94 protein-coding genes and 1 tRNA gene (1 of these 95 cut by a window edge) are annotated in these 115,343 nt (G+C 65.9%); 49 read left to right on the top strand and 46 right to left on the bottom strand.

Annotated features, from left to right (window positions below; genetic code table 11):
* From G6R19_RS09635 to G6R19_RS09620, 4 genes are all read left to right on the top strand, one after another.
* Window positions 1-1,441, top strand: the 3' portion of a protein-coding gene (locus tag G6R19_RS09635; protein WP_163164338.1) for an acyl-CoA carboxylase subunit beta. The gene continues 143 nt to the left of window position 1, outside the view; 1,441 of the gene's 1,584 nt are visible here — the last part of the coding sequence; the start codon falls outside the window, past its left edge; the stop codon is at window positions 1,439-1,441.
* Between the two features lie 53 nt (window positions 1,442-1,494).
* Entirely contained in the window at window positions 1,495-1,731 is a 237-nt protein-coding gene (locus tag G6R19_RS09630; RefSeq protein ID WP_240341831.1) for an acyl-CoA carboxylase subunit epsilon, read from the top strand.
* 40 nt (window positions 1,732-1,771) lie between these two features.
* The gene (locus G6R19_RS09625; RefSeq protein WP_163164337.1) at window positions 1,772-3,457 is read left to right on the top strand and encodes a DUF885 domain-containing protein; all 1,686 of its coding nucleotides are present in this window, start codon (window positions 1,772-1,774) and stop codon (window positions 3,455-3,457) included.
* A gap of 272 nt (window positions 3,458-3,729) precedes the next feature.
* Window positions 3,730-5,172 (top strand): dicarboxylate/amino acid:cation symporter, encoded by a 1,443-nt coding sequence (locus G6R19_RS09620; protein WP_163164336.1) that lies wholly within the window; start codon window positions 3,730-3,732, stop codon window positions 5,170-5,172.
* 76 nt (window positions 5,173-5,248) lie between these two features.
* On the opposite strand, the gene G6R19_RS09615 is transcribed toward G6R19_RS09620, so the two are convergent.
* Window positions 5,249-5,812, bottom strand: a complete 564-nt coding sequence (locus G6R19_RS09615; protein WP_163164335.1) for a hypothetical protein — start codon at window positions 5,810-5,812, stop codon at window positions 5,249-5,251.
* Between the two features lie 175 nt (window positions 5,813-5,987).
* Between G6R19_RS09615 and G6R19_RS09610 the strand changes: the two genes are divergently transcribed.
* The 6 genes from G6R19_RS09610 (at window position 5,988) to G6R19_RS09585 (ending at window position 13,045) form a co-directional block, all read left to right on the top strand.
* Window positions 5,988-6,677, top strand: coding sequence for a TetR/AcrR family transcriptional regulator (locus tag G6R19_RS09610; protein ID WP_163164334.1), 690 nt, complete (start codon window positions 5,988-5,990; stop codon window positions 6,675-6,677).
* A gap of 18 nt (window positions 6,678-6,695) precedes the next feature.
* Window positions 6,696-9,218 (top strand): MMPL family transporter, encoded by a 2,523-nt coding sequence (locus tag G6R19_RS09605; RefSeq protein ID WP_163164333.1) that lies wholly within the window; start codon window positions 6,696-6,698, stop codon window positions 9,216-9,218.
* A gap of 9 nt (window positions 9,219-9,227) precedes the next feature.
* Complete coding sequence (locus G6R19_RS09600; protein ID WP_163164332.1) at window positions 9,228-9,872, top strand: nucleoside triphosphate pyrophosphatase; 645 nt, start codon at window positions 9,228-9,230, stop codon at window positions 9,870-9,872.
* A gap of 130 nt (window positions 9,873-10,002) precedes the next feature.
* Window positions 10,003-11,817 carry a biotin carboxylase N-terminal domain-containing protein gene (locus G6R19_RS09595; protein ID WP_163164331.1) on the top strand — a complete coding sequence of 605 codons (1,815 nt, stop codon included), beginning with the start codon at window positions 10,003-10,005 and terminating at the stop codon, window positions 11,815-11,817.
* Between the two features lie 18 nt (window positions 11,818-11,835).
* Window positions 11,836-12,276, top strand: coding sequence for a nuclear transport factor 2 family protein (locus G6R19_RS09590; protein WP_163164330.1), 441 nt, complete (start codon window positions 11,836-11,838; stop codon window positions 12,274-12,276).
* Between the two features lie 31 nt (window positions 12,277-12,307).
* The gene (locus G6R19_RS09585; protein WP_163164329.1) at window positions 12,308-13,045 is read left to right on the top strand and encodes a glutamine amidotransferase; all 738 of its coding nucleotides are present in this window, start codon (window positions 12,308-12,310) and stop codon (window positions 13,043-13,045) included.
* Window positions 13,046-13,104: 59 nt separating this feature from the next.
* Here G6R19_RS09585 and G6R19_RS09580 read toward each other — a convergent pair whose 3' ends face one another.
* Window positions 13,105-14,517, bottom strand: a complete 1,413-nt coding sequence (locus tag G6R19_RS09580; RefSeq protein WP_163164328.1) for an MFS transporter — start codon at window positions 14,515-14,517, stop codon at window positions 13,105-13,107.
* A gap of 276 nt (window positions 14,518-14,793) precedes the next feature.
* On the opposite strand from G6R19_RS09580, the gene G6R19_RS09575 reads away from it, so the two are divergent.
* The 3 genes from G6R19_RS09575 to G6R19_RS09565 are packed head-to-tail and all read left to right on the top strand — an operon-like array spanning window position 14,794 to window position 20,154.
* Entirely contained in the window at window positions 14,794-16,266 is a 1,473-nt protein-coding gene (locus tag G6R19_RS09575; protein ID WP_163164327.1) for an MFS transporter, read from the top strand.
* A 1-nt stretch (window position 16,267) separates the two neighbouring features.
* Window positions 16,268-18,508: a molybdopterin oxidoreductase family protein gene (locus G6R19_RS09570; RefSeq protein ID WP_163164326.1), complete on the top strand. Its 2,241-nt coding sequence runs from the start codon at window positions 16,268-16,270 to the stop codon at window positions 18,506-18,508.
* Complete coding sequence (locus G6R19_RS09565) at window positions 18,505-20,154, top strand: FAD-dependent oxidoreductase (RefSeq protein ID WP_240341820.1); 1,650 nt, start codon at window positions 18,505-18,507, stop codon at window positions 20,152-20,154. Before G6R19_RS09570 ends, G6R19_RS09565 begins: the two co-directional genes overlap by 4 nt.
* On the opposite strand, the gene G6R19_RS09560 is transcribed toward G6R19_RS09565, so the two are convergent.
* Window positions 20,132-20,317 (bottom strand): PspC domain-containing protein, encoded by a 186-nt coding sequence (locus G6R19_RS09560; protein ID WP_163164325.1) that lies wholly within the window; start codon window positions 20,315-20,317, stop codon window positions 20,132-20,134. The genes G6R19_RS09565 and G6R19_RS09560 overlap by 23 nt on opposite strands.
* A 75-nt stretch (window positions 20,318-20,392) precedes the next feature.
* Window positions 20,393-21,808: an NAD(P)H-quinone dehydrogenase gene (locus G6R19_RS09555; RefSeq protein ID WP_163164324.1), complete on the bottom strand. Its 1,416-nt coding sequence runs from the start codon at window positions 21,806-21,808 to the stop codon at window positions 20,393-20,395.
* Between the two features lie 106 nt (window positions 21,809-21,914).
* On the opposite strand from G6R19_RS09555, the gene G6R19_RS09550 reads away from it, so the two are divergent.
* Window positions 21,915-22,733, top strand: coding sequence for a purine-nucleoside phosphorylase (locus G6R19_RS09550; RefSeq protein WP_163164323.1), 819 nt, complete (start codon window positions 21,915-21,917; stop codon window positions 22,731-22,733).
* Window positions 22,734-22,838: 105 nt separating this feature from the next.
* Window positions 22,839-24,590: a phospho-sugar mutase gene (locus G6R19_RS09545; protein ID WP_205484354.1), complete on the top strand. Its 1,752-nt coding sequence runs from the start codon at window positions 22,839-22,841 to the stop codon at window positions 24,588-24,590.
* A 25-nt stretch (window positions 24,591-24,615) separates the two neighbouring features.
* Here G6R19_RS09545 and nirD read toward each other — a convergent pair whose 3' ends face one another.
* A complete protein-coding gene (nirD, locus tag G6R19_RS09540; protein ID WP_163164321.1) occupies window positions 24,616-24,996 on the bottom strand; it encodes a nitrite reductase small subunit NirD in 381 nt (126 codons plus the stop codon).
* 270 nt (window positions 24,997-25,266) lie between these two features.
* Between nirD and nirB the strand changes: the two genes are divergently transcribed.
* The 6 genes from nirB (at window position 25,267) to G6R19_RS09510 (ending at window position 32,325) form a co-directional block, all read left to right on the top strand.
* Window positions 25,267-27,897, top strand: coding sequence for a nitrite reductase large subunit NirB (nirB, locus tag G6R19_RS09535; protein WP_163164320.1), 2,631 nt, complete (start codon window positions 25,267-25,269; stop codon window positions 27,895-27,897).
* A gap of 2 nt (window positions 27,898-27,899) precedes the next feature.
* Window positions 27,900-28,934: a uroporphyrinogen-III C-methyltransferase gene (gene cobA / locus G6R19_RS09530; RefSeq protein WP_163164319.1), complete on the top strand. Its 1,035-nt coding sequence runs from the start codon at window positions 27,900-27,902 to the stop codon at window positions 28,932-28,934.
* A gap of 14 nt (window positions 28,935-28,948) precedes the next feature.
* Window positions 28,949-30,097, top strand: a complete 1,149-nt coding sequence (locus G6R19_RS09525; protein ID WP_163164318.1) for a uroporphyrinogen-III synthase — start codon at window positions 28,949-28,951, stop codon at window positions 30,095-30,097.
* A gap of 218 nt (window positions 30,098-30,315) precedes the next feature.
* Entirely contained in the window at window positions 30,316-31,173 is an 858-nt protein-coding gene (locus G6R19_RS09520) for an FAD-dependent oxidoreductase (RefSeq protein WP_163164317.1), read from the top strand.
* A 120-nt stretch (window positions 31,174-31,293) separates the two neighbouring features.
* Window positions 31,294-32,010 (top strand): deoxyribose-phosphate aldolase, encoded by a 717-nt coding sequence (deoC, locus tag G6R19_RS09515; RefSeq protein WP_163164316.1) that lies wholly within the window; start codon window positions 31,294-31,296, stop codon window positions 32,008-32,010.
* Window positions 32,011-32,061: 51 nt separating this feature from the next.
* A complete protein-coding gene (locus G6R19_RS09510; protein ID WP_163164315.1) occupies window positions 32,062-32,325 on the top strand; it encodes a hypothetical protein in 264 nt (87 codons plus the stop codon).
* Between the two features lie 118 nt (window positions 32,326-32,443).
* Here the strand turns inward: G6R19_RS09510 and G6R19_RS09505 are convergent, their stop codons facing one another.
* Window positions 32,444-33,256: a metal-dependent hydrolase gene (locus G6R19_RS09505; protein ID WP_163164314.1), complete on the bottom strand. Its 813-nt coding sequence runs from the start codon at window positions 33,254-33,256 to the stop codon at window positions 32,444-32,446.
* A gap of 6 nt (window positions 33,257-33,262) precedes the next feature.
* On the bottom strand, window positions 33,263-36,964 hold the full coding sequence (gene mfd, locus G6R19_RS09500) for a transcription-repair coupling factor (protein ID WP_163164313.1): 3,702 nt from the start codon (window positions 36,962-36,964) through the stop codon (window positions 33,263-33,265).
* A 209-nt stretch (window positions 36,965-37,173) separates the two neighbouring features.
* On the opposite strand from mfd, the gene G6R19_RS09495 reads away from it, so the two are divergent.
* The 3 genes from G6R19_RS09495 to G6R19_RS09485 are packed head-to-tail and all read left to right on the top strand — an operon-like array spanning window position 37,174 to window position 39,447.
* Window positions 37,174-38,682, top strand: coding sequence for an SDR family oxidoreductase (locus tag G6R19_RS09495; protein ID WP_163164312.1), 1,509 nt, complete (start codon window positions 37,174-37,176; stop codon window positions 38,680-38,682).
* A gap of 42 nt (window positions 38,683-38,724) precedes the next feature.
* Window positions 38,725-39,222, top strand: coding sequence for a DUF2505 domain-containing protein (locus G6R19_RS09490; RefSeq protein WP_163164311.1), 498 nt, complete (start codon window positions 38,725-38,727; stop codon window positions 39,220-39,222).
* A gap of 3 nt (window positions 39,223-39,225) precedes the next feature.
* On the top strand, window positions 39,226-39,447 hold the full coding sequence (locus tag G6R19_RS09485) for a hypothetical protein (protein WP_163164310.1): 222 nt from the start codon (window positions 39,226-39,228) through the stop codon (window positions 39,445-39,447).
* Between the two features lie 74 nt (window positions 39,448-39,521).
* On the opposite strand, the gene sufU is transcribed toward G6R19_RS09485, so the two are convergent.
* From sufU to G6R19_RS09440, 9 genes are all read right to left on the bottom strand, one after another.
* Window positions 39,522-39,971, bottom strand: coding sequence for a Fe-S cluster assembly sulfur transfer protein SufU (gene sufU, locus G6R19_RS09480; protein WP_163164309.1), 450 nt, complete (start codon window positions 39,969-39,971; stop codon window positions 39,522-39,524).
* Between the two features lie 34 nt (window positions 39,972-40,005).
* Window positions 40,006-41,331 (bottom strand): SufS family cysteine desulfurase, encoded by a 1,326-nt coding sequence (locus tag G6R19_RS09475; protein ID WP_163164308.1) that lies wholly within the window; start codon window positions 41,329-41,331, stop codon window positions 40,006-40,008.
* A 459-nt stretch (window positions 41,332-41,790) separates the two neighbouring features.
* Complete coding sequence (locus tag G6R19_RS09470; RefSeq protein ID WP_346010081.1) at window positions 41,791-44,448, bottom strand: LuxR family transcriptional regulator; 2,658 nt, start codon at window positions 44,446-44,448, stop codon at window positions 41,791-41,793.
* Window positions 44,435-47,170 carry a helix-turn-helix transcriptional regulator gene (locus G6R19_RS09465; RefSeq protein WP_163164306.1) on the bottom strand — a complete coding sequence of 912 codons (2,736 nt, stop codon included), beginning with the start codon at window positions 47,168-47,170 and terminating at the stop codon, window positions 44,435-44,437. Before G6R19_RS09465 ends, G6R19_RS09470 begins: the two co-directional genes overlap by 14 nt.
* 121 nt (window positions 47,171-47,291) lie before the next feature.
* Window positions 47,292-47,882 (bottom strand): aminoacyl-tRNA hydrolase, encoded by a 591-nt coding sequence (gene pth / locus G6R19_RS09460; RefSeq protein ID WP_163164305.1) that lies wholly within the window; start codon window positions 47,880-47,882, stop codon window positions 47,292-47,294.
* Window positions 47,883-47,980: 98 nt separating this feature from the next.
* Window positions 47,981-48,577: a 50S ribosomal protein L25/general stress protein Ctc gene (locus G6R19_RS09455; protein WP_163164304.1), complete on the bottom strand. Its 597-nt coding sequence runs from the start codon at window positions 48,575-48,577 to the stop codon at window positions 47,981-47,983.
* A 282-nt stretch (window positions 48,578-48,859) separates the two neighbouring features.
* Entirely contained in the window at window positions 48,860-49,840 is a 981-nt protein-coding gene (locus G6R19_RS09450) for a ribose-phosphate diphosphokinase (protein WP_163164303.1), read from the bottom strand.
* Window positions 49,840-51,321, bottom strand: coding sequence for a bifunctional UDP-N-acetylglucosamine diphosphorylase/glucosamine-1-phosphate N-acetyltransferase GlmU (gene glmU / locus G6R19_RS09445; RefSeq protein WP_163164302.1), 1,482 nt, complete (start codon window positions 51,319-51,321; stop codon window positions 49,840-49,842). Before glmU ends, G6R19_RS09450 begins: the two co-directional genes overlap by 1 nt.
* Window positions 51,322-51,427: 106 nt before the next feature.
* Window positions 51,428-51,499 (bottom strand) — tRNA-Gln (locus G6R19_RS09440).
* 176 nt (window positions 51,500-51,675) lie between these two features.
* Between G6R19_RS09440 and G6R19_RS09435 the strand changes: the two genes are divergently transcribed.
* Window positions 51,676-52,302 carry a TetR/AcrR family transcriptional regulator gene (locus G6R19_RS09435; protein ID WP_163164301.1) on the top strand — a complete coding sequence of 209 codons (627 nt, stop codon included), beginning with the start codon at window positions 51,676-51,678 and terminating at the stop codon, window positions 52,300-52,302.
* 492 nt (window positions 52,303-52,794) lie between these two features.
* Here G6R19_RS09435 and G6R19_RS09430 read toward each other — a convergent pair whose 3' ends face one another.
* The 5 genes from G6R19_RS09430 to G6R19_RS09410 form a co-directional block, all read right to left on the bottom strand.
* Complete coding sequence (locus G6R19_RS09430) at window positions 52,795-54,624, bottom strand: ABC-F family ATP-binding cassette domain-containing protein (RefSeq protein ID WP_163164300.1); 1,830 nt, start codon at window positions 54,622-54,624, stop codon at window positions 52,795-52,797.
* A gap of 41 nt (window positions 54,625-54,665) precedes the next feature.
* On the bottom strand, window positions 54,666-55,628 hold the full coding sequence (locus G6R19_RS09425) for a 4-(cytidine 5'-diphospho)-2-C-methyl-D-erythritol kinase (RefSeq protein ID WP_163164299.1): 963 nt from the start codon (window positions 55,626-55,628) through the stop codon (window positions 54,666-54,668).
* Complete coding sequence (rsmA, locus tag G6R19_RS09420; protein ID WP_163164298.1) at window positions 55,625-56,497, bottom strand: 16S rRNA (adenine(1518)-N(6)/adenine(1519)-N(6))-dimethyltransferase RsmA; 873 nt, start codon at window positions 56,495-56,497, stop codon at window positions 55,625-55,627. Before rsmA ends, G6R19_RS09425 begins: the two co-directional genes overlap by 4 nt.
* Window positions 56,498-56,608: 111 nt before the next feature.
* Window positions 56,609-57,778 carry a resuscitation-promoting factor gene (locus G6R19_RS09415; protein WP_163164297.1) on the bottom strand — a complete coding sequence of 390 codons (1,170 nt, stop codon included), beginning with the start codon at window positions 57,776-57,778 and terminating at the stop codon, window positions 56,609-56,611.
* A 279-nt stretch (window positions 57,779-58,057) separates the two neighbouring features.
* Window positions 58,058-58,963 (bottom strand): TatD family hydrolase, encoded by a 906-nt coding sequence (locus G6R19_RS09410; RefSeq protein ID WP_163164296.1) that lies wholly within the window; start codon window positions 58,961-58,963, stop codon window positions 58,058-58,060.
* Window positions 58,964-59,126: 163 nt separating this feature from the next.
* Here G6R19_RS09410 and G6R19_RS09405 point away from each other — a divergent pair, with 163 nt between their 5' ends.
* The 3 genes from G6R19_RS09405 to G6R19_RS09395 are packed head-to-tail and all read left to right on the top strand — an operon-like array spanning window position 59,127 to window position 64,193.
* Window positions 59,127-60,251, top strand: a complete 1,125-nt coding sequence (locus G6R19_RS09405) for a MoxR family ATPase (RefSeq protein WP_163164295.1) — start codon at window positions 59,127-59,129, stop codon at window positions 60,249-60,251.
* Between the two features lie 10 nt (window positions 60,252-60,261).
* Entirely contained in the window at window positions 60,262-61,698 is a 1,437-nt protein-coding gene (locus tag G6R19_RS09400; protein WP_163164294.1) for a DUF58 domain-containing protein, read from the top strand.
* A complete protein-coding gene (locus G6R19_RS09395; protein ID WP_163164293.1) occupies window positions 61,695-64,193 on the top strand; it encodes a DUF3488 and transglutaminase-like domain-containing protein in 2,499 nt (832 codons plus the stop codon). The genes G6R19_RS09400 and G6R19_RS09395 overlap by 4 nt, the downstream gene beginning before the upstream one ends.
* A gap of 40 nt (window positions 64,194-64,233) precedes the next feature.
* Here G6R19_RS09395 and G6R19_RS09390 read toward each other — a convergent pair whose 3' ends face one another.
* Together G6R19_RS09390 and rsmI are read right to left on the bottom strand one after the other, a co-directional pair.
* On the bottom strand, window positions 64,234-65,733 hold the full coding sequence (locus G6R19_RS09390; protein WP_163164292.1) for an NAD-dependent succinate-semialdehyde dehydrogenase: 1,500 nt from the start codon (window positions 65,731-65,733) through the stop codon (window positions 64,234-64,236).
* Between the two features lie 184 nt (window positions 65,734-65,917).
* Window positions 65,918-66,739, bottom strand: coding sequence for a 16S rRNA (cytidine(1402)-2'-O)-methyltransferase (gene rsmI / locus G6R19_RS09385; RefSeq protein WP_240341830.1), 822 nt, complete (start codon window positions 66,737-66,739; stop codon window positions 65,918-65,920).
* Window positions 66,740-66,905: 166 nt separating this feature from the next.
* Here rsmI and G6R19_RS09380 point away from each other — a divergent pair, with 166 nt between their 5' ends.
* Complete coding sequence (locus tag G6R19_RS09380) at window positions 66,906-68,633, top strand: phospholipid carrier-dependent glycosyltransferase (protein WP_163164291.1); 1,728 nt, start codon at window positions 66,906-66,908, stop codon at window positions 68,631-68,633.
* A gap of 64 nt (window positions 68,634-68,697) precedes the next feature.
* Window positions 68,698-70,527, top strand: a complete 1,830-nt coding sequence (locus G6R19_RS09375; protein ID WP_163164290.1) for an AMP-dependent synthetase/ligase — start codon at window positions 68,698-68,700, stop codon at window positions 70,525-70,527.
* A gap of 28 nt (window positions 70,528-70,555) precedes the next feature.
* Here the strand turns inward: G6R19_RS09375 and G6R19_RS09370 are convergent, their stop codons facing one another.
* Entirely contained in the window at window positions 70,556-71,788 is a 1,233-nt protein-coding gene (locus G6R19_RS09370; RefSeq protein WP_163164289.1) for a TIGR01906 family membrane protein, read from the bottom strand.
* 126 nt (window positions 71,789-71,914) lie between these two features.
* Complete coding sequence (locus G6R19_RS09365) at window positions 71,915-72,907, bottom strand: stage II sporulation protein M (RefSeq protein WP_205484352.1); 993 nt, start codon at window positions 72,905-72,907, stop codon at window positions 71,915-71,917.
* 65 nt (window positions 72,908-72,972) lie between these two features.
* Between G6R19_RS09365 and G6R19_RS09360 the strand changes: the two genes are divergently transcribed.
* Window positions 72,973-73,773 carry an RDD family protein gene (locus G6R19_RS09360; protein WP_163164288.1) on the top strand — a complete coding sequence of 267 codons (801 nt, stop codon included), beginning with the start codon at window positions 72,973-72,975 and terminating at the stop codon, window positions 73,771-73,773.
* A gap of 3 nt (window positions 73,774-73,776) precedes the next feature.
* Here G6R19_RS09360 and G6R19_RS09355 read toward each other — a convergent pair whose 3' ends face one another.
* From G6R19_RS09355 to G6R19_RS09340, 4 genes are all read right to left on the bottom strand, one after another.
* The gene (locus G6R19_RS09355; RefSeq protein WP_163164287.1) at window positions 73,777-75,015 is read right to left on the bottom strand and encodes an Ig-like domain-containing protein; all 1,239 of its coding nucleotides are present in this window, start codon (window positions 75,013-75,015) and stop codon (window positions 73,777-73,779) included.
* A gap of 63 nt (window positions 75,016-75,078) precedes the next feature.
* On the bottom strand, window positions 75,079-76,557 hold the full coding sequence (ahcY, locus tag G6R19_RS09350) for an adenosylhomocysteinase (protein ID WP_163164286.1): 1,479 nt from the start codon (window positions 76,555-76,557) through the stop codon (window positions 75,079-75,081).
* A gap of 101 nt (window positions 76,558-76,658) precedes the next feature.
* Window positions 76,659-76,889 carry a hypothetical protein gene (locus tag G6R19_RS09345; RefSeq protein ID WP_163164285.1) on the bottom strand — a complete coding sequence of 77 codons (231 nt, stop codon included), beginning with the start codon at window positions 76,887-76,889 and terminating at the stop codon, window positions 76,659-76,661.
* 77 nt (window positions 76,890-76,966) lie between these two features.
* Window positions 76,967-77,356 carry a DUF3499 domain-containing protein gene (locus tag G6R19_RS09340; RefSeq protein WP_163164284.1) on the bottom strand — a complete coding sequence of 130 codons (390 nt, stop codon included), beginning with the start codon at window positions 77,354-77,356 and terminating at the stop codon, window positions 76,967-76,969.
* A gap of 119 nt (window positions 77,357-77,475) precedes the next feature.
* Between G6R19_RS09340 and G6R19_RS09335 the strand changes: the two genes are divergently transcribed.
* Window positions 77,476-77,988, top strand: a complete 513-nt coding sequence (locus tag G6R19_RS09335) for a metallopeptidase family protein (RefSeq protein ID WP_163164283.1) — start codon at window positions 77,476-77,478, stop codon at window positions 77,986-77,988.
* A gap of 62 nt (window positions 77,989-78,050) precedes the next feature.
* On the opposite strand, the gene G6R19_RS09330 is transcribed toward G6R19_RS09335, so the two are convergent.
* The 3 genes from G6R19_RS09330 to G6R19_RS09320 are packed head-to-tail and all read right to left on the bottom strand — an operon-like array spanning window position 78,051 to window position 83,594.
* Window positions 78,051-79,715, bottom strand: coding sequence for a DUF5719 family protein (locus tag G6R19_RS09330; protein WP_163164282.1), 1,665 nt, complete (start codon window positions 79,713-79,715; stop codon window positions 78,051-78,053).
* Window positions 79,708-83,064 carry a glycosyltransferase gene (locus G6R19_RS09325; protein ID WP_275898061.1) on the bottom strand — a complete coding sequence of 1,119 codons (3,357 nt, stop codon included), beginning with the start codon at window positions 83,062-83,064 and terminating at the stop codon, window positions 79,708-79,710. The genes G6R19_RS09330 and G6R19_RS09325 overlap by 8 nt, the downstream gene beginning before the upstream one ends.
* On the bottom strand, window positions 83,064-83,594 hold the full coding sequence (locus tag G6R19_RS09320) for a WhiB family transcriptional regulator (protein WP_163164280.1): 531 nt from the start codon (window positions 83,592-83,594) through the stop codon (window positions 83,064-83,066). The genes G6R19_RS09325 and G6R19_RS09320 overlap by 1 nt, the downstream gene beginning before the upstream one ends.
* A 390-nt stretch (window positions 83,595-83,984) precedes the next feature.
* On the opposite strand from G6R19_RS09320, the gene G6R19_RS09315 reads away from it, so the two are divergent.
* Window positions 83,985-84,683, top strand: a complete 699-nt coding sequence (locus G6R19_RS09315) for a TIGR03089 family protein (RefSeq protein WP_163164279.1) — start codon at window positions 83,985-83,987, stop codon at window positions 84,681-84,683.
* 20 nt (window positions 84,684-84,703) lie between these two features.
* Here the strand turns inward: G6R19_RS09315 and G6R19_RS09310 are convergent, their stop codons facing one another.
* On the bottom strand, window positions 84,704-85,279 hold the full coding sequence (locus G6R19_RS09310) for a GtrA family protein (RefSeq protein ID WP_163164278.1): 576 nt from the start codon (window positions 85,277-85,279) through the stop codon (window positions 84,704-84,706).
* A 183-nt stretch (window positions 85,280-85,462) separates the two neighbouring features.
* Here G6R19_RS09310 and G6R19_RS09305 point away from each other — a divergent pair, with 183 nt between their 5' ends.
* Genes G6R19_RS09305 through manA form a run of 4 tightly spaced genes read left to right on the top strand, consistent with a single transcriptional unit; the run spans window position 85,463 to window position 90,207 of the window.
* On the top strand, window positions 85,463-86,659 hold the full coding sequence (locus G6R19_RS09305; RefSeq protein WP_163164277.1) for a 5-(carboxyamino)imidazole ribonucleotide synthase: 1,197 nt from the start codon (window positions 85,463-85,465) through the stop codon (window positions 86,657-86,659).
* Window positions 86,656-87,240, top strand: a complete 585-nt coding sequence (gene purE, locus G6R19_RS09300; RefSeq protein WP_163164276.1) for a 5-(carboxyamino)imidazole ribonucleotide mutase — start codon at window positions 86,656-86,658, stop codon at window positions 87,238-87,240. The genes G6R19_RS09305 and purE overlap by 4 nt, the downstream gene beginning before the upstream one ends.
* 10 nt (window positions 87,241-87,250) lie before the next feature.
* Window positions 87,251-88,897 (top strand): LCP family protein, encoded by a 1,647-nt coding sequence (locus G6R19_RS09295; protein WP_163164275.1) that lies wholly within the window; start codon window positions 87,251-87,253, stop codon window positions 88,895-88,897.
* A gap of 41 nt (window positions 88,898-88,938) precedes the next feature.
* The gene (manA, locus tag G6R19_RS09290) at window positions 88,939-90,207 is read left to right on the top strand and encodes a mannose-6-phosphate isomerase, class I (RefSeq protein WP_163164274.1); all 1,269 of its coding nucleotides are present in this window, start codon (window positions 88,939-88,941) and stop codon (window positions 90,205-90,207) included.
* Window positions 90,208-90,323: 116 nt separating this feature from the next.
* Here the strand turns inward: manA and G6R19_RS09285 are convergent, their stop codons facing one another.
* Both G6R19_RS09285 and glpX read right to left on the bottom strand, forming a co-directional pair.
* A complete protein-coding gene (locus G6R19_RS09285; RefSeq protein WP_163164273.1) occupies window positions 90,324-91,379 on the bottom strand; it encodes a peptidoglycan bridge formation glycyltransferase FemA/FemB family protein in 1,056 nt (351 codons plus the stop codon).
* 90 nt (window positions 91,380-91,469) lie between these two features.
* On the bottom strand, window positions 91,470-92,492 hold the full coding sequence (gene glpX / locus G6R19_RS09280) for a class II fructose-bisphosphatase (RefSeq protein WP_176156781.1): 1,023 nt from the start codon (window positions 92,490-92,492) through the stop codon (window positions 91,470-91,472).
* Between the two features lie 234 nt (window positions 92,493-92,726).
* Between glpX and G6R19_RS09275 the strand changes: the two genes are divergently transcribed.
* From G6R19_RS09275 to G6R19_RS09255, 5 genes are all read left to right on the top strand, one after another.
* On the top strand, window positions 92,727-93,407 hold the full coding sequence (locus G6R19_RS09275) for a DUF4245 domain-containing protein (RefSeq protein WP_163164654.1): 681 nt from the start codon (window positions 92,727-92,729) through the stop codon (window positions 93,405-93,407).
* Window positions 93,408-93,417: 10 nt separating this feature from the next.
* Window positions 93,418-94,032: a carbonic anhydrase gene (locus tag G6R19_RS09270; protein ID WP_163164272.1), complete on the top strand. Its 615-nt coding sequence runs from the start codon at window positions 93,418-93,420 to the stop codon at window positions 94,030-94,032.
* A gap of 76 nt (window positions 94,033-94,108) precedes the next feature.
* Window positions 94,109-95,536, top strand: a complete 1,428-nt coding sequence (locus G6R19_RS09265; RefSeq protein ID WP_163164271.1) for a class II fumarate hydratase — start codon at window positions 94,109-94,111, stop codon at window positions 95,534-95,536.
* Between the two features lie 209 nt (window positions 95,537-95,745).
* Window positions 95,746-96,417, top strand: a complete 672-nt coding sequence (locus G6R19_RS09260) for a TetR family transcriptional regulator (protein ID WP_163164270.1) — start codon at window positions 95,746-95,748, stop codon at window positions 96,415-96,417.
* Window positions 96,414-98,108 (top strand): MDR family MFS transporter, encoded by a 1,695-nt coding sequence (locus tag G6R19_RS09255; protein WP_163164269.1) that lies wholly within the window; start codon window positions 96,414-96,416, stop codon window positions 98,106-98,108. Before G6R19_RS09260 ends, G6R19_RS09255 begins: the two co-directional genes overlap by 4 nt.
* A 121-nt stretch (window positions 98,109-98,229) precedes the next feature.
* On the opposite strand, the gene G6R19_RS09250 is transcribed toward G6R19_RS09255, so the two are convergent.
* Both G6R19_RS09250 and G6R19_RS09245 read right to left on the bottom strand, forming a co-directional pair.
* Complete coding sequence (locus G6R19_RS09250; RefSeq protein WP_163164268.1) at window positions 98,230-98,700, bottom strand: NUDIX domain-containing protein; 471 nt, start codon at window positions 98,698-98,700, stop codon at window positions 98,230-98,232.
* A 73-nt stretch (window positions 98,701-98,773) separates the two neighbouring features.
* Window positions 98,774-99,334 carry an A24 family peptidase gene (locus G6R19_RS09245; RefSeq protein ID WP_163164267.1) on the bottom strand — a complete coding sequence of 187 codons (561 nt, stop codon included), beginning with the start codon at window positions 99,332-99,334 and terminating at the stop codon, window positions 98,774-98,776.
* Between the two features lie 58 nt (window positions 99,335-99,392).
* Here G6R19_RS09245 and G6R19_RS09240 point away from each other — a divergent pair, with 58 nt between their 5' ends.
* Both G6R19_RS09240 and G6R19_RS09235 read left to right on the top strand, forming a co-directional pair.
* Window positions 99,393-100,184, top strand: a complete 792-nt coding sequence (locus tag G6R19_RS09240; RefSeq protein WP_205484348.1) for a hypothetical protein — start codon at window positions 99,393-99,395, stop codon at window positions 100,182-100,184.
* Between the two features lie 42 nt (window positions 100,185-100,226).
* The gene (locus tag G6R19_RS09235) at window positions 100,227-100,874 is read left to right on the top strand and encodes a GNAT family protein (protein ID WP_163164266.1); all 648 of its coding nucleotides are present in this window, start codon (window positions 100,227-100,229) and stop codon (window positions 100,872-100,874) included.
* 601 nt (window positions 100,875-101,475) lie between these two features.
* Here the strand turns inward: G6R19_RS09235 and G6R19_RS09230 are convergent.
* Both G6R19_RS09230 and G6R19_RS09225 read right to left on the bottom strand, forming a co-directional pair.
* A complete protein-coding gene (locus G6R19_RS09230; RefSeq protein WP_163164265.1) occupies window positions 101,476-102,894 on the bottom strand; it encodes a PhoH family protein in 1,419 nt (472 codons plus the stop codon).
* Window positions 102,895-103,132: 238 nt separating this feature from the next.
* Window positions 103,133-103,894 carry an isoprenyl transferase gene (locus tag G6R19_RS09225; protein ID WP_163164650.1) on the bottom strand — a complete coding sequence of 254 codons (762 nt, stop codon included), beginning with the start codon at window positions 103,892-103,894 and terminating at the stop codon, window positions 103,133-103,135.
* Window positions 103,895-104,142: 248 nt separating this feature from the next.
* On the opposite strand from G6R19_RS09225, the gene G6R19_RS09220 reads away from it, so the two are divergent.
* On the top strand, window positions 104,143-104,805 hold the full coding sequence (locus G6R19_RS09220) for a hemolysin III family protein (protein WP_240341829.1): 663 nt from the start codon (window positions 104,143-104,145) through the stop codon (window positions 104,803-104,805).
* Window positions 104,806-104,879: 74 nt separating this feature from the next.
* On the opposite strand, the gene G6R19_RS09215 is transcribed toward G6R19_RS09220, so the two are convergent.
* Window positions 104,880-105,251: a hypothetical protein gene (locus G6R19_RS09215; protein WP_163164264.1), complete on the bottom strand. Its 372-nt coding sequence runs from the start codon at window positions 105,249-105,251 to the stop codon at window positions 104,880-104,882.
* 97 nt (window positions 105,252-105,348) lie between these two features.
* A complete protein-coding gene (gene mca / locus G6R19_RS09210; protein WP_163164263.1) occupies window positions 105,349-106,254 on the bottom strand; it encodes a mycothiol conjugate amidase Mca in 906 nt (301 codons plus the stop codon).
* Window positions 106,255-106,383: 129 nt separating this feature from the next.
* Here mca and G6R19_RS09205 point away from each other — a divergent pair, with 129 nt between their 5' ends.
* Together G6R19_RS09205 and greA are read left to right on the top strand one after the other, a co-directional pair.
* Window positions 106,384-106,851: a DUF4307 domain-containing protein gene (locus tag G6R19_RS09205; RefSeq protein WP_163164262.1), complete on the top strand. Its 468-nt coding sequence runs from the start codon at window positions 106,384-106,386 to the stop codon at window positions 106,849-106,851.
* 142 nt (window positions 106,852-106,993) lie between these two features.
* Window positions 106,994-107,488 (top strand): transcription elongation factor GreA, encoded by a 495-nt coding sequence (gene greA / locus G6R19_RS09200; protein ID WP_163164261.1) that lies wholly within the window; start codon window positions 106,994-106,996, stop codon window positions 107,486-107,488.
* Between the two features lie 79 nt (window positions 107,489-107,567).
* Here greA and G6R19_RS09195 read toward each other — a convergent pair whose 3' ends face one another.
* From G6R19_RS09195 to G6R19_RS09180, 4 genes are read right to left on the bottom strand one after another with little or no spacing between them, the layout of a single operon-like run.
* Entirely contained in the window at window positions 107,568-108,185 is a 618-nt protein-coding gene (locus G6R19_RS09195) for a rhomboid family intramembrane serine protease (protein ID WP_163164260.1), read from the bottom strand.
* An 8-nt stretch (window positions 108,186-108,193) separates the two neighbouring features.
* Window positions 108,194-109,432 carry a threonine ammonia-lyase gene (gene ilvA / locus G6R19_RS09190; RefSeq protein ID WP_163164259.1) on the bottom strand — a complete coding sequence of 413 codons (1,239 nt, stop codon included), beginning with the start codon at window positions 109,430-109,432 and terminating at the stop codon, window positions 108,194-108,196.
* A gap of 3 nt (window positions 109,433-109,435) precedes the next feature.
* A complete protein-coding gene (locus tag G6R19_RS09185; RefSeq protein WP_163164258.1) occupies window positions 109,436-110,779 on the bottom strand; it encodes an AI-2E family transporter in 1,344 nt (447 codons plus the stop codon).
* Window positions 110,780-110,818: 39 nt separating this feature from the next.
* Entirely contained in the window at window positions 110,819-111,778 is a 960-nt protein-coding gene (locus G6R19_RS09180; RefSeq protein WP_163164257.1) for an aldose 1-epimerase family protein, read from the bottom strand.
* Window positions 111,779-111,909: 131 nt separating this feature from the next.
* Here G6R19_RS09180 and galT point away from each other — a divergent pair, with 131 nt between their 5' ends.
* Both galT and galK read left to right on the top strand, forming a co-directional pair.
* Window positions 111,910-113,070 (top strand): galactose-1-phosphate uridylyltransferase, encoded by a 1,161-nt coding sequence (gene galT, locus G6R19_RS09175; protein ID WP_163164256.1) that lies wholly within the window; start codon window positions 111,910-111,912, stop codon window positions 113,068-113,070.
* Window positions 113,067-114,254, top strand: a complete 1,188-nt coding sequence (gene galK / locus G6R19_RS09170) for a galactokinase (RefSeq protein WP_240341818.1) — start codon at window positions 113,067-113,069, stop codon at window positions 114,252-114,254. The genes galT and galK overlap by 4 nt, the downstream gene beginning before the upstream one ends.
* A 100-nt stretch (window positions 114,255-114,354) precedes the next feature.
* Here galK and G6R19_RS09165 read toward each other — a convergent pair whose 3' ends face one another.
* On the bottom strand, window positions 114,355-115,254 hold the full coding sequence (locus G6R19_RS09165; RefSeq protein ID WP_163164255.1) for a Bax inhibitor-1/YccA family protein: 900 nt from the start codon (window positions 115,252-115,254) through the stop codon (window positions 114,355-114,357).
* Window positions 115,255-115,343 lie beyond the last annotated feature (89 nt).

Below are 115,343 nucleotides of genomic sequence, written 5' to 3'. Positions count from 1 at the left end.
CCTGCTGGATGAGGACTCCTTCGTGGAATTCGATGCCCTGGCAGTACACCGCTCCACCGCATTCGGCATGGAGAAGAAGAAGCCGCTGGGCGACGGCCTGGTCTCCGGGTACGGCACCGTGGACGGGCGTCCCGTAGCCGTCTACAGCCAGGACTTCTCCGTTTACGGCGGCTCCCTCAGCCAGGTCAACGGCGAAAAGATCGTCAAGGTACAGGAGTTCGCACTCCGGAACGGCTGCCCCGTGGTGGGTATCCTGGACGGCGGCGGAGCCCGCATCCAGGAAGGCGTGGCCTCGCTGGCCATGTTCGCCGATATCTTCCGCAACAACGTCCACGCCTCAGGTGTGGTCCCGCAGATCTCCCTGATCATGGGCCCCTCCGCCGGCGGTGCGGCCTACTCCCCCGCCCTCACCGACTACGTGGTGATGGTGGACAAAACCTCGCACATGTTCATCACCGGCCCGGACGTCATCAAGACCGTCACCGGCGAGGACGTGGACATGGAAACCCTGGGCGGCGCACGCCAGCACAACGCCACCACCGGCACCTCCACCTACCTTGCCGCCGACGAAGCCGACGCCATCGAATTCGTGCGTGAACTGCTGGACTTCCTGCCCTCCAACAACCTCGCCGAGGCACCCGTGCTGGAGCACCAGCAGGAGCTGGAGGTCGACGACGACGACCTCGCCCTGGACACGCTGATCCCTGATTCGGCGAACCAGCCCTACGACATGCGCAGCGTTGTTGAGCAGATCGTGGATGACGCCCACTTCCTGGAGATGCAGGCCCTGTACGCGCCCAACGTGATGATCGGATACGGCCGGGTGGAGGGCCACACGGTGGGAATCGTGGCCAACCAGCCCCTGCAGTTCGCCGGCACCCTGGACATCGCTGCCTCCGAAAAGGCCGCCCGCTTTGTCCGCCACTGCGACGCGTTCAACATCCCCATCATCACCCTGGTGGACGTCCCCGGGTTCCTGCCCGGCAAGGACCAGGAATTCCAGGGCATCATCCGCCGCGGCGCCAAGCTCCTGTACGCCTACGCCGAGGCCACCGTGCCCAAGCTCACCGTGATCACCCGCAAGGCCTATGGCGGCGCTTACATCGTGATGGGCTCCAAGAAGCTGGGCGCCGACCTGAACCTGGCGTGGCCCACCGCGCAGATCGGCGTGATGGGCGCGCAGGGAGCCGTCAACATCCTTTACCGCCGCGACCTCGCAGCCGTTGCCGAGGCCGGCGGAAACGTCGAGGCGCGGCGGGCCGAAGTGATCCGGCAGTACGAGGAAGAGCTCCTGAACCCGTACCAGGCGGCCGAACTTGGCTACGTCGACGCCGTCATTGCCCCCTCCGAAACCAGGACCCAGATCATCAAGGGGCTGCGTGCGCTCCGCGACAAACGTGCCAGCCTTCCCACCAAGAAGCATGGGAACATCCCGCTGTGACCGTCCCCACCGGCTCCCAGCCCTCGCAAGCTCAAGCCGGGTCCCTCGCCGGCGTGGGCCCAGCCACCGAGCCTGCCGAAACCACCGCGCCTGCCGCCCCCGTGCTGTCTGTTGTCAAAGGCCAGCCGACGGCCGAGGAACTGGCGGCACTGACCGCCGTCGTCCTTTCCCTGGGAGGCGGGGAGCCCGCACCCGCCGGCAAGCCGTCGGTGCGGCACTGGGTGCGCCGGCAGCAGTTGCGGCTGGCCCCCACGCCGGGGCCCGGTGCGTGGAAGCGAAGCCGCGGCTGAAAGGCGGACCTTCCCGCCTTCCGGGCGTTAGTCTCGTGGTGTGACTACAGACACTGCTCCCGCCGCCCGCCCGAAAACCCGCATCGATGCCGTCGCGGACGAATACACGGACACGCTCATCCGGCTCAATCCGTCCTTCGCCACCACTCTGGGCGTGCCCGGACACGAGACCGAATACCAGGATTTCTCCCCCGCCGGCATCGCGGAGTTCGCGGAGGCTGCGCGGAAGGCCCTCACCGACCTTGAGGGACTCGAGCCCGAGGACGACGTCGACGCCGTCACCCTTGACGCCATGCAGGAGAGGCTGGGCCTGCAGCTGCTGATCCATGCCTCCGGCTGGGAGTACGCGGACCTGAACAACATCGCCTCCCCCGCCCAGGACATCCGCGCCATCTTCGATCTCATGCCCACGGAAACCGAGCAGGACTGGCGGCACATCGCCGGCCGCGCATCTAACGTCCCGGGGGCTATTGCCGGCTACATCGACTCCCTGCGGCAGGCGAGGGACGCAGGCCGGGTTTCCGCCGCGCGCCAAGTAAACATAGTTATTGAGCAGACCACAAAGTACGCAGCGGAGGACGGCTTCTTCGCGAAGCTAGCGGCCGGAGCATCCACCGCCGCCGGGCCCCTGCCCGCCGCCGTTCAGGAAGAGCTCGACGCCGGGGCTGCCGCCGCCCGGAGCGCCTACGCCGGACTGGCCGGGTTCCTCCGGACCGAGCTGCTGCCCGCCGCGCCCGAAAAGGACGCCGTGGGCCGGGCCCGGTATGCGCTGGCCTCGCGTTCCTTCCTTGGCGCAACCGTGGACCTGGAGGAAACCTACGCCTGGGGAGTGGAGGAACTCGACCGCCTCATCGCCCAGCAGGAACAGGTGGCGCACACCATCAAGGCCGGTGCCACCATCGCCGAGGCCAAGGAGATCCTGAACAACGATCCCGCACGCCAGCTGAAGGGAAAGGAGGCGCTGCGGGAGTGGATGCAGGAACTCTCCGACAAAGCCGTGGCGGAACTGGCCGGCGTCCATTTCGACATCCCGGACGTTATGAGGAAACTCGAGTGCCTCATCGCCCCCACCGATGAGGGCGGCATCTACTACACCGGCCCGTCCGACGACTTCAGCCGCCCCGGCCGCATGTGGTGGTCCGTCCCCGCGGGTGAGGACAGCTTTACCACCTGGGCAGAGACCACCACAGTGTTCCATGAAGGCGTTCCCGGCCACCACCTCCAGGTGGCCACTGCCACCTACCGCCGCGAACTGCTGAACAAATGGCGCCGGAACGTCTGCTGGACCTCCGGCCATGGCGAGGGCTGGGCACTCTACGCCGAGAAGCTGATGCAGGAACTGGGCTACCTGGCCGATCCCGGTGACCACATGGGCATGCTGGACATGCAGCGGATGCGCGCCGCCCGCGTGGTGTTCGACATCGGCGTCCACCTCGAACTCGAAGTCCCCGAACGCTGGGGCTCCGGCACCTGGACTGCGGACAAGGGCTACGAATTCCTGAAACAGAACCTCCCCATCAGCGAGGGACAGCTCAACTTTGAGTTCACCCGATACCTCGGCTGGCCAGGCCAGGCACCCTCCTACAAGGTAGGCCAGCGCCTCTGGGAACAGATCCGCGCAGAACTCGAAGCCCGCCCCGGCTTCGACCTGAAAGAGTTCCACACAAGGGCTTTGAACATCGGCTCCGTCGGTCTGGATACTCTGCGGCGGGCACTGCTCTCCTGACTTCGGTCCCTGGTCGCCACGGCCCGGCGAGGCTGCCTTCCTCTGCTTGCTGCTCCTTCGTCGCTCTGACGCAAGCTGCCGGAAGGCACCCACGTCGGGCCTTTTGCCGCTGAACAGCGAGACATTAAGCACAGCAGGGCCGGGAATACTTAACAAAGCACCTTCAAACCCTTGGTTTCACGGCGATTTTCTACTGCTGGAGAAACTTGGGCGGCGTAATATTTCTCAATGTTCGTTCGACGTGATATGGAGCCGGGCCCTACCGTATTCGGGTGAGCACTCAAACCCGCCCCTCAGAATCCGCAGGAAAGACCGGCTTCCAGCTCCCCAAGTGGGCTGGCTCGTTCGGCTTCCAGATCATCGCCGCCCTCATTGTCGGGCTTGGCCTCGGCCTGCTGGCCAAGTACACCGGCAGCACCAAAGCCAGCCCCAACGGCCTCGGCGCCACACTGCAGACCATCGGCTCCAGCTATGTGTCCCTGCTGCAGACCGCCGTCGTGCCCCTGATCTTCACCGCTGTCGTCAGCTCCATCTCCAACCTCCGCCAGGTGTCCAACGCCGCCAAGCTCGCGTGGAACACCCTGCTGTGGTTCGCCATCACTTCCCTGATCGCCGTGCTGATCGGCATCGGCCTGGGTGTCCTGCTGCAGCCCGGCGCCAACACCGGCATCACCGAGGAAGCCAAGTACTCCGGCAAGTCCGGTGACTGGTGGGCCTTCCTGGTAGGCCTCTTCCCCAAGAACTTCCTCGGGCTGGGCGCCAGCTCCACTGTTGCCGAGTCCGGCGCCGTCACCACCTCCGTCAGCTTCAACGTGCTCCAGATCCTGGTGATCGCCATCGCCGTCGGTGTTGCCGCACTCAAGGTGGGCAAGGCTGCCGAGCCGTTCCTGACCCTGAACGCCTCTGCACTGGCCGTCATCCAGAAGGTGCTGTGGTGGATCATCCGCATCGCACCGCTGGGTACCGTGGGCCTCATCGGCAACGCCGTGGCTGTCTACGGCTGGGACACCATCGGCTCGCTGGGCAAGTTCACCTTCGCCATCTACGTCGGCCTGGCCCTGGTCCTCTTCGCGGTCTACCCCATCCTGGTCCGCACCCACGGACTGTCGGTCAAGCAGTACTTCTCCGGCGTGTGGCCGGCCGTCCAGCTGGCCTTCGTCTCCCGCTCCTCGGTGGGCACCCTGCCCCTGACCCAGCGGGTAACCGAACGCAGCCTCGGTGTCCCCCGCGGCTACGCTTCCTTCGCCGTGCCGCTGGGCGCCACCACCAAGATGGACGGCTGCGCGGCAATCTACCCCGCCATCTCCGCCATCTTCGTCGCCCAGTTCTTCGGCATCCAGCTCGACTTCAGCCAGTACCTGCTGATCGCACTGGTATCGGTCCTGGGCTCTGCCGCAACGGCCGGCACCACGGGCGCCGTCGTGATGCTCACGCTGACCCTGTCCACGCTGGGACTGCCGCTCGCCGGCGTCGGCCTGCTCCTCGCCATCGATCCCATCCTGGACATGGGCCGCACCGCGGTGAACGTCGCCGGCCAGGCGCTCGTCCCCACCATCGTGGCCAAGCGCCAGGGCATCCTGGACGAGGAGCTGTACAACGCTCCCCGCAACGGCACCCCTTTTGTTGATGACACTGCGGACAGCGCCGCTGCCGCCCCGTCCGACGGAACCTCCACGGACACCACAGCGCGCGAACTGGCGGACGCGAAGGCCTAAGGGGTCCAGCGCTCACCCCTGCGGTAGAAAAAGTCCCCGGGAATTTTCCCGGGGACTTTTTTATGCCGTCAACAGGTCAGCGGCCGCCGCCGATGACGCCGTTTTCGATTGCCTTGGTGACGGCGTCGGCCTCGGCCTGCGTCAGCTTTCCGTCCGCCACGGCCTGGTCCAGCCGGGTCTTCAGCGCAGCGGCCTTTTCTGCCTGCTTCTCGGTACGCAGCTCCTCCAGTGCGGCGGTGACCGTGGACTCCTCGATGCCCAGCGATTCGGCCAGTGACTTCGCCAGTGCGGCATCGCGGGCGGCCTGGTCCGGCTTCGTGCCTTCTGTGGGCGGGGTTGTGGGCTTGTTCGCTTCACGGAAGGCCTGCAGCGCCTCCGTCACTTTTGCTTCCTCCACCCCGAGCATTTCTGCCAGCGCGGATGCCTGTGCGATGCCCCGCTCCCCACCGCGGCCGCCGTGCTTGCCCATGCCTCCGCCCGGCGCCGAGCTGGTGCTCCCGTCCGCGGATGCGCTGGAGCTGGCACTGGGTGCCGGAGCCGGTGTTGTGGTGGCGGAGGCCATGCCTGCAACTCCGATTCCGCCAACAAGGGCGAGCGCCGTGGCTGACAGGCCGAGGGTCATTTTCTTTGTGTGTGACATTTTCTTGTCTCCTGGATCCGCCGTCAGTGACGGCTGCTGATGGTTCGCCTCTCCCGAGGCACCACCAGCATCCCGAAGCAGGTTCTGGAAGAGCTGTTCGGAACCTTTCATCCAGCTGTGAAAGTGGGGGCACGAAAACTTGCCCACAGTGCAAACTTGCACATAGTGTAAGGGTGTGACCAGTTCCCTCAGCCCGGCTGCTCCCTCACCCGCAGGTCCTTCCCGCCGCGAGTTGAACAAGGCCGCCACCCGGCAGGCAATCACCGACGCCGCCCTGTCGCTGCTGCGAAGCCGTGGCCCGGGCAGCTTCACTGTGGAGGACATCGCCGATGCCGCGGGAATTTCCCGGCGCACCTTCTTCAACTACTTCAGCAGCACCGACGCCGCCCTCGCCTCCGTCACCCACGGCTTCCTGGACAACGCCATCCAGCAGTTTCGGCTCCGCCCGGCCGAGGAACCGATCCTGCTGTCGGCCCAGGCAGCCCTGATGGCCCTTGCAGATCCCATGACCGTGGCTCCTTTGGCCGAGCTGTTTACCCTCACCCAGCAGAGCGCCCTGATGGCCCATTCAGAACTTGAAGCGTGGGACCACTGCCGGGAGCAGATCACCGCTGTGGCCAGGGAACGCGCCGCCGGAACGCCCGGCGCCGACGACGAGCTCTACCTCCGTGCCTTGGCGGGCTCGGTGATTTCCTGCGGCAAAGCGGCCATGGAAGTCTGGTTCGCCCGCCGAGGCGCCGACCTCTCTCCGGCGTCGCTCGCCGAACTCCGGCAACTGCTGATTGACGCCATGGCGCTCCTGGGTTCCGGTTTCACGGCAGTTCAACCCCCCTCCCCTTCACGTTCCGACTCCCGTTCCTCCTGATCAGATCGGTTACCCTTCATGGCACTGCTCCTTTACCGCCTGGGCAAGTTCTCCTACCGCCGCCGCTGGCTGGTCATCTCGCTGTGGCTGGCCGCCCTGGTGGCCGTGGGCGGGTCGGCCGCCGCCTTCCACGGCACGCTGTCCAACAACTTCCAGATTCCGGGCACCGAAACCCAGCGCATCGCGGACAAGCTGAAGGAAGAACTTCCATCAGCATCCGGCGGCACCGCCACCATCGTTTTTGAAGCGCCCGACGGCGGGTTCACCGCCGAAAGCCGCGCCGCCGTCACCAACGCGTTGAAGAAGCTTGAGACCGTCCCGGACGTACGCGGCACGGTGGATCCGTTCGCCACCCAGGCGCAGGTGGACCAGGCCGGACAGGCCATTACCGCTGGCGAACAGCAGCTTGCGGCGGGCCAGGCACAATTGGACGCCTCCCGCGCCGAGCTGGACACCGGCAAGGCACAGCTTGCAGCCGCCGAACAGCAGCTGGCTGCAGCCGGCGCCCCGGCAACCCTCATCGAGGCACAGCTTGGCCAGCAACAGGCTGCGCTCGCGGAAGGACAGGCAAAGCTCGACGCCGGCGCCCGGGACCTGGAAGCCAGCAAGGCGAAGCTGGAACTGGGTAAGCGCCAGGCAGAAGCTTCCTCGGCCATCCGGTTCGTCTCGGAGGACGGCCGAGCCGCCGTAGCGCAGGTACAGTTCAGCACCTCCATCAACGGCCTGAGCCCCGACGTCCGCCAGCAGGTCCAGGACATCGCCCATGAAACCTCCGCTGCCGGCGTCACCGCCTATGCCAGCAAGGAAATCACCGAGGACATTTCGGAACTCTTCGGCGCCGCAGAGATCATCGGCATCGGCGTCGCGGCCCTGGTGCTGATCATCATGCTGGGGACGCTGATCGCCGCCGGGCTGCCGCTGCTGATGGCAGTGGTGGGTGTCGGCGTGGGCGTCGGAATCACCTTCGCCCTCTCCGGCCTCTTCGACATGAGCTCCATCTCCCCCATGCTGGCCCTCATGCTGGGCCTGGCCGTGGGAATCGACTACTCACTGTTCATCGTCAACCGGCACCGGACGCAGCTCCTCGCCGGCATGGCACAGGAGGAATCGGTAGCCCGCGCCACCGGCACCTCAGGAAACGCAGTGGTTTTCGCGGGCCTCACGGTGATCATCGCCCTGGCTGCGCTGGTGGTCCCCGGCCTTCCCTTCCTTGCCGTGATGGGCCTGGCTGCGGCCGGAACCGTGGCAGTGGCCGTGCTGGTGGCCATCACGCTCACGCCGGCCATGCTGTCCCTGATCGGCCGCCGCATCATCTCCCGGCGCGCCTGGGCCAAAGCAGAAGCCCACAATGCCCAACCTGGCCATGAAGCTGACGATGAAGCCCAGGACCGCGAGCGCAGCACCCGCGGCTGGGGCGGCCTCGTCACCCGGCATCCCGTGCTGGCGCTCCTGGCCGGTGTGCTCCTCCTGGGCACCCTCGCCCTGCCAGCCACCCAACTGCAGCTTGCACTGCCCGATGGCGGTTCCGAGCCGGTGGAGTCCGAGGCGTACCAGGCCTATGACCTGACAGCCCGCAGCTTCGGCGAAGGCGTCACCGGCCCCATCGTGGCCGTGGGCGAGTTCCCGGCGGATCTGGACGAGGCCAAGGCGCAGGCCCTGCAGTACGACGTCGCAGACAAGCTCCGCGCCGTGGACAACGTCGTGGCCGCCGTACCCGTTGCCCTCAGTGACGACCGCCGCACAGCGGTATTCCAGGTCATCCCCGAAGAAGGACCGGCCAGCGCCAGCACGGTGCAGGTGGTTTCCGAACTGCGCGGACTGAACGAGGAAATTCAGTCCGAGTACAACGTGGCGATGGGCCTGACAGGGCAGACTGCCGGGAACGTGGATGTCTCCACCAAGCTCGGTGACGCCCTGCCGCCCTACCTGGCGATCGTCGTCGGGCTTTCCCTGCTCCTCCTGCTGCTGGTGTTCCGCTCCATCGTTGTCCCGCTGCTCGCAACGGGCGGGTTCCTGCTCTCCCTCGCCGCTGCGTTCGGGGCCGTGGTGGCGGTGTACCAGTGGGGCTGGCTGGGCGGCGTGTTCGACGTCGCCAACCCCGGCGCCGTCCTGAGCTTCCTGCCCATCATCCTGATCGGCGTGCTCTTTGGACTGGCCATGGACTACCAGGTGTTCATTGCCTCGGGAATGCGTGAAGCGTACATGCACGGCTCCTCCGCCAAGCAGGCGGTCCGGGTGGGATTCCGGCATGCAGCCGCAGTGGTGACGGCGGCGGCGATCATTATGGTCAGTGTCTTCGCCGGCTTCATCTTCAGCCACCTGACCATGGTGCGGCCGCTTGGCTTCGCGATGGCGTTCGGCGTGCTGCTTGATGCCTTCGTGGTGCGCATGACCATCGTTCCTGCCGTGATGTACCTGCTGGGAGAGAAGTCCTGGTGGCTCCCCCGCTGGCTGGACCGGATCCTGCCGGACGTCGATGTGGAGGGCGCCAAGCTCAGCCGGCCCGAGGCTGCCCCGGCACCAAAGGCGCTGGTCCACTAGGCTGAAACTGTGGTCCGCCTGATTCTCGCTTCCCAGTCCCCCGCCCGCACCAAACTCCTCGCCGAGGCCGGCATCAGGCATACGGTCCTGGTGTCGGACGTCGATGAGGATGCGGTCCAGGCGCGGTACGGCGTCACCGACCCGCACGACACCGCACTGCTGCTGGCCCGGGCGAAAGCGGAGGCTGTGGCGGCGCTGCCGGAAGCCGAGGGGGCGCTGGTACTCGGGTGCGACTCCGTCTTCGAGTTCGACGGCGAGGCGCATGGCAAGCCGTACACCGCCGCCGTCGCCCGTGAGCGCATGCTGCGGATGAGCGGCAACGCCGGGGTCCTGCATACAGGGCATTGGCTGGTGGACTGCCGCGATACAGACCCCGACGACGGCGCGGCCCCCGGCACGGGCGCCACCCTGGGGACAGTGGCATCGGCGGAGGTTTCCTTCCTGGACATGGATGCGGCGGAGATCGATGCCTACATCGCCACCGGCGAGCCGCTGCACTGCGCCGGGTCCTTCACCATTGACGGCCTCGGCGGGGCGTTCATCCGAAAGGTCGACGGCGACCCGCACGCCGTCGTCGGCCTGTCCGTCTCCACGCTCCGCGGCCTGCTCGCACACGCCCAGGTGCGCATCACCGAGCTCTGGCAGGCGGCGTAAAGCGGGGCGATTTCGGGAGGTCTTGTAGCTTCCCTACAAAGCATTGCCGCTTTACACGCGGATTCCGCAAGTAATATCGGCGGAACCCTCAAAACCGCGCTAGGCTCCCTGAAGGAAAGAAGGAGACGCCTTGTCAGCAAATTTGGAGCAGTCCGCACGTCCCACGCAGTCGACCCTCACAAAGGTGCTGATCGCCAACCGCGGTGAAATCGCGGTACGTATCATCCGCGCCGCCCGTGATGAAGGCATCGCCTCCGTTGCTGTCTACGCCGACGCAGACCGCGACGCGCTGCACGTCCGCCTTGCTGACGAAGCCTACGCGCTGGGTGGGAACACCGCCGCCGAGTCCTACCTGGTGATGGACAAGATCATCGACGCCGCGCGCCAGTCCGGCGCCGATGCCATCCACCCCGGCTACGGGTTCCTGGCCGAAAACGCCCAGTTCGCCGCCCGCGTGATCGAGGCCGGCATCACGTGGATCGGCCCCTCCCCGGAGGCCATCGCCGCCCTCGGCGACAAGGTCCAGGCCCGGCACATCGCAGAGAAGGTGGGCGCACCCCAGGTCCCCGGGACCGCGGACCCCGTCAAGTCCGCCGAGGAAATCCTTGACTTCGTGGACCAGTACGGGCTGCCCGTGGCCATCAAGGCAGCCTTCGGCGGCGGCGGGCGCGGCATCAAGGTGGCCCGCAGCCGCGATGAGATTCCCGAACTCTTTGAGTCCGCTGTCCGTGAGGCCACTGCCGCCTTCGGCCGCGGCGAGTGCTTCATCGAGCGCTTCCTGGATGCGCCCCGCCACGTGGAAACGCAGTGCCTGGCGGACGCCCACGGCAACGTTGTGGTGGTCTCCACGCGCGACTGCTCGCTGCAGCGCCGCAACCAGAAGCTCGTGGAGGAGGCGCCCGCCCCGTTCCTTACCGAGGAGCAGAACCGCCGCCTGTACGAGTCCTCCAAAGCCATTCTTAAAGAGGCCGGCTACCTGGGCGCCGGCACCTGCGAGTTCCTGGTGGGCCAGGACGGCACCATCTCCTTCCTTGAGGTGAACACCCGCCTGCAGGTGGAGCACTGCGTTTCCGAGGAAGTCACCGGCATTGACCTGGTGCGCGAGCAGTTCCGCCTGGCCCGCGGTGAGGAACTCGGCTACGACGATCCCGAGGTTCGAGGCCACTCCTTTGAATTCCGCATCACCGGCGAAGACCCGGGCCGGAACTTCCTGCCGGCCCCGGGCACGCTCCGGGTCCTGAAGAACCCGACCGGCCCCGGCATCCGCATCGACTCCGGTGTGGAGCAGGGCGATGTGATCAGCGGCAACTTCGATTCAATGCTGTCCAAGCTCATTGTGACGGGTGCCAGCCGGCCGCAGGCATTGCAGCGGGCCCGCCGCGCCCTCGAAGAGATGGTGGTCGAGGGCATCCCGACGGTGATCCCGTTCGACCTTGCCGTGGTCTCGGACCCCGCGTTCGCGCCGGCCGAGGGCCCCTTCCGCGTCCACACGCGCTGGATCGAGACCGAGTTCGTCAACAACCTCCCGGCCTGGACCCCCGACGGCGGCGCCGGCACCGACGTGGACGCCGAGGAGCGGCAGCGCGTGGTGGTTGAAGTGGGCGGCAAACGGCTTGAGGTAGTACTCCCGGCCTCGCTCGGTTCCCTGGGAACCGGCTCTGCCGGCGCTGCGCCCAAGGGCGGCAAGTCGAAGAAGCGCTCCCGCTCGGGCGGTACGGCAGCAGCGACCGGCAACGCGTTGACTTCCCCCATGCAGGGCACCATCGTCAAGGTTGCCGTGGCGGACGGCGATGTTGTGGCCGAGGGAGACCTCGTTGTGGTCCTCGAAGCGATGAAGATGGAGCAGCCGCTGACGGCACACCGCGCCGGAACCATCACCGGCCTCACCGCCGCACCCGGGGAAACGGTGTCAGCCGGCGCCGTCATCGCCACCATCGAAGACTAGCAAGCGCCGGAGGCCCCCATGCTCGCACCAAGTTTTGAAGAAGAAGTGGACCGCTACCATCTGGCCGTCCCCGAAATCACCCGGGGCAACCCCGGACCGGTCAAGGAACTGTACTCGCGGCTTGACGACGTCACGCTGGCGAACCCGTTCGGCGGCATTGCGCGCGGCTGGGCGCAGGTGGAAGCCCGGCTGGACCAGGCTGCCCGCCAGTTCCAGGACGGCGAGATGCTCGGGTTCGACACCATCACGTCCTACACAGCGCGCGACACCGCTTTCCTGGTGGAGACGGAACATTTCCGCGCGCGGTTGGACGGAGCCGCTGTCGCCGAGGAGTTCGCGCTCCGCGTGACCAGCGTCTTCCGCCGCGAGGAAGGGTACTGGAAGCTTGTGCACCGCCACGCCGATCCCGCTGCCCGGCCGCAGTCACGCCGGTCCCTGAGCCAGCCCGCCAACAGCTGACAGGTTCCGCCGGAAAAGGCACACTTAGCAGATGTTGCCTTTCCTGCTGCTCGCGTCAAGGGCCGAAGATGCCGCTGCTGAGGACGAATACGCCGCCTATCTCCGCTACGGCGGGCTGGAGCCCCAAGAGCTGCGGCGCATCCGGCTGGAGGCCGCTCCCCTGCCGGAGCTGGACCTCGCGGACTATTCGGGGGTGATCGTGGGCGGCAGCCCGTTCACGTCCAGCGACCCACCGGAACACAAGACGCCGACGCAGCACCGGGTGGAACGCGAGTTGTCCGGCCTCCTGGACCAGCTGGTTGCCCGGGACTTCCCGTTCCTCGGTGCCTGCTATGGCGTTGGCACCCTGGGGACGCACCAGGGCGCCGTTATCGACAGGACCTTCGGAGAGCCACTCGGCGCCGCAGAGATTGAGCTGACCGACGCGGGCCTGGAGGATCCGGTGCTGGCCGGCATGCCCCGGAGGTTTACCGCCTTCACGGGTCACAAGGAGGCCTGCACGGTCCTGCCGCCACACGCCGTGCTGCTGGCCCGGTCCGCCGCCTGCCCGGTCCAGATGTTCCGCATCCGCAGGAACCTCTACGCCACCCAGTTCCACCCCGAACTGGACGTGGACGGCCTCGTCACGAGGATCGACATCTACCGCCATGCCGGCTACTTTCCGCCGGAGTCGGCGGAGGAGTTGATGTCGCAGGCCCGGCAATTCACCGTCACCGAGCCGATGAACATCCTGAAGAATTTCGTGGCCCACTTCGCCTCGGGGACGTAGAAATGCCCGGCGGGTCCGTGGACCACGCCGGGCATTTCCCATCAATCAAGGGCGATATGTCAGGCCACGTTGTTCTCGTAGTCCACGTCGCGCGTTTCCTTGCTGACGAACAGGGCGATGAGGGTCAGCACGGCCATGGCGGTCAGGTAAATCCCCACCAGTACCGGGCTGCCGTCCGCCAGTTCCCACAGCGCCACGGCAATGAACGGAGCAACCGCTGCGCCCAGGATGCTGGAGAAGTTGTAGCTTACAGCCGATCCCGTGTAGCGGACGTTGGTGGGGAACAGCTCCGGCAGCAGCGCACCCATCGGCCCGAAGGTCAGTCCCATCAGGGAGAAGCCGATGACCAGCAGGGCCATGGTGCCAATGAATCCGCCGCTGAACAGCGGGACAAAGAGCAGGCCGAAGACGAAGATCCCGCCCGTGACCGCAAGTAGCATCTTGCGCCGGCCGTACTTCTCAGCCAGCGGTCCGGAGACCAGCGTGAAGATTCCGAAGAACACGACGCCGGCGATCAGCATCCACAGGAAGTCGTTCCGGGTGTAGCCCAGGCCGGGAACGAACGCAGCCGCGGCGGCCTCGGTCATGGGCTTTCCTGCCTTCTCGGCGGCGGCCCTGGCAGCTTCGAGGCTGGAGGGGCGGGTGCCGTAGGTCAGGGTGAACGTGGTCATCAGGTAGAAGAGCACGTAGGTGGCAAGCATGATGAACGTGCCAAGGATCAGCTGGCGCCAGCTCGTCTTGAATACCCGGCCCAGGGGCAGCTTGGCCACCTCGTTGGACTGAAGGACCTTGGTGAAGGCCGGGGTTTCGATCAGTTTCAGGCGGACGTAGAGGCCGATGATGACCATAACGGCGCTCAGCAGGAACGGCACGCGCCAGCCCCAGGACTGGAAGTCAGCCGGGGACAGCGCGTAGCTGAAGACCAGGAAAATGACGTTGGCGATGATAAAGCCGATGGGGGCACCCAACTGCGGGAAGGTGCCGTAGATGGCGCGCTTGTTGGCCGGAGCGTTCTCGGTGGCCAGCAGCGCGGCGCCGCTCCATTCGCCACCGAGGGCCAGGCCCTGGGCGAACCGCATAACCACCAGCAGTGCCGGAGCCCAGAATCCCCAGCCTGGTACCAGCGCGGTGGGCAGGCAGCCGATCAGGAACGTGGCAATACCCATTGTCAGCAGGGATGCGACCAGGGTGCCCTTGCGCCCGAACTTGTCGCCAAAGTGGCCAAAAACGATGGAACCCAGGGGGCGGGCGACAAATGCGACGCCAAAGACGGCAAAGGAGCTCAGGAGCTGGGTGGTTTCATTCTGGTTGGGGAAGAACAGCTGCGGGAAAACCAGTACGGCCGCCGTGGCATAGACGTAGAAGTCGTAGAACTCCACCGTGGTGCCGATCAGGCTGGCGACGATCACGCGGCCGCGTGAGTTCACCGGCTGCGGGGGTCCGGGCACCGTGGAGGTATTGGGGGATGACATAGGTAAACGCTTTCGTGAGAACCGGCCAGGCCGTGCCTTCAGGCCCGGCTCGAAATAGTTAGAGTTCAATATTAGTTCCCGCGGTCCAGTCAATGGACGAAAGGTCCACTATCCGGACATGTGCCGTGCGTCTCACTGTGTGGCCTTCGTCCCTGCCTCACGTCCGCCCCGGGCCGTCGATAGGCAAATGTCACAGCGCGTTAACAAACATCGTCGGTCCACGAAACGCGCTGTCCCTACCTTGGAGGAACAACATCCCCCCGAAGGAGGTACCCCGTGACTGTTGACCGCACCGCTGATGCCGGCCCCGGCAATTCCCTTGATCTGGACGAAGCCGCAAGGCCCGGAACCCCCGCATCCGCCAGCGCACAGCCCGGCTCTACCCGCACCACAGACGCACCCGCCCTTGAATTCCGCCCCGGCCGCTGGATCGCCAACTGGGATGCCGAGAACAAGCAACAGTGGGAATCCGCAGGCCGCACCATTGCGCGCCGCAACCTCAACTGGTCAATCTTCGCCGAGTTCCTCGGTTTCGTTGTATGGCAGCTCTGGTCCATCGTGGTGGTCCAGCTGCCCGCAGCAGGCTTCAACTTCTCCACTTCCGAAATTTTCTGGCTGATCTCCATGCCCAGCCTGGTGGGCGCAACCCTGCGCATCCCCTACACCTTTATGGTCCCCCGCTTCGGCGGCCGCAACTGGACCATCGTTTCCGCCCTGCTCCTCCTGATCCCCTCAATCGGCCTGGCGCTGTGCGTCTCCAACCCGGAAACCCCGTTCGGCGTCATGCTGCTCGTGGCGGCCCTTGCCGGCTTCGGCGGCGGAAACTTCGCCAGCTCCATGGCCAACATCACCTTCTTCTATCCTGCACGGGAAAAGGGATGGGCGCTGGGCCTGAACGCCGCCGGCGGCAACATGGGTGCCGCCGTCGCACAGCTCGCTGTCCCGATCGTGATCACCCTGCTGGCCGTAGGCACCGTCAACCTGCCCATGGCCGGCTGGATGTGGGTGCCGTTCATCCTGGTGGCAGCCTTCGGCGCCTGGAAGTTCATGGACAACCTCACCAGCGCCAAGGGCGACATCGCCGGTTCAGTGGCTGCACTGAAGGAACCGCACCTGTGGATCATGGCCCTGCTGTACATCGGAACCTTCGGCTCCTTCATCGGCTTCGCCGGTGTGTTTCCCAAGCTCATCAAGGACTACTTCCCGGCCTTCTCCTCCATCGGAGTAGGCACCGTGGCACTCTCGCTGGCCTTCCTCGGCCCGCTGGTCGGCTCCCTGGCACGGCCGTATGGCGGACGCATGGCCGACAGGATGGGCGGCGCACGCATGACCGTGACTGCTTTCGCTTCCATGGCCATCATCACCCTCACCATGATCTGGACCCTGCCGCTGAAGAACTTCTGGCTCTTCCTGGTCCTCTTCCTGATGCTCTTCACCGCCAGCGGCTTCGGCAACGGCGCAACCTACCGGATGATCCCCATCATCTTCGCCACCTCCAGCCGTGCCGCGAAGACCGGAGCCAGCACCGTGCAGACCCAGCGGCTCGCGTCCTCCGCCCTCGGCCTCATCTCGGCCATCGGCGCGTACGGCGGCTTTGTGATTCCACAGGTACTGAATGCCTCCAACACCGCCAGCGGATCCTACACACCGGCCTTCTACGGATTCGTCGGGGCCTACGTCCTGATGCTGGTTGTCTGCTGGGCCTTCTACATCCGCAACGCCAACCGAAATGCGATGGGACACGTCTAACATGACCAAAAGCGCCGACACGCACTGCCCTTACTGCGCCCTGCAGTGCGCCATGACGCTCACGTCTCCAGCGGCACTGGCCCCGGCTTCCCAGCCGGGGTCAGTCCCCGTGTCAGCACCGCCGGCAGCCGGGAGGCCCGGCCTTGGGACCCCCGGCCAGGCACCCCTCGAGGTGAGCGGCCGGGACTTTCCCACCAACCGCGGCGGCCTCTGCCGCAAAGGCTGGACCTCCGCCGCCCTTTTGAACCACCCGGGCCGGATTACCGAGCCCCTCCTGAAGGGTGCCGACGGCGTCCACCGCCCCATCAGCTGGGACCATGCCCTGGACCTTGCGGCCTCCGCCGTTAAGGCCGCCCGCGCCCGCCACGGGCGGGACTCAGTGGGCGTTTTCGGCGGCGGCGGCCTCACCAACGAAAAGGCCTACATGCTGGGCAAGTTCGCCCGGCTCGCCCTGGGCACCTCGCGCATCGACTACAACGGACGGTTCTGCATGTCCTCGGCTGCGGCCGCGGGGATGCGGGCCTTCGGTGTTGACCGCGGCCTGCCCTTCCCGCTCGACGCCCTGGACACCGCGAGTACCATCCTGATGCTGGGTTCCAACGTGGCCGAAACCATGCCGCCCTTCGTCCAGCACCTGAAGGGAACGCGCGACGCCGGCGGGCTGGTCGTGGTGGATCCGCGCCGCTCAGCCACGGCTGCCTTTACAGCCGACGGCGGCGGCCTCCACCTCCAGCCCCTCCCGGGAACCGACCTCGCCCTCCTGCTGGGCATCTCCCACGTCGTCATCCACGAGAACCTGGTGGACACCACCTACCTCGAGGAACGTACCTCGGGCTACAGCGCCGTGGCCCGCAGCGTGAACTCCTTCTGGCCGGAACGGGTGCAGTCCATCACCGGCGTCCCCGCGGAACTCATCCGCGAAACCGCACGCCGGCTCGCAGAGGGTGCGCGAAAGGGCGGCAGCTACATCCTCACCGGCCGTGGCGTGGAGCAGCATGTGGATGGCACCGATACCGCCACGGCTGCCATCAACCTCAGCCTCCTGCTCGGCCTGCCCGGATCGGCCCGCAGCGGCTACGGCACCCTCACCGGCCAGGGCAACGGCCAGGGCGGCCGGGAGCACGGCCAAAAGGCGGACCAGCTCCCCGGCTACCGCAAGATCACCGATCCCGCCGCCCGCGCCCACGTAGCCAAGGTGTGGGGCGTTCCGGAAAACCTGATCCCCGGGCCCGGCCTGCCGGCAGTCCAGCTGCTTCAGTCACTGGGAAAGCCCGACGGCGTCCGCTGCCTTTTCGTCCACGCCTCCAACATCGTGGTGGCCTCCCCCGACGCCAACGCCGTCATCAACGGCCTGCGCAGCCTGGACTTCCTGATGGTGTGCGACTTCTTTATGTCCGAGACCGCGGCCGAGGCAGACCTCATTCTTCCCGTGCTGCAATGGGCGGAGGAGGAGGGCACGCTGACCAACCTCGAAGGCCGTGTCCTCCGCCGCCGCCGTGCCCTCACCCCGCCCGCCGGGGCCCGCAGCGAGCTCTGGATCATGGCACGGCTGGCTGAAGCCCTCGAAGCCCCGTCCACGTACAGCGAAGACCCGGAAACGGTGTTCGAGGAACTCCGGCTCGCTTCAGCCGGCGGACTCGCAGACTACTCCGGCATCGACTACGCCATGCTGGACCGCGGTGAAGCGGCCTACTGGCCCTATCCGTCGGGCAGCAATGGAACCCCACGGCTATTCCAAAACAAGTTTGCCCACGCCGACGGCAAAGCCGTGATGACCCCGGTGACGCCCCGCCGTCGTCGTACTCCCGCCGGGACCCCCGTTGGGGATGCCACAGCTCCGGGCGCGAAAACCATGACCCTCATCACCGGCCGCCTCCTGGAGCACTACCAGTCCGGCGCGCAGACCCGCCGGGTGGCTGAACTGCTGGAGGCCCGGCCGGAGGCCAGGCTGCAGCTCCATCCGGCCGCTGCGGCGGCCATGGGCATCACCGAAGGCGTGCTCGTCTCGGTGGCCAATGAGCGCGGCGAGGTTCTGTGCCGGGCTGAGCTCAGCACGGCAATCCGCCCGGATACCGTCTTCCTGCCGTTCCACTTCCCCGAGCTCGAGAGCGCAAACCGCCTCACCGAGGCCGCCACGGACCCCATCTCCGGAATGCCCGAATTTAAGTTCAACAAGGTGTGGGTCCGGCCGGCTGCCACACCCGTTTCAACCAACGTGCTTCAAACGACGGAGGCCTCATGAGCGAGCAAGTTGTCATCGTAGGATTCGGGCCGGTGGCTGCCCGGCTTGTTGATGAACTCCTGCCTGCCGTCCGCAGCGGTTCCCTGAACCTCACCGTGGTGGGCGCGGAAGCGGAAGCCGCGTACAACCGCGTACTGGTTGCCGACCTCGGCGTAGGGCGGACCACCGCTGACGCCCTGGCGCTTTCCGACGCCGACGCCCTGGCTGCAGAGGGCGTGGACGTCCGGCTGGGCGTACGCGTCCGCCGCGTGGACCGTGCCAGGCAACAGGTCCTCCTGTCCGACGGTGCCGTGGCGCACTACGACCGGCTGGTTTTCGCCACCGGTTCGCGTCCGGTGATTCCCAACCTGACCGGCATCAACCCGGATCCCACCTCGCCGGTCCTCCCCGCGGGAGTTACTGCGCTCCGCGACCTCCGTGATGCGGAGGTGCTGCGCCAGGCTGTGGACGGCGGCAAACGGGTAGTGGTCCTGGGCGGCGGCGTGCTCGGGCTTGAGACGGCCCTGGCCGCGGCGGAAGAAGGCGCCACCGTCACCGTGGTCCACAACGGGCCCCACCCGCTGGGCCGGAACATCGACCGCGGCGGCGGCGCCGTCCTGGCTGCCAGCCTCCGGCGCTGCGGCGTCCGGATGGCCGGCAACGCACGCTCCACAGGGGTGGAGCACAACGGGGCCGACGGCGGGTTCTCGGCCCTGCTGCTTGACGACGGCTCCGCGATCGACGGCGACCTCCTGGTCATCTCGTGCGGCGTCCGTCCCCGCACCGAACTCGCAGAGGGTTGCGGGCTGTCCACGTCCGCCGGGATCCTGGTGGACCACCGGCTGCGGGCACACCACGAACCGCACATCTTCGCCGTCGGCGACTGCGCCGAAGTCCGTTGCCCCGATCCGGACTGCGCGCGGTGCCGGAACGCCAAAGGCCCGTCCGGTTTGGTCGGCCCCGGGTGGCGCCAGGCCGAATGGTTGGCCGAGTACCTCACGCTCCTGGCGTCCGCTGCCCCAGCGGCAGCAGAGCTGTTGCCGGAATTGCCGGCCGAGCAGGCCGGCGTCATTGTCCTGAAGGCACGGGGCATGAACATGGCTGTGGCCGGCGACAACACTGCTGAACCGTGGGACGAGGAGATCCTCACGGCCGGTGCCGTCAACGGCCGGCCCCGGCTGCAGATTGCCCAGTGGGCGGACCCGGAACACGGCCGCTACGTGAAGATGACCACCCGCGGCGGCGTCCTGGAGGGCATCGTGGCCGTGGGCATGCCGCGGACCGCGGCCGAGCTGGTCGGCCTGTTTGAACGCGGCGCGGAACTCCCCGCCGACAGGTCGCTGCTGCTCCGCCTCGACGGGCCGGACCAGCTCCCGGGCTCGGCGGCCGATCCGCAGGGCACCGTCTGCCGGTGTGCGGGCGTCAGCGGGGCCGTCATCGCGGGCGCGGTGGAGGAAGGCTGCTCAACCGTGGCCGAGGTGTCCAAGGCAACCCGGGCCGGCACCGGCTGCGGCGGCTGCCACGAGGACATCAAGGGACTGATCGAAAAACACTTTCAGGCGGTCTCAACTTCCTCCCCAGCCGCCCCTAACCTCCCAGGGCCGGACCGGCGGCCGGCGATTGAGCGTGTCGAAGCCTGTGCGCTTACGCAGGAGCCTTTGGAATGATAATCCAGAGCGCGATGTAGACCAGTTCGCCGATCCCCACCAGGCCGAAGATCACGAAGCCCAGCCGGACGAGGAATTTCGGGAGCCCGAACCGGGCTGCAAGGGCAGCGCAGACGCCGCCGATGATCTTGCCGCTGCGGGGACGTACAAGGGCTGTTGTCATGCCGCCACGCTACACGATGATGCGGGCGATTGACCTTGGGTTTGGTCAAGTTCAACCGCCGGCGGGCTCCACCGCCTACAGGTGCACGTGCAGGCGGCGCGCGGCCTCCGAAATGGATCCGGTCAGGGACGGGTACACGGTGAAAGTGCTGGCAACATCGTCCACGTGCAGCTTTTGCTTGACGGCGATGGAGATCGGGAAGATCAGTTCGGAAGCGTTCGGCCCCACCACAACGCCTCCGATCACTGTGCCCGAACCCTTTCGGGCGAAGATCTTCACAAAGCCGTCCTTGTGGTTGCGCATCTTGGCGCGGGCGTTGCTGCGCAGGGAAAGCTTGACCACGTCGCCCTGGTACTTGCCGGAGTCGATCTCCGCCTCGGACACCCCAACGTTCGCAATCTCCGGCGAGGTGAAGATATTGGACGCCACCTGGTGCAGCTTAAGCGGGGTGACGGTGTCGCCCATGAAGTGGGCCACCGCGATGCGTCCCTGCATGGCTGCCACAGAGGCCAGCGGCAGCACCCCCGTGCAGTCGCCCGCAGCGTAGATGTTGGGCGCAGAGGTCCGGGAAACACCGTCCACCTTGATGTGGCCGCTCTCGCTGAGCGCCACGCCGGCCTCTTCGAGTCCGATGCCGGCAGTGTTGGGAATGGAGCCCAGGCACAGCAGGCAGTGGCTGCCGGTGACCTTGGAGCCGTCGCTGAGGGTGACCACCACGCCGTCGTCCGTCCGTTCCACGGTTTCCGCGCGGGAGCGGGACAGGACCCGGACGCCGCGGCGCTCGAACACTTCCTCCAGCACTACTGCCGCGTCCACGTCGGAGCCCGGGAGCACCCGGTCGCGGCTGGAAATGAGTGTGACCTTGGAGCCCAGGCCGTTGTATGCGGAGGCAAACTCGGCCCCGGTCACGCCCGAACCCACCACGATCAGGTCCTCGGGCAGCTCATCGAGGTCGTAAATCTGCGTCCAGTTCAGGATCCGGTCGCCGTCCGGGCGGGCGGTGGCAAGCTCACGCGGATGGGCGCCCACCGCAAGGAGGATGGTGTCCGCCTCGACCGTCTCGGTGCCCTCGGCCGTGAGGACCTCGATGGTGTGGTCATCCACAAGCCGCCCGGATCCGGCGAGGATGCGAACGCCCTGCTGGACCAGGCCGTCGTGGATGTCCTTGGACTGGCTGCGCGCCAGGTTGAGGAGGCGGTCATTGATGTGTTTGAGGTCCGCGCGCATCACGGGCACAAAGTCGCCGCCGTCGACGTCGAACTTCACTCCCAGCTCCCCCGCCTCGGCGACGCGGGTCATCAGGTCCGCCGTGGCAATCAGCGTCTTGGACGGGACGACGTCGGTCAGCACGGCTGAGCCGCCCAGCCCCGCACGTTCGATGATCGTTACCTGCGCTCCGAGCGAGGCGGCCACCATGGCGGCTTCGTATCCGCCGGGACCACCTCCCAGGATTGCGATCCGGGGTGAGCTGAAATCTGGATGCGTAGTCACAATCAATCATTCTCGCGCATCCGCAGCCGGACCGCCAAAGAAAACGGTCTCTGGCGGATCCGGCCAAAGGGTGGGCGCACGCGGAGCGGCAGGATAGCTTGTACCAGTGAGTACAACAGACTTCCTGAAGACCGATCCCTTCGCTGCCGCACGCGCCGCCGCCGAGTACATTGCCGAGGAAACAGGCGTGGACAGCCACGACGTCGCCCTCGTGCTTGGTTCCGGCTGGGCCGAGGCAGCCGACCTCATCGGCGAAACCACCGCTACCCTGTCCGCCGAGGAGGTCCCAGGCTTCCACGCTCCCGCCGTTGTTGGGCACGTGGGCACCATCCGCTCGGTGCTCACCAAGGAGGGCAAGCGGGCGCTGGTCCTTGGCGCGCGGACCCACTACTACGAGGGCAAGGGCGTCCGTGCCGTCGTACACGGCATCAGGACGGCGGCAGCTGCCGGCTGCAGCACCCTGGTACTGACCAATGGCTGCGGCGGGCTGAACGAAAACTGGGCCCCCGGGACGCCAGTGCTGATCAGCGATCACATCAACCTCACCGCCGCCTCACCTTTGGAGGGCGCCACGTTCGTTGACCTGACAGATCTCTACTCCGCCAGGATCCGTGGACTGGCCCGCGAAGTGGATGCAACCTTGGAGGAGGGTGTCTACGCCCAGTTCCCCGGCCCGCACTACGAGACGCCGGCCGAGGTGCAGTACGCCAAGCGCATCGGGGCCGACCTGGTGGGAATGTCCACGGCTTTGGAGGCCATCGCCGGACGCCACGCCGGGATGGAAGTCTTCGGCATCTCGCTCGTCACCAACCTTGCCGCCGGCATCAGCCCGCAGCCCCTCAGCCACGAGGAAGTCCTCGAGTCAGGACAGGCTGCAGGCCCGCGGATTTCCAAACTCCTTGCCGAAATCATCGCGAAACTCTGAAGCACCAACACGGGGTCACTTCAGGCCCAATATGGGCCGCCTTTTGGGCGGTATCCGACCCCGCGTTGCACGAAGTGAGGGAGCAATGACGATAGCGTTATGCCCATGACGTCCTCCGATGCCGATTCCCGCTTGCTGACCGAAGCCCGCGAATGGGCTGCCCAGGACCCGGATGCGGAAACCTCGGCTTCCCTCCTGGAACTCGTCCGGCTCGTTGGAGAAGGCGCCCCGGCGGCCCGGCAGGAACTCGAGGACAGCTTCCGCGGGACACTGCAGTTCGGCACCGCGGGCTTACGGGCGGCGCTGGGCCCCGGACCCAACCGGATGAACCGGGTGGTGGTGCGCCGGGCCGCTGCCGGCCTGGCGGACTTCCTCATCCAGGCAGTAGGCGAAGCGTCGCCGGGGACCCGGCCGCGCGCCGTCGTCGGCTATGACGCCCGGTACAACTCGGATATCTTCGCTGAAGAAACCGCCGCCATCTTTACCGCGGCCGGAATAGAAACATTCCTGATGCCGGCGGCGCTGCCCACTCCCCTGCTGGCCTACGCGGTGCGGGCCCTGGAGTGCGACGGCGGCGTGATGGTCACGGCCAGCCACAACCCGCCGCAGGACAACGGCTACAAGGTGTACCTGGGCCGCCATGCCGTCACGGAGAGCGGCAACGGCGCGCAGATCGTGGCGCCTTATGACGAGCAGATCGCGGACCGGATCAACGCCGTGGGACCGGTGGAGTCCATTGTCCTCGCCTCCAGCGGCTGGACAGTGCTCGACGGGTCCCTGGCCGCGGGTTACGAGCAGGCCACCGCGGCATTGGTCCTCCCGGAACGCTTCCCCGCCCGTGACCTGCGCATCGTTCTCACGCCGATGCACGGTGTGGGCGGCGAAACCGCGAAGGCGGTGCTGAAGGCTGCCGGTTTCACCGACGTTACGCTTGTGGCCGAGCAGGCAGAACCGGACCCGGACTTTCCCACCGTCAGTTTCCCGAACCCGGAAGAACCCGGAGCGCTGGACCTGGCGCTCGAAACGGCAGAACGGCTTGCCGCGGACATCGTGATTGCCAATGATCCCGACGCCGACAGGGCTGCGGTTGCGGCGAAGGATCCGGATACCGGGGCCTGGCGGATGCTCCGCGGAGACGAAGTTGGCGCGCTCCTCGGAGCCCACATCGCGGCGAGGCTGGCCGCAGCTGACGGTGATGAAAGCGGCCGGGACAGCCACGGTGTGTTCGCGAATTCGATCGTGTCATCACGGCTCCTGGCGCGGATCGCCGCGGCGGCAGGCTACGCGCATGAAGAAACGTTGACAGGATTCAAGTGGATTTCGCGGGTCCCCGGCCTGCTGTACGGCTATGAGGAAGCCCTGGGCTACTGCGTGGCGCCTGATGTTGTGAAGGACAAGGACGGCATCTCCGCGGCGGTGCTGATCGCGGAACTTGCGGCCGCCGCAAAGGCTGACGGGAAGACCGTTTTTGACACCCTGGACGAGCTGTACCTGCAGCACGGCCTGCACGCCAGCGACCAGCTCAGCATCCGGGTGGCGGACCTGGGCCTCCTGGACGCCATGATGAACCGGCTCCGGGTCAGCCCGCCGGAGTCCTTCGGGTCATCCGCGGTGGAAGTTTTCACGGACCTGGCGGAGGGCAGCGGGCAGCTTCCTCCCACCGACGGGCTCCTTTACCTCACAAGGGACCTCACCCGGGTGATCATCCGGCCCAGCGGCACCGAGCCCAAGCTCAAGTGCTACCTCGAAGTGATTCACCACGTAGGTACCGCGGCCGAACTGCCGGAAGCCCGGCTGGCAGCGCGGGCAGCGCTGGACGAGGTGCTGCAGGACGTCAGTGAGGCCCTGGGGCTCTAGCCCCGGGCCCCTGCGCTAAAACCTGTTAAAGCCCGATCTCGATGAAACCGTCGGTGATCCGGGTGCTGAACGTTGCAAGGCTCAGGCCCGGGGTACTGAAGCATTCGCCGGTCTCCAGGTCGTAGACCTCTTTGTGCAGCGGTGAAGCGATGGTGGGACGGGCGCCCCGTGATCCAAGGATTCCCCGCGCCATCACGTGGGCGCCGGTGGCCGGGTCCTCGTGTGCCACCGCGAAAACTTCGTTGGGTCCGGTGCGGAAGAGTGCGATCTGTCGTCCCGCGATGAGGGCTGCTTCGCCCCAGGCGGGTTCCAGGTCATCCACCAGGCAGACGCGGTGCCAGTCGGCGCCGGTTACAGCCTCGTCGATGCCGGCTGCGAGTGCCCCAAGTTCCAGTGTTGCCGTCATGTCGGCCCCTCTCCCTGTGCGTGTAATCCTTGCGATTGGCTGCCTCTGCGGCCGTGTTCCACGCTAGGCTCCCGGTGTTTCAAGGGGGTGCAGTGAATGTGTCCGGCGCGTAAAAGACACCTCACGCCGCCGGAAACGCGTTCGTGATGCAGAAGTTAAGTTGACGAAACAATTGGGAAACTGAAGCGAAACTGCGTCTCCCTAGTCTGGATGGACAGCTCGACAGAGAAGGCTGCAGAAACACACTGCGGCCCATGCGAAAGGCCCACAGTGACCGAACAGACTTCAAGCACAGAGACTCCGCGCCGCATTGTCGTCGCCGGCGGCGGCCCCGCGGCCCACCGTTTTGCGGACGCAATGCATGCCCGCGGCCTCGATGGCTGGCATGTCACGGTCCTCACTGAGGAAGCCCACCTCCCCTACGACCGCGTCGCACTCAGCAAGGCCCTGACGGAAATGGACTACGACCTCACCCTGGGCGAGGCGAGCATGTGGGACCACGAGGCCATGTCCCTGAAGACCGGCGAGCGCGTCGTCAAAATCAACCACGAAGCCAAGTCCGTGGAGACCGCGGCGGGCAACGTCTTCGAATACGATGAACTTGTTGTCGCGACCGGTTCGAATGCCGCCCGCCTGCCGATCCCCGGCGCCGAGCACACCCACGTCTACCGCACGCTGGAAGATGTCTGGGCCATCAACAAGGCCATTGCCGAACTCACCGAAAAGCTCGGCCGCAAGGTCAACGCTGTCACCATCGGTGGCGGCCTTCTCGGGCTCGAGTCCGCGGCCGGCACGGAACAGCTGGGGGCCAACCCCATCGTCATCGACGGTTCCCAGTGGCTCATGGCCACCCAGCTCGACGAAGGCGCAGGCCAGGCAATGGGCCGGCTCATCAAGGCCAAGGGCTTCGAGGTGCACGGCGGCGTCTTCCCGTCGGAAGTCTTGTCGGACGACGACGGACAGGTCACCGGCGTCCTGATGGCTGACGGCCGCGTCATCGACGCAGACCTCGTCATCGTCGCCATCGGCGTCCGGCCGCGCGACGAACTGTTCCGGGCGGCCGAAGGCGAGGAGCAGCTGTTCAGCCTCGGCCCGCGCGGCGGCGTGGTCATCAACGACTACTGCGCCACGGAAGTACCCGGCATCTGGGCCATCGGAGAAGTGGCAAACTACGGCGGCATGTGCCTGGGCCTCGTGGCCCCCGCCAACACCATGGCCGAGATCGTGGCCGACCGCCTCCACGGCGGCGACGCAACCTTCCCCGGCTTTGACACCGCCACGAAGCTGAAGCTCTCCGGCGTGGACGTCGCCAGCTTCGGTGATGCCTTCGCCAAGACCGCGCACGCCCTGGAAATTGTCTACGCCGACCCTGCCCGCGGCGTGTACCAGAAGATCGTCACCACCGACGATGCCAAGACCCTCTTGGGCGGCATCTTCGTGGGCGACGCTTCACCGTACATGAGCCTGCGTCCGCTGCTGGGCCGCGAACTTCCCGCCGAGCCGGGTGCGTTCCTCAGCGCCGCGGGCGGCGGCGAAGCTCCCGAAACCGAACTGCCTGACGACGCCACCCTCTGCTCCTGCAACAACGTCACCGCCGGCAGCATCCGCGACGCCATCAACGGCTGCGGTGCCTGCGAGGGCAACGCCCCGGTGCAGGAACTGGGCGAGCTGAAGGGCTGCACCCGGGCGGGCACCCAGTGCGGTTCCTGCGTGCCCATGCTGAAGAAGCTGCTGGAAACCGAGCTGACCAAGTCCGGCGTCGAGGTTTCGAAGGCCCTGTGCGAGCACATCGAGCTGTCCCGGCAGGAACTGTTCGACGCCATCCGCGTCCTGGAACTGACCTCGTTCGAAGAGATCATGGCCAAGTACGGCACCGGCGCGGGCTGCGACATCTGCAAGCCGACCATCGCCAACATCCTGGCCAGCCAGAACAGCGCGTACGTCCTGGACGCCGGCCGCGGCACCCTTCAGGACACGAACGACCGCGCCCTGGCCAACATGCAGAAGGACGGCACCTACTCGGTGGTCCCCCGCATCGCCGGCGGTGAGATCACTCCCAAAAGGCTGGGCGTCATCGCGGCCGTCGCCGAGAAGTACAACCTGTACACCAAGATCACCGGCGGCCAGCGGATCGACATGTTCGGCGCCCGGCTGGAGCAGCTCCCGGAGATCTGGAAGGAGCTGGTGGACGCCGGCTTCGAATCAGGCCAGGCCTACGGCAAGAGCCTGCGCACCGTGAAGTCCTGCGTCGGGTCCACCTGGTGCCGCTTCGGCGTCCAGGATTCCGTGGCCATGGCCATCCAGCTCGAACTCCGGTACCGCGGCCTGCGCAGCCCGCACAAACTCAAAATGGGTGTCTCCGGCTGCGCCCGCGAATGCGCCGAGGCCCGAGGCAAGGACGTCGGCGTCATCGCCACCGCCGACGGCTGGAACCTGTACGTCGGCGGCAACGGCGGCGCCACCCCGGCACACGCCCAGCTGCTGGCCAAGGACCTGGACGACGAAACGCTGATCAAGTACATCGACCGTTACTTCATGTACTACATCCGCACCGCGGACCGCCTGCAGCGCACGGCCCGCTGGCAGGAAGAGCTCGACGGCGGCATCAAACACGTCGAGGACGTGGTGGTCAAGGACACCCTGGGCATCGCCGAGGACCTTGAGGCGGCCATGGCCAAGCACGTCGATACCTACGTCGACGAGTGGACCGACACCCTTAAAGACCCCGAGCGCCTGCGCCGGTTCCGCTCCTTCGTCAACGCTCCGGACCAGAAGGACGATTCCATCACCTTCGTCCCGGACGAGCGCGGCCAGATGCGCCCGGCAACCCCGGAGGAAAAAGGCAAGGTCCTGATCGGCGCTTCCATCCCCATGAGGCCCCGCGACGAGAACGAGGTATAGGCATGCAGCTCAGCATTGATCTCACCGGCCGCGAAGTCCTGGTCACGGGCTCTGACCACGCCGCACGCCAGGCGGTCCGCCGCTACGAAGCCGCCGGCGCCGTCGTCTACCGCCTCAGCACCCCGCAGGGTGCCGGCCACGATGGCCCGCTGCCCGAACGTCCCTTCCTGGTCGCCGCGGTCGACGACGGCCAGCCGGGCTGGGAGGCCCTGCTGGGCAGGTGCCGGGACACCGGGATTCCGGTCGCCGCCGAGCCGGCGGCCGGACCCGTTGGCCACGTCACCCTCGTGGGTGGCGGCCCCGGAACAGCCGAGTTGCTCACCGTCGGTGCCGTCAACGCCCTCCGTGACGCCGACGTCGTCTTTTATGACCGCCTCGCCCCCTGCCAGGAGCTGGCATCCCTGACCTCGGCCGAACTGGTGGATGTAGGCAAGAAACCCGGGCACCACAAGGTCAGCCAGGGCGACATCGAAAAGCTGATGGTGGAAAGCGCCCTCGCGGGCAACAACGTGGTCCGGCTCAAGGGCGGCGACCCTTATGTCTTTGGCCGCGGCGGCGAGGAAGTCGCTTCCTGCGTTGCCGCCGGGGTGCCCGTCCGCGTTATCTCCGGTGTTACGAGTGCCATCTCCGTTCCGGCGGCCGCCGGAATTCCGGTTACGCACCGGGAAGTAAGCCACATGTTCACCGTGGTCTCCGGGCACGCCCCGCTGACCGAAAAGGAGCACGGCCACCTGGCCGGCCTGGGCGGGACCATCGTTGTCCTGATGGGCATCGGCACCCTCCACCAGCTCGCGGCGGGACTCCACAGGGCCGGGATGCGCGCCGATATGCCCATGGCCGTTGTTGAACGCGGTTACCGGCCCGGGCAGCGCACCACCATCGCGGACCTTGGCACCATCACCACCGCAGCCGCCGGCTGCAGCAACCCGGCTGTGCTGGTCATCGGCGAGGTGGTTCGGGTGGCGGAAGCCAACCGTGGGCACGCTGAGGCCGCCGCCGACCTGGACAGGCTGGCGGCCTCGCTGCTGGGCTCGTGAAAGGATTGACCTCCATGACTGCACTTGCACCGGCCGAAACCCCGCAGGTTGAAGAAGCGCCCGACGCCACAGAAGCTCCGCTGGAGGGTTTCCGCATTGGTGTCACCTCGCACCGGCGCTCGCAAGACCTGATTGAGGCCCTGGAACGCCGCGGCGCGGAGGTGCTGCATGCTCCCGCGCTGAAAATCGCTCCCGTGCAGGAGGACATGCGCCTCATCGAGGACACCAGGGCCATCATCGCGGCCAAGCCGGACCTCTGCATCGCCACTACCGCTTACGGCATGCGCCGGTGGTGCGAGGCCGCTGATTCCTTCGGGATCGGCGACGAGCTGCTGGAAACCCTGGGTGCCTGCCGGATGTTCGTCCGCGGCCCCAAAGCCCGCGGCGCCGTGCGCGCGGCAGGGCTTGCCGACGTCGGAATCAGCAGCGACGAAACCACCGCGACACTGGTGGACATGCTGCTCACCGAGGGCGTCCGTGGCAAGACCGTAGCCGTCCAGCTGCACGGCTACACCGACGTCCGGCAGCTGGAGCGGCTGCGTATGTCCGGCGCCAATGTCCTGACGGTCACGCCCTACCGCTGGGTGAAGCCCGACGGCGAGGACAGGCTTCCGCGGCTCATCGAGGCCGCGTGCAGCGGCAACCTGGACGTCCTGACGTTCACCAGCGCACCCGCCGTGGACGCCATGTGGAGCACCGCCCACGAGATGGGCGTATACAAACAGCTGATCGAAAGCCTGAAGACCAACGTCACTACCGCCGTCGTGGGGCCGGTCACGGCGCAGCCCCTGCTCGACGCCGGGGTGACGCCGCTGGTTCCGGAACGGTTCCGGATGGGCGCGCTCATCCGGCTGGTGTGTGAGCACCTCGCCCTGAACCACGTCCGGCGGCTGGATACCAGGTCCGGCAACATCGAACTGCGTGGGCGCAGCCTCCGGATCGACGGCCAGCCCGTGGAACTGGCCCCCGCCCCGCTGCTGCTGCTCCGGGCACTGCTCGGCGCCGGGGGTGCCGTCCTGTCCCGCGAATCGCTGTCCGAACTGCTGGAACTGCGTGGCTCCGTCCACGCCCTGGACATGACCGTCAGCCGGCTCCGTTCCTCACTGCCGGACGGACGGCTGGTGGAGACGGTGGTCAAACGGGGCTACCGCATCCGGGTCTAGCCTGTACTGCATCCAGCTGCGCGCCGGCGGCAAATGTGTCGGTTCCCGGACGGATGAGAAGCACGTCACAGGTTCTGTTACCGGCCGGTAAACACTGGCGAACACAGGGCCGCTAAACGGCAACTGCAGGGAAACACGCCGGAAAAAGCAACGGCCTACGCTGGGTTCCATCACGAAGTTCCGGCCGTTTCACCGGCCGCCAGCGAAAGGGCCAGCACATGTCCGCTCCGGCACCCTCCACCTCCACTACTCCCGCCAACCGCATCGTCATCGCGGGAGCTGGTCCGGCCGCACAGGCTCTCGTCAGCCAGCTTGACCGCGCCCGGTTCACCGGCACCATCACCGTGCTGAGCAACCGGGACGACACCCCGGAGGAACTGCTGGAGCTGGCGCTCCTCCCCCAGGTCTCCGTCCGCTTCGGCCAGCCGGCCAGCCACATCGACCCGGAGAACCGGACTGTCGCCACGGCGGACGGCATGGAATTCAGCTACGACCAGCTGGTCATCGCCACCGGATCGGCACCCGTGGCCAGCCCGGTGGAGGGCGCCAGCGGCTGCCTGAGCTACTCCACCATCGATGACGCGGCCCGCATCGGCGAAGCCGTCAGTGAAGTCACGAGGGAACTTGGCAGGCGCCCGCTGGGGATCCTCGTGGGGACAGGTGCTGCTGCCGGCCAGGCTGAAGCAGTGCTTCGGGCCAGGGGCGTACGCCCCATCCGCACCACTGCCCGGCCGGCCGCCGTAATGCCCGGTGCAACAGCGTCAGGTTTCGCGGCGTCCGGTGTGGTCTTCGAGGACGGCAGCAGCATGTACGGCGACTTGGTGGTCCTGGCTGAGGAGCGGGTGTCCCGGGACGGGCTCGCCGCCAGCGCCGGCCTGCGGACTGCGCCCACCGGCGGGATTGTCATTAACCAGGACTTCCGGACCTCCGTCCCCGGAATCTGGGCCATCGGTGACGCGGCAGCGTTCGACGGCGTCCGACTGGGCCTGCTGGTTGCTGCCGCCTCCGCGGCGGGCGCCTGCGCCACCCAGCTGCTCACGGCTTCTGCTCCTGCCTCTTTGCCGGCGGCTGCCTGACAGAGGACGGGACCCGGCCGGGCTTCCCGCTGAGGGTGGCTCCGGTTGTGACAAGATGGTTCCCGAAACGAGTCATGGGCGTTACAACGCCCGGCCCACGGGCCCCTGGAGAGGACCATCATGAGCAACGAAGCCACCCCTTCCGTTGAAACTGCAGCCGCAGGTTCCGGCAGCATCGCGTCCTTCATCGACCACACGCTGCTGAAACCCGAGGCAGGAGAGGCTGACGTCCTCAAGGTTTGTGCGGAAGCGGCCGAATACCACTTCAAGTCGGTGTGCGTTAACCCCATTTGGGTGAAGACAGTCAAAAAAGCCCTCAAAGGGACCGGCGTCCTGACCTGTTCTGTGGTGGGCTTCCCGCTGGGTGCCACCCCCACGGACGTCAAGACCTTTGAAGCCCGCGGCGCGGTGCTGGATGGTGCTGACGAGGTGGACATGGTCATCAACATTGCTGCCGCAAGGGCCGGGGACAAGGGTGCCCTGGTTGAGGACATCTCTGCGGTGGCGGAGGCTGTCCACGCCAGCGGCGCGATCCTCAAGGTCATCATCGAAACAGCGCTGCTCGACGACGCCCGGAAGGTTCTTGCCTGTGAGGCCGCAGTGGAGGCCGGGGCCGATTTCGTGAAGACCTCAACAGGCTTCAACGGAGGAGGTGCCACCGCGGAGGACATCGCCCTGATGCGCCGTACTGTGGGCCCCGACCTCGGTGTGAAGGCCTCCGGCGGTGTGCGTTCCCTCGAGGACGCGCAGGCTATGATTGCTGCAGGTGCAACACGTATTGGTGCCAGCTCCGGAATTGCCATCGTCAAGGGTGAACAGGGTTCATCCTCCTACTGACAGCAGCCGGAGTCGCCACAGATTGAGGCCCCCGCGGCCAAGGAGGAATGAATGTCCAGCAAGATCACGGCTTCCAACCAGGGCCCCGCGTCTCACGAAGGGTCGCTCCAGACCCCGCAGAATGAGAACAAGCTTGCCACCAGCGTCATTCTCTTTGTGGTCTGCATGGCCTTGTTCCTGGGCGCGATCTACTCGCTGTCCTTCCTCACGCTCGAGAACCCGTGGCCGATGGCCGTCTGCATCGGGCTCTTCGGCCTGACCTACTGGATCCCGCAGACCATCCTGGGCCGCTCCGATTCAGCCGGCGAGCACTGATCCCAAGTAAGTAGCAGTAACTGTCGTTTTGAACGCTCATAGCGACACTTAGTGCTACCCAGTTGGGCAGCAAGCCAACGAAACCCCCGGGACCTCTGTCCCGGGGGTTTCTGCGTACCTAGAACCAGATGCGGGTCCAGGCCTCAGCAGCTGCCGCCACTGTAGTCCAGTGGGTCCGCGCTATCGCCCAGCCGGCCACGCACAGTCCCACCATCGCGTAGGCACTGACCGGGATCAGCAGCAGCCATTCACGCTTTGATCCTGCACGGCCCAGCAACGGCAGGGAGAGCGAGCCGTTGGGACGCCAGACCTGGCGCAGCAGCGGCACTTTGCGCAGCGGCTTGGGCGGGCGGATGACGATCGGCCACAGCAGCGGCACGCCTCCGGTGGTAATCAGGTCACCGACGATATGGACCACCACGCCGGTCAGCATCGAGACAGGAAGCCACGTCCACTGGTCCGGCGCGAACCACGTGACGAGTCCGGCCATCACCAGCCCGAAGATCCAGTTGGTGAGGAACCCGGATCTGGGGAAAAGCTTGAGCGCCTTGGCCGCGATGTTGATCATAAACATGCACAGCAGCCCCGCGCCCACGGACAGCAGTCCCCAGTCCGTCTGCAGCTGGAACTGCCCGGCCAGGGTGGCCAGCAGCACAAAGAATGCCGCCCCGAGCACGGAGTGGGTGCCCTGCCGGTGCCCGCCGCTGGCGTTCTCAATCCCGACGGCGATCACATTGGACAGCGGCGGCAGGGAATTCGCCACGGTGCTGTGCCGGTGGTCCCAGTCGCACACCAGGGCCGTTCCCGCCGTCGCCATCCCGCCGATCAGGATCCCGGTGGCGTCCAGCGGGTACCAACCGAGCGTGTACGGCCCTGTTGAGGCAATAGCTACCCACGCCGCGGCTCCCGACGCGGCGTGGTGTCCTCCCATCAAGGCCTACCCGCTTACTGCCGGAGCGGCCAGGGGGGCGTCCGAGAAGATGTTCCGGATGACGCCGTTGGCCCATTCGAGGATTTCCGCGTCCTGCAGGTCCCGGCCGCCGATCTTGGCGGTCTTTGGTTTGGGAATCAGCACGGCATCGAGGGCAGGCTTGGACTGGGACCCCGGGTACATCCGGTTCAGGCGCATGACCTTGGACTCCGGAAGGGTGGCGGGCGAGAACTTGATGAAGTTGCCCTGCAGGGCCACGTCCGACAATCCGGCTTCCCGGGCACCGACGCGGAAGCGGGCCACGGACACAAGGTTCTGGGCAGGCAGCGGCGGCTCGCCGTACCGGTCCACGAGCTCGGCCAGGACTTCGTCGATGGCCTCGTTGGTGAGCGCCGACGCGAGCTTTCGGTAGGCCTCCAGGCGCAGCCGCTCCCCCGGCACGTAGTCATGCGGCAGGTGGGCATTGACCGGGAGTTCGATCTTCATTTCGGCGGCCTTCTCCTCAGCCTCGCCGCGGAAGTCCGCCACCGCCTCGCCCACCAGGCGGATGTAAAGGTCGAAGCCCACGCCCTGGATGTGCCCGGACTGCTCGCCGCCCAGCAGGTTGCCGGCACCGCGGATTTCCAGGTCCTTCATGGCCAGCTGCATGCCCGCGCCGAGCTCGTTGTGTGTGGCGACGGCCTTAAGCCGTTCGAGCGCCACCTCGCCCAGCGGCTTCTCCGAGGGGTAGAGGAAGTAGGCGTAGGCGCGTTCACGGCCGCGCCCCACGCGGCCACGGAGCTGGTGCAGCTGGGACAGCCCATACTTGTCCGCGCCGTCCACGATCAGGGTGTTGGCGTTGGAGATGTCCAGGCCGGTTTCGATGATGGTGGTGCACACCAGCACGTCAAACCGCTTCTCCCAGAAGTCCACAATGATCTGTTCCAGGCGGCTTTCGGACATCTGGCCGTGGGCCACCTCCACCCGCGCTTCCGGCACCAGTTCACGGATCTTGGCCGCGGTGCGCTCAATGGTGGACACCCGGTTGTGGACCAGGAACACCTGGCCTTCGCGCATCAGTTCGCGCCGGATGGCAGCGGAAGCCTGCTTGTCCGTGTACGGGCCAACGTACGTCAGGACGGGGTGGCGTTCCTCGGGCGGCGTGGCCAGCGTGGACGTCTCCCGGATCCCGGTAAGGGACATCTCCAGCGTGCGGGGAATGGGGGTGGCGCTCATGGCCAGCACGTCCACGTTGGTGCGCATCTTCTTGAGCGCTTCCTTGTGCTCCACACCGAAGCGCTGCTCCTCGTCCACAATCACCAGGCCCAGGTCCTTGAATTCAAAGTCCTTGGACAGCAGGCGGTGGGTACCGATGACGACGTCAACCGTCCCGTTCTTGACGCCCTCCGCCGTCTCCTTCGCCTCCTTGCCCGCCTGGAAGCGGGACAAGGGCTTCACGCGCAGGGGGAACCCTGAAAACCGCTCGGTGAAGGTTTCATAGTGCTGCTGGGCCAGCAGGGTGGTGGGGACGAGCACCGCCACCTGTTTGCCGTCCTGAACCGCCTTGAAGGCCGCGCGCACGGCGATCTCCGTCTTGCCGTAGCCCACGTCGCCGGAAACCAGCCGGTCCATGGGGATCTCACGTTCCATGTCCGCCTTGACCTCGTTGATGGTGGTCAGCTGGTCCGGCGTCTCCACGTAGGGGAAGGCTTCCTCGAGTTCGCGCTGCCATGGAGTGTCCGGCCCAAAAGCGTGTCCGCGCGATGCCATCCGCGCCGAGTACAGCCGGATCAGTTCGCCGGCGATCTCCTTGACGGCTTTCCGGGCCTTGGACTTGGTGCTCGCCCAGTCGGCACCGCCCATCTTGCTCAGCACGGGGGTGTCGCCGCCAACATACCGCGTCACCTGGTCCAGCTGGTCGGTGGGGACGAACAGCCGGTCTCCCGGCGCGCCGCGCTTGGAAGGGGCGTATTCCAGGACCAGGTACTCGCGCACACCGTCGCCACCGCCGGCGACTTTTCGCTGGATCAACTCGACAAAACGTCCAATGCCGTGCTGCTCATGCACCACGTGGTCCCCCGCCACCAGCTGCAGCGGATCCACCGCGTTGCGGCGCTTGGACGGCATGCGGCGCATGTCCTTGGTGGATCCGGCCGACGTCCGGCCCAGCAGGTCCGCTTCCGTCAGCAGGCCCAGCTTCAGCCCGTCCAGGACAAAACCGCGTCCGACGGCGGCAGTGGTCACTTCGATGATGCCCGCCTGGGGCTCGTGGTCCAGGCTGTCAACGCGGGCACACGGAATGTCGTTCTCATGGAACAGCTCCGCCAGCCGCTGCGCGGGCCCGGGACCTTCGGTGGCCACAACAATCCGCCACTGGTCGCGGACGTGGGAGCCGATGAAGTCCATCATCTCCGCCACGTCGCCCTGGTAGCCCCGCGGCTCCCGCGCATGCAGGTTCAGGACGTCGATCTCGGGCAGCAGTTCCTCGTCCTGGGCGAGCGAGGTGATGGACCACCAGGAAACCCGGTGCTCCAGGGAGGAGCTGCGCGTTTCGGTCAATGACCGGAAGCTGGCGGAATGGAGCGCAGCACTTGCCTGCGAGCTCAGATCCAACGGGGCAGTTCCGCCGTCGGAGGCGGTGGACCAGGCAGCCTCAAGGAATTCCTCATTGGTGGCAGCGAGGTCATGGGCGCGGGTACGGACCTTCTCCGGCTCGATGATCACAGAAATGGAACCCGCAGGCAGCTGCTCCACAAAAGGAACCATCGAGTCCACCAGCACCGGGGCCAGGGACTCCATGCCCTCCACGGTGATGCCGCCGGCAATCTTTTCCAGCATGTCCGCCGCGGCCGGAAGCTGGGATTTGAGGGTGGCCGCCCGCGACATCACTGAAGGGGTGATGAGGATCTCCCGGCAGGGCGGGGCGTGCAGCTCCGTGGGGTGGTGGAGTCCGGGTGAGGATAGCGAGCGCTGGTCGGCGACCGCGAACCAGCGCATCTGGTCCACTTCGTCACCGAAGAATTCAACCCGGATGGGGTGGTCCTCCGTGGGTGGAAAGACGTCAATGATGCCGCCGCGGACCGCGAACTCCCCACGGTGCGTCACCATGTCCACGCGGGCGTATGCGGCGTCTGCCAGGCTCCGCACCACTTCGGTGAAGGGCATCTCCTGGCCCACCTTCAGCGTGACCGGAACCAGCTCACCCAGGCCGGCCACCACGGGCTGGACCACGGCGCGGACCGGCGCCACCACCACACGGAGCGGCCCCGCCGTCGAGGTTTCCGGGTGCGCAAGGCGGCGCAGCACGGAGAGGCGGCGGCCCACGGTGTCCGAGCGCGGGGAGAGCCGTTCGTGCGGGAGTGTTTCCCAGCTGGGGAACTCTGCCACGGCGTCCGTGGGGAGGTAGGCCCGAAGCGCGGCGGCCAGGTCCTCTGCCTCCCGGCCGGTAGCGGTGACGGCCAGCACCACGCCCTGCCCGCCGCCGTCGTGCCCTTTGTCGCCAGCCCCTTCGGCAGCGGCCGCAATGCCGTCCGCCATTTCGGCCAGCAGCACGGGACGGAGCCCTGCCGGTGCACTGATCTGGTAGTCCTGGCCCCGGACGTCGAAGCCGCGGGCGGCCTCGGCCCGGACGCGGGCAAAGGTCTGGTCCGGGGCGAGGGCGCGGCGCAGTCCGTCCAGCGACGGGCCTGCGCTGGAATGGCCGGCGGTGGATGGGCCGGGAAGGCTCATGGCAGAAGCTCCTGTGGTGTTCAGTGGATCGCAGGCAACGCGAAAACCCGAAATTCGCTTCGAATCCCGGGTAAAACCCAGCCTACCCTCCTGCACCGACATGGCAGGCGGATGGGTGCGGTTAGGCTGGCAAAGCCCAGGAAGGCAGGCAGGGCAGCCGTCCAGGCGCGCTGCGGCTCCGAACAGCTTAAGGACGAAGAGGAGACAGCATGACCGGAACCAGCAATACCCAGCGTTCACCCAAGACTGTCCTGGTTACCGGGGCCACCGGCTACATCGGCGGCCGGCTGGTGCCAAAGCTCCTGGAGGAGGGCCACACCGTCAAAGTCCTGGTGCGCTCCCCTGACAAAATCGCTGGCGTCCCGTGGCGCGACAGGGTGGAAGTTGTGGAAAGCAGCCTGGACGACGGCGACGCGTTGCGGTCGGCGCTTTCCGGCGTCGACGTCTTTTACTACCTGGTGCATTCCATGGCTGCCGGGGCAGGCTTCGAAGCCAAGGAACAGTCGATGGCACGGGCGGCGGCGGAGGCCGCAGCGGCCGCGGGCGTTGGCCGGATCATCTACCTGGGCGGCCTCCACCCCAAGGGCGTGGACCTGTCCACCCATATGCGCTCGCGGGAGGCCGTGGGCAAAGTGTTCCTGGACTGCCCGGTGGACGCCATCGTGTTCCAGGCGGGAGTGGTGATCGGTTCCGGTTCGGCCTCCTTCGAAATGATCCGCCACCTTTCCGAGACGTTGCCGCTGATGCCGGCGCCCAGCTGGGTCCGCAACCGGATCGAGGCCATCGCCGTGCGGGACGTGCTGTACTACCTCGTGTCAGCGGCATCTTTGGAGGGACCTATCAACCGCACGTTCGATGTCGGCTGCCGCCAGGTGCTGACGTATGCCGGAATGATGAAGGAGTACGCAGCCGAAGCGGGCTTGCCGTACCGGGTGGTACTGGCACTGCCTGTCCCTGCGCCGAAGCTCGCCGGGATGTGGGTAGCCCTTACCACGCCCATCCCGCTGTCCATGGCCGTGCCGCTGGTCCAGTCCCTCCAGCACGACGCCGTGTCCAATGAACACGACATCGACGAGTACATCCCGCAGCCCGACGGCGGCCTCACCGGCTACCGCACCGCCGTCGCCCTGGCCCTTGGCAAGGAACGCGACGGCCAGGTGGAGACCACGTGGGCCAACGCCGGGGTGGCCGCCGATCCTTTGCCCAGCGACCCCGACTGGGCCGGGCACAAGGTATACATCGACGAACGGACCTTCCACGGCGACGTGGATCCTGCCCACGTGTGGACGGTCATCGAGGGAATCGGCGGCCGGAACGGCTGGTACTCCCTGCCGCTGGCCTGGCAGGTCCGCGGCTGGCTGGACAAGCTCACGGGCGGCGCCGGGCTGCTGCGCGGACGCCGGCATCCCCACACGCTGGCCTCCGGAGAGGTGGTTGACTGGTGGCGGGTGGAGCGGATCGACCACGGAAAGCTGCTGCGGCTCCGGGCGGAGATGCGTGCTCCGGGCAGGGCATGGCTGGAGCTGTCCGTGGAGCCGGACGGGAACGGCAGCCGCTACCGGCAGCGGGCAATCTTCTTCCCCAAGGGCCTCAGCGGGCGGCTGTACTGGCTGGCCGTCCTTCCCTTCCACAGCCTGATCTTTCCGGCCATGGCAAGGAATATCACCGGGGCTGCCCGGAAGAGGGTGGATGCGGAACCGACAGCCCGGACCCCGTAGGATGTTTGGAGCCTAATCTGACCCCACGTCCCAGGAGGACCCATGGCCTTGAGCGCAACCACCACCCTTCCGCACTCCGTCCCCAACGTTGCAGCTGTCCTGGTGAATGAAGATTTCCAGCGCCACGTCAGCCAGCTTGTCGGCGGCAGCCTTGAATCCTTCACGGTCGACGGCGACGTTGCCGGGGCGTTCAGCGCCACGTCCGTGCGTACCCTTCCCACCACCCGGCTTCCCGAGTTCGCCCGCAAGTTCGTGGGTGAGCACCTCAAGGTCACGCAGGTGGAAAACTGGGACGCCCCCGCGGCGGACGGATCCCGCCAGAGCAACATCTCGCTGAAGATCGCCGGCGCCCCCGTTGACGTTACCGCCGTGCAGCGGCTGGTGGCTGCCGACGGCGGCACGCGCGTAGAGCTTGAAGGCGAAGTAAAGTCTTCCGTGCCGTTCCTCGGCGGAAAGATTGCCGACGCCGCAGAACCGATGGTTGCCAAGGCACTGAACCTTCAGGCCAAGCAGGCACAGGCCTGGCTGGAAAGCCACTAGTCCGTGGAGCTGCCCGTCTTCGCCGCGCTGGTCCTGGTCATCGCCGGCCTCTGGTCCCTGGTGGTTTGGCCGCAGTTCCTGCGCCGGGTCATGAAGGATCCCCGAGCCCGGGACGCCGCCGGCAAGGCCACGAAGTTCCTCACCGTTCACGTGGTGCTGGTCAGCATCTCCATGGTGCTGGGGGCCGCCACCGCCATCATCGGCATCATGGGCCTGTTCGGCTAGGTTCGTTACTGAGAGAAGTCCGGCCCTCCTTCCTGCGGGAAGGAGGGCCGGACTTCTTTAAGTCAGGACTGTTGTCAGGCGGCCTGGTTGAGCGCGTCCTCGGCGGCAACCCAGGAGATCATGGCGCACTTGACGCGGGCGGCGTACCGCGCCACTCCCTCAAATGCCGCGGCGTCACCGAGGATTTCCGGGTCGGCCGGTACTTTGCCCCGGGACCGGAGGACCTCGCGGAAGTTGTCGATCACCTCGTGCATCTCGGCCACTGTCATTCCCTCGGCCAGGTCCGTGAGGACGGAGGCGGACGCCATGGAAATGGAGCAGCCTGCGCCGTCCCAGGCAATCTGTGCCACTTTGCCGTCGGCGACGGCCAGGCGCAGGGTTACTTCGTCGCCGCAGACGGGGTTCAGCTGGTGTGACTGCCCCGTGGTGGCGCCGTCCGGTGCCTTCGTCCCGGCCAGTCCGCTGCCATGGCGGGCTTTGGAATGGTCAAGGATGATCTGCTGGTACAGGTGGTCAAGGCTCATGTCATACCTTCGATGTGCGTCTGCGTTTGATGTATTAGGCGCGGAAGTAGGCGCGCACGCCCGCAACGGCATCCAGGAACTGGTCCACGTCGTCGGTGGTGTTGTACAGGTAGGCGCTGGCCCTGGTGGTGGCTGTCAGCCCCAGCCGGCGGTGCAGGGGCTGGGCGCAGTGATGGCCAACACGCACCGCGATCCCCCGCGAATCGAGGAACTGGCCCACGTCATGGGCGTGCACTCCTTCGACGTCGAACGCGGCGAGCCCTATCCGGTCCTGCCCGGCAGCGGGGCCCAGGACCCGGATTCCCGGAATGGACTCGAGCCCGGTGATCATCCGCTGGCCGAGCTCAGCCTCCCAGCGGTGGATCCGGTCCAACCCTGTTTCGGTCAGGTAGTTCGCTGCAGCAGCCAGCGCCACAGCCTGGGAGATCCGCTGGGTTCCGGCCTCAAAGCGCTGGGGTGCGGGGAGGTATTCGGCGCGTTCCATGGTCACCGTGGTGATCATGGAACCACCTGTCAGGAACGGCGGCAGGATGTCCAGGACGTCCTGCTTTCCGTAAAGTACACCGATTCCCGTGGGGGCGAGCATCTTGTGGCCGGAAAAGACAGCGAAGTCGATGTCCAGCTCTTTGACGTCCAACGGCATATGGGGTGCAGACTGGCAGGCGTCCAGGACCACCAGGGCGCCCGCGTTCCGGCCCAGGGCGGTCAATTCACGGACGGGGTTGATGGTGCCCAGGACGTTGGAGGCGTGCGTAAAAGCCAGCACCTTCGTACGCGCGCCGACGATGTCCGGGGCGAGGTCCATGCGGAGGCTTCCGGCGTCGTCCACGGGAATGTAGCGCAGCGCCGCCCCGGTACGGAAGGCCAGTTCCTGCCAAGGTATGAGGTTCGCGTGGTGCTCCATCTCCGTCACCACGATCTCGTCGCCCGGGCTCAGCGCCAGGTCCTTCAGCCGGGCGTCGCCGCGCCCTTGGGCGGCCCAGAGGCCAGCGTTGGACAGGGCATAACTGAGCAGGTTGAGGCCCTCGGTGGCGTTGGAAGTCCAGATGATTTCCGAGTAATCGGCGCCTACGAAGTCGGCCACGGTCTGCCGGGCGTCCTCGAATGCTTCGGTGGCCTCGACCGCAAGATGGTGGGCGCCCCGGTGCACCGCCGCATTGCGCTGCTCATAGAATTCCTGCTCGGCTTCGATGACACTCAGCGGGTTCTGCGACGTGGCTCCGGAGTCCAGATAGATCAGCGGGCGTCCGTTGACCAGCTGGTCCAGGACCGGGAAGTCGTTGCGGATGCGCTGCACCTCGGCGTTATCCATGACCGGCAAGGCGCGTTCCAGTGTGGCTGGCGTTGATACTACGGCCAAAACTAACTCCTTGAGATGCCAACGGATGACACTCAATTGTCCCACAGCACGGCTGTGGCGGCCGCCTGGAGGGGCAGCCGCCACAGTCGCTCCGGGCTTCAGCCCGCGGAATGGAGGGCCGGCGACGGCTGGGGGGAGAGTCTCGGTCTCAGAAGACTCTGACGTCGCCGGCCCCGACCAGCCCGGCCCACAAGGACCGGAAGTTTGTCGGGACGGAGGAGCTTGTTCTGCTGTAGGCAACTTTTGCGGCTTCTGCCGGTTCTTTTTGCCTCCTTAAGTAAATACTCCGGCGCCACACTGCACACGAGTAGGGTGTACTCGAATTCGTCGTCCCCGGACTACCGGGGCACCCTGCGGTACCCGCATTGCTGCGGCCGCAGCCGGTCGAAGGGCTGAGCAGGCATGCAGCCTCGCGGCTTGGCCAGCCGGAAGGTGGCAGGGGAAGGTGTTGGGCAGCGCTTATTTGGGGAGGGCTGACTCGAGCTCGTCGCGGCTGCGGACACCCAGCTTTACGTACGTGCGGTACAGGTGCCCTTCCACCGTGCGTACAGAGACCATCAGCCGTTGGGCGATTTCCCTGTCAGTAAGGCCTTGCACGGCCAGGCCGACGATGTCCTGCTCGCGGCGGGTGAGGTGGACGGCGGGAGCAGCAGCAATGAAGCGCCCTTCCCTGAACCGCTCCCCCAGTTCGTGGTCGCATTTCTCGCGCAGCGCCACTGCCTGCCTGGACCGCCGGCGTTCTCCGGCCTGCTCCAGGAGGGTACTCGCGCGGGCATAAGCCTCGCGCGCGAGATTCACAAAGCCGGATTCCTCGAGTGAGTTTGCCGTGTCCATCAGGGCATCCCCGTCACCGGCTTCCCAGCCGGTTGCCAGTGCCAGCATCGCCTGGGCGTATCGTCCTTCTATCGCCTGCGCCACCGACTGCACCATGGGAATGACCGATGGGTCACCCAGATCCCAGCAGATGGACAGGATTTCGAGCAGGGTTCCGGCCCTTGAAGTGGCATCATGCGTGGTGGCCAGGGTATGGAGCGTTGCCAGCCCCTTGCCGTCCCGGGACAGATATTCGGAGGCAGCGGCACCGTATGCTGAAGCCAGCAGCTCGTGGGCAGGACCTCCGGCCACCGCATCGGTGAAGTCCTCTTCGAGTCGTTTGGCCTGCGCTGCGTCACCCAGCCGTGCCGCCGCGTAGAAGCCCAGCGAAGACCCGAAGCGGAACAGCTGCAGCGGATCATTCAACCTCAGCGCCTCCACGGCCGGCAGCAGCACCTGGTATGCCCGCTCCATCCGGCCTTGCCGCAGAAGCGAGTAGCCGCGAAGCACCTCCAGGCTTCCGTTGAAGGTGGCGGCTCCGCGCGCATGGCCAGCCGCGTAATTGTCGAGTTCGCGCTCGGCAGACTCCCATTCGCCCATCGCCAGGTAATCAATCACCAGCCGGCCCAGCACGAACTCGGTGAAAAAGAACAGGCTGTCCTCCAGCGCAGGCAGTTCCGAGGCAGCCAGGAGGGCGGAATCCAGCCCCTGGCCAGCGCGGCCGGCTGCAGCAAGGGCGTGGGCCAGAAGCGCCTCGCCAAGCGCCCTGATGGATTCGCTTCCGGCTTCCTCGGAGGCTGTGCTCCGGATCTCCCGGACCTCGGCGGTGAGCGCCCCGGCATCCACGGCCGCACCCAGCTGCAGGAGGTGCAGGACCTGCAGGAGCCAGTCCTGCCGTTTCTGCTCTCCGTCAACAGGCTGTTGACTGTTTACGCCCTCGGCCAACGCGTTCAAGGACTGGCCGGCGGCCTGGTGGGCCGCTGCGCGGAGCAGGAGGACGGCGGGGCCCTCGGCGTCTTCGGAAAGCTGACGCCAGCAGGCATCAAGAAGGTGGGCGGCCTGGCCGTAGGCACCCTCGTTGTAGAGGGCGCGTGCCTGGATGGCCCTGGCCAATGGCACCAGTGCGGGATCCTGGATTTTGGCTGCGATCGAACGTGCGCTTACGTTGCGGAACCGCCTCAGGGCCTCACGGGCAGCGTCAAGCATTTCGGGGTCCGATACCCGCAGCCCACACTCAAAAGCCCACTCTACGGACCTGAGCTTGCCCTCCCCGCGCAGGACCGTGCCGTTCTGGTGGACCCGGATCTTTTCGAGCAGCTGCAGGCTTCGCGACACCGAGAGTGTATTCCGGATGGCGGTGGCGAAGAGGGCATTCCACATGGACAGTTCAGCCGGCACTCCGGAAGTCTCGGTGATCATCTGCTGGTCGAGGAGAGAGCGGACCACCGCGGCCCCGCTGATGTCCTCGATCACCTTCCGGCCCACGGGTCCGGCAAGCGCGATGAGCTTCAGCGCCTCCTGTTCCTCTGGCCCCCGCCGGATGTGGTCCTTGGTCACTACTGCCGTGAGTTGGCCGCCGTCGGCGGGCAACGGACCAAGCAGCATCCAGATGCCGTTCCGCTTGGCCAGGACACCGCTTTCGGCAGCGTCGTGCAGCAGTGCGTCGAGGATGCGGGGATTGCCGCCTGAAGCAATCCACACTGAATCCACTGTGGCTGCCGGCACCGTTCCATCCAGGACGTGGGCGAGAACTTCCTCAATCTGTTCCCTGTTCAGGGGCCGAAGGTCCACCCGCTCGGCAAGGCCGTCGTACCAGAGCTGGTCCAGCGGCTGCGGGAGGCCCGGCCGGGGTCTGGCAGCAGCTACCACGGTTGCCCAACCTGCCGAGATCAGGTCCGCCAGTACCCCGGCAGAGGAGTCGTCCAAGTGGTGGGCATCATCCACCACCAGAAGGACCGGGGCGCCCCTGCCGCCCTTCAGCTTCTCGAAGTACGTCCACATGGAACGCAGAACCGCCACGGGTGAGACCGACTCTTCGGCGCTCAGCTCTCCGGTATACGGAGTCAGTACGCCGAAGGGCACAGTGGCCAAGGCAGAACTGCCATGAATCTGCAGGATGTTGAGCTCCCCGGAAAGCCGCTCCAGGATCGCCTCAGCCAGGGACGTCTTACCGATCCCGGGCCCTGCCATCACAAAAACGGCATGACTGGTCCCGTTCCGGACAATGTTGCAGATGCGTTCCAAAGGCTCGCGCCGGCCGGTGACGGGGCGGTGTGCCGGTTTGTGGCCGTTAGACGAGTCCAGTCAGATCACCCCTGGAAGTTACGCCAAGCTTGGTGAAGACCTGGTACAGGTGGCCTTCCACCGTGCGGACGGACACACCCATTTCCAGGGCGATGTCACGGTTGGACGCCCCGCGGCCGGCCAGCCGTGCGATCTGGCGCTCCCGGGCGGTCAGCAGAGGGCTGCCACTGCTGGGCACGATGGGAAGATTCGCCACAGTGGCAGCCAGGATGTCCAGCCGGGCCTGGGCGGTCCGGGCGGAAATGGTATCTCCGTCCTGCCGGGCGAAGTCCACCGCCAACGCCATGCAACGGGCCTCCACGGTGTCCAGTTCGAGGGTGGCCGCGATTTCCCCTGCTGCGAGAAGGATTTTGGCATCCTTGGTCCGGCTCCCCACGGCCAACAGCCGGGCGACTTCCGCCAGCGGTCCCTGCCGGTGATCCGAGATCTCCTCAAGGAGGCGGAAGTCGGCATCGCTGCCGTTCACGGTCGCTGCCAGCAGGCTGATCCCGGCGTTCGTGTAAAGACCTGCCTCCATGTTCCGCCGGGCGGACTGCTTCAAGCCGGCAGCAGACTCGGAATCTCCCAGCCAGCGCCCCGCAACCAGGGCGCAGAACTCGATGATGCTCTCCGTGGAAAAACTTGCCTTGCCTGGTATCCGCTGGAGTTTGGCCAGGAACCTGCGGGCCTGGGCAGCATTGCCCGTCTGCGCGTGGGCCAGTGCTGTAGCTGCGTAGGCACAGCGGAGGGCATTCTGGAGCGGCTGGAGCTCAAGCTGCGCCACCGCCGAAATCAGGGGGTCCAGGGCAGCGCCACCCCGGCCGGAATAAACATAGGCGAGCCCGACGGCGAGTTCAGTGGCCGCGCTCCGGTACGGGAGGCGGTCGTATTCACCGGTGTCGTGTGGGCCCAGGAGGTCGATGCAACGCCGCCACTGCCCGGCCGTCAGCAACACCAGGTAGGCCTCCCTGGTGTATTGCTCGCGCAAACCCACCACGTGCGAAACGTCCGTTATCTGGCCCCCAAGCTGCCGCATCAGGCTCAGGGCATCCATTTCCCGTCCGGTCAGCGCCAAGGCAGTCATCAGGATGACGGCGGACTGCATCCGGTGGGCGGTGTCCGGGTTCCGTGCCGGGTCTGCAGCTGCCTCCAGCTCGGGAATCATGGCCGCGTAGTCACCAACGAACGCGCGGTATTCGAACTCGCTGAGCGCCACGCGGTGGACGGCAGCCACTGCCGGATGGGGCCAGGCTGCGTTGTTAGCCATGGCGTCCAGCCGCTCCCTGGCTTCAGCCAGAAGAGCCGGGACGTTGCCTGCCTGGTCCGGAAGCCACAACATCACCTTGGCTTTGGCCGCCACCACCCGTGCGTATTCCTCGACACCGACATCCTCAAGTTCCGGCTGGGAGATATCGTCCAAGGCAGCAAGTGCCTGGATGGGCAGGTCCAGTTGAAGGTACGCGGCAGCCTTCTGACGCTGGGCGGGTACCCATTCCTGGTCTGTCCGCTTCAACATGTCTGCGTAGGTCAAGGCGAAGCGGGGATCAAAGAGCTGGACTGCGGCCTCGGCAGCGGCGAGGGCCAGTGCGGAGCTCAGCTCAGCTTCACACTCGTGTGTCCACGCGGCGAAGGCCATCAGTTCCTCGACGGTCATGTTCGCCGGCTCGGGTTCCGTACCGCCCAAAAGCCCGCTGCGCAGTTCCCGGCGCCGGGCAATGCTTAGCCATGACCGCACGACGTCGCCGATGTATTTTTCACGCAACGCAACCCAACGGTGGTCCGAATCATCGATCTCCAGCAGGCCGGCGTCCTCCATGTCCGCCACCACTTCGGCGGGGTAAATGGCAGTGAGCCTGGAGAGTTCCACCCGCCTGGCGCAGGAGAGCATCTCAATGACTTCCCTGGTTGCCGGGGTCTCCCTCGACCAGCGGGACCTGACGATGTCGTCAAGGCTGGCGGCGCCGTCGAGTACCACCTTGTCCCGGAGGGTCCAGACGGAGTCGGACAAAACGAGGTTTCCCGACAGCCGCTGTTCGGTGACAAGCGCCTTCAACAGCAGGGGGTTGCCGCCCACCATGTGGTGATAGGTGCTGACCAACGATGCAGACACCCGTTGGCCCAGCAAGGACAACAGAACCTGGCGGGTCTGCAGCTCGTTGAGGTTGTTGAGCCGGACCTCAGTCAGGCGACGGTCGGTGAGCAGCCAGTGGAAGTCGGCGGGAAGGTCGCTGATCTTCGGTGCAACCGCGATGATTTTGGCTGTGCCGGTCAAAAGGACGTTCAAGAGCACGCCCGCGCTCATATCGTCAATGCTTCCGGAGGTGTCCAGTGTGATGATGCAGCGCCGGCCGGCGGCGTCACTCCGGATCAGCGACGTGATCCCACGCAGGATGGCCGTGGGAGAACCCATGTAAGCCTGGGGCAGCCGCGCCAGCAGGAAGGAGAGGCAGCCGTACGGTGTGTTGGCGCCGGCGGGACCGCTTCGGAGTTGCAGGGACCAGACGTCGGGACCGAGGTCTGAAACGGCGGCCCGGGCGAGGGAGGACTTTCCTACACCCCGCCCACCGGTGATAACCACACCCAGCGAGTCTTCGCTGACCAGTGCTGTTCGGACGGCTTCAAGGTTTGCGCCGCGGGCAGGCGCCGACCACTGTTGCGCCCCGGGCGCGCCGGAATTTTCGGTATGCAGCCCAACGTCGTGAGATGTTGCCCCACGCCCCCAGCTAAGTGGCTCGATTGACATGAACTTATCCCCTACGTCCCGCGATAGCGGGATGTAGCCCCATTGCTCCCCCGCCTACGAAAAAGACTACCCGTGCCGCAGACAAGGAAACAGGTAGGCGGGGCTTTAAGTTTTTATGTTGCTAGCGCTCGGACTTGGCCGGATGGAATTTCTGCTGCGCGGACGCGAGCCCCTCCCGCAGCAATAGCTCCACCGCGTCGGCGGCTTCGTCCAGCAGGAAAGGCAGTTCCTTGAGCTCGGCAGTGCCAAAATCACGCAGGACGTAGTCGGCCGTTTCCATTCGGCCCGGCGGCCTGCCGACCCCCACCCGGACCCGCAGATAGTCCTTGGTGCCAAGCGCTTTGGAGATGTCCCGCAGCCCGTTGTGGCCGCCTTCTCCCCCGCCGGTCTTTAGTTTCACCGTATTGAAGGGAATATCGATTTCGTCGTGTACCGCCACCACACGGTCCGGCGTGATGCCGTAGAAGCTTGCCAGCGCCGAGACCGGCCCGCCCGAGACATTCATGTAGCTCATGGGTTTCGCCAGCACCACCCGCGGACCGCCGATGCCGAGCCTTCCCTCCACCACTTGGGCGCGGGCCTTGTGCGTCTTGAATCCCGCGCCTACGCGTCCGGCGAGTTCGTCAAGGACCATCTGTCCGACGTTATGCCTGTTGCCCTGGTATTGCGCACCCGGGTTTCCGAGGCCAACGATCAACCAGGTGTCAGTCATGAATCAATCCTAAGTGGGGGTTTGTGGTGAGGACGGCGGGGCAGACACGGCAGTGGCCGGACCCTGGGGATCCGGCCACTGTTGAAACGTGCAGGCTGTTACTCTGCTGCTGCCTCGGAGGAAGCACCAGCGGCTTCTTCGGTGCCTTCTTCGGCGGACTCGGTGGCCTCGGAGATGTTCACCACGAGGGCATCGGCATCGGCGAGGAGGACTGCGCCCTTGGGCAGGACCAGGTCGGACGCGTGGATGTGCTCGCCGGCGGTGCGGCCTTCGATGCTGACCTCGACGGCGGTGGGCAGGTGGGTTGCCTCGGCCTCAAGGGAGATAACAGTGAGTTCCTGGTTGAAGACGTTGCCCGGAGCAAGCTCGCCGACAACGTGGACCGGAATGTCAACGGTCACCTTTTCGCCCTGGCGGACGGTGAGGAGGTCGATGTGCTCGATGATCTGCTTGATCGGGTCGCGCTGGACGTCCTTGACCAGGGCCAGGTGGCTTTCGCCGTTGATGTCCAGCGACAGCAGGGCGTTGGCGGTACGGACGGCCAGGGTGGTGGCCTTCGCCGGGAGCGTCACGTGGATGGGCTCTGCGCCATGGCCGTAGATGACGGCGGGGATGAGGTTCGCCATACGGGCGCGGCGGGCGTAGCCCTTGCCGAATTCGGTGCGTACTTCTGCTGCGAGCTTCTGCTCAGACATGGATATCTCCTTGAAAACTAAACGGTGTTCAGCAAGGGCGGAGGTCTGTTGCGACCTTCAACGCCGGGCGGCCGTGGCCGGGCCCATCTTCGAAGGGAGATTCAGACCCAGTCGATAACGGAGACTGCGGTCCGGTTTCCGTATATACGGTTACCGGCGCTCTCCCTCGCCAAGGTATCGCTGAAGAGTCTACCAGCGCCGTCCGTGATTCATGAAAACGGGCCCCGCTCCCGGCAGCCGAACGCTCGGCCACCGGGCGCAGGGCCCGACTGTTAATTCAGGTCAGGCTTTGCCGTCGAACAGGCTGGTGACCGACCCGTCGTCGAACACTTCCCGGACGGCACGAGCGATCAGCGGAGCGATGGACAGCACGGTCAGCTGCGGGAAGCGCTGTGACGCGGTGAGCGGCAGCGTGTTGGTGACCACCACTTCCCGGGCGCCCGACTCCGAGAGGCGCTGGGCTGCCGGCTCGGAGAAGACGGCGTGCGTGGCGGCGATAATAACGTCCTTGGCGCCGGCGTTCTTGAGCACGTTGACGGCACCGGAAATGGTTCCGCCGGTATCGATCATGTCGTCGATCAGGACGCAGGTGCGTCCTTCGATCTGGCCCACCACTGTCTTCGAAACGGCCTGGTTGGGAACGGTGAGGTCCCGGCTCTTATGCACGAACGCCAGCGGGGCGCCGCCCAGGCGTTCCGCCCACTGCTCCGCAACCCGGACGCGGCCGGTGTCCGGCGAGACCACGGTGATGTTTTCGGCGTCCACCCTGGTCCGGATGTAGTCCGCCAGCAGCGGGATGGCCATCAGGTGGTCCACCGGGCCGTCAAAGAAGCCCTGGATCTGCGAGGTGTGCAGGTCCACGCTCATGATGCGGTCGGCGCCGGCGGTTTTGTACAGGTCGGCCACCAGGCGGGCCGAGATGGGCTCGCGGCCGCGTCCCTTTTTGTCCTGGCGCGCGTAGGGGTAGAAGGGCGACACGACCGTAATGCGCTTGGCGGAGGCACGCTTCAGCGAGTCGATCATGATCAGCTGTTCCATGAGCCAGTTGTTCAGCGGTGCGGGGTGTGCCTGGATGACAAAGGCGTCGGTTCCGCGGACACTCTCGCCGGCGCGGACGTAGATCTCACCGTTGGCGAAGTCGTAGGCGTCAACCGGGAGGAGGTCGGTGCCGAGCTCCTTGGCGATCTCCCGGGCCAGCTCTGGGTGGGCGCGGCCTGTAGCGAGCACCAGCTTCTTTTCGCCGCGCGCCGTAATTTCGCTCATTATTGGTTGCCCTCTTCTGTAGATGCCGGGGTACTTGAGGAATCTGGGGTGGCTGCCTGGGCCAGTTCGGCGGAGCGCGTACCGGGGCGGTTGGCCGCCACCCAACCCTCGGTGTTGCGCTGGGCGGCAACCGTCAGCGCGAGCGCGCCCGCCGGGACGTCCTTGCGGATCACCGCGCCGGCGCCGCTGTAGGCGCCGTCCCCCACGGTGACCGGGGCAACGAATACTGTGTTTGAGCCTGTCCTGACGCCCGAGCCAATGACCGTCCGGTGCTTCTTCTCGCCGTCGTAATTGGCAGTGATATTTCCGCAGCCGATGTTGGTGTCCTCGCCGATTTCGGCGTCACCGGCATAGCCGAGGTGGGAGAGCTTGGAACCACGGCCGATGGTGACGTTCTTCGTTTCGTAGAACGCGCCGATCTTGCCGCTTTCGCCCAGGACAGTGCCGGGGCGCAGGTAGGTGAAGGGGCCGACGGCGGCGTCCGGGCCGATGATCGCCCCTGATCCGTGCGTCCGGACCACTTTGGCGCCTTCACCGATAGTGACGTCCGTGAGAGTGGTGTCGGGGCCGACGACGGCGTCCCTCGCCACGGTGGTGGCGCCGTGCAGTTGGGTGTTGGGCAGGATCCGGACGTCCTCATCGAGGGTCACGGAAGAGTCGATCCAGGTGGTTGCCGGATCCACAACTGTCACCCCGGCACGCATCCAGGCCTCGACGACACGGCGGTTCAACTCCGCGCCCAGGGCGGAGAGCTGCACGCGGTCGTTGGCGCCTTCCACCTGCCAGCGGTCAGCGGTGACGACGGCGGCGACGCGGCCGCCTGCCTGCCTTGCCAGTCCGAGGACGTCGGTGAGGTACTTCTCGCCCTGGGAGTTGTCTGTGGTGACATGCGTAAGTGCGTCACGAAGGACGGCAGCGTCAAAGGCGTAGATGCCGGAGTTGACCTCGCCGATGAGAAGCTGGGCGTCGGAGGCGTCCTTGTGTTCAACGATGCCGGTGACGGTCCCGTCGTCGCCGCGCAGGATGCGGCCGTAGCCGGTGGCGTCCTCAAGGACTGCCGTGAGGACGGTGACAGCATTGCCTTCGCGTTCATGCGTGGCCACGAGTTCGGCCAGCAGCTGACCGGAGAGGAGCGGCACGTCGCCGTATGTCACCACAACGGTTCCGGTGAGGTGCTGTTCCCCGTCCAGGGCCTGGAGGGCGACCTCCACGGCACGTCCCGTGCCGGGAATCTCGTCCTGGTCCACAATGACGGCAGCAGGATCGAGCTCTGAGAGGTGGCGGGCCACCAGGTCACGTTCATGGCGGACCACAATGGCGAGCTGGCGGGGATTGATGCTCCGTGCAGCGAGCAGCGCGTGGCCCACCATGGACCTGCCGCCAATCTCATGAAGGATCTTGGGAGTGCGCGACTTCATCCGGGTACCGGCGCCTGCCGCCAGAACGATGACCGCGGCCGGTCCGGTATTCTCGGGGATCACGTACGGGCTCTCCTTGCTAAGTTACGCTGGCGTTTTACGGTGCTCCCGCGGCCTGAAGCCGTCCCGGCACCGAATGTCATCCTACTGAACGCTCCTCGCACAGCAGTTCCGCCCATAGGATTCGAACCTATACTCCACGGCTCCAAAGGCCGGGGTGCTGCCATTACACCAGAGCGGACCGTGCCGTGGCGCGCGGCCGGGCACAAGTAGTTATTTTGCCACGGGTTCGGGGCGCCGCGCGACATAGGCCCTTCGTCCCCCGTCCTTGCCCCGCTTCTGCCCCCTAGCCCGCCCCATGTTTGGCACGGCGGGCGGCTGCAAATCCGTGGGGGGCGGGTAGTGCATGATGGAAATGTGAGCAACAACCCTCCGCGGACACGGATGACCGGCCTTCAGCGGCGGAGCCAGCTGATCGACGTCGGGCGGGGCCTTTTCGCAGTCCGCGGACTTGACGGCACCACAATTGAGGAGATCGCCGCCTGCGCGGGAGTGTCCAAGCCGGTCATCTATGAGCACTTCGGATCCAAGGAAGGCCTGTACACGCAGGTAGTGGACTTCGAGTTCCGGATCCTCCTGGACGCCATCAACGCCGCCCTTACCGCGGAGGCGAAGCCGCGCGTCCTCGTGGAACGGGCCGCCCTGGCGCTGCTCACCTACATCGAAGACCGCACCGAAGGGTTTCGGATCCTGATGCGGGACGCCCCGCCGTCGCAGCCCGAGGGCGCCTTCTCCACCCTGCTCTCCCACGTCACCGCCAAAGTGGAACATATCCTCTCCGACGAGTTCGACCGCCGGGGCTTCAGCGCCCAGGACGGCGCCATGTACGCCCAGATGCTCGTCGGCATGGTCGCCATGACCGGCCAATGGTGGCAGGACAGCCGCCAGCCCGACAAACACACTGTTGCGGCCCACCTGGTAAACCTCGCCTGGAACGGCCTCACCGGCCTCAAGAAGGACCCGGAACTCAAGTCCGAGGGCTGAGCTTTCTTCCCCTAGTCACCTTCCGTGCCCTTGGTTACCTTCGCGGCGCAAGGGCCCTTCGCCGTCGCTTAGACACGTCGCATAGGGGCACCTGCGGTCGCTGGGCGACCTCCGGCGCCCGATGCGCCGCGATGCGCTCCTACGCGAAGGCCCCCCGCACCACTCTTGCCGAGCGTTCCGGTCTCCCCCCACGCCAGTTGTGCCGAAGGTTCCGTTTGAGAATTCCCCGCACCCTGTTGCTGCGCATTCCGTACGAACGTCTCGCCCGCCCCGTTACCCCACGCCGAAGGTGCCAGCCGCGTTGCCTTCTCGTCCACAGCGTGGGGCGCCGTTACCCTCGCCGGAGGCGGTCCTTCGGAAAGGAGCGCATCGCGGCGCGTCAGGGCATGGAGGTCGCCCAGCGACCGTAGTGCCCTCTACGCGTCGTGTCTAAGCGACGCCGAAGGGCCGGCTCCGGCACCCAAGCCGGGCACAGCCGGTCGCGAGAAGCGATTACTCGCCGAGCACCTCGAGGGCCTCCAGCCATTCGAGTTCGAGGGCTTCGCGTTCCCCTGCGAGGTCCTTGAGCTTTTTGTTTTGGTCGGCCAGGGCGTCGAAGTCCGATTGTTCGGTGCTTTTAACCATTTGGTCGTGGAGCTTCTTTTCCTGCTGTTCCAGTTTGCCGAGCTGGCGTTCGATGCGGTTCTTGGCCTTGCGGGCGTCCCGCTTTTCGGCCTCGGACGGTCCGGCGGGAGTCGCCGCTGCGGTGGCCGAACCGCCGCTGGTGACGGGGTTGCCGCCGCCGGTGACCGTGGACCCGGCCAGGGCGGACTCGCGCAGCTCCAGGTACTGGTCCACGCCCCGCGGCAGGGCGCGGATCTTGCCGTCGCCCAGCAGCGCCATCTGATGGTCCGTCACCCGCTCCAGGAGGTAACGGTCGTGGCTCACCACAACGAGTGTCCCGGGCCAGCCGTCCAGGACGTCCTCGACGGCGGCGAGGGTATCGGTGTCGAGGTCGTTGGTGGGCTCATCGAGCATCAGCACGTTGGGCTCCCCCACCAGCAGGCGCAGCAGCTGGAGACGGCGGCGCTCACCGCCGGAAAGGTCCCGCACGGGAGTCCATTGCTTCTCGTTCGTGAAGCCAAGCTGCTCCACCAGCTGGCCCGCCGTGAACTCTTTGCCGCCCACGTTGATGGACCGTTTCTCGCGCTCGATCACTTCGATAACGCGCAGGTCCGAGACGTCGTCGAGCTCTTTGACCTCCTGGGTAAGCACCGCAGTAACCACGGTCTTGCCACGCTTGAGCCTGCCCGACGTCGGCTCGATCTGGCCGTTCAGGAGCTTGAGCAGGGTGGTCTTGCCGGCGCCGTTGACGCCCACCAGGCCCAGCCGCTCACCAGGTGCCAGCCTAAGGGTGATGTTGTCGAACAGTTTCTGTCCTTCTTCACCCCCAAGGAAGTCCAGCGAGACGTTCTCCAAATCCAAAACATCCTTGCCCAGGCGCGCGGTTGCCATTTTGCTCAGCGCCATGGAATCCCTGGGCTCGGGCACATCGGCGATGAGCGCGTTCGCGGCCTCAATCCGGAACTTCGGTTTGGCGGTGCGGGCCGGCGCGCCGCGGCGAAGCCAGGCGAGTTCCTTCTTGACCAGCTGCTGGCGCTTGCTTTCCATCACGGTGGCCGAGCGGTCACGCTCGGCGCGGGCCAGCACGTACGCTGCGTAGCCGCCGTCAAAAGGATCCACGATGCCATCGTGGACTTCCCAGGTCTTGTTGCAGACCTCGTCGAGGAACCAGCGATCGTGGGTGACCACCAGGAAAGCACCCTGGTTTGCACGCCACCGGGTCTTCAGGTGCCGGGAAAGCCAGGCAACGCCCTCGACGTCGAGGTGGTTGGTGGGCTCGTCGAGCATGATGACGTCATGGTCTTCGATCAGGAGCTTGGCCAGGGCCACCCGCCGCTTCTGCCCGCCGGAGAGGGCGTGGACGTTGGCGTGCCAGTCGACGTCGGACACCAGGCCGCCCATGATCTCCCGGATCTGCGGGTTCCGCGCCCATTCATAATCCGCCTGGTCCCCCACGATGGCGCCGCCCACCGTCAGGTCGCCGTCGAGCACGTCGCTTTGGTCCAGATAGCCCACGTTGACGTCGCCCCGCTTGGTGACACGCCCTGAATCCGGTGTGGACCGCAGGGCCAGCAGTCGCATCAGGGTGGACTTTCCGTCACCGTTCCGGCCCACCATGCCGATCCGGTCACCCTCTTCGAGTCCGAGGGTGATGCCGTCCAGGACGGTGCGGGTTGCGTAGGAGACCGTCAGGTTCTCGCCGCCAAGAAGGTGTGCCAAAAGGGAACTGCTTTCTGCTGCTGAGGTAGGAACTGAAGGTTTTACAGAAGGATGTCGGACATGATGCGCGCCCCCGGAACGGGGCCGTGGACGGCGAGGGCCGTGAGCCCGTAGCGCCGCAGGTTCTCCGCCAGGCCTTCCGCGGCGACAGGATCATCGGCCAGCAGCGCCACAGTGGGACCCGAGCCTGAGACGATGCCTGCGATGGCTCCGTGTGCTTCACCGATTCCCAGCGTATCGCGCAACGAGGGCGCCAGCTCAATGGAAGCCCGTTGGAGGTCATTGACCAGCACACGGCTGAGGGCTTCGGCGTCCCCGCTGCGGAGCGCGGTGAGAATCTGCGGATCTACCCCTGTCGGTTCGGCAACGTCGATGCCCTCTGCAGCCCGCAGGCGGTCCAGCGTCCTGTACACCTCGGGCGTGGGGAGTCCGTAATCCGCCGTGACCAGGACCCAGTCCGTCTGCGCCTTGGCCAGGGCCGGGGACAACTCGTCGCCCAGGCCCAGGCCCACGGCTGTTCCGCCGAGCAGGGAGAAAGGAACGTCGGCACCCAATTCGGCCGCAAGGTGCGCCAGTTCCTCCCGGGAGAGCCCACTGTTCCAGAGTGCGTCACAGGCCAGGAGCGTGGCTGCAGCGTCAGCGGAACCGCCGCCCATGCCGCCCGCCACTGGCACCCGCTTCGTGATTTCCAGATGGACGCCCGTGGCATGCTCGGAAACGTCCGCCATGATGGCTGCCGCCTTGTACGCCAGGTTGTTTTGGTCCAGGGGGATATCGACGTCGTCCAGGTCCAGGGTGCTGTCCGGGCTGAGGGCCACCGTAATCCCGGGGGCCTCGGTGCTGGTGGCTGTTACTTCCTCATACAGCGATACGGCCAGGTAGACACTGGCCACGGAATGGTAGCCGTCGGGCCGTAGCGGTCCGACGTCCAGGGAAACGTTGACCTTCCCCGGAGCCTTGGCACGGACAGTCCTGGCGGTAAACCGCCCTGCCGGTGCCTTCATGGCCGGGCCTCACGCGCTTCCGCGATCCTCGCGAAGGCTGCAATGTCGATCACTTCGCCCCTGGCTGTGGGGTCGACGCCGGCAGCCACCAGGCAGCGTTCAGCTTCTGCAGCGCTCCCGGCCCAGCCCGCGAGGGCAGCGCGGAGCGTCTTGCGCCGCTGGGCGAAGGCAGCGTCCACCACGGCGAAGACCTGCTCACGGCCGGCGGTGGTGGCCGGCGGTTCATGGCGGACAAAGGACACCAGCCCGGAGTGGATCTTTGGTGCGGGCCAGAACACATTCATGCCAATCACGCCGGCCTTGCGCATCCGGCTGTACCACGCCGCCTTTACCGACGGCACTCCATAGGTTTTGGATCCCGGCCCGGCAGCGAGGCGGTCAGCCACCTCGTCCTGGACCATGACCAGGCCATGCTGGAGGCTGGGGAAATGCTGCAGAAGATGCAGCACAACGGGCACGGCCACGTTGTAGGGCAGATTGGCCACCAGGGCGGTGGGCTGGACCGGAAGTTCGGTGACTTTCATGGCATCGGCCTGCACCAGGTGGAAGCTGCCGGCTGCGGCCGGGCGCCATTCCTTCACCGTGGCCGGAAGCTTTGCGGCCAGCACGGGGTCAATTTCGACTGCCACTACCGAAGCGGCGGCGTCCAGCAGCCCCAGAGTCAACGATCCGAGGCCGGGCCCCACCTCCAGCACGGTTTCGTCCGCGCCAACGCCCGCCGCGGCAACAATCCTGCGAATAGTGTTGCCATCAATCACGAAGTTCTGGCCCAGGGTTTTCGTGGGGCGGATACCGATCTCTTCCGCCAGCCGGCGTATGTCGGAAGCACCAAAAAGCGGTGCGGGCGCGGCGGGGATGGGTTCAGTCACCTAGGTATCCTATCCCGGGCAGCACTGGCTCCCGGCCCGGTTAAATGCTGCGGCCGGGCCCGGAGATCGGACCCGGCCGCACTTCCCCGCGGGGGTTGAGGTCTTCTTGTGTCAGCTGGTGGCAGCCCAGCCGCAGCCCCACGGCTGCAGGCCCCGCTGCGCGTACACGCGGTTGGCGATGTCGATCTGCTGGGCCTTCGTGGCAAGGCTGGCGTTGGGAGCGTATGCGCCGCCGCCGGCTCCGAGCCAGGTCCTGATGTCGAACTGGAGGCCGCCGTAATAGCCGTTGCCGGTGTTGATAGACCAGTTTCCGCCTGCTTCACACTGGGCAATCTTGTCCCACATGGCCTCATTCATCATGGCCGGGGCAGCGGCACCGGTGTTCGTACCGGCAGGGGCTGCCGGGGCTGCCGGGGCCACGGGCTTGGCCTTGGTGCCCACCGTGATCTTCTCGGTCACCGGCTGCGCGGTAACGGTCTCGGACACAAGGGTGCGGGACGCTTCGCGGCCGTCAACCAGCACGAGCTTGAAGGTCTTTTCGACCTTTCCTGCGGAGCCTGCCTGGGTGACTTCCTTCTCACCCTTGAGCAGCTCGGCGCTCTCGATAGTCTCCGACGTGAACGGGACGTTGTCGGTGGTCACCGCAGTCTGGCCGGTGTCCACGCGGGATACCTTGATGACCATGTTGTTGACAACGTGGGCGTTGGCGGGCTGGGAAGAACGGTCATTGGCACCGAGGGTCAGGCCTGCATCTTCAAGTACCTTGCCCACCGTGGCGGCAGTTGTGGTGGCCGTCTCCACTTTGCCGTCGGCAACAATGCTCACTGACTTGGGAGTGGAAATGGAGACGAAGGACCCTGCCATCGAGAGCTGGGCGTCCTTGGGCACGGAGATCGACGACGCACTTGCGACGCCGAGCTCGGTCACCAGTCCCGCAACGTCCTGGGCGGTGGTGTTCACGGTCTTTTCGGCGCCGTCCAGGCTGACCTTGACTTCCTTGGCCATGTTGACGTTGATGACCGTGCCGTTCTGGACAGTGGCATCAACGGACGGGGAAACCCGGTCCGCGGGCTTCAGCTCGACGTTGGCGCTCTTGACCACCTGTCCCACAGTTCCGCCGAAGGTCTGGACGGACGTTACCTTGCCGTCGACGTTCAGCGTGATGGTTTTGTTATTGCCCACGAAGGCTACGAGGCCCACCACCAGCGCGCACAGCACCAGGAGTTGCGTTCCAACCTTGATAAAGCTGAACTTGCCGTCCGTTGTGAAGAACTTGACCACGATTGCCCGTAACTTTAGGTCCTTCCGGGCACGGGGAGAGCGCAATAAAATGCCCGGCACCACCTGAAATAGGGGTAGTCCGGGCACCTTCGCACCGCCACACTCCGCATAGCAGACAGGCTGGAAACAGGCCCAGCAGATCCTGCTGCAGATGAAGTGAATTTACCCGGTGGCCTTCCCCGACCCCGGCTAATAGTTTCCCACTGTAACCGTAGCGTTATAAACTGGCCAAGAATTGTGCATACCCGGTATTGCGGGTTACGTTGCCTGAGGGTGATCTTAATCCCAGGATCCGTACGCCCGCACCGTGTTTTGACTGATTCGGGCGCCCAGCTCGGCAAGGTCCGTACTTGTCAATTCGGCCATGGCACGCACAGTGTAGGGGACCATGTAGCTGGCGTTCGGACGGCCCCGGTGCGGATGCGGAGTCAGGAAGGGAGCGTCTGTCTCCACCAGGACCAGATCAGGGTCCGCGACGGCGAGCGCGGCCCGCAGGTTCGCTGCGTTCTTGAAGGTCAGTGTGCCGGCGAACGACATCCACCAGCCTTCCTTGTTACACGTGGCCGCCAGCTCCTCATCACCGGAAAAGCAATGGAAAACCACGCGTTCTGGAGCTCCTTCTTCCTTCAGCACCTGCACAACGTCATTGTGGGCATCCCGGTCATGAATCTGCAGGGTCAGGTCCAGCCGTTTGGCGATATCTATGTGGCGGCGGAAGGAGTACCGCTGGTGCGCCAGGCCCTCGCCCTCGGTGCGGAAAAAGTCGAGCCCCGTCTCGCCGATGGCCCGGACGCGAGGATGAGCCGCCAGTCGCTCAATTTCCGCCAGAGCCTCTTCCAGTTCACCGCGTTCGGCGTAGCGCGGAGCGTCGTTGGGGTGAAGCGCCACCGCTCCGAGCAGCCGCTCGTCCAGGTCCACTGCCTGGACAGTGAACCGCGAGGATTCCAGATCGCAGCCCACCTGGACCGCCCCCTGGACGCCTACGGCGGCGGCGGCGTCAAGCGCTTCTTTGATCCCCACCGGCGCTTTTCCGTCCGGGAAGTCCAGGTGCGTGTGGTTGTCCATAACAGGCACCGGCAAAGGCTCCGGAGCAGGGGGAAATCCCCTTTGCGAAGAACTGCCTGCTTCCGGAGCGCCGCCGTCTGCGGAAGCACGGTAAGCGGCGGGGATCAGCGGATTGCACATCCATCAAGCCTAAACCGCCACATTGGCTGCATATTTGTTGGAACTCTCTGTTAGCTGCGGCAGTTGTGTTAGTAGTCTGGTACGAACACATGCGGACGCCCACCGACGGGCGAAGGCAGGGCTCTCTGTCCCGTCCAGGTGAACCCGGGCTGAAAGGTTGCCGATGGAATCCCACCGACGCACTGCCAACGATGTGAGCGCCACGAACCGCAACCTGGCGGGGTTCACGGATCCCGTCAGCCGCCTCAACGGGCACCGGCCCAACGCGATGGACAGCACATCCTTCCACGCCGCGAGCCAGCGGATCCTGGACACCATCAACACGGTGATCGACGGGAAGTCCGATGCCGCGAAGCTGGCACTAACGGTCCTGCTGGCCCAGGGCCACCTGCTCCTGGAAGATGTGCCGGGTGTGGGAAAGACGCTTCTGGCTAAGACACTCGCCCGGACCATCGACTGTACGGTCAACCGGATCCAGTTCACCCCGGACCTGCTGCCCTCCGACGTTACCGGCGTTTCCATCTACAACCAGTCCTCCAGGCTCTTCGAGTTTCGCCCCGGTGCGGTGTTCGCCAATATCGTGATCGGCGACGAGATCAACCGCGCGTCAGCGAAGACCCAGTCCGCGCTGCTCGAGTGTATGGAGGAGCACCAAGTGACGGTGGACGGCAAGTCCTATCGGTTGGACGAGCCGTTCATGGTGGTGGCGACGCAAAACCCGATCGAGATGGAGGGCACGTATCCGCTGCCCGAAGCCCAGCGGGACCGCTTTATGGCCCGCATTTCCATGGGGTACCCGGACAAGGACTCCGAGATCGAAATGCTCGAGACCCACCAGGCAACGTCACCCCTTGCCAAGGTATCGGCAGTGGTCAGCACTGCCGACGTGGCAGCCATGATTGCCATGGTGCAGCAGGTCTACGTCTCGCAGGCGGTCAAGGAGTACACGGTGTCCGTGGGCAGGGCCACCCGGGAGAGTCCCCTGCTTCGTCTGGGCGCGAGCCCCCGGTCGATGCTGCAGCTGCTGCGGGCCGCCAAGGCCACGGCGGCCCTGGACGGCCGGGACTTTGTCCTGCCGGACGACGTCGTGGACGTTGCGGAAGCTGTGCTGGCGCACCGGATCATCCTTGACCGGAAGGCTGCCGGAGCCGGAGAAACCCCGCACAGCGTCCTCCGTGGCATCCTGTCCCGGCTGCCCGTCACACACAGGCCGGCCGACGCCGGAAACAAGGCTTCCGCAGCCACGGGCAGGAACACCCGTGTGGCAGGCCTGAGCAGGAACCACTAGGCGGTTTCCCATGGCGCTGCTGGACAGACTGCCCCGACACCTCTTCACCCAGCGCGGCTGGGGCATGCTGGCCGCAGGGGCCGCAGCACTTGCCGCTGCACAAGTGATGGGCCGGAGGGACCTGCTAAGCCTGGCAGTACTGCTGTTCGTGCTTCCGCTGGTCTCCCTCGCGGGGATCCGGCTGGTGAAGCCCCGCTTCCAGGTGTACCGCGAATTCAGCCCCTCTCCGGTGGAAACATCGGCCCCCACTACGGTCCGGCTCGCGGTAGCGCGGACCGGGGCAGCAAGTGGCAGGGCCACCATGGAGGAAAGGCTGCCTCCCCGGTTCGGGGAGTCGCCCGCCTTCCGGTTTCCGTCCCGCTCCGCCAACGGCGGCACCAGCAGGTACGAGTACCACCTCCGCTCCGCCCAGCGCGGCCAGTTCCTGATCGGACCCGTGACTGCCGAATTCACCGACCCGTTTGGACTGTCCCTGCACCGGCAGGCAATAGACGACGGCGACACGCTCACCGTAACGCCCGCGGCCGTTGTGCTTCCCCTGACCGGGCTGGCCGGCGCCCGCGGTAACGACGGCGTCACGGCGACCAGGATCCGGGCGAATCCCAGCGACGACGACGTCATGACCCGCGAATACCGGCATGGAGATCCGATGCGCCGGGTGCACTGGGCCGCTACTGCACGCCACGGTTCCCTGATGGTGCGGCAGGAGGAATCCGTCACCACGCCCGAGGCCACGATCATCCTGGACCACAGATTCACCGCGTTCTCCGGCGGTTCAGGTGCGGTACCGGCAGGAAGCGCAGCCCAAGACGGCTACGCCATGATCAGCAGCGAAACCTTCGAGTGGGCTGTCGTTGCCGCCATGTCCATCAGCGCCCACCTGGCCGAGCGGAATTACGCCTTGCGCCTCCTGGACGCTCGCGGGGAACCTGCGTTCCTGCATTCGCCCTCCGCTCCCGAACCTGAGGTGGAGGAGTACAGCGGGACATCCGGGCTCCAGTCCATCGCTGAAAGTCTCGCGGCAATTCAACTCACCGGTCCGCATGCCCGCCGCGACTCCGGACGCAAAGGCATCGTGGGTCCCCGGGAATCGCACGGACACCAGGACTCCGGACCGCCACCCTTTGAGGACAACCTCATGGACAAGTTGTCAGCGCACCGCATGCGGGGACCCCTGATTGCTGTCCTGGGCAGGATCTCACCGCTGGATGCCTTGTCCCTCGCCCCGGCCGCCGGCTACGGTACCAACGCCTTTGCCATCGTTATCACCGAGCGGCCCGCCGAATTCGAGGACGCACTCGAAAAGCTGCGGCAGGGAGGCTGGCGGGCTGCTGCCGTGCCTCCGTCTGTGTCCGTGGCAGCCGCCTGGAACCAGTTCGACCAGGACGTCGCCTTGCCGGAAACGCCGGCAACGGAGGTCCGCCGGGGAGCGGAGGTGACAGGATGACCATTGCGCCGCCGCGGAATTCGGGAACGGACCGGCAACCTGTGCTGCCTGCAGGGAACTCAGCAGGACGACCCCGTGTTGGCGCCTACCCCTGGATGATGGCAGGCTCGATTGCCGTGGCAGTGGCTGGCGCCGCCCTTTCCCTGAACGGAGTCCTGAGGGGCTGGGGCTGGTACTGGCCCGTTGTCACCACCGTCCTGGTTGTCTGCCTGACCCTGGCCGCCTTGCGTTCGGCCAGGGCACAGCCCCTGCTGGTGACAGCCGGCGGGTTCCTTGCCCTGGGCGCCGTCCTGACCCTGACGTTCTTCCGCGGCTCCAGCATTGCCGGTGTCTTCCCCACCGGAGCCAGCGTCGCCGAGCTGGACCGGTTGATCCGCCGGGCCAGTGAGACAGTTCTGTCCGAAACAGCGCCCGTCGCCCCCAACGTGGGCATCGTTATGGTGATCTGCGCCGTCCTGGGCCTGGCTGTCATCCTTGTTGACGCGCTGGCCGTGCCGCTGGGCATGCCTGCCGCCACGGGTGCCGGGTTGCTGGCCATCCTCGTGGTACCTGCCATGATCAAGCCGCAGAGTGTCGGCTTTTGGGGATTCACGGCCGCCGTCGCGGGGTACCTGATGATCCTGGCATGCAGCCAGTGGTTTGTTCCGGATTCCCGGGGCCCTGTCGATTCAGCCCGCAACCCGGGCCAGGTCCGGAGGGCTGCTTTGACGGGGTCCGTGGCGCTGGTTGCCACCATGCTGGTGCCGATGGCGATCCCGGGCTTCGACCAGGGCACGTTCCCGCAGGGATCACGGCTCAATCCATGGGGCACGTCCACCGGCCTTAACCCGATGATCACCCTGGGCAACAGCCTGCGCACTCCTGCGGGCACCGGACGGATCACGTATGCCACCAATTCCAGCGCCCCGCTGTACCTGCGGACTGTTACTGTAGACCATTTCGACGGCGACTCCTGGGGCCCGGACGACCGCAACGCGTCCCGGCGCCCCCTTGGCAGCCAGATCGATCCCGGCTACACCGTCCTGGCCGACGAACAGCAGCCGCTGGTCACGGCTATCGACGCCGGAACCTTCAGCAGCCCCTATCTGCCGGCACCGTACCCGCCGGAATCAGTGCGGGGCCTGGATGGGCGGTGGACCTGGGATCCCGCCACCTTGAGCATCAAGGGGACGGATACCACCTCCCGGCGGCAGGAGTACCTGGTCACCTCCTCCGTTCCAAAGCTGACGGCCGGGCTGCTGGCCCGAACCTCGTCAGGCGTGCAGGGAATCTCCGAGGACTTCACCAGAATTCCGGGCAACGTGCCCGATATCGTTCGGACAACGGCCAGTACGGTGGCAGGTCCCAGCGCCACGCCCTACGAGAAAGCGATGGCCATCCAGAAATACCTTCGATCCGCGGAGTTCACCTACTCCCTGCAATCACCGGTGCAGGGCGGATATGACGGAAACGGGCTCTCGGTCCTGGCGGACTTCCTGGACCAGAAGAGCGGCTACTGCATCCACTACGCGTCCGCGATGGCCGTGATGGCCCGGCTCGAAGGGATCCCCAGCCGCATTGCAGTGGGCTACGCTCCGGGCAGGTTGACCGGCGCCACTGTTTCCGTAGCCGGACAGGGCGCACTGCCCGAATACGAGGTGGATGCGAGGGACGCCCATGCCTGGCCGGAACTGTACTTCCAGGGACTGGGATGGGTGGCTTTTGAGCCAACGCCGTCCCGTGGGGTAGTGCCTGACTACGCTACGGAGGCATCCGCCCCGTCAGCCCCGGGCGCCCTCGAGAACAATGACGACCTTGCCCCGGAGGCCACGCCGGCACCTGCCCCGGCACCCAGCGCCGCTCCCCTGCCCGCCCCGGGTGGAGGCGGGGGCGCTGAAGCCGGCGTGCAGCTCCTGCCGTTGCTTCTGGGCCTTGGCGGTGTCCTGGGGGCAGCGCTTCTCGCCGCAGCGCCGCGCCTGGCCAGGACAGGCATCCGGGCACGGCGGCTTCGACCGGCAGAACCAGGCACGGCCGCGGTGATGGCCTGGAGCGAAATGGTGGACCTGGGGACGGACTATGGCCTGCCGCCGAAGTCCAGTGAGACCCCGCGTGCCTACAGCGTGCGCCTGCGGGAATCCGGGCTGCTGGGGGAACCCCGGGGACTTGACGACGCTGCCCATCGGGCCGCCGCCGCGTTGACCTCAAACTTCGAACGCCGCGAGTATGGCCCTCCGCCGGCAGGCTCCGAAGTCCCTGAAGGCACCGGCCGCAGCGATCCGGGGCCAGAAGCCGCTGACCAGGAGGTAACCGGTGCCCGGATCGCGGCACTTGAAACAGCGTTGGGCGCCCATGCCCCCGCCCTGCGGCGGCTGCGCGCCTTGTGGGTTCCGCCGTCGGTGATTGGACGGCTGGGACGCCTGCTGACGGCGCCGTTCCGGACTGCCGGAGCAGCGACGGTGCACATGGCGAAAGCCGCCACCCGCTTTTGGTCAGCGCGCTGGCCCGCGCGTTCCTGACTTCCTGGCAGGCAGCGGCTTTGCCGACGTGACGGAAGGCCTACCCTGCGTAGGGGTCGGCGATGCCGATGTACTGGGTGTAGAGGTATTCCTCGATGCCTTCGAGTCCGCCTTCACGCCCGAGGCCGGACTGCTTGACGCCGCCGAAGGGTGCTGCGGCGTTGGAGATAACGCCGGCGTTCAGGCCCAGCATGCCCGTTTCAAGCCGTTCGCCCATCCGGATGCCGCGGTTGAGGTCCTTCGTGAAGACATAGGCCACCAGCCCGTATTCGGTGTTGTTGGCCAGCCGGACGGCGTCGTCTTCGGTGCTGAAGGTGGTGATCGGGGCCACGGGGCCGAAGATTTCCTCCGCCAGGATCCGGGTGCCTTCGGTAACGCCGGAGAGGATGGTGGGCTGGTAGAAGTAGCCCGGGCCCTCCACCGGTCCGCCACCCAAAACCGCCTTGGCACCGGACGCGACGGCGTCCGAGACCAGTTCATGGACCTTGTCCCGGCTCTTGGCGTCGATCAGCGGGCCCACCTTGGACTCGGGCTCGGTGCCGCGGGCTGTGGTCATGTCCTTCATCTTCGCGGCGAACTTCTCCGCGAACTCCGCGGCGACGGACTCGTGCACAATAAAGCGGTTGGCAGCGGTGCAGGCCTCACCCATGTTCCGCAGCTTGGCGAGCATGGCTCCGGCGACGGCAGCGTCAATGTCTGCGTCCTCGAAGACCACGAAGGGGGCGTTGCCGCCGAGCTCCATCGAGGTCCGCAGCACAGTTTCGGAAGCATCCGAGAGCAGGCGACGGCCCACTTCCGTGGAGCCGGTGAAGGACAGTTTGCGGAGCCGGGAGTCCTTGATCAACGGACCGGTGGTAGCGCCGGCGGTCGAGGTGGGAATGACGTTCAGGACGCCGGCGGGCAGCCCGGCCTCCATCATGACGGCGGCGAACAGCTGGGAGGTCAGCGGTGTAAGGTTCGCGGACTTCAGCACCATGGTGCAGCCCGCGGCCACCGCGGGAGCGATCTTGCGCGTGGCCATGGCCAGCGGGAAGTTCCACGGTGTGATCAGCAGGCAGGGGCCCACCGGCTTCTTGGTGACCAGCAGCCGGGACTTACCGTCAGGGGACACGGAGTAGCGGCCGAAGGCGCGGACGGCCTCCTCCGAGAACCAGCGCAGGAATTCGGCGCCGTAAGTGACTTCGCCCCGGGCTTCCGCCAGCGGCTTGCCCATCTCCATGGTCATGAGCAGAGCGAAGTCCTCAGCCCGTTCCGTCACGAGCTCAAAAGCGCGGCGCAGGATTTCGCCGCGCTCACGCGGAGGAACCTTGGCCCAGGACTCCTGCGCGGCAGCGGCCGCGTCCAAGGCCGCGGCACCATCTTCAGGACCGGCGTCGGCAATGCTCAACAGCACCTTGCCCGTCGCCGGGTCTTCGACGTCGAAGGTCTTGCCCGAAGCGGCCGCCCGCCACTCACCATTGATAAGCAGGCCGGTGGGAACAGAGGCCAAAAGGGCGCTTTCGCGTTCTGCGGAAACGGCCGGCTGTGCAGTGACAGTCACGATGACTCCCTCGTCAGTAGGGTTATTGCAGCCCAGGTCGCCGGCCGGAGTGGCCGCCGTCGTCATGGCTGATTAGTTGCCAGACTACTGCTGTGCCCCCAGCGGGTCTACGCCTTCACGCACTACGGAAAGATGGAATGGCTGTGCACCTGCACAGCCATTCCCCGGCCACCGGCGGCCCGCTTTAGCGGGCGGCGAGTACGGCGGAGTACAGCTCGCGCTTGCTCACCCGGACGTCTTCCGCCACGGCCGCAACAGCCTCCTTAAGGCGGATCCCTTGGGACACAAGTTCGTTGACCGCGGCGACGTGGTCCTCCGGAGTCCCCGGAGCCTGTTCAGGTGCGCCGGCCAGGACAACGGCGATTTCACCGCGGACTTCGGTAGTCTCCGCCCATTGCAGAAGCTCCCCGAGCGAACCCCGGATGACCTCCTCGTAGGTTTTGGTCAATTCCCGGCATACGGCGACGCGCCGTTCAGCGCCGAAGCGTTCACGCAGCGCCCGCAGCATCACCTCCAGCCGGTGTGGCGCTTCGAAGAACACCATCGTCCGGCGCTCCCCCGCAAGGTCAGCCAGGCGGGACGCCCTTTCGCCTGCCTTCCGGGGCAGGAATCCCTCGAAGCAGAAACGGTCCGTGGGCAGGCCGGACAGCGCAAGCGCCGTCAGGACAGCCGACGGGCCGGGCACCGCAGTGACCGTAAGCCCGCATGCGACGGCCCCTTCCACCAGCCGGAACCCGGGATCGGACACTGACGGCATCCCTGCGTCGGTGACCATCACCAGGGTCTTGCCTGCCCTCACCTGCTCAAGAAGCTCGGCTGTCTTCGCTGCCTCGTTGTGCTCGTGATAGCTGATCACCCGCCCGGCGACAGTGACGCCCAGGCTTTGCACCAGCCGGTGCAGGCGGCGGGTGTCTTCGGCGGCAACGATGTCGGCTGTGCCGAGCAGCTCCACCAGGCGGGCGGACGCATCGCCCGTATTACCGATCGGGGTGGCCGCCAGCACGATCCGGCCCCCAGGAGGCGCTGGTACCGCGGCTGCCTCCGAACCCCGTGACGGCTGTCCTTCGGCTTCCTCCTCGGGGGTGGCAGTGCCGGAAGCGGGAAAGGGGCTGGGGTTAAGGTCCACGCCACCAGCCTACTGCTGCGGGGCGCGGCCGGCCGCAAACGGTAGCATGGGGCTCGTGACGCAGACCTCGACGCGGCCGGCCGGGGCCGAACCCGCCACATCCCCGGAGTCCGCCAGTTCACCCCCCGGAACTGTTGACCGGCCGGGGAACCCGCCGGACCGTCCATGGGTCAGCCGGCCGTCACAGGCCTTCACGGCGGAGTCCCTGCGCGCACGGCTGCTGGGGTCCGTCCACAGCTGGCGGGACTACCCGCCGTCGCTGCGGCTCTGGTTCCTGGTGGTTCCCCTCATGACGGCGGCAGCCGGCGGCGTCCTGCGGTTTGTCCGGCTTGAGGCGCCGCACAAGCTGGTCTTTGACGAAACGTATTACGTCAAGGATGCCTACTCGTACCTGATCAGCGGTTATGAGCGCAGCTGGCCGGACAAAGCCAATGATTCCTTTAATGCAGGAAACCCAGCCCTGCTCCTGGATTCTCCTGAGTACGTTGTCCACCCCCCGGTGGGAAAGTGGATGATTGCCGCCGGTATGTGGCTCTTCGGTGCCGACAACTCCTTCGGTTGGCGCTTTGCCGCGGCCCTGACCGGAACCTTGTCCATCCTGCTCCTATCCCTGATAGCGCTCAAACTCTTCCGTTCACTTTCGCTGGCGGCTGCCGCGGGACTCCTCCTGGCCGTGGACGGCCATCACCTGGTGATGTCGCGGACATCGCTGCTGGATATCTTCCTGATGTTCTGGATCCTCGCAGCGTTTGGCGCCTTGCTGATGGACCGGGATGACGGCCGACGCCGGCTGGCCGCACGGCTGGCCAACGCTGCCTCCGCCAACGGGGGACTTCCCACGCCCGCGCAGCTGCTGTCCGGGCCATGGCTGGGCATCCGCTGGTGGCGGATCGCGGCCGGAATCTTCCTGGGGCTCGCCGTCGGGACCAAGTGGTCAGGTTTGTTCTTCCTGGCAGGTTTCGGCATCCTCACCGTCCTGTGGGACCTCAGCGCGCGGCGGGTGGCGGGGATCCGCGGCTGGATCAGCGGCGGCGTGATCAAGGACGGCATCCCGGCGTTCCTGAGCATGGTCCCGGTTGCCGCGCTGGTTTATGCCGCCACCTGGACGGGCTGGTTCCGCTCAGAGGATGCCTACTTCCGCCGCTGGGCGCTGAGCAATCCGTCCGCCGAGTGGGGCTGGCTGCCGGATTCGATCCGGTCCCTGGCGCACTACCACCTGGAAGCGTACAAGTTCCACCAGGGCCTGGGGTCCGAGCACCCCTATGAGGCCAGCGCCTGGAGTTGGCTGCTGATGGGCAGGCCCACCTCGTTCTTCTATGAATCACCGGAACGCGGTACACCGGGCTGCGACGTGGACAAGTGCACATCCGCCATCCTGTCCGTGGGAAATCCCCTCATCTGGTGGGCGGCAGCCATATCGCTGGTAGTGCTCCTGTTCTGGTGGGCGGGGCGCCGCGACTGGCGGGCGGGAGCTGTGCTGGCCGGTGTCGCTGCCGGGTACCTGCCCTGGTTCCTGTACCCGGAGCGCACCATGTTCTACTTCTACGCAGTGTCCTTTGAACCGTTCCTGGTGCTGGCCCTCGTCTATTGCCTGGGCCTGGTCCTGGGGAGGACGACGGACCCGCCCTGGCGCCGGCGGTCCGGGCTGTACCTGGTGGCCTTGTTCGTCGCGGCAGCAGTGCTGCTGGCAGCCTTCTTCTATCCTGTCTGGGCCGCCGAAGTCATCCCGTACCAGGAGTGGCGGCTCAGGATGTGGATGCCCTCCTGGATCTAGGGCAGGATGGCAGGAGACCCCCGACGAGCCGCTGCCGCGGCATGGCAGCGGAACGGAGACCCCAGTGAGAGAAGCGAGCACCGAACTGCTGGTTGAGCTTGATGCCGCCAGTAACGTCACGGACCTGCTGCTGGAGCAACAGGCCGCCAATCCGACCCATGCCCTCTACCGGCGCAAGGGGCCGAACGGCTGGATGGACGTCACGGCGCAAAAATTCCTGCAGGCTGTCAACGCCCTTGCCAAGGGCCTCATCGCCGGCGGACTCGAGCCGGGCGACACGGTTGCCGTTATGTCCGCCACCTCCTACGAATGGACGCTGGTTGATTTCGCCATCTGGTTTGCCGGCGGCGTGACCGTTCCCATTTATGAGACGTCCTCCCCCAGCCAGGTAGAGTGGATTCTCCACGACGCCGGAGTGCGGCGTGTCTTCGCCGAGGACCGTGCCAAGGTGCGGCTTGTGACGGATGTCCTTGCCGGTTCCGCGCTGCTCCGGGACCGGCTCGTCAACGTGGTCCGGATGGATTTCGACGGCGAAGCCCCCGATCTCGCGAGCCTGGCCGCCGCCGGCACGGGTGTCACCGATGCCGAGCTGGAACGGCACCGGAGCCGGGCAGGGCTGGATGACGTGGCGTCCCTGGTTTATACCTCCGGAACCACCGGCAACCCCAAAGGCTGCGAAATCACCCACGGCAACTTCGCCCTGGTGGCAAAGAACATCGTCGCGTTCCTCCCGGAACTGCTGCTGCAGGACCAGGCGCGCACCCTGATGTTCCTGCCGCTCGCCCACGTCCTGGCCCGGGCGGTTCAGGTGGTCTGCCTCACCGCCGGCGCCACCCTGGGGCACACACCGGGGCCGGCCCAGCTCCTGGAGGACCTGGCCACTTTCCGGCCCACGTTCCTGCTGGTGGTTCCGCGGATTTTCGAAAAGGTCCGCGCCACCGCAGCGCACAAGGCAACAGTGGCGGGCAAGGCGCGGCTTTTCAACGCCGCGTCGGCAACAGCCATTGAGTACTCGCAGGAGGAAGACAGGCGCAGCCGGGGCGGGGGCAGCGGCCCCGGTCTGCTCTGCCGGATCCGCCACGGAATCTTCGACAGGCTGCTTTATCCCCGGCTTCGCCAGGCCTTCGGCGGCCATGTGGGGTACACCGTGTCAGGCGCCAGTGCCCTTGCGCCGGAGGACGCGCATTTCTTCCGTGGCGCCGGGATTCCTGTCCTCGAGGGGTACGGCCTGACTGAGACCACCGCACCGTGCACTGCCAATACGCCCTCTCTCACGCGGGTGGGATCCGTGGGCATCCCCATCCCCGGCACCACTGTCCGCGTAGCCGACGACGGCGAGATACTGGTCAAGGGCATCGGCGTCTTCCGGGGTTATCACGCCAACCAGGCGGCGAACGCTGAGGCCTTCGTGGACGGCTTCTTCCGCACCGGCGACCTCGGTGAGCTTGACCCCCAGGGATTCCTGACCATCACAGGGCGGAAAAAGGACCTGCTCGTCACCGCCGGCGGCAAGAACATAGCGCCCGGGCCATTGGAGGAAAGGATCCGTGCTCATCAGTTAGTGGCCCACGCCGTGGTGGTGGGCGACGGAAAGCCTTTTGTCTCGGCGCTCGTAACCCTGGACCCGGAAGGCCTGGACAACTGGCGGTCCGAGCAGGGGCTGCCCGCCCTTGCCATGCAGGACGCTGTCAAGGACGCGCAGGTGGCGGCAGCAATTCAGGAGGCGGTGGATCACGCGAACCAATTGGTGTCCAAGGCAGAGTCCATCCGCAAGTTCACCGTGCTGGATGCCCAGTTCACGGTGGAGTCAGGTCACCTGACGCCTTCCCTCAAGCTGAAGCGTTCCGCCGTCGTGCATGACTACGAAACCGAAATCGCCAGGCTATACGCTTGATCGGCTGCCTGACCGGCTGGCTGTCCGGCTACGCCTGGCGGGCTGCTTGCTGTGCGGCCGGTTCATCCTTGGTGAGGCCGCGGCGCCGGCGTGTTGGCCAGGTGAGGATCAACGTGACGAGCGCAGTCAACAGCACCAGGCCTGCGATCACCATTCCGGCGTCGATCCAGAACTGGCCGGGGAACAGCCGGATCAGGGTGTCGTCAAGGCTGAATGTCCATGATCCGTCCGCGAAGAAGATCCGGTGGAACTCGGTAAAGAACTGCTGCCAGCCCAGCACGGCCAGGGAGCCGAGGCCCAGGATCAGGACGAGCGTGATGATGGAACCGGCGAATAGGCCCCTGCGGACTCCCCCGGTGCTTCGCCTGCGCAGGTAGAGGACGGCGATGAGGCTCACCAGGATCAGCAGCACGCCGGCGCCAAAGGTGGAGAGGATCACGAGCTTGACGTCCGCCATGTGGCTGACTTCGCCATCCTTGAACAGCTTGTCGCCGCCGCGGTGCACCAGGTCCCCCAGGTAGCGTGGGCCGGCCCAGTTGCTGAGGTAATCAACCGCGTAGGAGCCGTAAGTCATCCTGTCGTCGGTGCTGAACCCGTAGCCGTCCCCGGGAAATCCCGGACGGTTGTACTCCACCCACAGGAACAGCGGGCTGGTCACGGCACGGACAGCAAGGATGAGCAGGATCAGTGGGAAGAAGAGGGCAAGCAGGACCTGCATCACCCGCGGCGCCACCGGTTTGGCATTGGCGGCACTCTCGCGCTGGGCGTTGCGGCGCTCCACCTCCTCCTCCGGCGGACGGACCTGCAGCGCGGAGGTGGGCAGCCGTTCCTTGAACACCGGGGAGCTGTCGTGCCCGGACGCGGGCCCTGAATCCTCGACGGCGGACTCTGAGGCTTTTCGGTCGGCCCGGCTCTCCGGCTGGATGGCGTGGCGCGCCTCCGGGGCCGGGGCCGCCATGGCAGCGGTCGCAGGCGCCGCGGAAGAGCCGGCACCGGCCGGGGCCGGGCCGCCTTCTGTCACGGAGGAACCGGCGCCGGCAGTCCCGGAATGCGCCGGCGTCGTGCCTTGCCTGTCCCCGGAGGGGTACTCCGGCGCTTCCGCGTCTGAATCACCGGAGCGGTCCGCGGCAGAACTCCCGGAGCCTGAGCCTGCGGGGGTCAACCACGAAAACGCCGGCTCGTCAGAATCACCTGATGTGTCCAGGACCGGTTCCGGCTGCGGCTCGGCGCGCCTGGCGCGGGCAGGAGTTTCGTCTTTCACAGCAGCGTCACTTCCGTTGGGTTTCCGCGCCAGGTTCTTGGTCCGCCGGCACGCTTCATCTGTTGACGAGCCTACCGTCCGGGCTTCCGGCTGGGCGAGGAACCACCCCGCATCGATTACAACGATTCAGGCAGCGATTTCCGAATAGCCTGCGTCTTCCCGGCGGAGGTCGCCGCGTTCCCCTGCCTGGTAGGCGTGCCGTCCGCAGGTGAGCACGTACAGCCAGTAGGCTGCCAGCACCGCGGCCCCGATGCCGATCTTCGCCCAGACCGGCAGCGCGCTGGGTGTGACGAACCCTTCCACCAGCCCGGAGACAAACAGCACCAGGACCAGGCCCAGGGCTACGGTGATCAGGGACCGGCCCTCCTCAGCCACCGCCCGGCCCCGCGAGCGGGAACCCGGCGAGACCATGGCCCAGAAGATCCGGAGGCCGGCGGCGCAGGCGATGAACACCGCAGTGAGTTCCATCAGGCCGTGCGGCAGGATGTAGCTGTAGAAGACATCCGACTTCCCTGCGGCCGCGAAGATGCCGGCGGCTATCCCCACTCCCTGGGCGTTGCTGAACAGGATCATCGGCACCCACACGCCGGTGATCCCCAGTGCTACAGCCTGGGCGCTGATCCAGGCGTTGTTGGTCCAGACCGCGCCGGCGAAGGACGCGGCAGGATTCGCTGAGTAATAGTTGATGAAGTCTTCCTCGACGTACTGGCGGGCCGCCGCTTCGGACGCCACCGCCCGCAGGGCTTCGGGCGAGGTGCTGATCCAGAGTGCGTAGGCCGCGCCGATCAGGACAAAGGCTGCCCCGCATGCCAACGTGAGCCAGGTGAGCCGGTAGAAGGCAGCAGGAAGGGCCACCACAAAAAACCGTGCCAGGTCCTCCATTACGTTGGACCGCGCACCGGTGAAGCGCGTTCGCGCCTGTGCAAGCGTGGCAGACAGCGAGGCGGACAGTCCGCTTTCCGGAGCCACGGAGCGGATGAGGGAGAGGTGGGCGGAGGTGGACTGGTACAGCGTCAGCAGTTCATCTGCTTCCGGCCCGCTGAGCCTGCCCTTGAAGGCAAGTTCATGCAGCCGCGACCATCTGTCCGCGTTGACGGCGGAGAACGCGTCCATGTCCACGGCACCAGCCTAGCGGCCCCCACTAGACTATGAGCGTCCCGTAAGCCGTGAGGAACAGGAACAGCGTGAGTTCGATCGTCACCGGTGAGGCCGTTGTCCTGGAGTTGCGTCCGGCATCGTTTGCGGCCCGCGCGCTGGGCCTGCTCCTGGACATGGCCTTGAGCATCGTTTTGCTGGTGGTCATCCTGATGGGGGTAGCGGCCGCGGGCGAGGACCTGGACGAGGCGGCCCTGCGGGCCTTGGTGCTTGCGAGCGTAGTCTTCTGCCTGGTCATCGTTCCGGTGGCGGTGGAAACCCTGACCCGCGGGCTGTCGCTGGGCAAGCTCGCAGCGGGCCTGCGGGTGGTGCGGGATGACGGCGGCGCCATCCGGTTCCGGCACGCCCTCATCCGCGGCCTGACGGGGTTCCTCGAGATCTACCTGACCTTTGGCGGGCTTGCCATTGCCGTGGCCCTGTTCAATGACAGGTCGCGCCGGCTGGGCGACCTGATGGCCGGGACCTACGCCATCCGCAGCCGTGTACCGGTTGAAGAGGCCACGCCGGTGCTCGTTCCGCCCAGGTTGCGGGCGTGGGCCGGGACTGCCGACATCGGACGGATTCCGGACGCGACGGCCCGCCGGGCATCCCAGTTCATCCGCCAGGCCGGCCGGATGGCGCCCCTGTCCAGGGCGGGCATGGCCGAGTCAATCGCCACTGAGCTCGCCGCCCATGTCGCCCCGCCCCCGCCGCCCGGGACAAGTCCCGGCGACTACCTTGCCGCCGTCGTGGCTGAGCGGCGGAGCAGGGAGCTCGCCAGGTTGTCGCAGGCACGACGGCGGAGCGCTGAGACGGGTGAGCGGCTGCACCGTCTGCCTTTCGGCAGCTAAGCGCTAATTGTCGTATTCACTCCACGGGATGTTCCAGTCGCCGAACCCATCGTCGTTGGCTGCGTAGTCGCCCTCGGTGTTGACGATCTGGACAACGTCGCCGGTGCCCATGTTGTCAAAGACCCAGGCGGCGCCGTCGGGAGCGAATCCGATGCAGCCGTGTGAAACGTTGGCGTTGCCGATAAAGGGGTAGGCGGATTCCAGGGCCTGGTGGATGTAGGCTCCGCTGAGGGTGAGCCGGATGGTGTATTCTACGTCAACGTCGCCGTAGTAGGCCGGATCATCGGGTTTCAGCCCGATGCTCGAGGCCCGGAAGTGGTCATAGCGCTTTTTTTCCATCAGCACGCCATAGCCGCGGGCGGACGGGAACCGCTTGTCCCCCATGCTTACCGGCAGCGTCTTGACTACCTGATCGTTGACGTTCAGCGTGAAGGTATGGGCGGCCGCGTCCGCCACTGCCACCTTCTTATCGCCGATGGAAACGTTCACCTTTTTGTTGAAGTTGGCAATCTGGCCGTCGCCCAGGTCCACGCCGAACAGCTGCATGTCCATGGTGATGGTGGAGTTCGCCGCCCAGAAGTTCTCCGCCCGGTACCGGACCATCGTGTCACTGTGCCAATGGAAGGCGCCCACCTGGCCGGCACTGCTGGTGATGCTGATGGCCTTTTCCACGGCCTCGCGGTTGACCACAGGTTCACTAAAGATGACCTGCAGCGGCTGCCCGACGCCCACCTTCATGCCGTCCAGCGGGTAGATGGCGGCGTCCGCCTCATGGGAACTGGACACGGTGCTGAAGGACTGCGTGGTGCTGGTTTCGCGTCCGGCGCCGTCCTTCACCACGTACGTGTAGCTGTAGTCCGTGTTGAACTTCAGGGGGCCGGACGCCGTCCAGCCCGTCCCCGCGGCGTCGATGCTGCCCTCCACCGTCTCGCCTGCGGTGCTGGTGAGCGTCACGCGTTCGATGGTGCCGTTGGCCACCTTCAAGGACACCGGGGCGGCCGGGTTCACCTGCTTGGAACCGTTCGCGGGCGCGGCGTCGAACTTCACGGGCGCAATGACCGGCGAAGCGATGCCGGGCGATGTCCGGACCGCGGTCCCTGCCTCGGATTCGATGGCTCCGCGGGCGATTCCCGGCGCCACTGCAGCGAAGACGCCGCCCACGGCGGCGAGGAGGCAGACAGCGACCACCACAAGAATCTTTTTGACTCTACCCGGACGGCGGGGTTGGACTTCAGGCTCCATATTTTGATCCTAGGCGCAGAAAGTAACAGCCCGGGTGCTCTCGGCACCCGGGCACTTTACTTCTTAGTAACGATAGTGCTCGGGCTTGTACGGGCCGGCGACGTCCAGATCCAGGTACTCAGCCTGGTCCTTGGTCAGTTCAGTCAACTCCACACCGAGGGCGTCCAGGTGCAGGCGGGCCACCTTTTCGTCCAGGACCTTCGGCAGGACATAGACCTGGTTTTCGTACTCGCGCTCTCCCTCGGGCTGGTCCTTCTTGGTCCACAGCTCGATCTGGGCGATGGTCTGGTTGGCGAACGAGTTGCTCATCACGAAGGACGGGTGCCCCGTGGCGTTGCCCAGGTTCAGCAGGCGGCCTTCGGAGAGGACAATGATGGACCGCTCGGCGTCAGTCCCCGCTTCGAAAACCCATTCGTGGACCTGCGGCTTGATCTCCACCTTCTTGATGCCGGGGATCCTGGCGAGTCCGGCCATGTCGATCTCGTTGTCGAAGTGGCCGATGTTGCCCACAATGGCCTTGTTCTTCATGCCCGCCATGTGCTCGGCCATGATGACATCCTTGTTGCCGGTGGTGGTGATGAAGATATCGCCTGTGGCCAGGACGGATTCAAGCTTGGCCACCTGGTAGCCGTCCATCGCAGCCTGCAATGCGCAGATGGGGTCGATCTCGGTGACGATGACGCGCGAACCCTGGCCGCGCAGTGCCTCCGCTGCGCCCTTGCCGACGTCGCCATAGCCACAGACGACGGCGACCTTGCCGCCCATGAGCACGTCCGTTGCACGGTTGATGCCATCCGGCAGTGAGTGCCGGATTCCGTACTTGTTGTCGAACTTGCTCTTGGTGACGGAGTCGTTGACATTGATGGCGGGGAAGAGCAGCTTGCCCTGTTCAGCCAGCTGGTACAGGCGGTGCACACCGGTGGTGGTTTCTTCGCTGACGCCCTTGATGGTGGCGGCCGTGCGGGTCCACTTGTGCGGGTCCGCTGCGAGTGAGCGGCGAAGGACGTCAAGGAAGATGCCGTACTCTTCCGAATCGGTGGGGTCGGCGGAGGGGACGTTGCCCACTGCCTCGAATTCGGCGCCCTTGTGCACCAGCATGGTGGCGTCTCCGCCGTCGTCCAGGATCATGTTGGGGCCAAGTTCAGGGTTCGTTTCCGCGCCCGGCCAGGTGAGGATCTGCTCGGCAGTCCACCAGTACTCCTCCAGGGTTTCGCCCTTCCAGGCGAACACGGGAACGCCCTGGGGGTCCTCCACCGTGCCCTTACCGACCACTACAGCGGCGGCGGCCTCATCCTGCGTGGAGAAGATGTTGCAGGAAGCCCAGCGGACCTCGGCACCCAGTGCCGTGAGGGTTTCAATCAGCACCGCGGTCTGCACCGTCATATGCAGTGATCCTGCGATCCGCGCACCCTTCAGCGGCTGGGTGGGTCCGAACTCCTCGCGGAGGGACATCAGGCCGGGCATTTCGTGCTCTGCCAGGCGGATCTGGTGCCTGCCGGCCTCGGCCAGTGAGATATCGGCAACTTTGTAATCAAAAGCCATGGGTGAATCCTTTACTCTGCCCGGCGGTGGCCGGGTCCTGCTTGCGGCGCCCGGCCCGGGAGCCGCGGCGTGGATGCCTGTGGTGTGGTTCTGTCGGAGGGCTAAGCGGGTGTGCCGGCGGCTGGGTCGTGCTGGTCTGAACCCGCCGCAGTCGCTGCTGCCAGCAGTTCGGGCGGAAGAAGGAGGGGGATGCCGTCCTCGATGGCGTAGCGGGGCTTCACTCCGGATTCGTCCGCAACGGCTGCAACAAGTTCCTCGCCGTCCTGGATCAGGGACGCCCCTGTCACGGGGCAACGCAGGATGGACAGGAGTTCAGGACTGATCTTTGGCATTACTCATGCTCCCTGGCGGGCGCGCTGGCGCCGGTAGCGGACGGAATTGCAGCTTCCAGCCTACCGCCAGATGCCCGTCAGGACGGTTCCCGCAGTACGCGGAGGTGGCCCCTGCGGGTGCCTTCCGCCCCGGCCGGTGCTTCCAGTGCCGAATGGGGGCCGCGTTTGCCGGACGTCGGCTGGGTCTGGACAGGCAGGGCAGCGGCATCGCGGACCGCATTGGCCAGGGCCAGGAGGTCATCCGGTCCCGGTTGCTGCGGAGTGGAGGGCATGGCCAGGCGCAGAACCTCCCAGCCCCGCGGGACCGTGAGGGAATCGGCGTGCTGCTCGCACAGATCGTAACAGTGGGGCTCGGCGTAGGTGGCCAGCGGCCCAAGGACCGCGGTGGAATCCGCGTAGACGTACGTCAGGGTAGCTACCGCTGACTGGCGGCACGCAGATCTTGAACACTGACGGATAGCTCCCACGACATCACAGACTACTCCGTGCAGGCTGCAAAACCCTGCATTGTTGCCCCGGGTCGACGCGCCCTCAGGTGGGCGGGCCATGTGTCGCGTAAATCCTCGCCCGGGTTTACAGTCAATGTATGCAGTCATCGAACCATGAATCAGGCTTTACGGTCCGGTTGGCTGAGCCGGATACCCGCATGGACCAGCGCACGGCGTCCCCGGGCAAAAGCTTTATGATGCGCCGCCGAAACCGTCACGGGCGGGGTCTTCGGGGTGAAGTGATGCTCCCCACCCATCCTGGTTACCGCACACGGTCGGACCGCTTTGATGACATGGTGCTGGACTCCGCGCAACGGCTGCACGACATCTGGGGCAAGACCCTGGATGGCGTCCGCTTTGGCGTCGACGAAATCCCGCCGGACCTGGAGCAGTTGGCGGCGAATGCAGCCACTCCCCCGATGGGTTCCTACACCCCTGCCACCGGCGAGGACGGGCCGATGATTACCGTCTACCGGCGCGTGGTTGAGCAGGCGTGCGGGAGCGTCGAGGAACTCCAGGACCTGGTCCATGACGTGGTGGTGGAGCATACGGCTGAAATGCTGGGTGTTGCCCCGGAAACCCTCGATCCGGTGTACCGGCGCAGGTACTGAGACCGGCATCTCCAACTCCTTGCCCCGCTGCATCAGCAGGGTCCCGTACCGGAGTTGCGGGCTCAGTAACTCAGGGTGACGGGCACCGTTTCCTGGCCCGCTGCTGCAGGCAGGAAGGCAAGGGAGGAGACGTCGTCCCTTCCGTCCTGCTGCAACAGCAGGGCCCCGTAGGCGGCGTCGCCGGAAGCCGACACCACGTAGCCCACGACGTCGGACTCCTCAACCTTTTCGGGAATGGTGATGGACGCCGTCGTTCCGCCGGCGATATCGGCGGTGGATGGCGCCCCGACTTTGCCGTTGGCAGTGATGGCCGAATAGGTGATGGTGGCGCGGTTGTCGAGAGCGCCGAAAACCAGGTGGCGCTGACCCCCCTCTGGAACGGGGACCACGTGCTGGCTGCCCAGCCTGACTCCTGATGCCGCCCACGCGACGTCCGCTGCCTTGGTGTCCTGGAGGCCGCGGGTGACCCGGGTAGCGGCCACGAAGGTGACATCCGATGAGGCAACCACAGTGTAATGGCCGGCCGGGACGCCGGTCAGCGGGATTTCCGTGACGGTGCCCGCTTTGGCAGTCATGACTCCCCCATTGGGCAATGCCTTCTGGCCGTCGCGCCCGTAGAGCTTGACCTCCACCACGGCGTCTGAAGGGCCGGGCACGGTGAGCTGCAGGGCGGGACCTGCGTCCTCGTACCCCGGTCTCCCGGTGAGCGCCGCTACCTGGCCCGGGTCCTGGATATCAACGCCGGTCATGACCTGCCGGACGGCCGGCGCTGCTCCGGGTGCGATGAAGTCCACGCCGCCAGGGGTCAGGCCCCGGAGGACACTCTGCTGAATCACGGCTGCAACAGGGCCTCCGGCGCTGCGCACGTGCACGCTCAGCTGGCCCTCCCCCGGAGCCAGGCCGGCCAGAACCACCGGCCGCGATGTACCGGGCGCCACTAGAAGTCCCCGGCTGCCGGGTGCTTGGATTTGCCCGCCGGACCCGAACAGCTCCAGGCTGACCGTGGCCGGTGTGGTGGAAGCGTTAGTCAGAACAAGCACGGACGTACGGCCCACAGTGGTACCCGCGCCAGCCAACCATTGATCGTTGGATGGCTGCAAGCAGTTGGCCGCTGCGGTGCCCTGCAGGTCGCCGTCCGTTGCCGTGAACTTCATGGCCGCTGCGGCCGAAGCCTTCTGGCTTGCCAGGGGGTCGGCGCTGAGGACGCTCACCTGGTCAACGGACCGGCCGGCCACCACACCTGCGAGAATTTCCTGGGAATTGCCCGCGGCACTGGGCTGGGCCTGCTCCTTGGCGATCTCGACGGCTGTTGTTCCGCGCAGGTCCGACAGCCGGCTGGCCGGCAGCACTCCACCGGCACTGAGTACTGCCCCGGTAACCGAACTGGCGGCAGTTGCGGACTTGGGGCTGAATTGCGGATCGGTGCCCGCGTCAGTGCCTTCAAGGAGCCGGGCAGGGCCTGGACAGACTCCGACGCTGCTGCCGGCAGGAACTGCCGACACCCCGGCCGGTACGGTACGGCTGGAAACAGGCTGCGGGAGTACGGAGCCGGCTGCCACCACGGCTCCTGCACCGGCGATGATGACGGCGGCGGACGCCAGGCTGGAAAACAACGCATTCCGTCCCTTGGCGGCGGGGCGCTTCGACGGCTCGGGGCTTCCCTGGGTTTCGTCGCCGGCGGCGCCGCTTCCCTCTGGTGCCTCCGCTGACATGGAAGTGTTATGCATTCTGGTGTTCCTTACGCAGCGAGCCTTCGTCCCGGGAAAGACCCGTCCTCTGGCGCCGGGCAGGCATCGGCACCGCGAGCATCACCGTCAGTCCGATGACGATGGCCTGGGCGATCCCGGACCACAGGGCCCACGGGTTTTCGTATCGCACGGTCAGGTGGCCCGCCGAGGCCGGAAGGGTGAAAGCCTGGGACCATCCGGACGTTGTGGCTGTCAGCCTGCGGCCGTCCAGCCACGCACTCCAGCCGGGATCTGACCGTTCCGCCAGCACCACCAACCGGCCCTCCGGGCCCTCAGGAACAGCAGCATCAACGTCGTCGTACCCTGAAGGGACCAGCGCGATGGCGGCGCCGCCCGGGTCGACAACCCGCACGCGGTGGGCAACATCCGCTGCTTCGAGCACAGGCTGGTTCCGCGGGGAGATCCGCCACAGCCAGCCGACGTCGGTCTGCCCCACTGCAATAAGCCCGGGTACCGCGTCCATCCTGCTGGCAGTGAGCTGGGCGGCTGTGTCTGCTGCCCGAAGAACCACAAAGCCGGCGCCGAGCTGTTCCAGGTCGCTCCGGGGGTCCACGCCCTGGCCGGCCACCAGCGTTGCCACCACGCGACGGACCGCGGCAGTGACGTCGTCGTCATCGCGCACTGTTTCCGATCCCGGACGACCGAGGATGTTGCGCGCGGAGGCGATGGCCGAGAGGCTATCGAGCGTTGTTCCCGCGCCGCGCATCAGGGAAGCGTTATACGTGCCGTTCTCACCGGTGCTGATCAAGAGCGTGCGCGTCTGTTCAGGCCCGGTTCCGCGGTCGGTGGCCGTGGCCGGGAGAATGCGAATGCCGGCAGCATCCACGAGGCGGGGCGTGCCCAGGGCAGCGGAAGCCGGTGGCATTTGGGCCGTCGCAACAGAGGGACGGAGGATGTTCTGCGCAGACCAGGCAGCCATTCCTGCAAGGGGTCCGGCAAGCAGGAGCACCATGCCGAATGCTGTCGCTGACTGCAGGGCCGTCTTGTGTTTCAGGCTGCGGGCCGCCGCCGCGTTTGCCATTCCCAGGAGCCGTTCTGCTCCCAAGAGGCCGGCACCCAGCAGGGCGAACGCTGCTGCAGAAACCGCCGGTCCGGGGAAGGAAGCCACCATGGAGTCGGCATTCATGCCGACAGCCACATGCCCTGCGAGCCAGCCTCCGGCCAGGGCAACAGTGGCGACAATCCACAGGGACCTGGCAGTACGGGCCCGGTTACCGGGCAGGCATATGCCCGCCACTGCCAGGAGCAGGACGGGGACGGCAAGAAGGAGGACCAGCAACAGGGCCCACGGCACGGTGCCGGCTGCAAAATATGGCAGTCCGGCCAGCCCGCCGTTTGAATCGAATTCAAGCGGCTGGCCAAGCAGCTGCTGCCATAGCGGAGCGGCGTCGAAGCCCAGGGGGACGCCGGGATCAGCCAGCAGGGCCCGGGGCCTGTCCAGGGCTGAAAGGCCGAACGGGATGAACAGGGCGGCGGTGGGCAGCAATGCCCACCACACCGTCCGGCCGCGGCGGCCGAGCAGGAGCCCGCAAAGAACGATCACCACTGTGGCCGGTATCAGCAGGGACGGCGCGGATGCGGTGACAACAGCCAGCGCCAGGCCGGCCGCCGCTGCCGACGTCCAGGACGGCATTCCATTGATCCCTGGTTTGAGCGGGGGCCGGTCGGTGAAACGGCGGTCACCCGGAGCCGGCAGCTGGAAGCGGCCTTGCCCTACCGCGGAGCCGGTGGCCCGCAGCAGGGCCAGGGCGACCAGTGGAATCATGATGTGCGCAATAAGGGCCCCGGCCCGGCCCTGGTTGAGGGCCACCTGCAGGGCCGGGGCAGCCGCCCAGAAAAGTGCTGCTGCCAGGCGGAGCCGGCGGCGTACTGTCAGTCCGCCTGCCGCAAACCACGCCGTCAGGCCGGACAGCGGCGTGCTGAGCAGCAGCAGCCAGACCATGGCGGCATTGGCGTCACCGCCGCCCAGAACGCCCAGGATCCAAAGGACGTAGCCGAAAGGGTCCCCGCGGCCCGGAAGCCCGGCACCCAGCGAGACCCACCAACTGGACGCATGGTGCCAGATGTCGCCCAGGCCGCTTGAAACGGGAATGAGCGCCCCGCCCGACACACCAGGGGCACCGAAGAGTCCGGTCAAACCCAGGAGGGAGGTGACGGACGCAACGATTACCGCGGCCAGGGCACCATTGCCCACCCAGCCACGCTTGCTGGTGGCAAGCGCCGCGAAGTCATCTGATGCGTCTCCGCTGGGCTGGTGTGCCAGAGGGTCCTGCACAAGGTCGTCCACAGGGCTGCCGTCCGAGCCCAGGGCCTCCATCAGGGAGCGTCGATGGCTCCATACCTCACGGCGGGGTGTCTGGAGCTTCCGGATGACGGACCGGCGGATCCGGCGCGTCTTCCGGGCGTTCGCCCTTGCCCTCATCACGGCGCGGGGCCGGGCCAGCGCTGCAAAGGTCGCACCAAGCTGCGTGATACCGTGCGCGGGATCCTTTACGGCGATACTCAACACCAGTTTGAAAATGCTGCCGAGAAGGGCAGCCGCGCCGTGGACGGGCACCATCCACAGCGGCGCGTGCTTCAGCCGCAGGTGGACCTGGGCCTTCCGCGCTGCGGCAGCGTTACCCAGCGCGTGCGGCCGGTGCGCGACGTGGAACATCCTGGCCGCGGGGACAACCACCACGCGGTGTCCGGCCAGGCGGTTGCGCCAGCAGAAATCGACGTCGTCTCCGCTTCCGGGCAGGGCGGAATCAAAACCGCCGAGTTGTTCCCAGATGTCGCGGCGCACCAGCATTCCGGCGGAATTCACGGCAAAGGTATCGGTGCGGCCGTCGTATTGCCCCTGGTCAAGTTCGTCAGCGTCGATCAGGGTCAGCCGCTCCGCCCAGCGGCTGGTTGAAAGGCCGACGTCCACCAGCTTGCGGCCCTCGTGCCAGTCCAACTGCTTACAGCCGGCAACTGTCACGGACGGTGCCCGTTCGACCGCGAGGAGAAGTTCGGCGAGGGCTTCAGGAGCCGGCGCGGCGTCGTCATGAAGCAGCCAGATCCACTCTGACCTGCCGGTGCCGTGATCTCCATCCCAAGGGGCGAGTTGGGCAAGGCCGGTGGATACCGCGGCGCCCATTCCACTCTTCCCGCGGTGGCTTACGACGTGTGCCCCGCCAAGGGCCTGCTCAAGGAGGACTTTGGAATTGTCGCGGGACCCGGTATCGACGCCGATGGCGTAGTCCGCGGGCCGGGTCTGGTCCGCCAGGGCTGCCAGGGTTCTGGGGAGATAATCACTGCCGTTGTGGGCGACCACAACGGCAGTGACGTGAACATCCTGATGAATTAGATTGCTCGCTTCCTTAGCCGCCGGCGCTCACGCTCGGAAAGGCCTCCCCAGATGCCGAACCGTTCGTCGTTGGCCAGGGCGTACTCAAGGCACTGGGACCGCACGTTGCAGGCACCGCAGACCTTTTTGGCGTCACGGGTGGAGCCACCCTTTTCGGGGAAGAACGCCTCGGGGTCGGTTTGGGCGCACAGCGCATCCGTCTGCCAGCCGAGCTCGCCTTCGTCGCCAAAGTCCTGCTGGAAAGGCAGCCCGATCCAAACGGGCTGCGCCGGTCCGGCAGTCAGTTCCATCGGAGGATCGAGCTCGTCCTCGGGGTCCTGCCCGCCGCCCAGGAGTGCTTCATGCGCGGCGAGGAAAGCTGTGGCCTGGTCCTGCAGGAAGTCCTTGTTGTTCGTGTTGAACCGCTCCGCAGCATCAGGATCCGCCGGGTCTACATACCAATCACTGGGCACCCCCCGCGCACGGTATTTGGCCGTTGCCTGACCGGCCACGACGGCATCTTCCTGGATACGCTCTGCTTGCCCCACGGCGACCCTCCTGATGTTGCAGCCTCTGCCTGGATACATGGACACTCGGTTGTGTGCCGGTATTTACGCAGTTGCCTTTAGTTATCTAATTACACGCGTGTAACTAGGGTGAGTCAAGCTGCAGCCGGGATAATAATCACCAGTAGCAGCCAACATGGGGCACGCCACGCCCGGTAATTTTCCCGGCAGGGTGGGATTCCGGCCGACATCGGCGGGTCAGCAGGCGGAAAGCCTCAAAAAACCGCCCGATGGCGCGGAAAATACCCGGCAATTGGATAAATAGCAAGCACGCTTATCATTAGTGTGATAAGTATCACACGACCCGCTGGGGTTTCTGTGGGGCGGGCGGGCTTTGGTGACCTGCTGTGCTGCCGGTGGCAGGATTGAGGCATGACTACCCCGGCAATCGATCTGATGACCAGCCTTCGATCAGGCAACTCCACCGCTCCACGCCTCACCTGGTACGGCCCGGACTCGGAGCGCGTAGAGCTGTCCGGAAAGGTGCTGGACAACTGGGTGGCCAAAACCAGCAACCTCCTCCAGGACGAACTGGACGCCGAACCCGGCATGCGTCTGGCGCTCGACCTGCCTGCGCACTGGAAGGGCATGGTCTGGGCATTGGCCGCTTGGCAGCTCGGCCTTGAGACGGTCCTGGACGGCGGCGGGGCGGACATCCTGGCCACCACCCGGCCGGAGCCGGCAGCAGGAAAGTATGGTGACGTTGTGGCCGTTGCGCTGCCCGCGCTTGCCATGCGCTGGGACGGCGCCCTGCCGGCAGGCTGCCTGGATTACGCAGCGGAAGTGCGCTCCCACGGAGACGTGTTTATGCAGCACGCCGAGGCTGACCCCACGGCGTGCGCGATTGTTGCGCAGGACGGCCGCCGGCACCTCCACCAGGACCTGCTTGACGGGTTCGCAGTCCCCCACGAAGAGGGCGTGCGGTTGCACATCCCGGGGCGGGACGGACTGGAGGCAGCGCTGGCCAACGCGCTGGGCGCGTGGCGGCGCGGGGGTTCCGTGGTGATAACGCACCCCGATGTCGGGCCCACAGACAAGCTGCTCGCGGCGGAACGCATCCACGGCAACTGACCGCTGTTTTGCTGCTTGGCCTACTTCTGGGGCTGGGCCGGGTCCTCCGTGAGGGGCTCGGGCTCCGCCACACCGGCGCCATCGCCGGTGTCCCTGCTGCCGTGGTGGTGGAGTTCGATGAGCTCGTGGTCGTGTGAGAACTCCGGTTCCTGGTCCAGTTCCTTGTTGAACACCAGGAACCGGTAGGCAAAGAACCTGACCACAGTGGCCACCAGGATGCCTGCTACTCCCGCGAAGAAGAGCATGTTCTTGTCCGTGACGCCCAGGCCATATTTGGCAAGGGCAGTGAAGCCTGTGGAGATGCCGATGCCTATCCCGTTGATGAGGATGAACATCAGGAACTCGCGGAGCACGTTGTCCTGCCGCCGGTGCCGGAAGGTCCAGAGGCGGTTCGCTATCCAGGAAAAGATCGTTGCCACGGACGCGCCCACAAAGCGCGCCTTGGCCTCGCTGTCCGTCATTGGGCCGTGCATGAGGTAATACGTCATGCCGTTGTCGATGACGAAAGCCACACCGCCGACGGCGCCGAACTTGGCCACTTCACGCCAAAATAGCGAGGCGAGCCCCCGGATGCGATCTGCAAGCGTGCTAAACATGACCCTCCATGGCCGTTGAACGATGGGCCACACGGCCAGAGGTCCATTTTAGCCCGTCAAATTCCTGTAGCGGTCCGGCAACTACCCCTAATGCCGTGCCACAGAACGGTCCGGGAGCCCAAAAAACCACTCAGGTAGGCAGGGAACGCGGGATCCGAGCCGGTCTTCGGTAGGCTGGCCCATGTGACTTTTCCAGTAATAGGTGTAGTTGGCGGCGGCCAGCTTGCGCGAATGATGGCCCCAGCCGCAACCGCACTCGGCTTCGAACTCCGCGTCCTTGCCGAAGGCGACGACGTTTCAGCCGTCTCGGCAGTGCCTTCCTCACCGGTGGGCGACTATAAGGACCTGCAGATCCTCCTGGAGTTCTCCGAGGGCCTGGACGTCATGACCTTTGACCACGAGCATGTTCCAACGGCCCATCTCCGGGCGCTTCAGGAAGCCGGCGTAAACGTCCAGCCCGGCCCCGATGCCCTGGTCCATGCGCAGGACAAGCTGGTAATGCGCGCCGCCATTGACCGGCTGGAACTTCCCAACCCCGCCTGGGCTTCGGTGGCGGACGTGGCCGCGCTTATCAGCTTCGGGGAGGACACCGGATGGCCTGTGGTCCTGAAGACTCCCCGCGGCGGCTACGACGGCAAAGGTGTCCGGATTATTTCCTCCGCGGAGGAGGCTGCCGAAACCACTGAATGGTTTGAGGCCATGAGTCCCCTCCTGGCGGAGGCAAAAGTTGACTTCACCCGCGAGCTTTCCGCCTTGGTTGCCAGGACGCCCGACGGCGAAGCCCGGGCCTGGCCCGTGGTGCACACCATCCAGGTTGACGGAGTCTGCGACGAAGTCATCGCCCCTGCCCTGGACATTCCGGTAGAGGTTGCGGCCGCCGCAGAGGATGCTGCCTTGCGGATAGCCCAGGAACTGGGCGTGACAGGGGTCCTCGCGGTGGAACTCTTCGAAACCCCGGGCATCGGCGCAGGATTCCTCATCAATGAACTTGCCATGCGCCCGCACAACACCGGGCACTGGACACAGGACGGGTCGGTCACCAGCCAGTTCGAACAGCACCTTCGCGCGGTCCTTAACCTCCCGCTGGGTGCCACCGATGTGCTGGGTCCGGTAGTGGTGATGAAGAACTTCCTGGGCGGCGACAACCAGGACCTCTTTTCCGCCTTCCCGCTGGCGCTGGCCAGCGAGCCGGCGGCCAAGGTGCACTGCTACGGCAAGTCGGTGCGCCCCGGCCGAAAGATCGGCCACGTTAACCTGGTGGGCTCGTCTACAACAGAGGTTGATTCCGTTCGACGCCGTGCAGGCACCGTAGCGGGCATCATCCGGGACGGGCGGGTACCTGTCGAAGAACCGCCAGCAATTTTTGAGGAGAAAGCATGAGTCCCGAAGCCACCCCCGCCCCCGGTCCCGCCGGCAACCCGCTGGTGGGCCTGGTGATGGGATCGGACTCGGACTGGCCGGTCATGGAAGCAGCGGCTGACGCCCTGGCAGAGTTCGGCATTCCGTTCGAAGCTGACGTTGTGTCCGCCCACCGGATGCCTACGGAAATGATCCGCTACGGCCAGACAGCGCACGAGCGCGGGCTGAGGGTGATTATCGCCGGCGCCGGCGGTGCCGCCCATTTGCCGGGGATGCTGGCCAGCGTCACTCCACTCCCCGTAATCGGAGTGCCGGTCCCGCTGAAGACCCTTGACGGTATGGACTCCCTGCTCTCCATCGTTCAGATGCCTGCCGGCGTTCCCGTGGCCACGGTTTCCATCGCCGGAGCCCGTAATGCGGGCCTCCTGGCGGTCCGAATGCTCGCAGCAGGCACCGATGAGCTTGCGGCATCACTGCGCGCCGACCTCCTCGAATTCGCCGCAGACCTCAATGCCGTGGCTGCCCGCAAGGGAGCCAACCTGCGGCAGAAGGTCAGCGAGGTTTTCGCCGAAGGCAACGGTCCGCTCCGGGGCAGCCGTTAGGAAGGCGGCCATGACCAGCAGCAAGGTCCAGCAGTCCCTTTCCGGCGCAGCGCTCACCGACCCCGTCCGCTATCCGGCCAGTGCTTCCTTTCCAGTCCGGACCAAGCGCGGCTTCGTCCTTGTGCTTCTGACCCTCCTGGTCCCAGGCAGCGCGCAGCTTGTGGCCGGGGACCGTAAACTGGGCCGCGCGGCATTGAGGGTGACGCTCTGTGTCTGGGCAGCCCTGGTGCTTGCGGTGCTCCTGCTGCTGCTCAACCGAACCCTGCTCATCAACATCATCACCAACCCCTTCGCCTCGCTGGCACTGGTGATCCTGCTGGTGGCACTCGCTGCCGGCTGGGCAATCCTGTTTATCAACACCCTGCGGCTCATCCGCCCGGTCCTGCTGGCGCCGCAGGCGCGGCCCGCCGTCGTGATTGCCCTGGTATTGGCGATGGTCCTTGGCAGCGGCTCCCTTGGTTACGCTGCGTACCTGCTCAATGTGGGACGGAACGCGATCGGCAGCATCTTCTCCTCCGGCCCCGCCATCGACCCGGTGGAGGGCCGCTACAACTTCCTGATGATGGGAGGCGATGCCGGTGAGGACCGAACCGGCAGGCGCCCGGACAGCCTGTCCGTCCTCAGCGTGGACGCCGAAACGGGCCAGACCGCGATCATCTCCGTACCGCGTAACCTGCAGAATGCCCAGTTCAGCGAGGACTCCCCCATGCGCACCGTCTATCCGGACGGCTACAACTGCGGGGATGAGTGCCTGATCAATGCCATCAACACTGAAGTGACCAACGAGTACGCCGACCTTTACCCCGGCGTGGCCGACCCCGGTGCGCAGGCAACCCTTGAAGCCGTCTCCGGAACGCTGGGGATTACTGTCCAGGCGTACGTTTTGGTGGACATGCAAGGCTTCTCCTCCCTCATCGACGCCATGGGCGGCATCAGGATCAAGGCCGGCGGCTGGGTTCCCATGAGCGGCTTCTTCGACGATTTCAGCCAGACGCACGGTATGCCCCTCGGGTGGATCCCGGCCGGGGAGCAAACGCTTAATGGAGACCAGGCGCTGTGGTACGGGCGGTCGCGCGAGTATGTGGACGATTACTCCCGCATCCAGCGCCAGCAATGCGTGCAGCAGGCCATGCTGAAGCAGCTGGATCCCGCCACGCTGCTGGCCAAGTTCGAGGACATCGCCAACGCGGGAACCAAGGTGGTGGAATCCAACGTCTCCTCGTCCCAGTTGGGCAGCTTCGTGGACCTCGCCATCAAGGCGAAAGGCCAGGACGTCAAACGGCTCACCATCGGCCCGCCGGATTTCGATGCCTCCTTCTCCACGGTTCCGGACTTCGATGAGATCCACGCCCGGGTGAACGAATTACTGGCATCGGCGTCCGCACAGGGGGCACAGTCGGCAGGAGTTCCCGACGACGCCATAGTGGTCCCGGCCGCAGGCGCCGGGCCTGTCCAGGCGGCCGGAGCCTCGCCCGCCACCCTGCTGGCAGGCGGCACCGCAACACAGCAGCCCACGCCGTCGGACTTTGTCCCGGTGACCACCACTCCCGACGGCGAGCCGATTACGGAAGAGATGCTGACCCAGCTCAAGCGCGAAGGAAACGAGGAGGCCATCCGGCAGCTCGTGGCCACGAACGGCCAATGCGCGCCGTTGTAGCCGGCATCCACATCAGACCTACCTAGGAAACGGACACTGCCTTGTACGAGATTGATAATGTCCTCCGGGACTATGCCTGGGGATCGACGACGGCGATCGCCGCCTTGCTCGGGCGACCAGAGTCTGGCGGACCGGAAGCAGAGTTGTGGATTGGCGCGCACCCGGACTCACCATCCATGGCCCACGTGCCCGATGACGGGTCCACGGTCACCCTCGATGCCCTGATCGCGGGCGACCCGGAGCATTTCCTCGGCGCGGACTCCGTGGTGCGGTTTGGTCCGCGGCTGCCGTTCCTTGCCAAGATTCTGGCGGCTGCCCAGCCGCTCTCCCTGCAGGTCCACCCAAGCCTGGAGCAGGCGAAGGCGGGCTTCGCACGGGAGAACGCCCAGGGCCTCGCCGCCGACGCCCCCAATCGGAATTACCGGGATGACAACCACAAGCCCGAGATGATTCTTGCCCTGACGCCGTTTGAGGCCTTATGCGGTTTCCGCCCGGCGGGCCAGGCCCGGGAGATCCTGCAGCACGTTGCGGCAGCCTTTGACGCCGTGGAGGGCGAGCCGCCCGCGCTGATCAGCTCGCTGCTGGCGGATCTTGAGGACAGCAACGAAGGCGCCGGTTTGCGGAAGGCCTTCGAGCGCCTGATCTCCGGCGGCACATCCGTGGCTGAGGACACGGCCCTGGTGGTGGCCGCGCTGCTTTCCGGAACCCCGATGGCTCCCTACGACGCCGAACTTTCCACGGCCATCAGCCTTAATGAGAAATACCCTGGAGATCCGGGAGTCCTGATCTCGCTGCTGCTGAACCGTATCTCGCTTGAGCCGGGTGAAGCGGTCTACCTGCCGGCCGGGAACGTCCACGCGTATCTGCATGGCCTCGGCGTTGAGGTCATGGCGTCCTCTGACAACGTCCTGCGGGGCGGACTCACCCCAAAGCACATTGATGTCCCCGAACTGCTGCGGACCATCGATTTCCACCCCGTGGCCGTGCCGATGCTTGAGCCCGAGCGGACCGTAATGGACCAGGAACTCTTCCGCCCGCCTTTCGAGGAGTTCCAGCTGCAGCGCATTGAACTTACTCCCGACGCCGGCCCCGTCCCGCTGGCACAGTCCGGCGCAGCAGTGGTGATCGTGGTTGCCGGAAACGTCTACCTGGATTCTCCCAAGGGCGACCTCCAGCTTTCCCGGGGCGGGAGCGCTTTCCTGGCTGCCGCCGAGGCGCCCGTCAATGTTCATCCGGTAGCCGGCAGCACCGAACCTGCACTGGCATTCGCTATCACTACCGGGTTGCGGGAGGGTCTCGCCCGCGCCTAGCAAAAGGGCGACGACGGCACCATGGCGGGTGCCGTCGTCGCCCTTGTTCCTGACGCTGCCCTGACGCTCTCCTGGCGCTGCCAGCTGTCCTGCCGCTGGCAGCTTTCCTGCCGCTGCTAGCTGCCCGGGCGCACCCTCTGGATCAGGGGCCGGACCCTCCCGGCAGCAGTCTTCAGGAGACGGCGTGCGGTTTGGAGTCCGCGGCGTGCCAGGGGCATGGCCTGCGCATATGCCGGGTACAGCGGGGAGAGCGGCTTCTCCCAGGTTCCCAGGAGCATGTTCTCGTGCTTCGCGAACTGCTTCTTGAAGTCGGAGATGCCGTCATTGAGGAGGCCGTTGAAGTCATAACGTCCGCAGCCGTCCTCGCGCATGGCCTGCAGGGCTGCCCATTTCACGCCGTAATTGACCCGCTGCTTCTGCCCTTCCGCGGAGACACCGCCGTACAGCTCGAAAGCGGTCGAACCGCTCTTGGCGAGCCAGACGAAGGCCAGCAACTGCTCGCCGTCGAAGGCCCCGATAATGGGTGAGCCATCCCCCATGTTCCGGAAGATGTCCCGGTAGTACTGGTCCTCGTGGATCCCGAACCCGGCGCGTTCGGCCGTCTCGTGGTAGATCGCGAGCACCTGCTCAAGTTCGGCGTCATTCTTCACCTTGCGGAACTCCACGTCGCTGCGCATCGCCTTGCGGATGTTCGCACGCGTGGACTTGGACATGTCAGCCATGAGTTCGTCATCGGACCTGGTGAGGTCAAGGATCAGCGTGCGCGGGATCAGTACCGTATTGGTGGATGAACGGAACCCTGCATCTTTCACCGCGGCCGCGTACGGCGAGTCCTCGTCCCAGTCCGGTTCAATGCTGAGGGCCACTCCGCGGTGGCGGGCGGCGGCGTGCCCGGCAAGGCTGTCGAGGACCGCCTGCGCATTCTCCGGCGGACACATGGGCCCGCGGGGAATGTAGACCAGTGCGCGGAAGGGCAGCGGCAGCCGCCGGATCAGCAGCTGGGCGCAGCCGATGGTGTTGCCGCCATCGTTCAACAGCACCCGGTCAACGGACCAGCCGTGCATGGCCTTGGTCTCGCCCCAGCCCCAGAGCTGTTGCGGGTGCCCCTGGAACCGGTCGACGTATTCGTCCCAAAGGGCGCGGTCAGTACAGGGCACAACAGCTGGAATCATGGCTTAAACCCTATACCAACGCATTAACGCCAAAGCCCCGGAATGCGCTGGGCGCTCTCCGGGGCTCCATTTGGCGTGGGTGGCCACGGATCAGCTCTTGCGGGCGTAGCCTTCCCACTTGCTGGCCTGGTGTTCGCCGTCAACAAAACGGATGGTGCCGGACTTGGAACGCATCACGATGGACTGGGTCAGGACCTTGTCCTTGGAGTAGCGGACGCCCTTGAGCAGGTCGCCGTCGGTGATGCCGGTGGCAGCGAAGTAGCAGTTGTCGCTGGAGACGAGGTCGTTGGTGGAGAGGACCCGTTCCAGGTCGTGGCCGGCGTCGATGGCCTTCTGCTTCTCTTCGTCGCTGGTGGGCCACAGCCGGCCCTGGATGACGCCGCCCAGCGACTTGATGGCGCAAGCCGCCACGATGCCCTCGGGGGTGCCGCCGATGCCCATCAGGGCGTCCACGCCAGTGCCCGAGCGGGCCGCCGCGATGGCGCCGGCAACGTCACCGTCCATGATGAACTTGGTGCGGGCGCCGGCCTCGCGGATTTCCTCCACCAGCGGGCGGTGGCGGTCACGGTCGAGGATCATAACGTTGAGCTGGTTGACCTTGACGCCCTTGGCCTTGGCGATCAGGTGCAGGTTCTGCTTCACGGGGAGGCGGAGGTCCACCATGTCCGCGGCTTCAGGACCGGTGACCAGCTTCTCCATGTAGAACACGGCGGAGGGGTCGAACATCGATCCGCGCTCGGCCACAGCCAGGACGGCCAGGGCGTTGTTGATGCCCAGTGCGGTGAGCCTGGTTCCATCGATGGGGTCCACTGCCACATCGCATTCCGGACCGGTGCCATCTCCCACGCGTTCGCCGTTGAAGAGCATGGGGGCTTCGTCTTTTTCGCCTTCGCCGATGACCACTACGCCGTTGAAGTGGACGGTCTGAAGGAAGGAGCGCATGGCGTCAACCGCAGCGCCGTCCGCCGTGTTCTTGTCGCCGAAGCCTACCCAGTGTCCGCCGGCGATTGCTGCCGCTTCGGTAACGCGGACGAGCTCGAGGGCAAGGTTGCGGTCCGGCTCATCGTTGCCCACCGCCAGGGAGGGGGAGATCGTGGAGTACTTCTGGGTCATGGACGCTGGTGACACGTGAACCTCTTCTTCGAGTGGCGATCGTTGAACCCGCCCAGCCGGAACAGCCGCGCGGTGATTCCTCTGATATCGATCATAGTCGCGGCACCGGGTTCCGGCTGCGGGATGACGCGGCCGCGCAATGTAGTCCGAGGGTAGTTGCCGGAGCGGCAGCGGCCACGGCGGACCGAGTGTGAGTTGCGGACCGGCATGGGCGACTATAGAGGGGTGAATGAAATGCAGGAAAAGACCAGTCCCTCCCCCGAACCAGCAGGCTCCGGAAGCAACAGCGGATCCAGCGCGGCCGGAGGGCAGGGTCCGGTTAAGCCTGTCATTCCGGCGGCGGCAGCCAAGCGGGCCAACGCCTCGGTGATCGGCATGATCATTGCCCTGGTGCTGAGCATCGCCGCGTTCCTGCCCATCGTCCTGATGAACCCCTCCCCGAAGAGCGACGGCTACCGTCCCAATATCGACGTCAGCGCCGCGGCCCGGAATGCGACGGACGTGGCAGGATTCACGCCGGTAGCGCCGGACACCGGCAACTCCTTCCGGCCTAACTACGCCAGGTGGGAAGGGGGCACGGGAAGCGGCGTGCCTGCATGGGAGGTCGGCTATATCACGCCGAAGGAGTCCTTCATTGGACTGGTCCAGACCCGTACGGCCAACCCCACATGGCTGCTTCAGCAAACGAAAAATGCGCCTGTTACCGGCTCCCGCAACGCGGGCGGCCGGGAATGGGAGCTACGTGATACCGGCAAGGGTGAGAAATCAATGGTGCTTGAGTACCGCGGCACCACTGTCATCCTCACCGGCGCCGCCCCGCTGGACGAGTTCGGCACCCTGGCAGACGCCGTCGTGAAGTCTTTGGACAGCAATCCTGCCGTCACAGTTTCACCTGCGGCCACCACCGCCCCCTAAAGTAAGCAGGGTGACTACCTATCTGACTCCTGCCCTTGCCTGGCGCCGGATGCGCGAAGGAAATGAACGCTTCGTCGCTGGCCAGTCCTCCCACCCGAACCAGGACTCCTCGCGCCGGTCCTCGTTGGTGGAGAACCAGCACCCGTTCGCCGTGATCTTCGGCTGCTCGGACTCCCGGCTCGCCGCCGAGATCATTTTCGACGTCGGACTGGGTGACGTTTTTGTGGTGCGTACGGCCGGGCAGGTTATTGACGACGCCGTCCTCGGCTCGCTGGAGTACAGCGTGGGTGTGCTCGGCGTACCGCTGATCGCCATCCTGGGACACGACAGCTGCGGTGCCGTCAGCGCCACAAAGGCGGCAGTGGACACCGGCGAGATGCCGGCGGGCTTCATTCGCGACCTGGTGGAGCGCATCACGCCGTCGGTCCTCACGTCAATTCGCCAGGACAAGCACGAGGTCAACGACATGGTGGTGGAGCACGTCAAGCAGACATCCAAACGGCTGGTGGACAGCTCACGTGTGATTTCTGACGCAATCGAAAGCGGGCGCACCGCCGTTATCGGCCTCTCGTACAGCCTGGCCGAGGGCCGCGCCAACGTTGTTTCCGGGATCGGCGAGCTCTAGGGCAGGGGTTAAAACCCACCCGTAGCATGCTCTTCACGGTTTTCGATGGGGTGCCGGATCGCCCTAAGCTAGCCCCATGACTTCCACTGAAGAGTTCCGCATTGAACATGACACGATGGGCGAAGTCCGCGTCCCCGTGAACGCACTGTACCGCGCGCAGACGCAGCGGGCAGTGGAGAATTTCCCTATTTCCGGCAAGACCCTGGAACGCGCGCACATTGAAGCGCTGGCCCGGGTCAAGAAGGCTGCCGCCCAGGCCAACGCTGAACTGGGTGTGCTCGACGGCGAGCTTGCCAAGGCCATCGCCGACGCCGCTGATGAGGTGGCTGCCGGGAAGTACGACGGCGACTTCCCCATCGACGTCTTCCAGACCGGTTCCGGCACGTCCTCGAACATGAACACCAACGAGGTCATCGCCGAGCTTGCCACCCGTGCCCTGAAGGCCGCCGGCAGCGACAAGGTTGTCCACCCGAACGACCACGTCAACGCCTCGCAGTCCTCCAACGACGTCTTCCCGACGTCCGTGCATGTAGCAGCGACCTCCGCCCTGATCAACGACCTCATTCCTGCTCTCGGCTACCTGGCCGAGTCCCTGGAGCGCAAGGCCGTGGAGTTCAAGGACGTCGTCAAGTCCGGCCGCACCCACCTCATGGATGCCACCCCGGTGACGCTCGGCCAGGAGTTCGGCGGCTACGCCGCGCAGGTCCGCTACGGCATTGAGCGCATCAACGCTTCCCTCCCCCGCGTCGCCGAGGTTCCCCTGGGCGGCACGGCCGTGGGCACCGGGATCAACACCCCGGCCGGTTTCCCGGAGCGGGTTATCGAACTGCTGGCCACGGACACCGACCTGCCCCTGACTGAGGCCCGCGACCACTTCGAGGCCCAGGCCAACCGCGACGGCCTCATCGAAGCATCCAGCCAGCTGCGCAACATCGCTATCTCCTTCATGAAGATCAACAACGACCTCCGGTGGATGGGCTCAGGCCCCAACACCGGGCTGGGCGAGATCGCCATTCCGGACCTGCAGCCAGGTTCCTCGATCATGCCCGGCAAGGTCAACCCGGTCATCTGCGAGGCGTCCATCATGGTGGCCGCCCAGGTCATCGGCAACGACACCGCCATCGCCTGGTCCGGCACTAACGGCGCCTTCGAGCTGAACGTTGGCATCCCGGTCATGGCCTCCAACCTGCTCGAGTCCATCCGCCTGCTGGCCAACACCAGCCGCGTAATGGCGGACAAGATGATCGACGGCATCACCGCCAACGTGGAGCGCGCCCGCTTCCTCGCCGAGGCTTCCCCGTCCATCGTCACGCCGCTGAACAAGTACATCGGCTACGAGAACGCGGCCAAGATCGCCAAGACGGCCGTGGCCGAAGGCCTCACCGTCCGCCAGGCCACCGAGAAGCTCGGCTTCGTTGGTGACGGCGAAGGCAAGGTCTCCGAAGCAGACCTTGAGAAGGCCCTGGACGTCACCACCATGACGGCCCCGGCCCACAAGGCCTAAGCTCCCACCGCCTCCCTGGCTTCGGAGGCGCCCCTTACGACGGCGGCCGGTACCTTTCACACGAAAGGTACCGGCCGTCGTCGTTCCTTTGAGTTTTTGTCCAGATATGCAGGCTTCGCCTGCTCGGAACCCTGCATATCTGGACAAAAGCTCCATCACGTCTGCCGCTAAACTTGCACTGGGCTTATCAAAGTGCAAAACTTCACTTCATGAGTGAAAGTGCAGTTATTGAGGGCGGCCTCCGTGAACGGAAGCGCGCCGCTACACATGCAGCGATCACTGCCGCGGCACGGGCACTGACGGGCGAACGGGGCCTCAACGGTTACACGGTGGAGGAAGTGTGCCAGCGCGCCGACATCTCCCGCCGCACGTTCTTCAACTACTTCCCCACCAAGGAAGATGCGATCATCGGCCACGCGGACGATGAAATCCCCGCGGACGTCATCGCGGAATTCATCGAAGGCGGCGCTTCGTCCCCTCCCGGCGAGATCTCCCCCACCCTGTTCCAGGACCTGGTGCGGCTTTCCCTGCGGCTTTCCGAGGACATGGCCGCTTCCGAGGAGGAAACCCGGCAGCTGATCGCCGTGGTTAAGAAGGAACCCCAACTGATCCTCAGGATCATCGGAATCACGGAACAGCGCGAAGCCCAGTTCGCCCGCGACGTCGCCCGCCGCGAAGGCGTAGCCGCCGACCATCCCGTGGTGCAGATGGCTGTGGTGCTGCTGGGCACCATCGCCCGCAAGAGCAGCATGGCCTACTTCTCCGACGGCAACACCCGGCCCTACCGGGACCTGCTGATGGAGAACATCACGGCCGCCAGCACACTCTTCTCCCAGCCCCTCGGGCACCCTGAAACCCCCGCCGCAGAAGGACAACCATGAGTATCGCCGTCAGTAAGAGGACAACAGCAGCGGGCCCCCTGCTGCTGACCCAAAAACGTATCTGGATCATCTTCTCGGCGCTTATTGCCGGCATGCTGCTCTCGAGCCTTGACCAGACCATCGTCTCCACCGCGATGCCTACCATCGTGGGCAAACTGGGCGGCGTGGAACACCAGGCCTGGATCACCACCGCGTACCTGCTCGCCACCACCATCGTGATGCCCATCTACGGCAAGTTCGGCGACGTCCTCGGCCGCCGGAACCTGTTCCTTGTAGCCATCGCGTTGTTCACGCTCGCCTCGGTGGGCTGTGCCCTTGCCACCGATTTCTGGGGCTTCGTGATCTTCCGGGCCATCCAGGGCCTGGGCGGCGGCGGCCTGATGATCCTCTCGCAGGCGATCATTGCCGACATCGTGCCGGCCAAGGACCGCGGCAAGTACATGGGGCCCCTGGGCGCCATCTTCGGCCTTTCCGCCGTGGCCGGCCCCCTGCTGGGTGGATTCTTCGTGGACCACCTGACGTGGGAATGGGCTTTTTACATCAACATCCCCATCGGCATCGCAGCCTTCGCCATCGCATGGTTCACACTGACACTGCCAAACAAGAAGGCTGAAAAGCGGATCGACATCCTGGGTGTGGTGCTGCTGTCCGCAGCCACCACCTGCCTCATCTTCTTCACCGACTTTGGCGGAAAGAAGGACGAAGGCTGGGATTCGCCCCTCACCTGGGCCTTTGGTGCCGGCATGGTCCTGTCCGCCGCAGCCTTCGTTATGGTGGAGCGCCGGGCCGAGGATCCCATCATCCCGCTGAGCCTGTTCCGCAACCGGATCTTCGTCAACGCCACGGCCATCGGTTTCACCCTTGGACTGGGCATGTTCTCCGCGATTGCTTTCGTCCCCACGTTCCTGCAGATGTCCTCCGGCACCTCTGCGGCCGAGTCCGGCCTGCTGATGCTGCCGATGATGGCGGGCCTGATGGGCACCTCCATCTACTCTGGCGTCCGGATCTCCAAGACCGGCAAGTACAAGCTGTATCCCATCCTGGGAGCGGCCTTCACCATGGCTGCGATGCTTTGGATGACCACCCTCGCTGCCAGTACACCCATCTGGATCATCTGCGTCCAGCTGTTCATCTTCGGAGCCGGCCTGGGCCTGATCATGCAGGTAGTGGTCCTTGTGGTGCAGAACTCCGTCCCCGCGGACCAGATAGGCACCGCCACGAGCACCAACAACTACTTCCGCGAGGTGGGCGCGGCTATGGGCGTCGCAGTCTTTGGTGCCATTTTCACCAACCGCCTCTCGGAATCCCTCACCAGCGCCTTCACCGGCGCAGGTGCGTCGGCGGACCAGGCTGCCCAGTCCACCAGCACCCTGGACCCGCAGGCGCTGAGCCAGCTTCCGGACCAGCTGCGTGATGCGATTGTCAACGCCTACGCCGAGTCGCTCGCCCCGGTCTTCTGGTACCTGATCCCGTTCATCGCGGTTGCCTTGATCCTGGCCGTCACGCTGAAGCAGATCCCCTTGTCGGACACTGCCGGAATGGTGGCCCGCGGCGAAGCCGTGGGCGGCGAGGAGGCCGAGCGCCTTGCCGCCGGCCTGCCTGCGTCAGCGTCGGAGGGAAAGCCGGCGGCCGCTGGGCTGCCGGACAATGCCAAGGACGACGACGGCGAGCTGGTCTCCCAGCGCAACTGACCGACGTCGTACCGTCAGCCTGCATGCCGCCGGCTGCCGTCAAAGCCAGCAGGGGCGCCGCAATCTTTGGGGGTTGCGGCGCTCCCGCGCTGTCCCCAAAAGGATTGCTTGGTGCGGACGGTCAGGGTTCGAAGTGGGCGGCGTCGGCCGGAGCCAGGGCGCGGTGGATGCTGGTGAGGTGCCCGGGCATCAGCTCAGGGAGCTCATTGACGCCGAACCAGCCCACTGCCAGGGACTCGTCGTCATTTACGCGGGCGGTCCCGGAGACGTAGCGGCAGCGGAACACCACGTCCAGGAACTCGCACACATCGCCGTTGGGGTAAGTGATCGGACCCACAGCCCCCACAGACACAAGCCGCTCCGGTTCCGCCACTACAGCCGTTTCCTCAAAGATCTCCCGCACCAGGCCTCGCGCTGGCTCCTCCCCCGGCTCCAGCATTCCGCTGACCAGCGCCCACTGTTTGTTGTCGGCCCGCTGGGCGAGTAGGACGCGCCCCACATCATCGATCACTACGCCCCGAACGCCGGGGACCCAGAGCGGATCGTTGCCGATTTTCTTGCGGAGTTTCAGGATGTAGTCAGGCGCAGGCATCCCGCCAGCCTACCGAACTGCCGGCCAGCTCTACCGGCACGGAGATAAGTTCAGGGCCACATGGCAGGTTGGGTCATGCCGGCAGCAGCATGGCCGCGGCTGCACCGGCGAGCATAAACGGTCCGAACGGGATGGACGATTTCAGCGTCCCCCTGCGTGCAGCCAGAAGGGCGATTGACCAGAGCCCGCCGAGGAGGAAAGCCAGGAACGTACCTGCAAACAGATGTCCCCAGCCGAGATAACCGAGATACATCCCCAGGACGCCAGCGAGTTTCACATCCCCGAAACCCATGCCGGGCGGATACGCGAACCGCAGGATGAAGTAGAAGAGCCACAGGATGGCGGCACCAGCCACAACCCGGAGCGCCGGTACAGCCATCAGTCCCGCGACGGGACCGGCAGTGCCCTGGCCTGCGGCGGCGCCGGCCCCGGCTCCCGCAAAGGCCGCTGCCGCGAGGAGCAGGACACCGGCCACGGCGTAGGAGGGGAAGACGATCCGATTGGGCAGGAGGTGATGCCGGACGTCAATCACCGTGAGCCGGACGGCCATCACCGCGAAATAGGCGCAGGCAGCAAGCACCAGCCAGAAGGCCAGCGGAGTGTCCTGCCATAGTTCGCCCAGTCGTTGGATCACCCTCGGATGCTACTGGATTTCCGCCCGCCGCCGCACCGCCCGCGCGTAAACTGTGGATATGGCGACGTGGGACTCCCGGCACCGGATGGATCCGGACGGCACTACAGCCGCCGCGCACCCTGCCTTGTTCCGGAACCTTTGCAGGTCCTCGCCCTGGAAATGGCAGTCCCTGCGCTTTGAGTATTGGGATGAGCCCTTCGCGGATGCGCCTAACCCGACGGCGTCCCTGGTGCGGGCGTGGCTTCGGCGGCCGGGCGCACTCCGTCTTGAAACCGCGGATGGACTTGTCCTGCACAGCACCACGGGAATCAACGATTCCCGTGACGGCCTCTACGTCAGTGCCACCCGGAAGTCCTGGCTTTTGCCACCGCACCTGGTGACGCCCGTTTACGACGACCATGGCCTGGTGCGCAGGCGGCCGGAAGCAGCCTATGGCGAGCCAGGGTTCGGCAACGGGCGGTTCTCCGCGGCCTTGGATCCTGTGGAACTGGCCGGGAACGCTCCTGTGCCTCTGGAGTTTCCCGGCAGCAATGCCGTGGAGATACAGGAAGTCCGGCAGCAGGAGCACGAAGGCCGCCCTGTCCTTGAAGCAGTTGTGGTCCCTACAGCCGCATATCATCCGGCCCATCCGGCAGCGCCGCTATGCCTTCCCGGCAGATCCCGGATCAGGGTGGATCTGGGCACCGGCGTATGCGTGGCGAGCCAGTCCCTGGAAGCCGGGCCGGAGGAATACGGCCACTGGCTGCGCATCATCGCGGTGGACGAGTACATGCTGGATGACCTCTTCCTGGCCCAGTCAATGAGTCTTACCGACGTCCGGCAGCACATCACCTGGGACGTCCCCGCCTGACTGTGACAGGCCGCGGCAGGGCGCATCCGCTAGGCTTCGCTGATGACATCACTGAGCGACGTTTGGCCACTTTTCGGCCTGAGGCTGGCCACACCGCGGCTGGAACTCCGCCCCATACAGGACCAGGAGATTCCTGCCGCCGTTGCAGCAGCAAGGAGCGGCATCCACGAGGCGGGCAGGAGCCCGTTCAGCACTCCGTGGACAGAGCTTCCGGCAGATGAACTGGCGCCCAACATGGCCCGCTGGTACTGGCGCTGCCGGGCCGAATGCTCCCCCGAATCCTGGACCCTGCTCCTGGGCATCTGGCATGAAGGCGCCTTCATCGGCTGCCAGGACGTCGGCGCGAAGGATTTCGCCGCACTCAAAACCGTCACCACCGGTTCCTGGCTGAAGCAGTCGATGCAGGGCCGCGGGTTCGGCAAGGAGATGCGCGCCGCCGTCGCCCTCTATTCCTTCGACTGGCTGGGCGCCGAAGTAGCAGAGTCCGAAGCAGCCACGTGGAACGAAGCCTCCCTCGGCGTCTCCCGCTCCCTCGGCTACGAATTGAACGGCACCACCAGGAATGCCTGGGGCACCAAGGTGGAAACAGTCCAGCACGTCCGCCTCACCCCCGAGACGTTCAAACGCCCCGACTGGACCCTCCAAGTCGAGGGCCACGAACCTGCAACTGCGTTCCTGAAGGTCACCTGAGCGATTTCGCCATGGCTGGGTTCGTCCGCCCCCAGCGCTTCGCCGTCGCTTAGGTTCGCCGCGGCCGGGTCCGTCCGCCCCCAGCGCTTCGCCGTCGCTTAGGTTCGCCGCGGGCGGGTTCGTCCGCCCCCAGAGCTTCGCCGTCGCTTAGACACCTCCCGCCGCGCTGCTACGGTCGCTGAGCGACCTGCGCAACGCTCTGGTCGGCGATGCGCTCCTACGCGAAGCACTGGGACCGGACGTGTGCCGGGCCTCACCCCGCGGGAGGAAACGCGTGCACAAGTCGGTCCGCGGCCCTTCTCGTAGGAGCGCACCGTTTGCGTCGGGCCAATGCGCCCCTACGCGTCGGACGTCTGTGAAGGTCCGTCCCGAATGACGAAAGACGCGCACACGTCGGGTTACGGTCCTTCGTGTAGGAGCGCATCGCGGCGCATCGGGCTCCGGAGGTCGCCCAGCGACCGGAGGAGCCCCTATGCGACGTAAGCGGCGTCCCGAGGGACCCGAGGCGAGCTTGCGAGCCTTGGGAAGGGACTTCCGCGCTAAGCGACGGCGAAGGGCCGTGGCCCGGCGAACCCGACCACGGCCCCTCGCTCAGGACGACTTAGCCTTCGAGCAGTTCTGTTACCAATGCTGCGATTGGCGAGCGTTCTGAACGGGTCAGGGTGATGTGGCCGAAGAGGGGGTGTCCTTTTAGGGTTTCGACGACGGCGGCGATTCCGTCGTGACGTCCGACGCGGAGGTTGTCGCGCTGGGCGACGTCGTGGGTCAGGACGATCTTCGAGTTCTGGCCGATGCGGCTCATGACGGTCAGCAGGACGTTCTTTTCGAGTGACTGGGCCTCGTCAACGATCACGAAGGCGTCGTGGAGGGAACGTCCGCGGATGTGGGTGAGGGGCATAACCTCGAGCATGCCGCGGTCCATGACTTCCTCCACCACTTCCTGGCTGACCAGTGCTCCGAGGGTGTCGAAAACCGCCTGCGCCCAAGGGTTCATCTTCTCGGACTCGGAGCCGGGCAGGTAGCCCAGTTCCTGGCCGCCCACGGCGTACAGGGGCCGGAAAACGATCACCTTGCGGTGCTCCCGGCGCTCGAGAACCGCTTCCAGGCCGGCGCACAAAGCCAGGGCTGACTTGCCGGTGCCTGCCCGGCCACCGATGGAGACGATGCCGACGGCGGGATCCATCAGCATGTCGATGGCGAGCCGCTGCTCCGCGGAGCGTCCGTGCAGTCCGAACACGTCGCGGTCGCCCTTCACCAGGCGGACCTGCTTGTCCGGGCCTACCCGGCCGAGCGCGGAGCCGCGGTTGGACAGCAGGACCAGGCCGGTGTTGACGGGCAGTTCCGCTGCCGCCGGAATAAACACCGGTTCGTGGCCGTAGAGCGTGGAGATCTCCTGCTCGCCGGCCTCCACCTCGGCCACGCCGGTCCAGCCGGAGTCCTTCACCAACTCGTTGCGGTATTCGTCGGCGGTGAGCCCCATGGCTGAAGCCTTGACCCGCATGGGCAGGTCCTTGGACACCACGGTGACGTCCCGGCCTTCGTTCGCGAGGTTCTTTGCCACCGCGAGGATACGGCTGTCGTTGTCGCCGCTGCGGAACCCCAGAGGCAGCACCTCGGCGGAGATGTGGTTCAGTTCCACCATGAGGGTGCCGCCGTCGTCGCCGATGGGGATCGGCTGGCTCAAGCCGCCGTGTTTGACCCGAAGATCGTCAAGGAGCCGGAGCGCCTTCCGCGCAAAGTAGCCAAGTTCGGGGTCGTGCCGCTTGGCCTCAAGCTCGGTGATGACCACCACCGGCACAATCACCTCATGCTCAGCAAAGCGCAGCAGCGCGCGCGGGTCGGACAGCAGGACGGAGGTGTCGATCACGAAGGTGTGGATGTTGGCTTCCCTTCCGGAAACAGCAAAACCGGCCGCAGCATCTTTCGCTGCGCCGGTTTCTGACGTGGCTCGCGTGGCGCGAGAGGTAGCTTTCCCGCCCTGGCCGAAAAGGACCTCGGGCAGTTGTTCAGAAGTAGCCACATCGACTCCAGCCCCGGGCGCATGCCCGGATTTGTTAGTGGTGAGGCGGCTCGGCCAAGAGGCCGGGTCCGGCCTCCCATACAACCGGTGCGATGTCTCGCTCCATGTACTGGCCTCCCCGATCAGCCGGCGGTTTTGCCTGCTGATGGATATAACGTAAATCCATCGGAAGTAATTTCCGCAACCATTACGCGGCGATTCCTGTTGCAGCCGTGTGAACTGTGGGTGAACCGGAATGTCAGGTGCCGAAGCGGCGCTGCCGGCCTGCATAGTCCCGGAGGGCGCGCAGGAAGTCCACTTTGCGGAATGCCGGCCACAGCGCCTCGCAGAAGTAGAACTCGCTGTAGGCGCTCTGCCACATCAGGAACCCGGAGAGCCGTTGTTCGCCGGACGTGCGGATCACCAGGTCCGGATCCGGCTGGCCCCGGGTGTAGAGGAACCGTGAGATATCGTCTACGCACAGGTCGTCGGCGAGCTTGCCAATGTCGGCGCCCTTGGCGACGGCGTCGTGCAGCAGTTCCCGCACTGCGTCAACGATTTCCCGGCGTCCGCCGTACCCCACCGCCACGTTGACATGGATCTTTTCCCGGACCGGGGTGCGTGCCGTGAGCTTGTTCAGCCGCTCCGCAAGATAATCCGGCAGCAGCTCAGGTGCCCCCATGGCGTGCACTGATATGTTCGCGTCGTCGTCAAGCCGGTCCAGGGTGTTGGCGATGATGCCCATAAGGAGGTCCAGTTCTTCGCTGGACCTGTTCATGTTGTCGGTGGACAGCATGTACAGCGTGACCACCTTGACCCCAAGTTCCTGGCACCAGCCAAGGAATTCGTGGATCTTGTCTGCGCCTGCCTGATGGCCTTGGCTGGTGGGCGCGTTGAACTGTTTGGCCCAGCGCCGGTTGCCGTCCACCATCACACCAATGTGCCGGGGGATGCGGTCGCGCGCGAGGTCCTTGAGCAGCCGGCGCTCGTAAAAGCCATAGAGGAACCCGGGCAACTCCACGCGGCCTCTCACCTGACTTCCTTGCTGTACGTTCGGCTTGCACATCCTAGGCTACCGTCCGGCGCCGACGGGGACGGTCTTCTGCGCGCCGCCCGGCACCGAGCCCTTATTACCCACGGGTAACTTACCGGCCCGTAAGTTATTCTGGAGCCATGAACAGCGACACCCCGGACGGTCCCCGGACGCCGCAGCGCAAGGACATTGCAGGCGCGGGAGCCAGCGCGGAAACGAACGCCGGCACCTCCCCCATGGACGACGCAGCCGTGCGCCTGGCCGAGCTCCTGATGATCAAGCCGAAGTGGCGCGGCTGGATCCACACCGTGACGGCTCCACTGGCACTCGCGGCGGGAATTGTCCTCGTCCTCCTGGCTCCGACCGTTGACCGCAAGATCACGTCGGCCATCTACGCGGCCACTGGAGTGCTGCTGTTCGGTGTCAGCGCCGTGTACCACCGAGGCAACTGGTCCCCGCGGGTAAAGATGACGCTCAAGCGGCTGGACCATACCAACATCATGCTGGTGATCGCAGGCAGCTACACGCCGCTCGCCTGGACCCTGCTGGAACGGCCCCAGGCCGTCCTGCTGCTGTGGGTCATCTGGTCAGGTGCAATTCTCGGCGTGTTGTTCCGGCTGCTCTGGACCCAGGCACCCCGCTGGCTGTACGTTCCGATCTACATCGCCCTCGGCTGCGGCGCACTGTTCTATCTTCCGCAGTTTTTCCAGGCCAGCGCGCCCGCCGCCGTCCTCATCTGCGTGGGCGGCGTGCTGTACATCACCGGCGCGGTCTTTTACGCCCTAAAAAAGCCCAACATCAGCTACCACCACTTTGGCTTCCACGAACTCTTCCATGCCTTGACCGTGGTGGCCTTCGCTGCGCATTTCACAGCCATAGCCCTGGCAGTGCTCAGCTAGCGCTGCCAGGGGCTGTCCGGAACCTGCCAGGCGGCATCAAGGGCCGGATAAGGCCTTGGAGGAGCCCGGGAGACCTAGTGCCGGCGGTTTCCCGGATCAGCGTCCGCGCCGCCGTCGGCCGGGCCCTGGTAGGAGTCGTTGGCAGCTGAACCGGCACCGGCAGCAGGCCCCGCCGGTCCGGAATCCGCCTCTGCAGCCTCCGCCGCTTCAATGTCGGCGGCAGCTGCCGCGGCAATGCGCTCCTCCTCCACCTGGGCCCGGTAACGGACCCGGCGGATGCGGCGCACCATATCAACGATCAGCAGGGCCGTGGCTACCACAAAGAAAGCCGTCATGATGAAGCCCAGGAGGCCCGGCGTTACCTGGTCCTCGGAGATGCCCTCACGCAAGGAGGGCGTGGGCAGGGGCGAGGGGGTGGTAGCCAGGCTGAGGAGCAGACGTTGCACGTTGAATACCTTCTATGGAACGGGTGTCAGCAGGCAGCAAATTCGGCGGCCCGGATCCGGGCGCATCTTCTACACGGCATAGAAATGCCTGCCGCTTCTATCTTAGCCCCGCGAACAGGTCCTTCTCCGGGAGCTCGGACGGCACCCGCGACCGGATGAGTGAGTAATCTTCCCAAGGCCACGCCCGGCGCTGCATTTCCGGAGATACGGCAAAAAAGAACCCCAGCGGATCCACCTGTGTACGGTGCGCCCGCAGGGCGTCGTCGCGCACTTCGAAAAAGTCTCCGCAGTCCACCTGCGTGGTGGTGGGGTGGGGGGCCGGCGGCGGAGTGTGGCCTTCGGCGTCGGACTCCAGCCATGCCGCGAGCCGCTCGGCGTAAGGGGACTGGAGGCCCGCTTCCTCGAGGGCGAAATGCAGCGCGCGGAATCGTTCCGGACTGAAGGCGCGGTCGTAGTACAGCTTGCCCGGTTCCCAGGGTTCGCCGGCGTCCGGATAACGGGCAGGATCACCGGCCGCGTCAAAAGCCTCAACGGCAACCCGGTGCGCCATGATGTGGTCCGGGTGCGGATAGCCGCCGTTCTCGTCATAGCTGAGGATGACGTGGGGCTTGAAGGAGCGGACCAGCCGCACCAGCGGGGCGGCCGCATGGTGCAGCGGCAGGGTGGCGAAGGACCCGGCCGGCAGGGGCGGAAGCGGATCACCTTCGGGCAGGCCCGAATCCACAAAGCCCAGCCACCGCTGCTTGATCCCCAGGATCCGGGCTGCCCGTTCCATCTCCAGGCGCCGGGCCCCCGCCATGTCCCGTTTGGGATGAGGCTCGCCTTCCACCGCGGGGTTCTGGATGTCCCCGCGTGAGCCGTCCGTGCAGGTGGCCACCATCACCTCCACCCCCGACGCCGCGTACATGGCCATCGTGGCCGCACCCTTGCTGGACTCGTCGTCGGGGTGGGCATGGACGGCGAGCAGCCGGAGCGGTGCGTGGGAGTTACTGGACGCTGTCATCGAAGGACGGCTCCTTATTCTTCATTGCGGCGTGTGGCTGCTGAACGGTTGCTGAACGGGCGGGGACTGCAAGGCCTGCTATGCCGCCGGCCGGGAAAGCTCCGCCGGAAGGGGCACTAAACTGGTCTGGTGACTTCCCCGGACCAGCCGGCCCATTCCGAGCCCGCGAACACTAGCCTAGCCAATCGTTATGGTGCTAAAAAGCGCCGGCTCTCCCCTGCCGCCAGGCGCACTATCGGAGGCGCCGCGCTGGCCGCGGGGATCGGTTTTATGGCCTGGGTTTCCACGTCGAATTCCCTCACCGAGGTGAGCTTCAAGGACATCGGCTATGTCACCACGGACGCCACGCTGGCCGAGGTGGACTTCCAGGTGACCCGGGAACCTGGAACCTTCGTGCAGTGCGCCATCAAGGCGCTGGATTCCAAATACGCCGTGGTGGGGTGGAAGGTTGTGGACATTCCTCCTTCGGAGGCAGATGGAACAGCCGACGGCGGGCGGACAGTCTCGCAGCGGGTCCCGGTCAGGACCGAGTCACAGTCCGTATCCGGCGTGGTGGACAGCTGCTGGATTCCCGGTGACTCCGGGCAGAAGATGTGATGCGCGCCGCTTGCTTGTTGGGTTAAATCCACAGGATTGACTACAATGGAGCAATACCTTTACCCCGCTGAGCTGGTTACTGTTCCACAAGTGGCCACCGTGGCGGGGTCTTTTGCATGTAGGACCATTAGAGGAGAAGTCCGTGTCTACCACCAACAGCGCAGCTGCAGCCTGGCTTACCCAGGAAGCTTTTGACCGCCTGAAGGCAGAGCTGGACCACCTTTCCGGCGCCGGCCGGGCGGAGATCGTCCAGAAAATTGAATCAGCCCGGCAAGAGGGTGACCTCAAGGAAAACGGCGGCTACCACGCGGCCAAGGAGGAGCAGGGCAAGATCGAGGCCCGTATCCGCCAACTGACGGCCCTGCTTCGGGACGCCCACGTTGGCGAGTCTCCGGCAGATGACGGAATCGTGGAGCCCGGCATGATCGTCGTCGCCAGGATTGCCGGTGACGAAGAAACCTTCCTGCTCGGTTCCCGCGAGATCGCGGGCGATTCCGATCTTGACGTCTTCAGCGAGAAGTCTCCGCTGGGTGCCGCCATCCTTGGGCACAAGGAAGGCGACACGTTGAGCTACACGGCGCCCAACGGCAAGGACATCAAAGTGGAGATCCTTTCCGCCAAGCCGTACGCGGCATAGGCGCAGGCCTTAAAGAAACGCTGGCCGTCCGGAAGGACGGCCAGCGTTTCACTTTAATGGGGAAGGCTCCGGGCGGAGGTCAGAACCTGGTGTCTGCTGCATCTTTGCGCGGCCGCAGGAGCAGCGCGGCCACCACTCCCCCGGCTGCGCCGCCGAGATGTGCCTGCCAGGAGACGAAGCCCGAAACCAGCGGGAGGACGCCGAGCAGGATGCTGCCGTAGCCCATAAACAGCACAACGGCCAGCAGGATCTGCCGCCAGCTGCGGTTGAAAAAGCCCCGGACCAGCAGGAAAGAGAACAGTCCGAAGACCAGGCCGGAAGCGCCCACGGTGATGCCGCCGTTCCCGATCAGCCAGACCGTCAGCCCCGATCCGAGCCAGCTGAAGGCCAACGCCGTCAGGAAGACCCGGAGTCCGGAGAGGAAGACCAGGAAGCCGAAAATTACCAGCGGCAGGCTGTTGGACAGCAAGTGGTTCAGGTTGGCGTGCAGGAGCGGGAAGGTGAAGATGTCCAGCAGCCCGTCGGCGCTTCTGGGCCGCAGGCCGAACGTGCGGTTCAGCGAACGCAGCATCAGCGCGTTGAACAGTTCTATGGCGAACAGGAGAGCCACAAAGCCGCCCAGCACCAGCAGTCCGCCTTTTGCCCGGGCGGCAATGGTCCGCCGCTCCCAGCCTCCGCTTCCCGTCACTCCGGCCATGGCGCGTCCTAGTGCACCACGATCGGCTGGAAACCCTCGGCGCGGAGCGCGCCCAGGACCTGCTCGCAGTGCTCGTGGCCCTTGGTTTCCAGGTTGACGGTGATGGAGACGTCGCCCATGCTGATCGACCCGCCCACCCGGGTATGGTCCAGCCCGGTGACGTTTGCGTCGTTCTCGGCGATGATCCGGGCGATGGTGGCAAGCGAACCCGGCCTGTCGTCCAGCATCATGCGGACGGTCATGTAACGTCCAGCGGCGGAGAGACCCCGCTGGATGACTTTAAGCATCAGCATGGGGTCGATGTTGCCGCCCGAGAGGACCACGGCCGTGGTGCCCGGGTTCTCGATCTTGCCGTCCATAAGTGCGGCCACACCTACAGCGCCCGCAGGCTCCACCACCATCTTCGCGCGCTCCAGGAGGAAAATCAGCGCACGCGCGAGGGAGTCTTCGCTGACCGTTACGACGTCGTCCACCAGTTCACGGATGATGCTGAAGGGAAGCTGCCCCGGGCGGCCGACGGCAATGCCGTCGGCCATGGTGGACACCTTTTTCAACGGAACGAGTGCATCGGCAGCGAGCGAGGGCGGGTATGCGGCGGCATTTTCCGCCTGCACGCCGATGATACGGATCTCCCGGCCCAGTTCCCGGGCCCGGGCTTTGATGGCGACGGCGACACCCGCCAGGAGTCCCCCACCGCCTACGCCCATCAGCACGGTGTCCACGTTGGGTACCTGCTCCAGGATTTCGAGTCCCAGCGTGCCTTGGCCTGCGACGACGTCCACGTTGTCGAACGGGTGGACGAAGACAGTTCCGGTTTCGTTGCTGTAGCGCTGGGCTTCGGCGAGCGCTTCGTCGACATTGTGCCCGTGCAGGATAACTTCTGCCCCGTGGCTGCGGGTGGCAGCCAGTTTCGGCAGGGCTACTCCCAGGGGCATGTAGATGCGGGCTTTGATCCCGAGGCTCTTGGCTGCTACGGCCACACCCTGGGCGTGGTTGCCTGCGGACGCGGCCACTACGCCGCGCTTTTTCTCTTCCGGGGACAGCCGCGCCATCCGCACGTAGGCGCCGCGGACCTTGAAAGATCCCGCCCGCTGGAGGTTTTCGCACTTGAAGTAGACGTCCCCGCCGACGAGGGCACCCAGCGCCCGTGATGATTCCACCGGCGTCCGCGCAATAATCCCGTCGAGCAGCTTCTGCGCCTCCAGGACATCGTCCAGCGTGACGGGAAGGGTTTCAAGGATGTTCACGGACTAATCTCCTCTGGATTTCGGCCCTGGCGCCGCGTCGTTGGAACGGGCGCCAGGTTGTTCTGCGTCGGTGCTGGCTGCGGCGTCCTTGCCGCCTTTGAGGGCGTCCGGCGGGTCAACACGCCTAATGGTGTTGTCCGGGCCGGGGCCGGCAGCCACCGAGCCTGCAGGTGATGCCAACACCTGTTCATGTTCCCACGTTCTGGCGGCGATGTAGCGAACGGCCGAATTTGCGACGGCGAGAATGGGCACCGAGAACAGCGCTCCCGGAATTCCGGCCAGGTAGGAACCGGCCGCTACCGAGAGGATCACTGCCACCGGATGCAGGGCCACCGCCTTGCCCATCACGAGTGGCTGAAGGATGTGGCTCTCCAGCTGCTGGACCAGCAGCACGATGCCGAGCATGACCAGGGCATTGATGGGGCCGTTGGCTACCAGCGCGAGCAGTACCGCAATTGCGCCGGTCACCAGGGCACCGACGATCGGGATAAACGAACCTATGAACACCAGCACGCTCAGGGGCAGCGCCAGCGGGACGCCGATTATCGCCGCACCCAGGCCAATGCCCACCGCGTCCACAAATGCGACAAACATCTGGATGCGGGCATAGCTGACCATCGAAGCCCAGCCCTTGCGCCCGGCGCCGAACGTCGCCGCCCGCGCCTTCCGGGGCAGCAGCCGGACGAGGAACGCCCAGATTTGGTCGCCCTCGAGCAGGAAAAAGATGAGGACGAAGAGCGCAAGGACCAGTCCCGCAGCGAAATGTCCTGCGCTGCTGCCAAAGGACAGTGCACCGCTGAGGATATTGCTGGTGTTGTCCTGCAGCGCCGTACTGGCCTCCTGCAGGTACTTATCGATCTGGTCGGCCGTCAGGTGGAGGGGCCCCTCGGACAACCAGTTCTGGATCTGCCGGATACCGGTCAGCGCTTCGGACCAGAGTTCCCCAAAGCCCGCGACCAGTTGCCTGCCCACCAGCGCCAGCGATCCGGCGATCAGGCCCAGGAAGCCCACCACCGTGATGGCCACAGCAGCGCCACCCGGGACCCGGCGGCGTTTCAGCCAGCCCACCACCGGGTTCAGGAGGCCGGCCAGGAGGGCGGCGACCATCACCGGGATGATGAGGAAACTGATTCCGCGCAGCAGCCATACCAGGGCGCCGCCCACAAGGAGGATGAGTCCCAGGCGCCAGGCCCATGATGCGGCGATGCGCACTCCGTAGGGAATGTCCTTGTCCAGTTCACGGTCCGTCAGGACGCGCAGTGGCGGATTCCCGCTTGCCGGTGCAGCGGATGGTTGCCGCACGGGAAGTTGAGGGTCGGGCGAAACGGGATCCTCGGCTGGCGTCATAGCCTAATAATTCCCCAGCCGCGGCCCAATGGGAAACTGCTAGCCGGCGGCACCGGAACGGTAGTCAATCCCCCACGACATGGTGAAGGATTCCCCCGGCTGCACCCAGCGGAGGCCGTCGCCGGAGTTGAAGGCGTTGGCGGGACCGGTCATGGGTTCAACAGCCACCGCGCGGCTGCGCCCCGGGTACAGGGTGCTGACATAAACGTGGACGTACTGGCAGGATTCGTCCTGCCAGAGGCTCACCTGCCCTCCGCCCGGAGCCGCCAGAGTGTGCCGCGCCTTGCCCCCTTCGAACTGCAGGCCGGTCAGGGCGACGTCCACGTTCAGCAGTGCAACTTGCAGCCCCGCCCGGAAGTCGGTGTCACCTTGGACGGGTGCGCTGCCGCGGGGAATCAGGCGCTCGTCAGCCAGCAGTTGAGTGTCAGCGGACACGGTCAACACCAATTCCTCCACCGACGTGTCCCCCAGTCGCAGATACGGATGGGCCCCAAGGACAAACGGCGCGGCCTTCTTGGAATCGTTGGCCAACGTCTGGCGGACCTCCAGGCCAAGGTCTTCGGTGAGGAGGTACTGCACCCGGTGGCGCGCCAGGAAGGGGTAACCGTGCTGGGGAAAAATGGTGGCCTCGAGCGTAACCGAATGTTCGGACTCATCAACCAGCGCGTAGGAGGCGTTGCGGAGGAGCCCGTGGCTTGCGTTGTTGCGTGCCACCTCGGTGATGGCCAACTGCTGCTTCTTGCCGTCCAGGAACCACGTGCCGTCTTCAACGCGATTGGCCCACGGCGCAAGCGTGATCCCTGACCCGCCAGGCGGGATTTCGTCGTCGCCGTACGTTTCCGTCAGCTGGACGCCGGACCTGCTGAACAATCGAAGTCCGGCGGCCAGTTCGGTGACCACTGCCAAGGCGTCTCCCCGGCGGAGTTCGTACTGCCGGCCGGTCGCATACGCCCGGTAGCCTGAAGCGACGCTGGTTTCGTGGGGTGTATCGGAAGTCATGAGCAATACCGTACAGCGCGGCCCGGCTGCATGCACTGCAGACTTGTTGCATTTTGTTAGTTTCTATTCCTTTTTGAGCGAACCATGGCACAATAGTGTTAAGTTACGGCGATACCAACAGGACGGGTTTCATGACGGGAATTACCAGCACCAGGCTCTCCGACGGCAGGGAGCTGATCTATTTCGACGATGCCCATGCCCTCAAAGCGCGCACCGCTGACACCATCACTGACCACCGTGCCCTGCCTCCCAGGGGCGAACCGGGTGAAGTCCGTTTCGATGCCCTCACCGATGAATGGGTGGCGGTAGCAGCCCACCGCCAAAGCCGCACCCACCTCCCGCCCGCAGACCAGTGCCCCATCTGCCCCACCACGGCCAGCAATCCATCGGAGATCCCGGCTGACGACTACGACGTCGTGGTGTTCGAAAACCGCTTCCCGTCCCTGGGTCCCGCTCTCGGCACCGTGCCCGCGGAAGCGGCTTGGGGAACAACGGGCCCGGCTTACGGCCGCTGCGAAGTGGTGGCGTTCACCCCGGCGCACACCGGGTCCTTCAGTGGCCTGAGTGAAGCCCGCTCCCGCACAGTGATTGAGGCATGGGCACAGCGCACCGCTGCCCTGAGCGCCCTCCCGGGCATCAAACAGGTCTTCCCTTTTGAGAACCGGGGCGCGGATATCGGCGTCACTCTGCACCATCCCCACGGCCAGATCTATGCCTACCCGTATGTGACCCCGCGCGCCGGCGTCCTCGGCGCCGCTGCCCGGAAGTTCTTCGACGCGGCGGACGGCCGTGAAACTCTCACCGGCTCACTGCTGCGCTCTGAACGCGAGGACGGCAGCCGGATGGTCATGGAAGGCGAAAACTTCAGCGCCTACGTCCCGTTTGCGGCGCGCTGGCCGCTCGAGATCCACCTGGTTCCCCACCGCCAGGTTCCGGATCTGGCGGCACTGAGCGGGGAGGAAAAGGATGAACTGGCCCACGTCTACCTTGATCTGCTCAAGCGGCTGGATGCCCTCTACCCCACACCCACGCCGTACATCTCCGCTTGGCACCAGGCCCCGCTGGACGCACTGCTGCGTCCCGCAAGCTATCTCCACCTCCAGCTGACTTCGCCGCGGCGTGCCGCCGACAAGCTCAAGTTCCTCGCGGGGTCGGAGGCAGCCATGGGAGCCTTTATCAATGACACCACCCCGGAAAGTGTGGCGGAGCGCCTGCGCAATGTCACCGTTCCAGCGTCAACACCCTCCCCGGCTGCCTTTCGGGCAGCCCTGCCCGAAGGAGCCCCCGCTTGAGTGCCGCATCTGACCCGTTGACCGCACCGGAAAGCACTGCTGTCGAAGACCTCGCCGCCCGGTTTACCCGGGAGTTCGGCGGGGTTGCGGCGGGAGTCTGGCAGGCGCCGGGGCGGGTGAACCTTATCGGGGAACACACGGACTACAACGAGGGTTTTGTCCTGCCTTTCGCCATCGACCGGACAGCCCGCGTGGCGGTAGCCGTCCGCCCTGACAACACCGTGCGGCTCTTGTCCACCTACGGAGACCAGGGCGTGGTGACCGTGCCGCTGGATTCCCTGCAGCCTGGTTCGGCCAAGGGCTGGACCAAATATCCGCTGGGCGTTATGTGGGCGCTCCGGCAGCGGGGCATCGATGTTCCGGGCGTTGACCTGCTGCTGGACTCGAACGTCCCGCTGGGCGCTGGGCTTTCCTCCTCCCACGCCATCGAGTGCGCCGTCATCTCCGCATTGAACGAACTGACCGGCGCAGGGCTGGAAGCCGAGGACATGGTCCTTGCAACACAGCAGGCCGAAAACGACTTCGTGGGTGCGCCCACGGGAATCATGGACCAGTCCGCCTCGTTGCGGGGGTCAAAGGGCCACGCCGTGTTCCTGGACTGCAGGGACCAGCACGTCAGCCTGGTTCCGTTCGAGACGGGACCAGCGGACCTGGTGATGCTGGTGATCGATACCAAAGTGTCCCATTCGCATGCGGACGGCGGCTACGCTTCGCGCCGGGCATCCTGCGAGCTGGGAGCTGAGGTTTTGGGAGTGAAGGCACTGCGTGACATGCAGGTGGCCGATCTTGAGGAGGCAGCCGGGCTTTTGGACGAAGTGACGTTCCGCCGGGTGCGCCACGTGGTCACCGAGAATGACCGCGTCCTCCAGACTGTGGACCTCCTCACGGGCGAGGGGCCGGCAGCGATCGGCCCCCTGCTGGACGCGAGCCACGCCTCCATGCGCGATGACTTTGAAATCTCCTGCCCCGAACTGGACCTGGCCGTAGAGGCTTCGCGCGCGAATGGAGCCATTGGTGCCCGGATGACCGGCGGCGGGTTTGGCGGCGCCGCCATTGCGCTCACTCCGGTCGGCGCGGAGCAAAAGGTGCGCGACGCCGTCGTCCAGGCTTTCGCCGGTGCCGGTTTCACCGCACCTGACATCTTTACGGTGACGCCGGCGGCGGGCGCCATGCGGATCGCCTAGGTCCGAAACAACGGCTGAGGGCCCCACCGGAAGGTGGGGCCCTCAACTTTTGCGGCTTTACTGCAGGAGGCGTCCGACGGCGGGACGCCGCTTTTTGCGGTTAGTCGTCCCCGCGCAGGATGGCGAGCAGGCGGATGATTTCCACGTACAGCCACACGAGGGTGACGGTGAGGCCGAAGGCCGCCGTCCACGAGAAGCGCTGCGGAGCGCCGCTGCGGACGCCCGCTTCGATGCTGGTGAAGTCCATGATCAGCGAGAAGGCTGCGAGGCCAATGGCAAGCAGGCCGATGAAAACACCCAGCGGGATGCCGAAGATTTCGACCTCGGTGCGCAGGCCGAAAGGCGACTGGACCGCGCCGGTCCACATCATCACCATGTTGATCAGCGCAAAGACCGCGTAGCCGATGACAGCGATCATAAAGAACCGCATGGCCTTGGGCGTGGCGCGGACCTTGCCGCTCTTGAACAGAACGAGGGTCACGGCGAACACGGACAGGGTGCCGATCACTGCCTGCAGGCCAACGCCCGGGAACTGCGCATCGAGGATACGGGTCAGGCCGCCGAGGAAGAGGCCTTCCAGGCCGGCGTAAGCCAGGATGAGGGCCGGTGAAGGCTGCTTTTTGAAAGTGTTGACCAGTGCCAGGACGAAGCCGCCGAGGGCGCCGACAATCATCAGCAGCGCTGCGAGGCCCATGCTGACGAACATGGTGACGGCGGCACCGGCAACCACGACGCCAAGGCAGGCCGCCGTCTTGACGATGACGTCGTCGAACGTCATCCGGCCGGTGTCAGCCGGACCCGCCGCAGGCTGGTTGTACATCTGCTGCAGCTGGGCGTCGGTCATGGGCTGCTGTCCGTAGCCCTGCTGGCCGTAAGGAGCCTGGCCATACGGCTGCTGGCCGTAAGGAGCCTGGCCATACGGAGCCTGCGGGACAGGCGGTGCCTGGGTGGCTCCACGGAAGCTTTTTCCGTTGAAGATCGGGTTGCCGCCAAGTGCCATTGCGGGATTCCTCCATTGATGGGATGTGTTTGTGAACCTTATGGTTTACGCTACCAATTTTCACGTCGCGGCACTGCTAAAAGTTCCCT

The organism is Arthrobacter sp. Alg241-R88 (assembly GCF_900537115.1).
Lineage (GTDB): Bacteria > Actinomycetota > Actinomycetes > Actinomycetales > Micrococcaceae > Arthrobacter.
The sequence above is the reverse complement of the archived record's forward strand: the minus strand, read 5'-3'. Positions and strand labels throughout refer to the sequence as shown.

Coding starts and splice junctions, on each gene's coding strand:
- G6R19_RS09295 (WP_163164275.1), top strand. CDS start 87,251: ATGACCAGCAGCAAGGTCCAGCAGTCCCTTTCCGGCGCAGCGCTCACC.
- G6R19_RS09410 (WP_163164296.1), bottom strand. CDS start 58,963: ATGTGCAATCCGCTGATCCCCGCCGCTTACCGTGCTTCCGCAGACGGC.
- G6R19_RS09260 (WP_163164270.1), top strand. CDS start 95,746: ATGAGTGAAAGTGCAGTTATTGAGGGCGGCCTCCGTGAACGGAAGCGC.
- G6R19_RS09250 (WP_163164268.1), bottom strand. CDS start 98,700: ATGCCTGCGCCTGACTACATCCTGAAACTCCGCAAGAAAATCGGCAAC.
- G6R19_RS09265 (WP_163164271.1), top strand. CDS start 94,109: ATGACTTCCACTGAAGAGTTCCGCATTGAACATGACACGATGGGCGAA.
- G6R19_RS09185 (WP_163164258.1), bottom strand. CDS start 110,779: ATGACGCCAGCCGAGGATCCCGTTTCGCCCGACCCTCAACTTCCCGTG.
- G6R19_RS09165 (WP_163164255.1), bottom strand. CDS start 115,254: ATGGCACTTGGCGGCAACCCGATCTTCAACGGAAAAAGCTTCCGTGGA.
- mfd (WP_163164313.1), bottom strand. CDS start 36,964: ATGAGCCTTCCCGGCCCATCCACCGCCGGCCATTCCAGCGCAGGCCCG.
- G6R19_RS09465 (WP_163164306.1), bottom strand. CDS start 47,170: ATGTCAATCGAGCCACTTAGCTGGGGGCGTGGGGCAACATCTCACGAC.
- G6R19_RS09510 (WP_163164315.1), top strand. CDS start 32,062: ATGTCCAGCAAGATCACGGCTTCCAACCAGGGCCCCGCGTCTCACGAA.
- G6R19_RS09255 (WP_163164269.1), top strand. CDS start 96,414: ATGAGTATCGCCGTCAGTAAGAGGACAACAGCAGCGGGCCCCCTGCTG.
- G6R19_RS09330 (WP_163164282.1), bottom strand. CDS start 79,715: ATGCATAACACTTCCATGTCAGCGGAGGCACCAGAGGGAAGCGGCGCC.
- G6R19_RS09425 (WP_163164299.1), bottom strand. CDS start 55,628: ATGAAGGCACCGGCAGGGCGGTTTACCGCCAGGACTGTCCGTGCCAAG.
- G6R19_RS09505 (WP_163164314.1), bottom strand. CDS start 33,256: ATGGGAGGACACCACGCCGCGTCGGGAGCCGCGGCGTGGGTAGCTATT.
- G6R19_RS09315 (WP_163164279.1), top strand. CDS start 83,985: ATGACTACCCCGGCAATCGATCTGATGACCAGCCTTCGATCAGGCAAC.
- G6R19_RS09275 (WP_163164654.1), top strand. CDS start 92,727: ATGCAGGAAAAGACCAGTCCCTCCCCCGAACCAGCAGGCTCCGGAAGC.
- G6R19_RS09335 (WP_163164283.1), top strand. CDS start 77,476: ATGCAGTCATCGAACCATGAATCAGGCTTTACGGTCCGGTTGGCTGAG.
- G6R19_RS09405 (WP_163164295.1), top strand. CDS start 59,127: ATGGAATCCCACCGACGCACTGCCAACGATGTGAGCGCCACGAACCGC.
- G6R19_RS09615 (WP_163164335.1), bottom strand. CDS start 5,812: ATGTCACACACAAAGAAAATGACCCTCGGCCTGTCAGCCACGGCGCTC.
- cobA (WP_163164319.1), top strand. CDS start 27,900: ATGCAGCTCAGCATTGATCTCACCGGCCGCGAAGTCCTGGTCACGGGC.
- G6R19_RS09380 (WP_163164291.1), top strand. CDS start 66,906: ATGGGGCTCGTGACGCAGACCTCGACGCGGCCGGCCGGGGCCGAACCC.
- G6R19_RS09400 (WP_163164294.1), top strand. CDS start 60,262: ATGGCGCTGCTGGACAGACTGCCCCGACACCTCTTCACCCAGCGCGGC.
- sufU (WP_163164309.1), bottom strand. CDS start 39,971: ATGAGCCTTGACCACCTGTACCAGCAGATCATCCTTGACCATTCCAAA.
- nirD (WP_163164321.1), bottom strand. CDS start 24,996: ATGACGGCAACACTGGAACTTGGGGCACTCGCAGCCGGCATCGACGAG.
- G6R19_RS09525 (WP_163164318.1), top strand. CDS start 28,949: ATGACTGCACTTGCACCGGCCGAAACCCCGCAGGTTGAAGAAGCGCCC.
- G6R19_RS09395 (WP_163164293.1), top strand. CDS start 61,695: ATGACCATTGCGCCGCCGCGGAATTCGGGAACGGACCGGCAACCTGTG.
- G6R19_RS09345 (WP_163164285.1), bottom strand. CDS start 76,889: ATGCCAAAGATCAGTCCTGAACTCCTGTCCATCCTGCGTTGCCCCGTG.
- G6R19_RS09490 (WP_163164311.1), top strand. CDS start 38,725: ATGGCCTTGAGCGCAACCACCACCCTTCCGCACTCCGTCCCCAACGTT.
- pth (WP_163164305.1), bottom strand. CDS start 47,882: ATGACTGACACCTGGTTGATCGTTGGCCTCGGAAACCCGGGTGCGCAA.
- galT (WP_163164256.1), top strand. CDS start 111,910: ATGACGGGAATTACCAGCACCAGGCTCTCCGACGGCAGGGAGCTGATC.
- G6R19_RS09455 (WP_163164304.1), bottom strand. CDS start 48,577: ATGTCTGAGCAGAAGCTCGCAGCAGAAGTACGCACCGAATTCGGCAAG.
- G6R19_RS09520 (WP_163164317.1), top strand. CDS start 30,316: ATGTCCGCTCCGGCACCCTCCACCTCCACTACTCCCGCCAACCGCATC.
- G6R19_RS09580 (WP_163164328.1), bottom strand. CDS start 14,517: ATGTCATCCCCCAATACCTCCACGGTGCCCGGACCCCCGCAGCCGGTG.
- G6R19_RS09180 (WP_163164257.1), bottom strand. CDS start 111,778: ATGACTTCCGATACACCCCACGAAACCAGCGTCGCTTCAGGCTACCGG.
- G6R19_RS09545 (WP_205484354.1), top strand. CDS start 22,839: ATGACGTCCTCCGATGCCGATTCCCGCTTGCTGACCGAAGCCCGCGAA.
- G6R19_RS09605 (WP_163164333.1), top strand. CDS start 6,696: ATGGCACTGCTCCTTTACCGCCTGGGCAAGTTCTCCTACCGCCGCCGC.
- G6R19_RS09310 (WP_163164278.1), bottom strand. CDS start 85,279: ATGTTTAGCACGCTTGCAGATCGCATCCGGGGGCTCGCCTCGCTATTT.
- G6R19_RS09220 (WP_240341829.1), top strand. CDS start 104,143: ATGGACGACGCAGCCGTGCGCCTGGCCGAGCTCCTGATGATCAAGCCG.
- G6R19_RS09565 (WP_240341820.1), top strand. CDS start 18,505: ATGAGCGAGCAAGTTGTCATCGTAGGATTCGGGCCGGTGGCTGCCCGG.
- glpX (WP_176156781.1), bottom strand. CDS start 92,492: ATGACCCAGAAGTACTCCACGATCTCCCCCTCCCTGGCGGTGGGCAAC.
- mca (WP_163164263.1), bottom strand. CDS start 106,254: ATGACAGCGTCCAGTAACTCCCACGCACCGCTCCGGCTGCTCGCCGTC.
- G6R19_RS09235 (WP_163164266.1), top strand. CDS start 100,227: ATGACATCACTGAGCGACGTTTGGCCACTTTTCGGCCTGAGGCTGGCC.
- G6R19_RS09585 (WP_163164329.1), top strand. CDS start 12,308: ATGTTGCCTTTCCTGCTGCTCGCGTCAAGGGCCGAAGATGCCGCTGCT.
- deoC (WP_163164316.1), top strand. CDS start 31,294: ATGAGCAACGAAGCCACCCCTTCCGTTGAAACTGCAGCCGCAGGTTCC.
- ahcY (WP_163164286.1), bottom strand. CDS start 76,557: ATGGCTTTTGATTACAAAGTTGCCGATATCTCACTGGCCGAGGCCGGC.
- G6R19_RS09560 (WP_163164325.1), bottom strand. CDS start 20,317: ATGACAACAGCCCTTGTACGTCCCCGCAGCGGCAAGATCATCGGCGGC.
- G6R19_RS09285 (WP_163164273.1), bottom strand. CDS start 91,379: ATGATTCCAGCTGTTGTGCCCTGTACTGACCGCGCCCTTTGGGACGAA.
- G6R19_RS09570 (WP_163164326.1), top strand. CDS start 16,268: ATGACCAAAAGCGCCGACACGCACTGCCCTTACTGCGCCCTGCAGTGC.
- G6R19_RS09450 (WP_163164303.1), bottom strand. CDS start 49,840: ATGAGCGAAATTACGGCGCGCGGCGAAAAGAAGCTGGTGCTCGCTACA.
- G6R19_RS09495 (WP_163164312.1), top strand. CDS start 37,174: ATGACCGGAACCAGCAATACCCAGCGTTCACCCAAGACTGTCCTGGTT.
- G6R19_RS09195 (WP_163164260.1), bottom strand. CDS start 108,185: ATGGCCGGAGTGACGGGAAGCGGAGGCTGGGAGCGGCGGACCATTGCC.
- G6R19_RS09590 (WP_163164330.1), top strand. CDS start 11,836: ATGCTCGCACCAAGTTTTGAAGAAGAAGTGGACCGCTACCATCTGGCC.
- purE (WP_163164276.1), top strand. CDS start 86,656: ATGAGTCCCGAAGCCACCCCCGCCCCCGGTCCCGCCGGCAACCCGCTG.
- G6R19_RS09355 (WP_163164287.1), bottom strand. CDS start 75,015: ATGGAGCCTGAAGTCCAACCCCGCCGTCCGGGTAGAGTCAAAAAGATT.
- G6R19_RS09240 (WP_205484348.1), top strand. CDS start 99,393: ATGGCGACGTGGGACTCCCGGCACCGGATGGATCCGGACGGCACTACA.